This is a genomic window from Shewanella sp. 3_MG-2023, assembly GCF_030548765.1.
Classification (GTDB): Bacteria; Pseudomonadota; Gammaproteobacteria; order Enterobacterales; family Shewanellaceae; genus Shewanella.
This window is the reverse complement of sequence record NZ_JAUOSH010000024.1, coordinates 1-82,179: the sequence shown is the minus strand read 5'-3', so window position 1 is coordinate 82,179 and position 82,179 is coordinate 1. Positions and strand designations below refer to the sequence as shown.

The window sequence follows — 82,179 nt, the reverse complement described above, 5'->3', positions numbered from 1 at the left end:
AAAAAATAAACCCACTCTTAGCTCAGTTGTGCTTTTAGAAATAGTGATACCTTTTTTATTGCCAAGGTATAGGTCATTAGTTCGAACCACTTTTTATGAACAGACAGGTCGCTCCAATTTCTCATCTTAAGAAAATCATTCCTTTCAAATAAAAAAATAAACCCACTCTTAGCTCAGTTGTGCTTTTAGAAATAGTGATACCTTTTTTATTGCCAAGGTATAGGTCATCAGTTCGAACCACTTTTGATGAACAGACAGGTCGCTGCAGTTTCTCCCTGCGTTCAAAATGTCTCGGTTTACCCCCCCGCTTGCACAATATTTATGCATTGTTTAGGGTGCTGTAGCTGGGTGTTGTTTCATTGTTGCTAAATTACTTGTTTTTTATATGCAAAATATGAACTCGCTCAAATATTCTCAACTTTTTTTCAACCATAATAAATACAAGCTTTTACAATCTTATTTTTACTGACCGCCAAAGGGCGGTGACAGATGGAGTGTTTATTATGCGTATCCAACAATTAAGTGAAGTGCTTGAGTTCATTGCCAAGTCACGCTTAGACATGGGTCAGCTTTATGGCCGACTACACCGCAATGCAGACTCTACAAGAGTAAAAATGATGTTGGAATATCTACAGCAACACCAACAGCATGTGCATGACAGTATTGAAAATTATATTGATGAAGCACCAAAGCGTATGCTTGAAACTTGGTATAAAGACATCACCTTCGAAGACTTTGAAAAACGCTGCCAAGACTCGACTCTAGCAGCCAATATGAGTGAAGATGATGTACTCGAGATGCATCTTGATTTAGAAAACCGTTTGATTGGTTTTTTAGAAAAAACCGCTAACAGCACTGAGGTCACTGAAATCAAAGATGCTTTATTAGATTTAGTTCGTGTGGAGAAAACCCAGCAGAAACGTATGGTACATAGCGCATTACGGATGGAAGATATCTAAAATCCGGTTTTCCAGCGTCAATTTTATGTTAATATTTATATATAGAGCCAGCTATCAAGCTGGCTTTATTTTTTTAGGCCATCAAATAGCGCAATAGGCTAAGAGGTTAGTATTCTCAGCTATATTGCAGTTTTATATGATTAATCTCCCAAGTGCTGGTAAGTTAACATGACTTCGATTAAAAAATATCTTAAAGATGAGCAAGCAACGATTGATCTTGGTGTTGAATTATCTTTGTGGGTTTCAGCCCCATTAGTGATTTATTTAACTGGTGATCTCGGTGCAGGTAAAACCACCTTAAGCCGTGGTTTGATCCAAAGTTTAGGTCATGATGGCAATGTAAAGAGTCCAACCTATACCCTAGTTGAGCCCTATGAGCTCAAGGGAATGCAAATTTATCATTTTGACTTATATCGTTTGCTTGATCCTGAAGAGCTTGAATTTATGGGGATCCGCGATTACTTTACTGATAACACTATTAGTATTATCGAGTGGCCAGATAGAGGGCATGGCTTATTACCTGAAGCCGATGTTGCCATTCATTTAAGCTATGACGGAGAGCAACGACAGGTGGAGCTCACTGGCATGACAGGAGCTGGTAATCAGCTTGTCGCTAAGCTTTATAACTAATTAGTTCATAATAAGCTTTAAAAACAAACGCTAGTAAGCATAAGTCAATTAACTAAAATAATAATGACCCTAGAAAAAATGACACGATTTATAATCTTCATATGTTTATTATTCTGCTCCTTACAGGTTGCAGCTAATAAACTTGAAAGTGTGCGAATTTGGGATGCCCCGCAATCAACCCGAGTGGTATTTGATTTGTCTTCGGCACCTGATTATAGCTATTTTGTGCTAACAAACCCCCAGCGTTTGGTTATCGACTTAAAACAAGCTTCAACCAATGTGAAGCTTGCTGATATTGCTAAAGACAGCAAGTTGATCAAAAAAGTGCGTATTAGTTCCCCTCCCAAAAAAGGCACTTTACGTGTGGTGCTTGATTTAAACTCACCAGCAAAGCCGAATTTGTTTGCCCTGACACCGACAGCCCCTTACGGTAATCGTTTAGTGGTCGATTTAGATAACTCTGCCAGTAAAAGTGCAGCGGTACAGTCGGTGGTGCACACTAGCAAGCGCTCTACCGATGTGATTGTCGCTATCGATGCAGGCCATGGCGGCGAAGATCCTGGTTCAATCGGCCCCAAAGGCACCTATGAGAAAAAGATTGTACTTGAGATCTCCAAACGTCTTGCACGAGAAATTAATAAAACACCAGGAATGAAAGCGGTGATGACCCGCACTGGCGATTATTTTGTCAATTTAAATCAACGCTCGGAACTGGCTAGAAATAGTCGAGCTGATTTACTGATTTCTATTCATGCAGATGCATTTACGTCACCACAACCTAATGGGGCATCGGTATGGGTATTATCAAAGCGCCGTGCCAATACCGAAATTGGTCGCGTATTTGAGGATAAAGAAAAGCATTCCGAGCTATTAGGTGGCGTTGGAGACATAATTCAAAACTCCGATAGTGAACAGTATCTTGTGATGACCCTAATCGATATGTCGATGGACCATTCTCTGGCTGAAAGTCATCATATTGCCAGTGATGTATTATCAGGTTTAGGTAAAGTGACTAAACTACATAAGAGTAAACCAGAGCATGCGAGCTTTGCTGTTTTAAAGTCGACTGATATTCCCTCTATTTTGGTGGAAACTGGTTTTATCTCTAACCCTAGAGAAGAAGGGTTATTGTTAAATGGTAACCATCAACAAAAGTTAGCTAATGCGATCCATAAAGGTGTGCTGAAATATTTTGCCGCTAACCCACCTTCAGGCACCTTATTGGCGAAACAGAGTAACACTAAGCATACAGTAAGAAGTGGCGAATCTTTATCGGTTATTGCCCAGCGATATAAAGTCAGCATAGCCAGTATTCGAAAAACCAACAACCTTAAATCAGATGTCCTACGGATAGGCCAAAAGCTGGTTATTCCAAGAGCGTAAATTATGGCTATTCAAATTTTACCACCACAGCTTGCTAACCAAATTGCTGCCGGCGAAGTGGTTGAGCGTCCTGCATCTGTAGTTAAAGAGTTGGTTGAAAATAGCCTTGATGCTGGCGCAACCCGGGTGGATATCGAAATCGACAAAGGTGGCAGTAAGCTCATTAAAATTAGGGACAATGGTAAAGGCATTTCAAAAGAAGAGTTAGCCTTAGCCTTATCTCGTCACGCGACCTCAAAAGTACACTCCCTTGATGACTTAGAAGCCATTTTAAGTTTTGGTTTTAGAGGCGAGGCCTTAGCCAGTATTAGCTCTGTCTCCCGTTTAAGCCTAACATCAAAACCTGCTGAGCAAACTGAAGCGTGGCAAGCCTACGCTGCAGGCTCGCAAATGGACGTTAAAGTGACGCCCGCTGCGCACCCTAAGGGCACTACCATTGAAGTGGTGGATTTATTCTTTAATACCCCTGCCAGACGACGCTTTTTGAAAAGTGATAAAACCGAATTCACCCATATTGATGAATGGTTAAAACGCATTGCCATCGCCAGAACCGATGTGCATTTTACCTTAACCCATAATGGTAAGTTGGCGCGTCAATATCGAGCGGCCAATACTGAAATTCAATACAAACAGCGTCTTGGGCAAATTTGTGGTCGGGCTTTTGCCGAGCATGCTCTGCACCTAGAATGCCAGCATGATGGCTTGATATTATCGGGTTATTTGCAGTCACCAAATGACTTACAACCGACTGATAGCTGCTATTTTTATGTCAATGGCCGTTTAGTGCGAGACCGATTAGTTAACCATGCGGTAAAGCAGGCATTTGGTCAGTTTCAAGTTCAGCATCAACCGGGTTATGTGTTGATGCTTGAGCTGGATCCGCATCAGGTTGATGTCAATGTACATCCAGCAAAGCATGAAGTGCGTTTTCATCAAAGCCGATTAGTGCATGACTTTATTTTACAAGCGCTGCAGTCCGTTTTAGCGCAAATACCTGAATTAGATCTCGGTATAGCTAACAAACCTACAGGCGCGCAAACTGGTATTGGCGAGGAAATTGGTCATTCATCAGAGGCAGAAATAAGCAATTGGCAGCAAGTAAGTCAAGACATGCCGCAAAGTCGGGGATCTGCCACTCAATTACATCAACCTAGAGAGTTATCGAGCAGCCGCTTTGGCAGCATGTCGGTGCCAGCGCAGGGCTATCAACACCAAAGCCATCAACCACAGCATAATGCAGCTACCGGAAGCACAGGAGCTACAAGCAGTGGCAATAATCCCTATAGCGGTGGTAGAACAGCTGACACGGTAGAAATAACCCCAACGGCTATCGCTAATTATGGACAATTACTGCAAACCCAAGCTGGAAATTCTTCATTAACGCAAATTAATGAGACAAATCTGTCTGCGCATATCACTATGCCGTCTATTGTTGATGGTCGCTTCTGGGTGATGGTTACAGGTCAGCAGATTTTATTAGTTGATATCGCGCAAGTTTCTATTTTTGTTACAAAATTAGAGATACAGACTAAAATAACAACAGGGCTTGTGGGTCAGCCATTATTAATGCCGGTTTCAATTGAAGCCGATGTTGACTGGAAAATTATCCTTGAAGAGCGAGAGCAGTTATTACGTAGGTTAGGATTAACCCTTTCAATCCGCTACCAACAGTTGATAATTAAGAATGTGCCCCCATATCTCAGAGATACCCAATTAGCTGTGTTGATCCCAGAATTATTAGATTGGATTAAATTAGAGCAGCCATCGGATGAAGCGTTGGCGTTGTGGATGGCAAAACAGCAAGCAAATCATTTTTCAGCCGCAGCTGAAGTGTGGCTTCAATATAGCCAATTAACCGCAGAGCAGCAGCAAATGCAGTTATCAAAGGCGAAATCATTGCCATGGCAATCCTGGTTAGAAGAGAATTAATGTGAACCAACTCAAACAGCCCAAAGTATTGTTTTTAATGGGGCCAACCGCTTCAGGAAAAACGGCTTTAGCAATTGAAATGGCCCAGCAGCATAATTGTGAAATTATCTCTGTTGATTCGGCATTAATCTATCGTCAAATGGATATTGGCTCAGCCAAACCTGATGCCGATGAGCTAGCCTTAGCGCCTCATCGTTTAATTGACATTCTCGACCCCAGTGAAAGTTACTCTGCGGCAGATTTTCGTCGCGATGCATTAATTGAAATAGAAGATATAATTAATCGTGGTAAGACCCCTTTATTGGTAGGGGGGACTATGATGTACTTTAAGGCATTGCTTGAAGGCTTGTCACCGTTACCTGCTGCAGATGAGCAGATCAGAGCGCAAATTATGCAAGAGGCAGAAGAGCAAGGTTGGGATGCATTACATCAACAACTTTGCCAAGTTGATGCCACAGCAGGGGCAAGAATTCATCCTAATGATCCCCAGCGGCTATCTCGCGCTCTAGAAGTATACAGAATTACGGGTAAATCGATGACTGAGCTAACGGCAACAAAGTCAGCGCCGTTACCCTATGATGTGATGCAATTTGCGATAGCGCCACATGAGAGAAAAGTATTACATGAATTGATCGCAAAAAGATTTAAACTAATGATGCAAAATGGTTTTATCGACGAAGTTCAACGATTAAAAGATCGCAAAGACTTACATTTAGATATGCCATCTATGCGTTGTGTCGGCTACCGACAGTGTTGGCAGTACCTCGATGGTGAATTTGACTACGAGACTTTAATAGAAAAAGGCACCGCTGCCACTAGGCAATTAGCCAAACGTCAATTAACATGGTTAAGAAGTTGGCCCGAGTTACATTGGCTTGAAAGTGGCGCCGAAGGAAATTTAGTTACACTTATGCAACATTCTAGCTAGCTAATTAGCTGTTGCTGTATAATACTAAAACTAAACAATAAAACATTCTTCAAAAATTCAAAAAATTTATTTTGAAAATAAAAAAAGGAAATTGAAATGGCTAAGGGGCAATCTTTACAAGACCCATTTTTAAACGCTTTGCGTCGTGAACGTGTACCAGTCTCTATCTATTTAGTGAATGGTATTAAACTACAAGGTCAAGTTGAGTCATTCGACCAATTCGTTATCTTGTTAAAAAATACAGTAAGCCAAATGGTTTACAAGCACGCTATTTCAACTGTTGTACCAGCACGCCCATTTAATGTGGCTGCACAAGGTACTCAGAGCTATACCCCAAATGATGAAGCACCTGCATCAGAATAATATTTAAGGAGTTTACTACTTGTTTGATCGCTATGAAGCGGGTGAAACCGCAGTACTTGTTCACATTGACTTTTCTGACGACGAGCGTAGAGAAGACATTACAGAGTTACAATTATTAGTCGAATCAGCAGGAGTACGCTCTATTGGTGTTATTACTGGAAGTCGGCGTTCACCAGATCGAAAGTTTTTTGTTGGGTCAGGGAAAGTAGAAGAGCTTGCAGCTATGGTTGCAGCTACAGAAGCTAAAGTGGTGATTTTTAATCATGCACTGAGTCCAGCTCAGGAAAGAAATTTAGAACAGATCTGTCAATGCCGAGTGTTAGACAGAACAACGCTGATTTTAGATATTTTTGCTCAAAGAGCGAGAACACACGAAGGTAAGTTGCAAGTGGAGCTAGCGCAATTGCGCCACATGTCGACGCGCCTTATTCGTGGTTGGACTCACTTGGAGAGACAAAAAGGTGGTATTGGTATGCGTGGCCCGGGTGAAACCCAGCTCGAAACCGATAGACGTTTACTTCGTGGACGGATTAAAAGTATTAATCGCCGACTTGATAAAGTAGACAAACAACGTGAACAAAGTCGACGTTCACGAAAGCGCAGTGACTTATCCACTGTGTCATTGGTGGGTTACACCAATGCGGGAAAATCGACCTTGTTTAATGCGTTAACCGCCTCAGAAGTTTATGCCGCAGATCAATTGTTCGCCACACTTGATCCTACTCTGCGTAAATTGAATTTACCTGACGGAGCAGTTATTTTAGCTGATACAGTTGGGTTTATTCGTCATTTACCTCACGACTTAGTCGCAGCATTTAAAGCAACCTTGCAAGAAACACGTCAAGCTGATCTGTTATTGCATATTGTTGATTGTGCTGATGAGAATATGACGGAGAATTTCGATCAAGTTCAAAATGTGCTTGAAGAAATTGAAGCAGATACTATTCCACAATTGGTCGTTTGTAATAAAATCGACTTATTGGAAGATTTTGTGCCTCGCATCGATTACGACGATGAAGGTAAGCCAGAGCGAGTCTGGGTATCTGCACAAAAACAAATTGGATTTGAATTGCTCTTGCAGGCTATCAACGAGTTAATCGGTGAAGTCATTATAGAGCAGACATTGAAAATTCCAGCTACGGCTGGACATTATCTTGGCCAGTTTTATCGACTGGACGCGATACAGCAGAAAGAGTACGACGATCTGGGGAACTGTATTTTGTCTGTTCGTTTATCGGATGCCAATTGGCGCCGATTAACAAAACAGAGTCAAGGCGAATTAGAGACGTTTATATTTGAGGATTCTTCTGAAGAATCAGACGTAGACGTTATTTGCTAATATCATTTATTTCATCCACTTATGGAGTGCTAAATGGCTTGGAATGAGCCCGGTAACAAGGGAAAAGACCCTTGGGGAAACAAAAACAGTAACGACAAAGGCCCACCAGATCTAGACGAAGTATTTCGTAACCTTTCAAAGCGCTTCGGCGGTGGTAAAGGTGGTTCAGGTGGATCTTCTAGCCCTTCTTTTAACCCAATGAGCCTTATTGTAGTTTTGGTGATTGGTTTAATTATTTGGGGTGGTTCAGGCTTTTATACCATTAAAGAGGCAGAGCGAGGCGTAACCTTACGTTTTGGTCAGCATTCTGGTGAAGTTGGTCCTGGTTTACATTGGAAAGCAACTTTTATTGATGAAGTGTTTCCGGTAAACATTAAAGCAGTGCGCTCTATTCCTGCATCAGGCAGCATGTTAACGGCTGATGAAAACTTAGTGAAAGTGGAACTTGATGTTCAGTATCGAGTGGATGATGCTTATTCTTACTTGTTTAGTGCAGTTGATGCAAATGAGAGTTTGAGTGAAGCAACAGACAGTGCGCTTCGTTATGTGATTGGGCATAACACTATGGATGACATTTTGACTACTGGTCGTGATGCTATTCGTCGTGATACTTGGGCTGAACTTGAGCGTATTCTTGAGCCGTATAAGCTTGGTTTATCAATTCAAGATGTCAACTTCTTACCAGCGCGTCCGCCTGAAGAAGTGAAAGATGCATTTGATGATGCTATTTCTGCACAAGAAGATGAACAGCGTTTCATTCGCGAAGCAGAAGCTTATGCGCGTGAAATTGAGCCTAAAGCACGTGGTCAGGTTGAGCGTATGGCGCAACAGGCTAGCGCGTATAAGCAACGTGAAGTCTTAGAAGCTCAAGGTAAGGTTGCTCGTTTCGAAAAACTTTTGCCTGAGTATCAAATGGCACCAGAAGTGACCCGTAAACGTTTATACCTTAATGCGATGCAAGAGGTCATGGCAGATACTAACAAGGTACTAATTGATACTAAAAACAATGGTAATTTAATGTATTTACCATTAGACAAAATGATGGGTAATCAAGCTAAAACTATGCCTGCAGAGCCAGTTGTTGAAACGCATGTGAACACGCCTTCAAATAATTCGCTTACGTCTTCTATGCCAGTTGATGGACGTCAGACTCGTGAGTCTCGTTCACGCCAAGGGAGGGACTAACTCATGGGTAGAATAGGACTGATTGTTCTGGTAATCATTTTAGGTGTTGGTTTTTCATCTGTTATGGTCGTTAACGAAGGTGAACGTGCTATCGTTTCTCGCTTTGGTGAGATCTTAAAAGATAACGTTGAAGGTCAACCTGTCACGCGTGTATTTGCACCAGGTTTACACTTTAAAATTCCAGCAATAGATAAAGTAAAATATCTAGATGCGCGAATTCAGACCTTAGATGGCGCTGCAGATCGTTTTGTTACTTCAGAGAAAAAAGACCTTATGGTTGACTCTTATGTTAAGTGGCGTATTAGCGATTTTGAAAAGTTTTACCTGTCCACTGGTGGCGGTAATGTTGCAACAGCTGAAAGCCTGTTACAGCGTAAAATCAACAATGACTTACGCACAGAGTTTGGTCGTCGTACTATTAAAGAAATTGTTTCAGGTGAACGTGATGAGTTGCAGATTAATGCACTTGAAAACGCATCTGAAAGCTCACAAGATCTTGGTATCGATGTGGTTGATGTGCGCGTTAAGCAAATCAACTTACCTGCCAACGTAAGTAGCAGTATCTTCCAGCGTATGCGTGCTGAACGTCAAGCTGTAGCAAAAGAGCATCGTGCACAGGGTAAAGAGCAATCTGAAATCATCCGTGCAACTATTGATGCTAACGTGACAGTTAAAGTGGCTGAAGCAGAACGTAAAGCATTAACGGTTCGTGGTGAAGGTGATGCATTATCTGCGAAGATTTATGCTGATGCTTATAACAAAGATGCTGAGTTTTATGGTTTCTTAAGAAGTCTTGAAGCTTACAAGGCGAGTTTCGCTGGCAATAGTGATGTTATGGTTTTAGAACCTGACAGTGATTTCTTCAAATACATGAAATCTATCGATGGTAAATAAGCCAACATTTCATTAATTGAAATTTAGCGTTAATTAAAAACCCGGTTTATACCGGGTTTTTTGCGTTTTGAGATTGTGCAGCGAAATAAATTGAATTTCTGCCAGTTGATACCATTAATCAGCTGTGACTAATTTAGATAGCGTATGTTTCATTAAATATTGTTTATTTACAGCAATTTAACTATTTTGTTTGTTCTTATCTTCATAACAACTGAACAAATCGGTAGCTTATTTTTTGCTCATTGCAAAAAAAACACGCAAATCCCGTAACTTAGTTGTGTGAATTACTATGATCTGGTTCTAATTTTTCGCTATAATGAGCCCCGCCTCAAAGTATAGATTTAGCCGTTAGTGATTCTAATGTTGCTAAGTTATTAAAATATAAGAATTCCAACACCCTCTGGGAGATAAGTGGATGAGCAAAGCGCCAGTCGATACCGGACGCCGCAGATTCCTGACAGCCGCAACCGCCGTAGTTGGTGGAGCTGGTGCCGTCGCTGTAGCGGTGCCTTTTATTAAGTCATGGAATCCGAGCGCTAAAGCGAAAGCTGCAGGTGCACCGGTAGAAGTTAACATTAGTAAAGTAGAACCAGGTCAATTAATTCGAGTTGAATGGCGTGGTAAACCTGTATGGGTTGTTCGTCGTACCGAAACCATTTTAAATGAGTTAAGTTCATTAGATGGTCAATTACGCGATCCTGCTTCAGAAGAATTACAACAGCCCGCGTATGCAGCTAATCCTGCACGTTCAATTAAGCCTGAGTTCTTTATTGCTGTCGGGATTTGTACACATTTAGGTTGTTCACCAACTTATTTACCAGATAGCTTTGGTGAGCAAGTAGAAGGTGTATCTGCTGGTTTCTTCTGTCCATGTCATGGCTCTAAGTTTGATATGGCTGGACGTGTATTCCAGGGCGTACCAGCACCATTGAACCTAGTTGTACCTCCGCATCAATATGTCGATGATGGAACTGTACTCATTGGTGTCGACACAGGAGCTGCATAATGGTTAAGAATATCGTTGATTGGATTGATGCTCGCATCCCAATGACGGCGACCTATAATCGCCATGTTGGTCAATATCCAACACCAAAGAACTTTAACTTTTGGTATTTCTTTGGTTCATTAGCATTACTTGTTTTAGTTAACCAGCTATTAACGGGCATTTGGTTAACCATGAACTACGTACCAACAGCTGAAGGCGCTTTTGCTTCAGTTGAATACATCATGCGTGATGTAGAGTACGGCTGGTTACTTCGTTATATGCACTCCACGGGTGCCTCGGCATTCTTCGTGGTGGTTTATCTGCATATGTTCCGTGGCTTAATCTACGGTTCTTATCAAAAACCTAGAGAGCTACTTTGGTTATTTGGTATGTTGATTTTCCTCGTGCTAATGGCTGAAGCCTTCATGGGTTACTTGCTACCTTGGGGACAAATGTCTTACTGGGGTGCACAGGTTATTATCTCATTATTTGGTGCGATTCCATTTATTGGTGATGACCTCACATTGTGGATCCGTGGTGACTATGTTGTTTCTGGTGCGACACTAAACCGTTTCTTTGCATTACATGTTATTGCACTGCCTCTAGTTTTAGTTGTATTAGTTTTCCTTCACTTGATTGCTTTACACGAAGTAGGCTCAAACAACCCTGACGGTGTCGAAGTTAAAAAGAATAAAGATGAAAATGGCTGGCCAGTTGATGCTATCCCTTTCCACCCTTATTACACAGTAAAAGATATCATGGGCGTCGCCGGTTTCTTAATCGTCTTCTGTTACGTGTTGTTCTTTATGCCTGAAGGTGGCGGTTACTTCCTTGAAAAGCCAAACTTTGAAGCGGCTAACCCAATGAAAACCCCTGAGCATATCGCTCCAGTATGGTATTTCACGCCATTCTATGCAATTTTGCGTGCTATTCCTGACAAGCTTTTAGGTGTTGTCGGTATGGGGCTCGCGATTGCGGTACTGTTCGTATTACCTTGGTTAGATCGCTGTAAAGTGAAGTCGATTCGTTATCGTGGACTTGTTCATAAGATTAACATTGCGCAGTTTACCGTTTCATTCTTGATCCTAGGTTATTTAGGTGCGGTTCCAGCTACGCCTACATTAACTATTGCAGCGCGTATCTTTACACTTACTTATTTTGCCTTCTTCGTGGCGCTGTGGGTTTACAGTAAAAACGAAAAGACAAAACCAGTTCCTACGAGGGTGACGCACTAATGAAAAAGCTATTAATCGCATTAGTTACATTGTTACCAACGCTAGCAATAGCGGCTGGTGGCAACAATGAATTTGTTAAGAGTCCTGATCCGGAAATCAACCTACATGACAATGAGTCATTAGAGCGTGGTTTAGACTTATTTCAACAATACTGTTCAGGTTGTCATAGTACCCAGTACCAACGCTATGGCCGTGTTGCTGAAGATTTAGGTATTTCAGTTGATGACATGCGTAACAAGTATATGTTCACCGATGCTAAAGTGGGTGAGCTAATGGAAAACTCTATCCCTGAAGCTGACGCAGCTAAGTGGTTTGGTGCAGCGCCACCAGACTTAACTTTAGTGGCTCGCGTGCGTGGTGCCGATTGGGTTTATTCATACCTTAAAGGCTTTTATAAAGATGAAAGTCGTCCATTTGGGGTAAACAATACTGTTTTCCCATTGGTGGGTATGCCCCATGTTCTTGAAGATTTACAAGGTATTTCTGTAAAACAAGAAGATGGAACGCTAGTTGCGACTGGTGGCTCTATGAACGCAGAAGAGTACGATCAAGCGGTGCGAGATATCACCGGTTTCCTTGTATATTCAGCCGATCCAGTGAAGCTTGAACGTGAAGCTTTAGGCTGGTGGGTACTCGGATTTCTATTCTTTTTCTTCATCATTGCCTATTTGTTGAAGAAAGAATACTGGAAAGATGTGCACTAGACACGAATAACGGGTAAAATACATTATTCGCATACTCTAAACGAGGGGCTTAGCCCCTCGTTTGTTTTGTTTTTCCGTTTCTGGAGGATATCAATGGCTGTAGCTGCCAACAAACGCTCTATCATGACACTGTTTTCAGGTGCCGATGATTTATATAGCCACCAAGTACGTATCGTACTGGCTGAGAAAGGGGTAACTGTTGATGTATTACAGGTAGACCCTAGCGAGAAGCCTCAGGAGTTACTTGACGTAAATCCTTACAACTCAGTTCCGACTTTAGTTGATCGTGAATTAGTATTGTATGAGTCTCGCATTATCATGGAATACCTGGATGAACGCTTTCCACATCCACCATTGATGCCAGTATATCCAGTTGCTCGCGGACAAAGTCGTCTAATGATGCACCGTATTGATACTGACTGGTATGAATTGGTTGCCCGTATTCGCCGTGGCGACAAAGCTGATGCTGCTCGTAAAGAGTTAACTGATAGCTTGGTTGCTTTAGCGCCAGTATTTGCTGAAATGCCATACTTTATGAGCGAAGAATTTGGTCTTTCTGATTGTTACTTAGGGCCGCTATTATGGCGTTTACCTGAACTAGGTATTAACCTTGATGCCCGTACTTCTAAAGATATCCATGCTTACATGACACGTATTTTTGAACGTGAATCATTTAAAGCATCGTTAACTGAGGTTGAGCGCGAAATGCGCATGGGCATGTAATGAAAGCAATTACCCCTAATCGTCCATATTTGTTGCGGGCTTACTATGAGTGGTTGATGGATAATCACTTTACCCCACATGTTGTCGTGGATGCATTTGTGAAAGGGACTCAAGTACCTCAAGAGTTTGTTAAAGACGGTCAAATCGTACTTAACATAGCTGGCGGTGCTGTGGGAAATTTGCAAATGACCAATGAATTTGTCGAGTTTAATGCTCGTTTTGGTGGTGTACCGCAGCAAGTCGTTTTACCGATGGCTGCTATCGTGGCAATTTATGCCCGTGAAAATGGTGCTGGTACCGTGTTTGATATGGAAGATGCTTATATGGCAGAAGATGAATCTGAAGATTTATCACCTGCTACAAGAGCATTTTCTACAGTAGAATCGACCGTAGATGCTACTGTTGACACTGCTGTATCAACTGAAGAAAAGCCAACTGGTGATTCTGAAAAAACTAAAGGACGTGCTCATTTAACGGTTGTTAAATAGTCGGCTCAAATCATAAAAAAACCAGTTATTAGTCCTAGATTAGTAACTGGTTTTTTATTGTCTGTTATTTACTGAGTGGCATAGTGTGCAGCTATTGAAGTCTCAGTAACATCTTAAACTTATCTTGCTAGTTTTACTTCCACTCCACTGAACTGTCCTAGTGCTTAAGCGCATGGGCTGCTAATCTTGTTAGTTTGAAAGCGACTTTTAAACAACGGTTTTCCAAATTATCATTTTCAATTTCTAGCTGGTATCGCGCCAAAATAGCCAGATAAGCACAGAGCTGCTCGCTATCCATGGCTAATGCTAATTGGGCGATTGGTTCGATAAAGGTTTGGTACTGATTTCGATAGCGAGCATTAGGAAATTGCTCACTAGGGTCCCAGTCTTGCCATAGGCAAAGATCCACTTGCTGTTGAAATTGGCATAAGGCTTCAGGGCTTATATCCACCTTAGGCAGTTGCTTTATCATCATCGCTAACAATGCTTCAACACCACTGGCAATCTGTTCTTCTGGGGTGGGTTGGTCAATAAAACAAAACTCGCCAAGGCTGAGTTGTGCATTATCAGATACGCAGGCGTCCTCAAGCTGTTTTTTGCGACCTTGATGCCAAGCAAAACTCACGAGTGGGTAGTTGGCAACCGCTGCGTTGTAATTAACACAAGCCAGGTATTCATTTTGAATATCTGGGAAACTGTCTAAGGGATAATGAGCCACTATTACCGGAACTGTTAACAGATAGTGAGGGTGTTGCTCGGTTAACTCAAATGTTGGGTAATTCAAAATAATATTTAGTGCATGATTGAGCGAGTGATCTTTATCAAACGCGCAGGGCCAATATTGCTGTGATAAAGCATGACTTGGCTCTATATACGGCGCTAACGCTGTGATTGTTTGTTGATCCCAACAAGCATGCACTGCGCGAATATGACCAAAATCCAAAAACAGTGGCAATGACATAAACCAATCTATCCATTGATAAATTGATTCGTCAGCGGGATCAAATAACGATAGGAAAAAGGGGCCTTGTTGGCTTAGGCTATCTGAATTGAGTGCTAGCTTGCTCGCGCTAACTAAAGGCTCGTCTGTGATCGGGTGGTGTTTACTCCAACCTATGGCGTTAAACTCATTTATGCCAAGCAAACAATAAGCATAACCTTCATCAACCAGCCGTTTTATAAAGTTGAGTAAGGCGATGTGCTCAATAGCGGCTGCATCGGTTTGAGCAGGCTGGTGTGACGCAATTAAGTTGCCACAAAAAACTAACTTAACAAATTGAATACTCGATTGTGGATCATCGATATCAAAATCAATTTCGGCTAATAAATCGGTTAACTTGTCTAAGCGACCATAAATATCACCAATAAAATAAAGACTGACATTTCCCACCTGTGTGACTTGTGTTCCTGAAACTTGTGTATTTAAAAATTGCATTCCCATAGTTTACCTTCCTAAGATGGCGGTAGGAGCCACTGATATAGAGCTATAGTATAACCTAGCAATTAAACGTTACAGTCAACAAAACCAGCGATAGGTCTAAACGCTTAAGCACTGAGCAAAGCTATGCTATTATCCGCCACCATTCAGGTATTTTAGCTTTTCTGATTAATTATTCTTATAAAGCAATCTTGTACTTAGGGTCCTTAATGCTGTTAATGATTGATAACTACGATTCGTTTACTTTTAACTTAGTGCAATATTTTCAGCAGCTAGGTTTTGAGATTATGGTAAAGCGTAATGACGAGATCAGCATTGCAGAAATCCAAGCCTTAAATCCAACTCATTTGGTTATTTCTCCAGGCCCTTGCTCGCCTAATGAAGCGGGGATCTCATTACAAGCAATCGAATACTTTGCCGGTAAACTGCCAATTTTAGGGGTATGTCTAGGTCATCAAGCCATTGCACAGGTGTTCGGCGCTAATGTTGTTCGTGCTAAAAGAGTGATGCATGGTAAAACCAGCAAGATAAATCACCATGAAGCTGGCTTGTTTAAACAGCTTAATCAGCCACTTACAGTTACCCGTTATCATTCTTTACTAGTTGAAAGTTTACCTGATAGTTTTCAACTTGATGCATGGTTTGATGATCCAATTCATGGCCGTGAGATCATGGCGATGCGCCATAATAGTTTGCCTATATTTGGGGTGCAATTTCATCCAGAAGCTATTTTGACCGAACAAGGTCTTGAGTTACTACAGAATTTTTTAAATTATTAACTTGCTCATTTGGGGCCAATGAGTCGCATTTGGATCCCTTTATCATCTTCTAAACGGCTAACCTTACTTTCCTCTCCAATAATCAATAATTTCCGTTACAACTTTGACCAAAAAAGCTCACAAGTTTATTCCTTTTTTATGATATAAAAGAGCAATAATAAAAGCACTCGCCAAACAGTGGTTAACGTTTAGGCGAGAATATACCAAACATCTTTGATGACAAAGGATTCAATATGACAAGGCTACTGCGCAATACTGCGCTTAGTGCGCTTTCTTTAGCGATCATTTCTGGTTGCAGCGCGACCGCAACTAGCAATAACACCCCAAGCATTTCTAACGCAGCTTCAAGTTACACAGTGCCGCTTGCGACACCTCCTCAAGTTGAACAGCCTTTAACCTTAAATCAGATCATGGCCAACCCTGATTGGATGGGTGTGTTAGCTAAAAATGCTTATTGGGGCGATGATAGTCAGTCAATTTATTTTAATCGACAAGCACATCAGGCGCCAATTGCTGAGGTTTATCAGCAAGGCGTGAGTCAAACTCAGGCAAGTCTTATTAGCTTGAATCAGTTGCATTTAACTGATCAAAAGCACGGTGTGTTGAGTGCAGATAAATCGCAAAAAGCCTATATCTATCAGGGTAATATATTCGTTAAGCAATTAGCGTCAGGGGACGTAAAACAGCTTACCCGCGTGAATACTGCCATTGATGAGGTTAAGTTCCTTAGTAGCGGCGATTTGGCTTATTTTCAAGGTAATAGTGTCTTCAAGATACATCTGCAGACTGGGTTAACTGAGCAGCTAGCAGATGTGCAAATGGCCAATGCCCCTAAAGGGGTTAGCGATCCAGAATCTTACATTGCCAAACAACAGCATCGTTTGATTGCCTATGTTGCTTTGCAGCATAACAAGAGTAAAACCCGCGCTGAATATGCCGAGGAGTTAGCGGCGCAAGACCCGACTTTTGCGGCTAAAACTTGGTATTTAGGCGATGATGAAAAAGTCTCTGATATGAGTCTTTCCGCTGATGGCCGTTACTTAGTGGTTAACTTAGTTGATAAAGACTATAGCTGGCGCAGCGAGCACGACATCATGCCAAATTATCTAGGTAAAGATGGCTATGTTGATGCAGTACCTGCAAGGGCGCGTGTGGCTGAAGACAGTTACCCAGGTGAACGATTGGTGGTCCTAGACTTGGTCGATCACGTTAAGAAAGATATCACTATTGAAGGTCTTGATGGTTACGATGCCGACGTGTTAGCCAGTGTAAAAGCTGAAAATGCCAAAGCCAAAGGCGAGCGTTATAACAGCGAAAAATCGCCACGGGTATTGCAACTGATGCAAGATTGGACTTGGAGTCAAAGTCCGATGCAGTGGCATGAATCTGAAAATAAATTGCTGGTTATGATTGAAGCGGTTGATAATAAAGATCGCTGGATCGCCAGTGTCAACCTTGAAACCGGCAAGCTAAAAACAGAGCACCGTTTACATGATGATGCTTGGGTTAACTACACCTTTAATCAATTTGGTTGGGTGGGAACATCTGAGTCATTCTATTACTTATCTGAAGAGTCTGGTTATTCACAGCTTTATGTTAAAGGTGAAAATGGCAAGACCAGCGCACTTACCAATGGCGAATATGTGGTTGATCAAGTGACCTTATCACCCGATGCGACGCATCTTTATTATCGTGCTAACAAAGACCACCCTGGAACTTATAATGTTTATCGGGTTGAGATTGCTAGCGGTAAAACTGAGCAGCTGACCCAGTGGACAGGTACCCTTGATTATGAGTTAAGCCCTAATGGTCAATCGTTGCTATTAACGGCATCAACAGCCACCCAACCTAATGAGCTGTATGTGCAGCCAATTGGCGGCGAGCTTAAGCAGTTAACTCATTACACCAGTAAAGCGTTTGCAGATTATGCATGGCAAGCCCCTCAAGTAGTAAAAGTACCATCAACTCATGGTGCGAAAGACATTTACGCTAGAGTCTATTTACCTCAGGGCTATGATGCTAATAATGCTGAAAAATATCCTGCAGTAATTTTTAACCATGGTGCGGGTTACCTGCAAAATGCCCATAATGGTTTTTCTGGCTATTTCAGAGAGTTCATGTTCCATAACTTATTAACACAACAGGGTTATGTCGTCATGGATATGGATTACCGTGGTTCTAAAGGTTATGGCCGCGATTGGCGCACCGCTGTGTATCGCAATATGGGTCATCCTGAAGTTGAAGATTTAAAAGACGGCGTTAGCTGGATGGCGGCTAACAGTCATGTTGACGGCGCTAAAGTAGGTACCTATGGCGGCTCTTATGGCGGCTTCTTAACGTTCATGGCGTTATTTAATGAGCCTGAGTTATTCCAAGCGGGCGCAGCACTTCGTCCGGTCACCGATTGGGCGCATTATAATGCGCCATATACCTCTAACATCTTAAATACCCCAGATGTTGACCCCATTGCCTATGAAAAGAGTTCACCAATTGAACACGCACAGGGTTTACAAAAACCATTGCTGATCATGAGCGGTGTGCTCGATGACAATGTGTTCTTCCAAGATAGTGTGCGCTTAGTACAACGCTTGATTGAGTTAGAAAAGCCGATGTTTGAAACCGCGATTTACCCTGTTGAGCCACATGGCTTTAGACAGGCATCAAGCTGGTTAGATGAATATCGTCGTATCTACAAATTGTTTGAGCAAGAGCTAAAGTAATGATGCGTTTTACTTAAGCTGATTTAAACCATAAGGCTTCCATTTGGAGGCCTTATTTGTAACGATAAGCAGCAGTTGAAATATAATTTTCATATAACTAACACAGAATTAAAGGCAGTTTATTTGTGGCAGTGTCGGTAGCAGGTGGCGTAAGGCCAGGAAAAGTCATTGAAGTTGAGCGCAGGCTGTATAAGCAACTGATTATGGGTAAGGAAAAGTTACCCTCGCAGCTTGATGACTTAGATAAGCAGTTAGAAGATGACGCCAATAAACTTGAAGTTGAACGTTTAGCCATTAAAGCACGTTTAGAAGAGCAAGCGCGGGCTCAGTTGGTGTTACAGCGCATATCAGAGCAATTGACTAACACTGTCATAAGCTCCCTTGAGCATCAGCTCAATTCACCTCAGCAGATGTTAGCGCAATCGGGTTTAAAAGAGTCCCATATTTTATTATTGGATTTACTGCTTAACAAAGAACCTGATCTGCGCCGAGTGCGATCGCTTGTTGAAAATATCAGCTGGCTATCGACCGATCTTATCAATTTAATCAATAGCTCAGCCTCGAGTCACCGCAGACCGCAGCGATCAGAAGTCAAAGTAACCGACATTAAGTTAGTGCTTAATTATATTGGCATTGAAAATTTGCAAGCTGTGATCCCTTACTTTTGTTTACGGCATTGGCTGCCATCGGGCAATACTAACCTGATTTGGGCTAGTCGTAAGTTATGGCGTTACAGCATGATCACCGCCATAGCGGCCAAAGCATTGGCAGCGCTGCATCAAAAGGATGTGGCATTGGTTTATAGCGCAGCTTTGATGAAGCAATTAGGCGCAGCGACTATATTAAATGCCAGCGCCAGACAATTTGAAAACACATGGGGAACCTGGCTACGTGAGACCAGCGCCAAAGGGGATAAAACCTTATACGATGCGGTAATGGCCTCAGCATTTCCAGCTGAGGAAGTGTTTGAGCAAGTGATGTCCTATGGTGAGCAGCTTAATTGGCAATTATTGGACTTAATGGATTTTAACCAGAGCCAGCTAACCCAAGTGCTAAAAGAGCTCGATTTAAATTATCACTTTAGCGAGTTTTCCACAGAAAGCGCTATCGTTGCCAAAGCCAGTTGTTATGCCAAGGTATTAATATTAGAGCAATCGCGTTTAATTGAGCCGCAAGAGAAGCGAGTGTTATTTGATTATTATGAATTTACCGAGCAAGAGCTGATCCGTTTAAAAGCGCAAAATTACCGCAAGCTTAATTTAGTTTAAAGTCAGGCCTTATCCCCCTTAAGTATGACTAAATCTTGTTTAGTTATGCATTTATGATGAATAGCTAGCTTATTTGAGGCCAAATAACTTTTTTTATGACTATTTATGCTAAAAATAAGCTGTATTAGCACTTTGTATGTGAATTTTGTTAACTCTTTATGCATTATTCATTTAAGTTATGAATAGTTAACCGCTAAAAACTGGTATTTTGATCACGTTTTAGCTAATAATGACCTTCAAGCTATACAAACATCCGCAGCGATCCTAAACCAAAACCAATACAGCAAGCGGAATAGAGTGACTTAAGTGTCGCTAATAACTTTAAGGAACGAAAAGCAATGAGCGTTGAAATGAACTTAACACGTGCCCAATTTGATGAAGTCATGGTGCCTAACTATGCGCCAGCAGCCGTAATCCCAGTTCGCGGAGAAGGCAGTCGAGTTTGGGATCAACAAGGTAATGAGTTTATTGACTTTGCTGGTGGTATTGCAGTGAATTGTTTAGGTCATTGTCACCCAGCACTTGTTGGCGCCCTAAAAGAACAAGGTGAAAAACTGTGGCATTTATCAAACGTAATGACCAATGAGCCAGCATTAGAGCTGGCGACGAAACTGGTTAACGCCACGTTTGCTGAGCGTGTTTACTTTGCTAACTCAGGTGCTGAAGCCAATGAAGCTGCACTAAAACTTGCCCGTCGTTACGCATTAGATAATCACGGCCCACAAAAAGATCAAATCATCGCCTTTGATAAAGCATTCCATGGTCGTACCTTCTTTACTGTTACTGTGGGTGGTCAAGCGGCTTACTCTGATGGTTTCGGGCCTAAACCACAAAGCGTTACTCATGTACCATTTAATGATATTGCCGCTCTAGAAGCGGTAATTTCTGATAACACTTGTGCCATCATGCTTGAACCACTTCAAGGTGAAGGCGGTATTATCAATGGTGACCCAGAATTCTTAAAAGCTGTGCGCGCACTTGCTGATAAGCATGACGCATTAGTTATTTTTGATGAAGTGCAAACAGGTGTTGGCCGTACCGGTGAGTTATTTGCCTACATGGGCACCGATATTGTGCCTGATATTTTAACCAGCGCCAAAGCCCTAGGCGGCGGTTTCCCAATTGCTGCAATGCTAACCACTGCTAAAATTGCCGCACATCTTAAAATTGGTACTCATGGTTCGACTTATGGCGGCAACCCATTAGCGTGCGCTATTGGTAATGCTGTTATGGATGTGGTGAATACGCCTGAAGTACTGAATGGTGTTAAGCATCGCGAACAGTTATTCCGTGATGGTTTAGCGGCAATCAATGCCAAATATAATGTGTTCTCAGAAGTGCGTGGTAAAGGCATGTTATTAGGCGCAGTACTTAACGAGCAATATGCAGGCCGTAGCCGTGACTTCTTAGTTGCATCGGTTGCAGAAGGCTTAATGAGCTTGATTGCTGGCGCTAACGTCGTGCGTTTTGCTCCATCTCTTGTTATCCCAGAAGCTGATATCGCTGAAGGTTTAGCACGTTTCGAACGTGCTGTAGCTAAAGTGGTTGCAGGTTAATAGATAAGTAAAGCGTAAGGGTAAAACCTTGCGCTTTTTTATTGGGTTATCGGTAATGAAAGTCTGTTTGTTGGTGACTTTTTATTACTGGATTATCAAGGAGAGTCAGATGCTAATCATACGACCGATTCGTGGCAGTGATTACGAAGCACTTTACAAGGTCGCCGTTGAATCGGGTCATGGGTTCACTTCCCTGCCAGTCAACGAAGAGCTATTACGCTCTAAAATCGCTAGAGCTGAAGCTTCTTTTTCCAAGCAAGTTGAGAAACCTTTCGATGAAGGTTATTTGATGGTGCTTGAAGATTTAAAAACCAATCAAGTTGTCGGTACCTGCGGTATTGAAGCCGCTGTCGGGATGGAAGATGCCTTTTATCATTACCGTTTAGGCACTGAAGTCTATCATTCTAAACAAATCTCAGTTCGTAACGAAGTGGAAACACTGACGCTTTGCCATGACTACACTGGCGCTGCAGAGTTATGTACGCTGTTTTTAAATAAAGAATATCGCAGAGGCTATAACGGCCGCATGCTTTCTCGCTCGCGTTTTTTATTCCTCGCTCAACATGAGCAACGTTTTGGCAGCACTGTAATTGCTGAAATGCGCGGCGTAAGCGATGAAAAGGGTGATTCACCTTTTTATGAGTGGTTACAAGATCATTTCTTAGGCATTGATTTTGTCGAAGCCGATTATTTATCGGGGTTAGGTAAAAAGGCCTTTATGGCTGAAATGATGCCAAGAAGCCCGATACATGTATGCCTATTGCCAAAAAAAGCACAAAAAGTGATTGGCGAGGTGCATAGAAATACTAAACCTGCGCTGAAGTTATTGCAGGCTGAAGGCTTTAAATTTAGAAATTACGTCGATATTTTCGATGGTGGTCCAACAGTGGAGTGTGCGCTAAGCGACATCCGCGCCGTGAGTCAAAGCCGTCTACTTACGGTCACTATTGGAAAGATGCCTCATGCCGATCATCAATATCTTGTCGCCAATACCTTGTTAGCGGATTACCGCGCAACAGCGGCAAGAATTTTAGTTTCACAAGAGCATGATAACGTCACCTTAAGCCCACAATTAGCTGAAGCGCTAATGGTTGAGCAAGGCCAGCAAATTCGCGTATTAGAACTGTAGGAAACAGCAAATGACACAATTTATCAAAGGCCAATGGTCTAATGGCGAAGGTCATGAAATTACATCACTCAACCCAGCAAATGGTGAGGTGATCTGGAGCGGTAAAACGGCGACAGAAGCCCAAGTTAATAGCGCCATTGATGCCGCAAGAAGCGCACAGTTTGACTGGTTTATGCTTGGCTATGAGGCGCGTTTAGCCATTGTTGAAGCGTACCGCAGCGAACTTGAAGCGCACAAAGCTGAGCTTGCAGAAGTGATAGCCCAAGAAACCGGTAAACCTCAGTGGGAAACCGCCACAGAAGTGGGCGCTATGATAGGCAAAATTGGCTTATCAGCTGCAGCGCATGATAAGCGTACTGGTACTGAAACTAATGACATTCCCGCAGGTCGCGCCGTTTTACGTCATAAGCCGCACGGCGTTGTTGCGGTATTTGGCCCTTATAATTTCCCTGGTCATTTACCCAATGGTCATATTGTTCCAGCCTTACTTGCGGGTAACACCGTGGTGTTTAAGCCATCAGAGCTAACTCCGAAAGTCGCTGAAGAAATGCTAAAACTTTGGGACAAAGCAGGTTTGCCACAAGGTGTGATTAACTTGGTTCAAGGCGAGCTTGAAACCGGTAAAGCATTGGCCTCGCACCCGCAAATTGATGGACTATTCTTTACCGGTAGTTCTCGTACTGGTCACTTGTTGCATCAGCAATATGCAGGGCATCCTGGCAAAATTTTAGCCCTTGAAATGGGGGGTAATAATCCATTAATTATCAAAGACGTCACAGACACTAAAGCGGCCGTTCACGATATTATTCAATCAGCTTATATCTCATCTGGTCAACGTTGTACTTGTGCACGTCGTTTGTACATCCAGCAAGGCGCTGCAGGTGATGCGTTAATTGCTGAGCTTATTACCGCGATTAAGCAAATCAAAGTGGCTAGCTGGAATGCACAGCCGCAGCCATTTATGGGTTCGATGATTTCTGCAACCGCAGCTAAAGGCATGGTTGCCGCGCAGGCTAACTTGTTGGCATTAGGTGCGACATCGCTTATTGAGCTTACTCACGTTGAAGCGGGGACTGGTCTAGTGTCTCCTGGGTTAATTGATGTGACAGCAATTGCAGAGCTGCCTGATGAAGAATACTTTGGTCCATTGCTGCAATTAGTTAGATACCAAGCCTTTGATGATGCCATTGAGATGGCAAACAACACGCGTTATGGACTTTCTGCTGGTTTGTTGGCGGATAGCCGCGAAGATTACGATTACTTCTTAGCCCGTATTCGTGCAGGTATCGTTAACTGGAATAAGCAAATCACTGGTGCATCTGGCGCAGCACCATTTGGTGGTGTTGGTGCATCAGGTAATCATCGTGCAAGTGCATTTTATGCTGCAGATTACTGTGCTTACCCTGTGGCTTCTGTGGAAGCGGATAGTGTTAGCTTGCCTGCGACATTAAGCCCTGGTTTATCTATCTAGTGATCTAGATTGCAATGAAGGCAATGACTTTTGGGTCATTGCCTTTTTTTAAAGAAGGATTTTATTATGCATACCGACGTTAACACTTTATTCGCCGCTTTATGGCAAGACTACATCAATATGACGCCCTCGGCGGCAAACATTCAGCAACTGTTAGGGCAGGGAAAACCGATCATTAACGATCATATTGCCCTGCGTACCTTTAATATTGAAAAAGTTAACCTTGCTGTATTGGCGGCTCATTTTGAGTCGCTTGGTTATGTTGCCAGTGGTGATTATCACTTTGAGCAGAAAAAGTTGGTTGCCAAGCATTTCGAGCATCCCGATCCGCATCAGCCTAAGGTGTTTATCTCTGAGCTGTTAGTGGAAGAATTTAGCCCTGAAGTGCAAAGCATTATCCATGGTTTAGTTGATCAAGTGGATGCTGCGGCGACAACTGCGGATAGTTTTTTATATTCAGGCTGTCATTGGCGTGTCGATATCGCCACTTACAAAACCTTATTGGCAGAAAGCGAGTACGCAGCTTGGGTTGCGGCCATTGGTTATCGCGCTAACCATTTTACGGTTTCCATTAATGAGCTGCCTGATTTTGAAACCATTGAATCAGTCAATGAAACCCTAAAAGCTGCTGGCTTTACCTTAAACACCGCTGGTGGTGAGATTAAAGGTTCAGCTGAAGTGCTATTAGAGCAGTCATCAACGATGGCAGATCGCATGGTGGTCAGCTTTGCAGATGGCGAACTTGAAATTCCAACTTGTTTCTATGAGTTTGCCCGTCGTTATCCGATGGCTGACGGTGACCTGTATACTGGTTTTGTCGCCGCGTCTGCTGACAAAATCTTTGAAAGTACTAATGCTGTCAAATAATGCTGCTAGCTAAGTCGGTAGAATTGCGTTAATTTTACCGCTAATGAAAATGCCAAGTAAGTCAGTTTATCTGGCATTTTTCATTGTTAAGTTGCAAGGTTTTAGTACGCCATTAAGGGATTATGTTACGGCGCTACCATCTGGGGTGGTATTGGCAAATATAATGCAAACATGTAAGCCTTTTAACACATCACCACGCTCGAACTTGAGTTGATAACCATATTGCTCAACAATTTCTTTTACAATGGATAACCCCAGCCCATGGCCTAACACGGCTTCATCTAAACGTTTACCGCGATTGGTCAGTTGGCTGATTTGATCGTCATTGACGCCGGGGCCATCATCTTCGATACACAGGGTTAATGTTTGTTGCTGCTGAGATACCGTCAAATTGACCGCTGAATTTGCCCACTTGTAAGCGTTATCTAATAAATTACCAAACAGCTCCATACCATCTTCACGGTGTATCGGCAGGCGACTTATGTCATCGCTGACATCAATGCTGCAATGAATGTTTTTATGGTGATGTACTTTATCTAGAGTGCTAATGAGCGCCTCAAAATCACGTGGCACCACCATTTGCGCTGCTGGCAGCATATCACCAGTAATTCTAGCTGCAGTGAGCTTACGTTCGATCATGTTGCGGATCAGGTCTAATTGCTGCTGCATGGCTTCAGCCGCTTGCGGGTTTGATAAACCCAATACTTCAACTTGTTGCTGCATCACGGCTAATGGGGTTTTTAGGCCGTGGCTTAAATTACCTAAATTATTTCTACTGCGCTCAATTTGATTAGCGGTGTAATCTAATAATTCGTTATAGGTTTCAGCTAAAGGTTTTATTTCAACTGGAATCTTGGTGACTTCTAGGGCATCGATTTCACCTTGGCGTAATTTGGCCAGTGAATCTTGAATGTGTTTAACTGGCTTAAATGATTGGCGTAGAATGATAAAAATACCGCCAATCATTGCCAGTAGCATGGCGATATTAATCGCCAACTTAGTGCCAAACACTTCACTAAAGACCCGCCGGCCAATACTTAAGTCTTGAGCAACCGTAAGGGTGGCAACTTTATCGCCATTGATTGAGCCTATACCAATCGATAATAACTGCATGTCATTATTTTTTGGCCCTTTGGCTTGCCATACCCGGGTTTGATCATGCTGCAATAATTCGATATCTAATTGCACATCCCATAGAGAACGGGAGCGGATCACTTGATCATCGGAGTTAAATTGAAAGTATCGACCTGAATAGGCTGGTTTGTAAAAGCTGGAGAGTTGGTTTTGGTCGATGATAATTTCACCAGCATTGATATGGCTGGCGATAATGATGTGTTCTAAATCTTCTTCGAGACGATTGATGATAGAGTCATGAAACGCTTGTCTTAACATGGACTCAAATAATATGAGTCCGATGACGGTGGCAATAATGATTAAACCGCTAAGCCATAAACTTAGCTTACTGCGGATTGATATCATTCAACAATGCCGTGAAAAATATACCCTTGGCCACGGCGGGTTTCAATGGCGGTTTTACCAAGTTTTTTACGTAAATGGGTAACGTATACTTCAACCACATTTGATTCTTTTTCATCGTCAAATTGATAAAGCTTATCGGTAAGTTGTGCTTTTGAGAGTAATTTCTTTGGCGACATTAAAAATATTTTTAATAGTCTAAATTCCATGGCGGTTAATTCGTAATGCTTGTCACCGATATGCACTCGTTGCTCTGACTCATCAAGGGTAATGCCACCATAACTCAACTGCTTTGATGAGGTATTAAGACGGCCATGGGCACGATGAATAAGTGCCTGAACTCGCGCTAACAGCTCTTGAGCATGAAAAGGCTTACCAAGGTAGTCATCAGCCCCCGCATTAAAGCCTTCGACCTTCTCGTGCCACTGACTGCGCGCAGTGAGCATAATCACCGGCGTATCAATGCCTTTTTCACGCCAAGACTCGACGAGTGTTAAGCCATTACCGTCAGGCAAGCCAATATCCAAAATCACACAATCGTATTGAGTTTCTTTGATGAGGTAATCTGCTTCAACAGCTTTATCGGTTACATCAGTAACGTAGCCGGCTTGTTTTAGTTGTTTTTCAAGCTCAGCAACTAAGAGGGTGTTATCTTCAACGAGTAGCAGTTTCATTTATTTGGCATTCACTTGGTAGTTGGTCAATTGACTCTGGCATCCCATTTGTAGCATCGAGAAATAAATGGATGATATGCCCTTTTTTTATCTTTAACTGTAAATCATAACGCCATTTGTCATCCTCTTGATAGAGGCTGGCATCAATTAATTCACCCTGACAGTATTGTGCAAGTAAAGTGAGGGAATAATCAAGCGAACGAATGCTACCGGATGTAACTAAGCGTTGAACTTCATCATGTGGTAGCTCTGCAGTCATTGCTTGTGATGCTGGTGTTAGAGTCGATATAAGTAGACTGAGTAGTAATGCAGTCAGCAGCCTCATCAGACAGACTCCCATAAAAAAAGTGATAATTAGAATTGCTAATTATCACTTTAATTAATCACCCTTAAATCAAGCTGAAGCTTAACTTAACGAGTGCCATATACCACAATAGTTTTACCGTGAGCTTGAATAAGATTTTGTTCTTCAAGCATTTTTAATATACGGCCAACAGTCTCACGTGAACAACCTACAATTTGACCAATCTCTTGACGAGTGATCTTAATTTGCATGCCATCAGGGTGAGTCATTGCATCTGGTTGCTTAGCAAGGTGTAATAATGTTTGTGCGATGCGTCCAGCAACGTCTAAGAAAGCTAAATCGCCGACTTTTTGGCTAGTGCTGTGCAAACGGTAAGCCATTTGCGCAGTTAACTTCATTAGAATTTCAGGATTAACCTGAATCAGTTGCTTGAATTTCTTGTAAGAAATTTCTGCGATTTCACAAGGTTGTTTGGCACGAACCCAAGCTGTACGTTCAGCTTGTTCTTCGAATAAACCAAGTTCACCAATAAAGTCACCTTGATTAAGGTATGAAAGGATCATTTCTTTCCCTTCTTCATCTTTAATCAATACAGCGACTGAACCTTTAACGATGTAATACAAGGTATCAGACTCTTCACCTGCGTGTATCAAGGTGCTTTTCGCTGGGTATTTATGGATGTGACAGTGTGAAAGAAACCATTCCAAAGTTGGATCAGGTTTAGGCTTGCCAATCAGAGCCATGTGTATTTCCTCGATTGATAAAATGAAAGTAAGGACTATCTAATAAAGTAATTGTACTTGAGTTAATCGTGTAAAACTTTGATGAAGATCGAGTTTAACATTATGAAAAAACAGTCAAGTACGGTATTAAGTTATTAAATTAGAAATTTATTTTTGCAGCTGCACGCCACATTATTATCTAATTTAGCCTTGTCTGTTTTAAATGGCAAGTTGATGTTTCTTTAAAAGCATTGTTTTATCAGATTTTTATCAAGCTTTAGATTGAAGATGAACGATTTATTATGATTAATAGGGATTGGTTTATTGTAAAAATCCCCATTGGTGGTTATTGTTAATTTGATTATCAAAGTTGAATCGCTGCAGTACGAGGTTAGTTTGAAATATTCGCAGAAATTATTAAGTGTTGGCTTAGCCTGCTCATTAGGTTTATTGACGAGTGTCAGTGCGCCAGTCAGTGCCTTTTCAATTCCTCAATCGAAAGCATCTCAAGCGGCTAGTAAATTAGTTCATATCCAATTGCGGGCGGCGGAAGGCAATGCCGACGCACAATTTTTATTAGGGCTAATGAGTTTAGCGGGGCGATTTGTCGACCAAGATATTGATCAAGGCATTTATTGGGTCGAGCAAGCGGCGCTACAAGATCATATTAAAGCGCAGCAAACTTTGGCAGATTTAACCTTTGAAGGAAAGTTATTACCGCGGGATTTAGCGGTAGCAGAAAAATGGTACCAGTCTTTAGCTAAGCATGGCGATCCACGAGCTCACTTTCGATTAGGCTTTATTTACTCTGCTGGTGGCGATGGTGTAACCCGCAGTTGCGGCAAAGCTTTAGAGCAATTCACCCAAGCAGGTGACGAAATTGCGCTGGGGAATGTGGCGTGGATTTTAGCGACCTGCCCTGAAGAAGAGTATCGTAATGGGTCAAAAGCGGTGCAGCTTGCACTGCAATTGCTTGAAAGTAACGCTAACGATCCGACCAACTTAGATAACCTTGCTGCTGCTTATGCCGAAATGGGTGAGTTTGAACTGGCTGTTGATACCCAACAAAAAGCCATTGAAGCATTAAAGCAAAACCCAGAAGTTGCCCAGAGCGATGAATTTATCATGCGACTTGAACAGTATCAGCAAGGCAGGGCTTATCGTGAAATCATTCCATTAATGAATTAAGCAATGTTTTGTTTGAATTGAAACGGCCAACAAGGCCGTTTTTTTGTGGCTAAATTTTAGTGCGCGTGGACAAATCATAGCTATTATTAGCTGATGATTAGAGTCAGTTTATTCATCACGACTAGGCGATCACAATGAATGGAATTGTAGATAATAAATTAAAGCTCTATCAGCTTACGGTGATATTTAGCTTACTGTTTTCGCTAATGGGATTCTCATATAACGTCTGGCGTATGGAGATAACAGAGCATAATAGCAATGTTAGAACAGCAAGTTTTGAAATGCTGCTAGAGCTAGCGCAATTAGAGCAATTGGTCTATGCGGCGCATTACGATAATGATACTGAATTAGGTAACCCTAGGGTGGGATGGGTCAAAGTGGGCTTAATTGAAGATTTAAGTTCATTAACCAATGATCAAGTCAGGCTTAAAGCACAAAATTTAACCTTAGTTTGGTCAGAACAATGGCAACAGATGCTAGAGAGCGAAGCTGCAAGTATGGAGATTACCGCTAAAATTGATTTGGTTCGGGCTGAGATAAAACGCTTACTGGTCTCGTTAAATTAACGGTTTAACAGGGCGAGTTGAAATGGTTTTAGTCTTAATTGAACGCGGCTTATAAGGGCGCTTCAAAGAGCAAGTGACAGGAACAGCGAATAATAGAAGCAGGTTTGCTGATATGCCCAAGTGCGCTAACAGATAAATAAGGGGGAATTAACACCCAAGAGCACATCAACTATCGTTCTTTCGCCTGAAGTCCCGACAGCGAGAATGATAATGGTTTAGGCTTAAATTAAGCTTAACCTGCCAAGTTTACTTGTATTACTTGTATTACTTGTATTAGTCGTTGCTTATTCTGCTGAGCTAGCATCATCGAGCTGTTGTACTTCATCGGCAGCTGCTTTTTTCTGCATAATATCTTTAATCAGTGGGGTTAATATTAACTCCATTGCTAATGACATCTTGCCACCAGGCACGACTAAAGTATTGATGCGTGACATAAACGAGCCGTCAATCATTCTTAAGTAATAAGGAAAATCAACATTGTCAATATCTCTAAAGCGGATCACCACAAAACTTTCGTCTAAGCTGGGGATGTCTTTAGCGCTAAATGGATTGGAGGTATCAACTGTAGGAACTCGTTGAAAGTTGATATGGGTGCGAGAAAATTGTGGCGTCATATGCTTAATATAATCATCCATACTGCGCACAATCGAGCCCATGACTTTTTCACGGCTATGGCCTCTGTCTGAGGTATCGCGAATAATTTTTTGAATCCACTCTAAATTGACAATGGGCACCATACCAATCAATAAATCTACGTGCTTGGCAACATTAGCATCTTCAGTGACGACGCCGCCATGCAAACCCTCGTAATACAGCATATCGGTTTTTTCAGGTAATGGGTGCCACTGGGTAAATGTGCCGGGCATTTGGTTAAATGGCACCGCTTCATCAAAAGTATGTAAGTAGCTACGGGTTTGGCCTTGGCCTGTTTCGGCATAGCTTTTAAAGCACTCTTCAAGTTTGACGAAATTATTGGCTTCAGGGCCAAAGTAACTGAGGTTGTTATTTTCAGCCTGTGATTTTCGAATTAATACTTCCATCTCTGCACGGGTGAAGTTATGGAAACTATCCCCTTCAATAAACGCTGCATTAATGCCCAGCTGGCGGAAGATATGAGTAAATGCTGTGGTCGTTGTTGTTGTGCCTGCGCCAGATGAGCCAGTAACAGCAATAATGGGGTGTTTAATAGACATTTATCCTACCTAGATCAAACGTGAAGAAGTTAATTATGATGACAATTCAGTATTTTATAATCCGTTAGTCATTCACATTCACATGTTTCAACCTGAAGAAAAACAGACTCTATTTATACGGCTTGAAACGGGTTAGGTCAATCTTGCATTAAAAGAATGGCTCTTTGTCATCACTGTTTGGATGAATGATCTGCTGTTTTTGTCTAATGGCAATGGATTCATCTTCTTCGCTAAATTCAACGATGAGTTCGCCTTGTTTTAAAGCTTGTTTACATTGATTTATGGCATTTTGTAACTGAGCGTCATCGGTTTGGCCAAAAGAGCCATCTTCAATTTGGGTAAACAAGTACTCTTTAATTAAATTGTCTAATGTTGCTGGTGGCAGTTGTAGCAAGGCATCATAAGGAATAAGCATAATTAGCTCTTTAAAAAATGGATAATTCTTGATTCAAGGTAAAAACGTGGCTTCCAAGGAACGCCGCCGCTGATAAAGCCAACATGGCCGCCCTTAGGGTGTAACTCGTATTCCACATGTTCTGATAATTCTACTGCCGCAGGAATGACATCATCGGTCATGAAAGGATCGTCTTGAGCATGGATAACTAAGGTCGACTTGCTGACATTTTTTAAAAAAGGCTTACCACTGGCTCTTTGGTAGTAATCATTAACGTCAGCAAAACCGTGTAAAGGAGCCGTCACTTTATCATCGAATAAATAAAAGGTGCTTAATTGCTGAATTTGCGCTTCAGTGACGGGCATTTTCTCAACCAAATTGCTTTGCAGTACTTTGCTGTGCATTTTGGCTTGCAGTTGCTTTATTAAATGCTGCTGATAAACTTTTGAAAAGCCCTTTTCTAATTTTTTAGCACAGGCTGCGAGCCACAAAGGCGCTGAAACAATTATGGTTTTTTCTAGCAAGCTTTGCTCGCCTTGTTCACCTTGATATTTTGCCAGTACATTGCCGCCTAGGCTGTAGCCGACGGCATACAGTGGTGATTCTGGGTACTGCTGATGTAACTGAGTTAGGGTAAAGTGAATATCTTCGGTGTCGCCACTATGGTAACTTCTGGCTAACCGATTTGGCTCGCCTGAGCAACTACGGTGATGATGGACAACAGCGCATAAGCCATGGTTTTGGGCGGTTTGTAGCATACGCCTGACGTAGTGTGATTCACTACTGCCTTCAAGTCCATGGAGGATCACTAAAATTGGCTGGCCATTTTGCGGCTTGCCTAACCAATCCAAATCAATAAAATCACCGTCAGTCAGCTCTTGGCGCTGTCTGTGGGTGTCTGGTTTGGCCACCTTAAATAAAACAGGTAAAATCGTTTGAATATGAGGACTTACTGCCCACCATGGTGGAGTGAAAATCTTTTTCATAAGGGTATGTATAGTGCAATAGTTTGTGAATGTTCAAACGTATGTTTAAATGTTGTTAGCGACCACTTTATCACAGATGTTTGCAGCAAGGGATAACTATGAAACGAAGAACCTTTTTGGCTGGCGCCTTTACCGGTACCGCTGCGCTGGCCTTGGGTGTGAGTTTATACACCCCAGACATTACCGATCATCCTGATGAAAATCATCGTTTACTTTTTAATGTGCTAATCCCTATTTTTATGGATGGCACTTTGCCAGAAGTTGCTAATTATCGCGAAGCCTTTATTAATCGTACCATAGTCGCGATTAATCAAACCATCAGTGTGCTGCCTGATGATCAAAAAAGCGAGATTAATCAGCTATTAAATCTACTTGAGAGCCGGATGGGTTTATTGCTGCTAACGAGTAGCCTGACGCCATTGATGCTTCGCTCTGCTGATGAGTTAGTGTTGATGCTAGAAGAGTGGCGCCATCATTTTCTGCAAATGCTGCAAACTGCCTATCTTGGCTTACGGGAATTAGTGCTATCCAGTTATTATGCCTGCCCAGAGCATTGGGGACGGTTACATTACGCTAAACCCACTTTTTTGACAGTCTAATTTTCTTTGATGTAAACCGTGTTTAGGAGTGAGACGTGGCCGCTAATATTATTGACCCCATTACAGAAGGTTTAAAAGCCGGCTGGCAACATATTGATGCGAGTAAACTTGAAAACGATCAGCATTTTGAAGCAGACGTAGTGATTGTCGGCACGGGCGCGGGGGGCGGAACGGCAGCTGAAATCCTCACTCAAGCGGGTCTTAAGGTCATCATGGTTGAAGCTGGACCACTTAAATCGTCCAGTGATTTTAATATGGAAGAGCGCCGTGCTTACCCTGATCTATATCAGCAAGCAGCAGCGATGAAAACCGCTGACAAAGGTATTGGTATTTTTCAAGGTCGCAGTGTGGGCGGCTCAACGACGGTTAATTGGACCACCTCAATTCGTACACCTGAGCAAGCCTTAGCATTTTGGGCCCAAGAAAAGTCAGTTAAAGGCCTATCGTCAGAAAGCTTATTGCCATGGTTTGAAAAAATGGAAACGCGGCTAAATATCAGCGAGTGGCAATTTCAACCTAACCGTAATAATGCGGCCTTAAAAGAAGGCTGTGAAAAACTCGGTTGGGAATATACGGTGATCAAACGTAATGTTAAAGGTTGCTGGAATACAGGTTATTGCGGTATGGGGTGCCCGGTCAACGCTAAGCAGTCTATGCTGGTCACCACCATACCGAGTGCCTTAGAGCAAGGCGCTCAGTTAATATCAAACGCTAAAATTACTGATCTACAGCATAAAGCCGATAAAGTGACTGGTTTAACCGCCAGAGCGCCTCTTGCTTCAGGCCATGGCGCGACTCTGACTTTTAAGGCGAAGCACTATATTCTTAGTGCGGGTGCTCTTCATACGCCGACGATTTTAATGCGTGCTAATACCCCAGATCCTTATCAGCTTTTAGGTAAAACTTTTCTTCATCCTACTTTGTTATCAGGCAGCATTTTTGATAAGCAAATTGATGGCCATAGCGGCGCGCCGCAATCGATATATTCCGATGAATTTGTATGGCGTGATGGCGCTGCTGGAGAGCTGGGTTATAAATTAGAAGTGCCCCCGATCCATCCAGTATTAATCGCATCAAAAACCATTGGTTATGGTCGTAGTCATGCCGAGTTAATGACCCAGTTTAACAATTTACAGGTGATGATTGCCTTAGTGCGTGATGGCTATTCGGCTCAGTCTCCAGGTGGGCAAGTACGCTTAACTGATACCGGCTTTGCGTTAGATTATCCGCTACAAAAACCTTTTTGGGATGCGGCGAGAAGGGCGTTTGCCACTATGGCAGAGCTGCAATTTGCTGCAGGTGCTAATGCCGTGTTGCCCATTAATGATGGTGTTGGCAAGCAGCTTAACTGGCAACAAGCCAAGCAAACCATTGCCACTATGGATATTGGTTTATTAAAAACCATTGTAGCCTCTGCCCATGTAATGGGCGGTTGCGCTATGGGAGAAGATAAAACCCTATCGATGGTCAATAGTGAGGGGAGCTCCCATTATTTTGAAAACTTGTCAGTTATGGATGGCTCCATGTTTCCAACTAGTTTAGGTGCTAATCCGCAGCTATCGATTTACGCGATTGTGGCCCGAAATGCGACCTTATTGGCAGAGCGTTTAAAGCCGTCAGTTAAGGTTTAATGCTATGTGATTTTGTTAGTCTGCAGCGGTATTAAATTGCGTGTAAATTTTTAAAATCATCATGGTTAATCCCGAATAATGATAAGTAGTTATCGGTATTTTCATTTGCGCAATGCTGATTCGCTTTAATCTCTGGGGTAACAGTGTTGAGTTTTGTTAGTAGCATTTGCTGGGATTTACGTTCCAGCATTAACTCAATGTCGAGCATCTGCTGATATTCATTAGCTTTAATATGCTCTTTCGCTAAACGGCGCAAGGTGCGATAAGGGTTAACGACCTTGGTGTCCCAATCGTTTATGGTAGCCGCTAACGCTTGCCATTGGACTAAGGGCAGTAGATAGCCTTTTTTATCAAGGTATTGCGCCAGTAGCAGCATGTTAACATTCACTTGGTAAGCATCCTGAAGGCTGATGTAGCGCTTAGGTTCAATAGCGTATTGGCTTTCACATTCTCGCCATAGTAATGAATTAAACTGCTGCACTGATCCTATCCCTTGTTATCTGCATTATGAATTAACCGATACCAAACTCTTGTTCGATGATTTCAATTTCTTCTTGTAGCTCAAACCAGTTCATTTCACTTTCGTCCATTGATTGGGTGAGCGTGGTTCTTTCATTGAGTACTTTGGTCATTTTAGCTTTATTTTCAGCTTCATAAAGTGAACCATCAGCTAACTCTATTTCTAATTCTGCTAATCTGGCAGTGATTTTTTGTTGCTCAGTTTCTAACTTTATTTGTTTTTTACGCAGTGGCGATACTTTTTGTCTTAGCTCTGCTTCAATGCGTTTTTGCTGCTTTTTATCAATACTTGGAGTTGCCGAGCTATCTTTGCTGCTATTGGACTGAGCCGCTTTAGCCGCATCTAATAACCATTGATGATAGTCATCTAAATCACCTTGGAATGGTTTAACAGCGCCTTGGTCTACTAAGTAGTAATCGCTACAGCTTAAACGTAAAAGATGTCGATCATGTGACACAATCACCATCGCACCTTCAAATGTTTGCAGCGCCATGGTCAATGCGTGACGCATTTCTAAATCCAAGTGGTTGGTGGGCTCATCGAGTAACAGTACGTTAGGACGCTGCCAAACTAATAGTGCCAACACTAAGCGCGCTTTTTCGCCACCAGAGAACGGTCTAACGGGGGCAAGTGCCATATCGCCATTAAAACCAAAACCGCCGAGAAAGTTTCTAAGTTCTAGCTCTTTTGCGTTAGGCGCTAATCGCACCATGTGCTGTAACGGGGTATCATCAAGACTTAAAAATTCAATTTGATGCTGAGCAAAATAACCAATATTCATTCCTGGATTAGGTTGGTATCTACCCGTTTTGGGTTGTAATTGACCCGATAGCAACTTAATTAAGGTTGATTTACCCGCGCCATTTCGGCCCAGCAAGCCAATACGTGCACCTGGTACTAAGTTAAGCTCCACTTCGCTAAGGATGGTTTTATCATCATAGCCAATAGAGACTTTCTCCATAGTCACTAATGGGTTAGGCAAGGCTTCAGGCTCACGAAATGCCATGTGAAATGGGCTGTCTGCATGGGATGGCAGTAAGTTAGCCATTTTCTCCAGCGCTTTTAAGCGGCTTTGGGCTTGTTTAGCTTTACTGGCTTTGTAGCGGAAGCGGTCAACAAAGCTCTGCATATGTGCCCGTTCTTTTTGTTGACGCTCATAGGCCACTTGCTGCTGCGCCATACGTTCGGCGCGGATCCGCTCAAAGGAGCTGTAGTTGCCTTTGTAGTAATTAAGCTTAGTATGTTCAACGTGAACAATTTCATCCACGATACCATCAATAAAATCGCGGTCATGGCTGATTAAGATCAGGGTACCTTGATAGGCCTTAATCCAGCCTTCTAGCCAGTACATGGTGTCTAAATCTAAATGGTTGGTGGGCTCATCCAGCAGCAGTAAGTCTGAGCGGCACAACAGTGCTTGAGCAAGGTTGAGTCGCATTCGCCAACCACCTGAAAAGCTCTTTACAGGATTGCTTTGCTCCGCTTCGCTAAAGCCTAGGCCTGCCAACAATGAGCCGGCGCGAGATTTAATCGCATAGCCGCCAATCGCATCAATTTTACCGTGGATGAGGGCAATTTTATGGCCGTCATCTTCATCTTGAGCTTTGTTTAATTGAACTTCAAGCTCTCGAAATTCACTATCACCATCAAGCACATATTCCAGTGCAGACACCTCTAGCGCAGGCGTTTCTTGGGCTACAGTGGCTATTTGCCAACCAGCAGGAAGGCTAAACTCACCCTTGTCAAGTTGTAACTGCCCCAAAATCAACGCTAACAGGGTTGATTTTCCGGTTCCATTGGCCCCGACCAGTCCCACTTTATGGCCCGGGTAAACGGTAAGGTTGGCATCATCGAGTAAGGTTTTAGTTCCGCGAATGAGCTGAGCTTGGCTGATGTTGATCATGAATAGCAACTTGATTGGAGTGAATACGTAAAGTGCAGTGATAATAACGTATCCCAATGCTGAATGACATTTTATTTCTGTGAAATAGTGAGACGCTTTGGCTGAAATCATGGCAAAATAGCGTCACAGGAATTGCACAATTACATTAGAAAAATAACAACATTATGCCAAAAATTAAAAAGCGCTTCGTTGCAGGAGCAAAGTGTCCTAAATGTCACGCCCAAGACAGTATCGTATTATTCAAAGAAAATGGTATTGAAACTGTGGAATGTACTGATTGTGATTACCGAGAGCAACAAACGGAAGCTAAAGTGGCTGAAAAAGCCAATGGCAATATGATCGGAGTATTTAAGCCAGATTAGCGGCTGGAGTAACTGGCTTTGCTTCTCAAGAATATTGAGTTTGGACTAGTGTTTAAGTTGATACTGGCTGTTTAAGTTGAGGCTAGCTGGTGAGGTCGATAATCAGTACTTAGCTAAAATGAAAGCGACTAAAAATCACTTTTAGTCGCGGCTAGCCTTCTTTTTGTGCCAGTGATGTTGGCGCATCACTTTCTTCGATGATTTTCTTTTTATGATCAGTTAATACGATGATAACTTGACGATTATTGCTCATAAGCTCGTCAAAGCGTGAATTGATTTCTTTCAAATCTTTAATGTAATCAGGGTCATCTTTTTCTTTTTTATGCCAATAGCGATTACGATCAAGTTTTTGGATTTCACTGGCGCGCAGAATTTCGAAGTAGCTGTTTTCTTGCTTCAATCGATACACTTCACTATCAAGCAGCTGAATTAACTTCTCTTTTGAAATGGTTTTTTTCTTCAGTAGGGCTTTGAGCGGGTCTTCTTTAAGGACAACTTTATCAGAGTCGATTTCGGTAGTGATCCCTAATTGAAATTCGATTTTGTGCTGACGATACTCTTTCGGGCAGACAGTTTGACTAAAGACGACGCGTTCATCTTTCATGCACTTATAAATGCCATTGGCTGATGCGATAGGGCTTGCAATCAACGCTAGCAAAATGAATGTTTGTAATAGTCTACTTGGCATGCGGCCACAGATCCTTTTGTCTAACCGATATCGTATCAACTTAGGTGTTGGGTTTATATCAGAAGGTTACCGCTTGGAGGCTCAATATCCATTGAGTTCCGCTGGTTGTTAATTATTATAGTCGGTTATTGCTGTAATGCTTTAGCATACTTTTTAACTATGGCTTAATTTGGGTGAGAATGCCAGTTTTTTGACGCTGGTTTTATAATGTAATAGTAAAAAATCACTATAAATTTGTAATACTTAGTGGACATTGGGTTAAGTCTTACACTGTCAATGGCGAATGGCTTAACGACTAAAAGTAAGGTTATTGATTCGGTGAGGTTTTCGCCAAAATTCAGTAATAAGTATTACAAAGTGATGATATGTTTCTGATTTAGCAATTACGATCGTAAGGCTTAGTGAATCCTCTTCTAAGTATTACTATCGAACAAGCCAACTAGCGAATGACTTAACGGCTAAAACTCAGGTTGTCGATTAGGCGAATATTGGCTAAAAAGGGCAGTAAAGCGAATTTCAAAATAACTATCTATTTGGATTAAAAATCATAATCATAATCAGAGTCAGCAATTAGACTAGTAAGACTTAGTGAATTCTCTTCTAAGTCTTACTAACGAACAAGCCAATGGTTTAACGACTAAAAGTTAGATTGTCGATTAGGCGAGTATTGCCCAGATAGGCCGCGACAAGTATAACAAAATGGTTATCTTCAGCTGTCACTGGGGCTAAAGTCGCTGCGTTTCTTACCGCTAAAAAGTCCATTTTAAAACCTGCATCAATGAGCTGTTGTTTAGCTACTTCAATGGCTAGCTCAATGGTTTCTCCAGCGGTCACTTGAGCGGCAACATAATCCATTACCTTCTTTATGCTTGTGGCTTGGATTTTTTGCTGGGCAGATAAATAGCCATTTCTAGAGCTCATAGCGAGCCCTGATGCTTCTCGAACAGTGTCGATGCCGATGATGTCGATAGGCAGAGATAAGTCTTCAACCATGGCGGTGATGACCATCAACTGTTGATAATCTTTACGACCAAACAGGGCGATATCCGCTTGAACAATATTAAATAGTTTACAAACTATGGTTGCCACACCGCGGAAGTGTCCGGGACGACTGGCGCCGCAAAACTCTTCGCCTATTTTAGGTACTTCAACAAAGGTCTGATTCTCTAAGCCTTTAGGGTAAATAATCTCTGCTGTCGGTGTGAATAGTAGCTCTGCACCCGCATTAATCAGTGCATTCTGATCATCTGCTAGGGTGCGCGGATAAGCTGCTAAATCTTCATGTTGTCCAAACTGCATTGGATTAACAAAAATAGACACCACCACATGATCGGCTCTTTTAAGCGCTTCAGTAACTAATCTAATGTGACCTTGGTGTAAATTGCCCATGGTTGGCACAAACGCAACGGTTTCACCTTGCATATGCCATTGCTTTACTTGCTTTCTAATCTCAGCAATATTCGCGGTGGTGATCATCATTTTTACCTAAACTATTTATCCAAAATATCTATCGATTTAATTAATTGGTTCACTATTAATTAATTGGTTCACTATTAATTAAATGAGTGTTCATCAGCAGGGAAACTGCCATTGGCAACTTCTTCGATATAGGCTCTTATTGCCGCGCGTATTTCGCCAGTTTGCTTGAGGTAGTTTTTAGAAAACTTTGGAATGTAACCACTGGAGATCCCCAGTACATCATGCATGACCAAAATTTGGCCATCAGTATCAGGACCTGCACCAATACCAATTACCGGTATGGTAAGCGCTTCAGAGATTTTTTTCGCGAGTGCAGTTGGAATGCATTCAACTACTAATAATTGCGCGCCAGCGGCTTCTAAAGCTTTGGCATCATCAATCATACGTTGGGCTTTATCTTCTTCTCGGCCCTGAATTTTAAAGCCTCCAAATACGTGTACTGATTGCGGAGTTAACCCAAGGTGAGCACAGACAGGAATACCGCGTTCAGTGAGCATTTTAACGCTTTCAAGTAGCCATTCACCACCTTCCATTTTTACCATGGTTGCACCTGCTTGCATTAGGGTGCTGGCATTGCGCATGGTTTGTTCCGGTGTGGCGTAACTCATAAAAGGCATATCTGCGATAAGTAGGGCGCGTTTACAACCGCGGCTGACGCTGGCGGTGTGATAAGCAATGTCATCAACGGTCACAGGTAAGGTGTCATTGTGGCCTTGGAGCACCATGCCTAAGGAGTCGCCAACAAGAAGCACATCGACACCTTCGCTATCAAATGCGCCGGCAAAGCTGGCATCATAAGCGGTAAGGGCGGTAAATTTTTTACCTTCTTGTTTGAATTTTATCAGGGTTGAGCTAGTGACTTTTGACATAATAAACTCTGCAAAGAAATCATATTCAAATAATGGAAATACACTCTGAGCTACCATTACAATGGGTTAAATTTGAATTAACTCAGCTCGCATTTCAGTGGTAATAAGGTGTTGTAATTTAGTGTTACATGGTAGCACTAAATCGGCAGCAATATCTGCCAGTGGTATTAGCACAAAACTGCGTTGTTTCATGCCGTAATGGGGGACTGTTAATCTCGGTAAATCAACCATTAGCTCGCCATATAATAAAATATCGAGATCTAATGTTCTTGGTCCCCAGCGCAAATCTCTCACTCTACCTTGCTCATTCTCAATGGCCTGAAGGGCATCAAGTAAATCGATAGGGCTAAGAATGGTGCTAAAGCTAACTACGGCATTGACATAGTCAGGTTGCTTTACATCGCCCATTGGTCGTGAGCGATAATAATGAGAGACCTTTATATGATGATCTTGCCCTAAGCTTTTTATTGCAGTAACTGCATTATCTAATTGCTGCTCTGGGTTTTCAAGGTTAGCGCCAAGGGCAACAAATACCCTTGTTGCCTTTTCAGCGGCTTTGGTCGCCCTAGTGTGAACCTTAAGTGGTTTATGACTCATTGTTATTCTTGAGTATTAGCAGGCTTTGGAGCTGGCTTAGGCTTATTAGGGCGTCTACGTTTACGCTGCTGGGCGTTACGATTTCTGCTTGGGCCATTCTTGTTACCGCTTTTGGCGATATCAGTACGTTGTTGCTCATCGGCTTCAACAAATGACTGCCACCAATTGGCAATTTTACCAATATTGCCCGCTTCGGCTTCGCCGCGCAGTAATAATAAATCATAAGCAGCGCGGAATTTAGGGTGCTCTAATAATTTGAAGGCACGGGTGCCTTGGCTACGTTCTAGACGCAATTGTAGCTGCCAAATATCTTTTGCTGGAGTACTGAAGCGGCGTGGAATGCTAATGGTGCGACATTGCTGCTCCATCACATCACCCATAGCGGCAACATGAGCATCGTAATGACTTAAGCCACTTTCTAAGGCAATATCATCAGCACGTTGCTTGAGTGGATACCACAATAATGCCGCATAAAAGAAGGCGGGCGTTACCGGTTTATCTTGGCTGACGCGTAAGTCGGTACTGGCCATGACTGCCGTTAGCATTTTAGCGGTATTGCCACTGGGTTGCTCTTTGATTAACGCAGAAATTTGCGGAAATAGCGGCGCAAATAAACCAAAATCTTGCATCATGTTGTAGTTAGCTTCTGCTTTGCCAGCAAAAAATAACTTTAGCACTTCTTCGTACATACGCGCTGCAGGGATATCTTTTAATAATGGCGCTAATTCTTTTATTGGCGCAGCCGTTACCGGCTCAATGGTCATATCCAGTTTGGTAGCAAAGCGCACCGCACGTAACATCCGCACCGGATCTTCACGGTAACGAGTTTCAGGATCGCCAATCAGCTTGATGACTCTAGCATCGATATCATGAATACCACCGCCGTAGCTGTGGATAGAGTAGTCGCTAATGTCGTAATACAGGGCGTTAATAGTAAAGTCGCGACGTTCAGCGTCTTCATCTATTTCACCGTAGACATTGTCACGAAGTAGACGACCTTCAGCATTGGATTTGGAAATTTTGTCATCATTTTCATTGTGATGACCACGGAAGGTGGCGACTTCGATAACATCACGGCCAAAAACAATGTGTGCCAATCTAAATCTGCGGCCCACTAAGCGTGAGTTTCTAAAGAGCTTTTTAATTTCTTCAGGGGTCGCATTGGTGACCACATCAAAATCTTTCGGCTCCATACCTAATAGAATGTCACGAACACCACCGCCAACTAGGTAAGCTTTATAGCCAGATTTACTGAGTCTATAGAGTACTTTTAACGCATTTTCACTTATTTGGCGTCGAGAAATAGTATGGGCATCTCTGGTGACAATGTCCAAACGCAGGCCGTCATCTTGGCTTTGTGGCTCAATGACAGGAGTGGTTTTATTGTCTTCAAACAGCTGTTTGCAGAATTGACTTATACGGCGAAAAATAATACACCTCGAACGACATTATTAAATGGTTAAAAATCTGGCGGCTATGATATACCAAATGTTACTGAATGAGTATATCACTGCTCAATCAGAATCTCAGATAGTTGTGGAATTTGGCTAATCGCAAATTGCTCTGCGGCCTGTTTTAGCATGACATCGACATCATCAATATCAACTTGTTGTTGCCCAAGAAAGCGCAATGCGGCATTGATGCTGGCTTGGGGACGTTTTCGATCAATGGCATTAGCATAATTTTGCTTTGATAATTTAAACCCTGGCTTGGTGCAGGCTAAAGGTAGATGCAGCCAATTGGGGGAGTTAAAGCCCAAAATATTATTCATGCTTATTTGGCGGCAGCTGGTTTCCAGTAGATCGCAGCCTCTGACTATTTCAGTGATCTGTTGAAAGGCATCATCTAACACCACAGCTAATTGATAGGCGTAAAGGCCATCACTGCGTTTGATGATAAAGTCTTCAGCCGCAAAGCTGTGCTTTACCGTGACACTTCCCATCACTAAATCAGTAAAATGTTCAACCTGGGCGCTATTTCTGATACGAACGGCGCCTTGGGTTAATCGAGGGCGTAGCTGACCACAGCGGCTGTCATAAACGCCGCCCATTTGTTGAATTTTTTTTCGAGTGCAATGGCAAAAATAGCTAAGATCTTCTTTTAAGAGCTGCTCAATATGCTGCTGATAGATATCAAGCCGATGGCTTTGAAATAGCTCAGTATCATCCCAATGCAGGCCATAAGCCTCTAAGGTGGTCAATATATCACTGCTTGCACCAGCCACTTCTCTTGGTGGATCTATATCTTCAATCCTGACGAGCCATTTACCCTGTTGCTGTTTTGCCCGCAGGTAACTGCCAAGGGCTGCAATAAGGGAGCCAAAATGTAACGGGCCAGATGGGGACGGAGCAAAGCGACCAATATAAGCGGATGAGTTCAGCGACATAGCTTTTGCCTCGATTTATTGGTGTCGACCTAAAAGGTTACTGCTTTTATGCCATAGCGGATAAACAAGTTCTGTTAATCCTAAAAGTAAAAATCAAAAAATACAAAAGGCGAGAATAATCTCGCCTTTTGGTATCAATACTGCCCCGCCTCATAAATAGCAAGCTAGCAGTTTTGCTGTGTGACAAATGTATGGGCTATATTAGCCAGCCATTTGTCTTTCTTTTATTTCTGCAAGCGTCTTACAATCGATACATTGATCAGCTGTTGGACGTGCTTCTAAACGGCGAATACCGATTTCAACACCACATGAATCACAGAAACCGAAATCGTCTTCTTCAATTTTTTGTAGTGTTTTTTCAATTTTCTTGATCAGCTTACGTTCTCTGTCGCGTGCTCGAAGCTCTAAGCTAAATTCTTCTTCTTGAGCTGCACGGTCAACAGGATCTGGAAAATTAGCAGCTTCATCTTGCATATGGTTCAAGGTGCGATCAACTTCTTCGCGTAACTGATTACGCCAAGCGTCTAAGATGATCTTAAAATGAGAGCGTTGCTCTTCACCCATATACTCCTCGCCAGCTTTCTCCTGGTAAGGTTCTACACCTGCGATAGCGAGTACGCCAAGTTTTTTGGTGCCTTCAGGCATAACGCATCTCCTGTAATAATTAGTGATTTTATGTGCGTCTAAAATTTATGGCCGCTATCTATAGCAGAAACACTAGAGCGTGGCAAATTATTTGATTAGTAAGTTATACTTTTTTGAACTAAACAATGACTTTGCACTTACGAGTAATTTTGCTGGATAGCGCCGACAGTTCGGTTTGATATGCTAACACTTCAACCCCACTGTTAACTGCTTGCTTTAATAATTGTGCATATTGTGGATCGATATGCGCAGCAGCTTGAACGAGATTAATGCCGCTATGTTGGACGACAAAAAGTAATACCGCTCTGTGACCTAGACTAGCCATATGCATTAACTCACGCAAATGCTTTTGTCCACGAGTGGTAACTGAGTCAGGAAAGTAGCCTACTGCTTGCTCTAATAATGTACAGCTCTTTATCTCAACGTAACATAAAGGTTTAGTTTCATCACTGAGTAAAATGTCGATACGACTATTTTCATCACCATATTTCACTTCTCTTTTTAGTGATGCATAACCGCTAAGTTCAGTAATGACACCATTACTAATCGCCTCTTCGGCTAATGCATTGGCGCGGCCGGTATTAATGCCAATTAAATGATTGTCGGGGGTGGCACTGAGCTCCCAAGTATTTGGGTATTTTCTTTTGGGGTTATCTGAGCTGGAAAACCAAACTGTTTCACCGGGAAACAAACAGTTTTTCATCGAACCAGTATTGGGGCAGTGAATGGTGATTTCGCTACCATCATCAAGTTGCACATCGGCCAGAAAACGTTTGTAACGCCTCAATAAAGTACCTTGTTGTAAGGGAGGGCTAAAGTCCATTAAAAAGAATGCTCCTAAAATTATTTATTAACAATTATTTTTACTAAATGATGCTGAATTAGTCACGTTCATTTAGTGATTTACAGTACACTTAGCTTATTGGTTATCTAAGTTACAACGCAAGCATAACAAGGACATTACAATGGAAATTATGACGATTACCCTAACACGAGAAGCGCCACAGAGCCTTTGGGGTAAAGCAGATGTGAGCTTTCAAGGCCATCAAGCGCTGATCCATTTATCTGCAGCAGATGAATTACGTCAAGTACAAATGGCGGCTAGAAAAATTCGTAGTCAGGGTATTAGCAAGGTGCAGCTTGACGGTGAGTTATGGAGCCTTGATTCGCAATGGGCTTTTTCTCAAGGTTTTACCACGGCCAAAGGCCCATTTGAAGTACTCTGGTGTGGTGACGTGAGCACTCAAGCCACTTTATCTCATCGCTTTGAAGCGGCAAGTTTCGCGCGCAAATTAGTTAACGAAACCCCTGAAGAATTGTCTCCGGTTATTCTTGCCGAGCACGCAGCAAACTGGCTCAAAGACATTGGTGGCGACAAGGTCAGTTTTGATATTTTTGAAGGCCAAGAATTACTCGAAAAACAATGGATTGGTTTACATGCGGTTGGCCGTGGCAGTGAGCGTCCGCCAGCGATGCTAGTGCTTGATTTTAATCCACTCGCAGCCGATGCCAAAGTATCCACCGCTCTTGTGGGCAAGGGCATTACCTTTGACTCTGGCGGTTACAGCATTAAGCCTTCAGAAGGCATGCTGGATATGAAATGCGATATGGGCGGCGCGGCAACAGTGACAGCAGCGCTGGGTCTAGCCATGAAAGCCGGTCTGAATAAGCGGGTTAAATTGTTTCTGTGTTGCGCCGAAAACCTCATCAGTGGCCATGCTTACAAGTTAGGTGACATCTTAACTTATAAAAATGGCGTTACCGTTGAAGTGGTTAACACCGATGCTGAAGGGCGTTTAGTGTTAGCTGACGGGCTGCAAGCAGCATCAGATACTGGAGCAGAATTAATTATTGATGCGGCAACACTGACAGGTGCGGCGATTATGGCTGTGGGCAATAATTACAATGCGATATTTTCACCGCAAATGGAAACCTTGCAATTAGCACAACAAAAAGCGGCCACTGTTGCTGAAAATGTCTGGCCACTGCCATTGGATACTTGGCATAAAGATATGTGCCCTTCACCTTATGCAGATACCGCCAATAGCCGCGCAATGAAAGGCGGCGGTGCAGGCGGCGCGTCAAATGCAGCAGGCTTCTTATGGCGCTTTGTGAGCCCAGAAGTTAACTGGTTGCACATGGATTTAGCTGGTGCATATGCATCATCGGCTACGCCATTATGGAGCGCTGGCGCAACAGCTCATGGAGTATTGACCATCGCGGCAATGTTAGAGCGATAAAGCCTATAACTCTTCAGGTTTTAGCTATAGATTCGAGAAACGAAAGCTGCCTAGGCAGCTTTTTTTCGTTATGGCTGTAAAGGCCACTGTTGCAGTGGTTTATATATAAGCCCTTGAGTACTGCTAATGGATTCATAGAGGGTTAAATGGCGGGCTTTTGTGTTTATAGCTTCAGTGAGTGCAGGTAACTTATCTATAAGGGCTGCAGGCTCTGACACAGCTCTAAATAAGCTGATATGGGGTCTAAATTCATGCTGAGTTTGATAAAGGTTTAAGTGTGATGTCATTAATTTTAAGCTGTGGGCAATATGCGCCAACGCTTTTTCGGCATCACCCTGAATGCACAAGACTTTCGCTTTAGGCCAGTAAGCAAGTTGTTGCAGTGGTTGTTCAAAAGCGCTGAAATGCTGCTCGGTGATATACCGATCAATCTGCAGCATCTGATCAGAACTAATTTTGCCTAAAAATGCAGCGGTTAGATGTAAATTCTCCCGCTTAACGGCGCTAACCTGTATACTCAGATGCGGCATTAATTGCTGCTGATATTGGCTCAATTGAGTGCGGTTTGACTCTGATAATGCAATGGCAATAAAACAACGTTTATGGTGATTTTTAGTCATGGGTCTCCTTAACGCCATTGATCCTTATCTGTTGTTAGCATTATTTTTTATTATTATGACGTTTATCGTCAAAGACATGTTAGCTTAATCGACGGCAACAGTTTACGGTTAGGTAAATTAACAGCAAGACCAGTGAAGCTCCGTTTAGAGGGATACTGCATAATGACAGCAAAAATGCTGCGAATGAATGAGTCATTGAATGAGCAATAGTGAACTGAAATCAGTATGGGCTAGCCCGCAGTCTGCTGAATTAAATCACTACCTGTGCTGTGATAAGGTTATGGCTGAGATTGATGCATTGCAACTGCAATTAGGCGTCGATGAAATCGTGGTTTTACTATCCCAAACAACTGAAAGTCTAACCAGTGGTAAAGTTTACCATGCCAAGGCGTTGCAAGCTTATCAGCATCAAGATCAATTTCAACAGCATCTTCAGCGCCAACCTAATAACGCACGAATAGGCCAATCGCTCGCTGCCTTGCCTGATTTATGTGAACAATTACTCGCACAAGATAGTGCTGATATCAATGCCACAACAAGTCTTTTGCAGCGTCAAATAACTGATTTTGTTCAGTCACGGTCCGAGGTGTTTTCACTCTCTTTGAGTGAAGCGGTGCAAATAGGCAATACCAGGTTGATTTTTTTACCACTAAAATATCAATTAAATTGGCAACTTGAGGCCTCGGATGGTGTCAATTGTCCTATGACAAAGCTTAACGAGGCTAGCCTAAAGCTGGCATCTGAAGCTGAGCTGGCTCGCGTATCGCAATTATTAACAAACAAAGAAGCCCAATACCTTGAGCTTTTTCAGCAACTGCCGGTAGCCTGTTCGCTCATTGATAAGGACAACTGTATTAGCAGTCAAAATCAAGTGGCTAGCCAAATTTTTCCGTCAATCAGTAATCAAAGTTTATATTCATTAATCAATGCAGATGACCACATATTGTTGGATGATTGCCTACACATTGTCAGAGATGGAGCACTGCATCAGTCATGGTGTGAAGTTCCACTGGTTAAAGCGGGTGTGACTCACTGGTATAAACTTAGCTTTTGCCGCGCATTAGACATAGAGCAGCAATTATTGATGATGATTGAAGATGTGTCAGAACGCTATCGTTTAGCCGATGAGCTGTCATTTCAATCCAACTATGATCCGCTCACAGGTCTGCCGAATCGGTTACAGTTTGAGGCAATGCTTGAAGAATTAATTGAGCATAAAGATCGCTTGCCTGTGTGTGTTGCCTTTATGGATCTTGATCAATTTCAAGTGGTTAATGATATCAGTGGTCATCAAGCTGGGGATGAATTGTTACGTCAGGTGTCTAAGCGTCTGAGCTACTTACTGCGTCATGGCGATGTCGTTGCCCGTTTAGGCGGCGATGAATTTGGCATTTTAATGTTCCAAGCGGATAAAGAGTCAGCCGAGCAAGTGGGCAACCGCATTTGCCAGCAATTATCCGAACATGAATTTATTTGGGGCGAAGTCAGCCATAATATTGGCGTTAGTATGGGTATGACTCAACTGGATGCGAAGTCAGAAGACATTTACCGCATTATGAGTCAGGCAGATGCGGCGTGTCGTATCGCCAAAGAAGATGGCCGTAATCGCTGGCATTTTTACAGTAAAAACGATCCCCAAGTACATCATTTATATAATCAAATGCTGGCCTCCGTTGATATCGTCTCGGCACTGGCGCTTAATCAGTTTGAATTATTTTATCAACTCATAGAACCGCTAAATTCTGACGAGCGTGGCATTCACATGGAAATCTTATTGCGCATGGTGCAAGAGGATGGCCGTTTTGTATCACCAGGGGTGTTTTTACCTGCAGCAGAGCGCTATAACCTAGCATCAAAAATTGATAGCTGGGTTATCGACAACCTTTTAAAGTGGGGCGCACGCAATAGCGAAATTTGGTCGCAATTATCAATGGTGTCGCTAAATTTGTCAGCGCTGTCATTATCCGATAGCAAGTTTATGGACTGGTTAGAAATACGCTTGATGGTTGAGCCCGAACTGGTGTCTAAGTTGTGTTTTGAAATCACCGAAACCGCCGCTATTAGTCAACTCGAACAGGCCACCACCTTGATTGAGCTATTAAAACCTTTAGGTTGCAAGCTGGCTTTGGACGATTTCGGATCGGGCTTTTCAAGTTTTGCTTATTTGAAATGCTTAGATGTGGACTATGTCAAAATTGACGGTCAGTTTGTGGTTAATGTCTGTGACGACCGCAGTGATAAAGCCATTGTCTCGGCTATTTGCCAGCTGGGTAAAGATATGGACTTTAAAGTGATAGGCGAATTTGTTGAAAGCGCTGACATTGGGCGGCAATTAAAACAGCTTGGTGTTAGCTATGGCCAAGGCTACGCGATTGGAAAACCAACCCGCTTGCAGGATTTATCCTCAGGGATCAGAACGCCGTGGTTAATCGATTTATAGGCGATTAGCTTTTTCGTTTCAGTCGTTAATTGTCAATGTGTGCATGCTTCGATTTGCATATGCTTTAATCTGCCCCCGCTTCGATCTGCATAGAGCCGTAGCATCAATAATCGTTTATGAGTAAACTGAAGCCAGATTTTCGCCGTTAAAGTATCTCCTTTGAGCTCATTACCTATTCAAGCCTTATTTGCGCCATTACAACAGGCGCTGGGCGATCATTCGCAAATTATCCTCGAAGCGCCCACGGGTGCCGGTAAATCCACCGCACTACCTCTGGCAATGCTGCAGTGGCCGCAAATTAGCGGCAAAATCCTCATGCTGGAACCAAGGCGGGTTGCTGCTCGCAGTGTGGCGCAATTTATTGCTAAATCCCTAGGGGAAAAAGTCGGTGAGCGAGTGGGCTATCGGGTCAGAGGTGAGAGCCGAGTCGGGGCTAATACCCGCTTAGAAATTGTCACAGAGGGTATTTTAACGCGGATGATCCAGCAAGACCCAGAGCTTGAAGGCATAGAGGTCATTATTTTCGATGAAATCCATGAGCGTCATTTACCCACAGATCTGGGTTTAGCGCTGGCGCTAGAAGTGCAAGACTCGCTGCGCGAAGATCTTAAAATTATTGCCATGTCGGCAACCCTATCGGGCTTACCCTTAAGCCAATTAATGCCTGACGCTGCCACATTAGTAAGCCAAGGTCGAAGCTTTGATGTTGAAACGCTTTACCGACCGGTAATGGGGCAAGTGCAGTGGCTAAGTCATTTAAGCCAAGTGGTTATCGACAGTGTCAGCAGTAGCAACACAGTCCCAAGCGACTACCAACATGGCTCGGTGTTGGTGTTTTTACCCGGCAAAGGGGAAATTAATCAACTGCAGCGATTATTAAGTCAGCGACTAGACCCAAATGAATTTTTACTGTGTCCCTTATACGGTGATTTATCTCCTGCTGAGCAAGATAAAGCCATTTCTCCCGCCCCTAGTGGCAAACGTAAAATCGTCATTGCCACTAATGTTGCTGAGTCGAGCTTAACCATCGATGGCATCACTATTGTGATAGACAGTGGGTATAAGCGTGAGGCAAGCTTTAACCCACGCACAGGTGTTAGTCGATTATCGTTAAGGCGTATAAGCCAAGCCTCGAGTATTCAGCGTGCAGGCCGTGCAGGGCGCTTACAAAAAGGCTGCTGCGTGAGATTGTGGGGCCAAGAAGAACAAAGTCGAATGATGGTGGCTGATGCGCCTGAAATCACCCAAAGCGAGCTGACGTCAATGGCGTTTGATTGTGCCTATTGGGGCGTGAGTGATATTGAGTCCTTACCGCTATTAACCAAGCCGCCAGCGATTCATCAACAGGTGGCGTGGCAATTACTCGCCAAGCTTGAGCTGGTGGATGAGCAACATAAAATCACCGTTCAAGGCCAAGCGGCCTATGAGCTAGGTTGTCACCCGCGTTTAGCGCACATGTTGCTGACTTCGCAAGCCCTTGCTAAATCCCAGCAACAGGCCGACTTAGTGTTACTGGCATGTTTACTTGCTGCGGTACTCGAAGCACGAGGCTTACCTAAAAAAGGCGCTGATATCAGTCAGTACCTGGGTTTAGCGACCCAAGGACAAATGGCAACCCAAGTGAATAAATGGCAGCGGGCGCTATCTGCTAAAGGCGATATCAAGCAAGTGGCTCGCGACGCCGCCAGTCGTGATATTAGTTTATTATTGGCGCTGGCATACCCCGACAGAATTGCCAAAGCCCGCGGTAAACTAGGTTTTGCCCTCAGTAACGGCACAGGGGTTACTATTGATGCTGAAGATGCTATGGCTAATCAAGCTTGGTTAGTGGTGGCCGATTTTCAAGAAACCCAAGGCCGCAATGCAGGACGAGTCTATCTTGCTGCGGCAATCAACCCTGAGCACTTCCAGCAAGAGCTTAAATTTTTAACCCATGAGGTTAAAATTTGTCAGTGGGATGAAACCAAAGGGCGCTTTTTTGCTGAAAAGCAAACCCGAGTGGGTGAGGTTATTATACAGCGCGCTCAAGAAACTCAGGTAGATAATAAATTAATCCAGCAAGCGTTATTGAGTCACATCCGCGCGAAAGGCTTAACTGTGCTGGATTTGGGCGAAAGTTTTTTGCAATTACAATATCGACTGAAGTTAGCCCAGCAATTTGCGCCGCAACATGATTGGCCAAACCTTGATGATGCCAGCTTGCTAGCAAGCTTAGAGCAGTGGTTAGCGCCATATTTAGCTGAGGTGAATTCCATTGCCAAATTACAAAAACTTGATACCTTTGGCCATGTGAAAAATCTGCTGACATGGCAGCAACAGCAAACATTGAATGAATTGCTTCCCACTCATTGGCAAATGGCTACCGGCACCCGAGCACCGATTGAGTATCAAGTGGTCGCTGCTCAGGCCGTAGAAAGTGAAGCCGATGGCAGCGATAGTGATAAGCAAAGCATGGAAAATGATGCCGCCGACAGCAATAAGGCCGTCAGCGGTAGAGCGCTATTAAAAGTACGCCTGCAAGAGGCTTTAGGTTTATCACAAAGTCCGCTATTACTTCATGGTAAGCTCACTGTCACCATGGAATTATTGTCGCCAGCCCAGCGACCTATTGCTGTAACCGCAGATTTAGCCAGTTTTTGGCAAGGCCCATATATTGAAGTAAAAAAAGAAATGCGTGGCCGTTATCCCCGCCATTTATGGCCTGACGATCCGGTTAATACAACCGCCACTAAATTTACTAAAAAGAAGACGCCAGGCTTAAATTGCTAATGGCGATAAAGAATTAAAAAAAGATGACAGAAACGACAAAGATGATGGCTCCTCAAGCGCCTAAAAAAAATGTAGCGAAAAAGCCTGCAGAAAAGCAATCGGTTCCTAAAACAGCAGCGACAAAGAAACCCGCCAGCAAAAAAGCGGCGACTAAAAAGCCTAGAGTAAAAAGGGTCGTTGCTAAAGCTAAGCCGTCAATGTGGAAAAAACTGTGGTCAATCGGCTGGAAACTCGGCTTGATTGGCATCGTGGTGGTGAGCTCTTACGGCATCTATTTAGATCAAATTATTGCCCGTAAATTTGAAGGGCAAAAATGGCACTTACCCGCACAAGTGTTTAGCCGTTCAATGGCCATTTATCCCGGCGCAGCCATAAACCATCCGCAGCTAATGGCGGAGCTAAAACTGCTTGGCTATCGTAAAGTGGCCAACCCTCGTCAAGTGGGCGAGTTTTCAGCATCCAGTAGTAAAATTGAGCTTTGGCGTCGACCATTTTTACACCCAGAAGGCGATCAAGCAGCTCAGCGGGTGATGATTTCATTTGACTCTCAAGGGGTCAACTCAGTGCAGCGCATGAGTGATAAGCGTCAATTAGCAGTATTTCATTTAGAGCCAGTATTGCTGGATCGCATTTTGGCTTCTGGCGCTGAAGACCGATTATTTGTGCCTACCACAGAAATGCCCCAAGCTATTGTCGATGCCCTGATTTTGGTCGAAGATCGCAGTTTTTATCAGCATCATGGGGTTAATCCATTTGCCATTCTCCGCGCCGCTATCGTCAATGTGACCGCCGGGCGCACAGTTCAAGGTGGTTCAACCTTAACTCAGCAATTAGCCAAAAACTTCTTTTTAACCAGTGAGCGCTCAATTGTGCGTAAAATCCGTGAAGCCTTAATGGCAATCATCATTGATTTTCGATACAGCAAAGAAGAGATACTCGAGGCTTATTTAAATGAAGTGTATATGGGGCAAGACAAGGCGCGTGGCGTTCATGGTATGGGCTTGGCGTCGCAGTTTTACTTCGGCCGTCCTATCGCGGAGCTAACAGTATCCCAACAAGCCTTTTTAATTGCCGCCATTAAAGGGCCATCATACTACAACCCTTGGCGCTCACCTGAGCGGGCGCAAAATCGCCGCGACTTGGTGCTGCGATTACTGATGGAAGATGATCGCTTAACCGTTGAGCAATACAAAGCGGCGGTAGAATCACCACTCGGGCTGCGTGATTTTAATAAATCAGTACATCAAAAACTGCCAGCTTTCTTTGCGGTGGTAAAACAAGAGTTACGAACGCGTTATGGTGATAGCTTACTGCAGCAATCAGGGGTCAAGGTATACACCACCTTAGATCCTATGGCTCAGGATGCTGCTGAGAAAGCCGTATTAAGCACCATGAAATCACTGGATGAACGCACTAAAAACGTGCAAGTAGGGATGGTGGTAACTGACAAATACACCGATGGCATTGCCGCCATGGTAGGGGATAGAGTGCCAAGCTTTGACGGCTTTAACCGCGCAGTGGAAATTCGCCGCCCGATTGGCTCGTTAGTGAAACCATTTGTGTATGCCACTGCATTGCAACAAGGCAGTAAATATAATTTGGCGACCCCAATAGCTGACAAACCGATCACCTTACAAAATGGTCAAGGTAAAACCTGGTCGCCACAAAATGTGGATCGAAAATTCCGTCAACAGGTGCCATTATTAGATGCATTTAAAAACTCAATGAATGTACCAACGGTGAATATTGGTATTGAATTAGGCGTTGATAATGTCGCTAAAACCATGGCTAATGCGGGTTGGTCCGATGCTATACCTCGCTATCCATCAATGTTGTTAGGGGCCATTAATGGCTCACCTTATATGGTGGCGCAGGCTTATCAAACCATTGCCAATAATGGCCGTTATCGACCATTAACATCAATAACTGCGGTGCTTGATACTAATAATCAACCATTGAAGGTAACGCGTGAAAGTGCCGTTCAAGGAATGGATCCTGCAACCGATTTCTTGGTGCAATATGCGATGAATCAAGTGGTCAAAACCGGCACTGCTAAACGCTTGGGTCAAGCATTCCCTAATGTAGCTCTAGCGGGTAAAACCGGCACCAGTAATGATAGTCGTGACTCTTGGTTTGCAGGCTTTGATGAGCGTAACGTGGCAGCTATTTGGGTTGGTCAAGACGATAACAGTAAAACGGGTTTATATGGTTCAAGCGGCGCCATGGCGGTGTATCAAGCATTTTTAAACCAGCGTCCACCGTTAGGCTTGAGAATGACGCCGGCAGATGGGGTCACACAAGGCTATTTTGATAAAGACACTGGTGTGGCAAAACAAGCCGATTGCGACAATGTGATGGCGCTGCCTGCCACTGGCGATAGCTACAAGCCCGTTGCAAACTGTGGTGAGCCGTTATCTTGGTGGCAGAAAATCATTAATTAGCACTCAGCTGAGTCAGCTTTATAATCTTAATGATTAATTAGGCAGAATAAAAAATGGCTACTCGTTTGAGTAGCCATTTTTATTGTATCGGTATTTAGCGAGCTTACCTTTGGCTTAAGTTTATATCGCTTAACTAAAGCTTAGCTAAATCTTAACCTAAGCGATTAAAACTTATAGTGATAACCGAGTGTTGCCGTTTGCGGCTTACCAGCAAAGATAGAACCATGAATGCGGGTGGTCATGTAGGTTTCATCAAATAAGTTATCAACCGTTAAGTAAACTTCTGATGCATCATTAATGAAGTAACGAGCCGATAAATCAACCAGGGTCTTATTGGCAATAAGCTCATCTGTTGCAATGCTACCTTGATCTGCTTTAGTGCGCATATCTGAAGTATAACGCCCTGCAATAGTCACTTGCCAAGCTTCTGCTTGAATGCCTGCTGATAAGTAAAATTGGCTATCGGGTAAATAAGGCAGTTCATCACCCTTTTCAACATCGTCCCATGATTCAAAGTCAGAGCTGAATGAGTTTTGGAACTCCGAACTCGTGTAGGTGTAAGCCATTTTGACTGGGAAGCTAATGTCATTGGTTTGATTAAACTCATAACCTAAGCTCAGTTCTACGCCGCTCACTTCCACTTCACCAGCATTGTACTGATTACCGATGTTGTCATCATCACAACCTTGGGCAGCAGTACAGTTACCATGCATGTTGCTGTAATCACTGTAAAAGGCGATAACTTCAGAATTTAATGCGCCAGTGTTGTAACGAACGCCCGCTTCATAGTTCCAGCTTTTTTCTTCTTTACCGTCATCATTACCCGGTGCAGAAGGCGCAAAGCCTTGTTGAATACCCGCGAGCACGATTAAATCATCAGTTAAGTGATAAGTTGCCGCAACCGAAGGTAAAATAACGTCAAAACTATTGCTGATATCTTCATCCGGTGCACCCTCACGGCCGACGTTAGTTTTACCCCAATCACGACGCTGAGTAGTGACATCTTCATAACGCAGACCGGCAGTAATGGCTAAATCGCCAAAGGTCATTTTATCTTGAACGTAAAAAGCAAACGCTTCAGCGCTATCAATACGGTTAGAATCAGTACCTGGAACGCCGCTATTGGTCAGAGACATCACTTGGTTAGCCCCTAATTCATAGGTATCAACCCACTGAAAGCGATCCATTTCATCTTCATGGTAACGAGCGCCAATGGCTAAGTCATGGTCGCCCACTAGCCAATTTAGCTCAGTTTGAATACCTTGGGATAGGTAGTCACGGTTATTGGCTTTCACTTCAACATCAATCGCAGCTGCTGAAGCAGGATCGCGATCAAAATCAGCCGCAGCTTCAATACCACCGCTACTTAAACTTTGACCCGCCACTTTATTGGTTTTATACCAGTTGCGGTGGAAGTTGTTGTAATAAGCCGTGGTCGCAAGTGATACAGTCGAGCTAAAGTCGATGATATGGTTTAACTGAATTTGCTTGTGATCAGTGCTCATTTCATCTTTTTGAGAGGCAGAGTAACGCATATAAGGTGAAGCGTTATAATCATCTTCAGTTAAACCCATGTAAGTTTCGTTAGACACTTCATCTGAGTACTTTAATTTTAATTCAAGGCGTTGCTGATACTTGGCATCGTCGCTACTATCAATACTGATTTTCGCTAAGGCATCGTTTTTCACAAAACCAGTATCACCACCAACACCATTAATGTCGCGAAAGCCATCAGCTTGATAACGGTAAATTTCTGCTACCGCGCCAACGCGTTCGCCTTGACCGCCTGCATGGGCATGTACTTTAGCAAAGCCGTCTTGTCCTGCGGCCACATCAATACCGCCAGCCAGTTCTTCCACTGGGATTTGACGAGAAAGCATATTGATAATACCACCAGTGGTGCGAGGGCCGTATTTAAGGGTCGAGCCGCCTTTCATGATCTCAACGGTTTGCATTCTACCAGAGGTTGGAAAGTAGTAAGCCGCAGGAGAAGCATAAGGCGCAGGCGCCGCTAATACGCCGTCTTCCATAATGGTGATTTTTTCAGAACGATTTTGACCCGTGCCACGCATACCAATATTTGGACGTAAGCCATAACCATCTTCTTCTTGCAGATACACCCCAGGCACAGACGCTAGGGTGCGCATAATGTCGGTGTATTTGAAGTTTTCAATTTCAGCGTCACCGATAACATGAGCACTACCGGGAACATTATTAACCGGATTGGCACTGCCAAAAATTGAGATTTGCTCCATGGTGGCATTGGTTGCAGGATCTGTATCGGCAGCAGATGCTGAAAAAGCGCTGAATAGGGCAGTGGCTAAAAGACTAATTCGAAGGCTGTGTTGAGTCATGTAAATCTCCAAAGGCGAATTGCAAATATAATGAAAATGGTAATTGTTATCATTTGTATCCGTATTGTGATGGAGTTTACTTAATTAATTACTAAAATCAACATTTGAGTTAATAATGTTAACTCAAATGTAGGAGTTGGATTAGTATGATGTGGTTCGCTTCACAAATAGTGAGGTAAGAGCATAGTGCTGCAGTCGTGACAGCGATTAAGTCATCGGCTGAGTTTATGTGAATTTTTGCTGTAAACTCGATTCACAATAAACCCAACTCAATAAGAGATGGATATCTTTAACGAATAAGAATGGATGTATATGTTTTTGTCACCTTATTACGCTAAGCAAGACCAAAGTGTGTTTATTTCTGCTTTGCAAGCGAGCAATTTCGCCAAGCACGTCGCTGAAGACTTTAATCCTATTCATAATGTTGGCGCTAAACGCTTCTGTGTTCCTGGTGACTTACTGTTTGCTTTAGTGCTCACAGAGTTCGGCTTGAGCAAAAAAATGAAGTTTAAGTTTGCTGGCATGGTCGGTGATGGCGTTGAGTTAATTCTGGATCAGCAAGCCGGTGAACAATTTAGTATTTGTGACAACAAAGGCAAAGAATACCTGCATATCGAACGTGAAGGGGCGCTTTGTCAATGTGATGTACAAAAAGCGGCATTCATCAAAAGTTATGTGGCGTTTTCTGGGCTTAATTTTATTCATGTACTCGTGCCGATGATGAAACAGTACGGCATGATGATTAACCCAGCCAGACCTTTGGTTATTTATGAAAGTATGTCTTTTCAATTAGATACTTTCGATTTCACTGATATGAGCCTTGAATTGGTTGAGCAGGATATGCAAATCAATGGCAAACGCGGTGATGTGACCTTGCAGTTTGCCTTAAAAAGCGCAGGTAAAGTCATAGGCTCAGGTATCAAAACCCTAGTGTTAAGCGGTTTACGCGAATACGATGAGCTGCAAGCGCAGCAAATGTGTCATAGCTATGAAAGCAGTAAATTAGCTTAACTTCTGAAAGTTAAGTTTTAGTTAGCCAGTAGTAAATTAGCATTATTCCATTTTAAAAATGCGATATTCCGTTTTTACATTATGCTTTAGGTAGGATACGTCCATAAGTTGATTATCGCTTGAGGTTTATATGAAAAAATTATTACTGGTTTCGCTTTCTTTTTTAGCATTTTCAGCTAGCGCGAATATTATTTATGATAAAACGGGCGTGAATGAAAAAGATTTTGTTTTCGATCAATATCAATGCCAAGAAATGTCACAGCAAGTTCATAAAAATACTGAATCTCGTGGTGCCATTAGTAGTGGCCTTAAAGGTGCGGCAGTCGGCGCAGCGGGCAGTGCCATTGCTGGTGGTAGTGGTTCACATGGTGCTAAAACCGGCGCTGGTATTGGTGTTGCTGTAGGCTTGCTAGGTGGCGCGAAAGATAGAAGAGCCAATGAAGCCAATTACGAAGCAGAGAAAGAAACAGTAGTGCGTAACTGCATGGCAAATCGCGGCTACAGCATTTTAAACTAATCTAAACCGCTAGCGCTTAGTACTTAGCGCTTAGCGTTAGTAAACAATAAACCATGCTTTTTAGCATGGTTTTTTTATTGGACTTTTACCCTATTTTACTCGGCAATCTATATCCGCTTGCCCAAATTGGCTTAGCACGGCTTGTTGCTGGTGAGTCCAGAAACTAACATTCTGCCCTTGGTATTTCGCCCCAGATGCACTTAGCGTCAGTAATGTTAATAGCGGATTTTGCTGCGCTACCGTGACAGCTCTTGAATCTGCAATTGGATCAGCAGTTGGAGCTAAGCTTAGGTTCAATATTGCTGCAGGTATCGCAGTTTGGTTATAAAAATAAACCCTAATACTCATCAGATTGTTGTTCGATGGGGGATCACATTGATATTGTACCGCCTTAGGTACGTCAAATACCGCAGCGGCGATCTGTAATTCGGTTAGCCGTGAAGTATAGGCGTAAATCACGCACTGTTTAATATCGTCAGCCTTCCAACACTCATTACGGCCTTTTATCCAGCCTCGCTGAAAAGCTTTAAGTTGCGCTAATGCATCTACATCTAAATCAGCATCTGCGCCTAGCTGGGAAATTGACTTTTTGAACACTTGATTGAGCTGTATATCAAGCTGTGCCAATTGACTATCTTGGCAAATAAGCTGCTCCACTTCGCCACTTGCTTGCTGGCAATCAAAAGCAGGCGCTAACTTATCAGCTTCAGTGGCTTGAGTATTAGCTAATACCTCATGATCACTCAGTGCAATGGCCTGAGTGCTCGCGCAGTAACTCAGCAATAACAGTAATGCTCTTATAGCCATGATAGACAATCCTATTTTTAAAGGTGCTTAAAAATAAATCATAACCTATCTGGCTAATTTAGCTTAATCGATCATGAGCTTAATCCAACAGCTCAACTCAGCAGTAACAGCTTTAGGCTTTGATATTAATGTTATGGCCTGAGTTACCAACCGGTGGTGGCAGCGCGGCTTCAATTAATTGAAGGGCCATTTCACCTTCAATCTTTTGCTGATCTTTTGCAATTACAGCAACTTTGAGGCTACTACCTGAATCGATATTGGTCGGCATTGATGATGGAGCATTGATGGAAAGTGCCATAATATTATTACTCTAATTAGCGAAACCTAAATGGGTTAATGATTTATCGGCCAAAATAAGGAAAGGTAGATAATATTTTTGTATTAATCTGTATCAGCGCAGTAATGGCTAATGGTCTATCAGTATATTGTATTGTGCGCAATTTAAGTGTGATAAACTGATAATCGCTTTGGCTATGCAGTAGTTGTGATTAAGCTGCACATCAAATACTGAGCGCCATAGATATTAGAATTTTGCGAGAAAGTAAGCCTGTGACTAGGATTTAAGGAATGATTATGAGTGAAAAGTTTGATGCATTGGCATTAGAAAACCAAGTATGTTTTGCGCTTTATAGTGCCACCAATGCGGTCGTGCGCGCTTATCGGCCACTACTTGATGAACTATCACTAACCTATCCGCAATATTTAGTGATGATGGTGCTGTGGAAAGAGCCCGGGATTAGCGTTAAAACCTTAGGTGAAAAATTACATTTGGACTCAGGCACCTTAACACCGTTACTAAAAAGACTGGAAACAAAGCAACTGGTTATCCGAGATCGCAGTAAAGAAGACGAGCGGGTTAGGGTATTACAGTTAACGCCCCAAGGACTGGCTTTAAAACGGCAAGCGAGCCAAATTCCACAATTGATGCGCTGTAAAGTCGGTGGCAGCGCAGATGAATTACAGCAATTAAAGTTACTCAGCGAGAAAGTGTTAGCGCAATTACAAGCCTAACTAGACTCAATGAGCTATCGAGCCTATTGTCATCAAACTGTGCGGTCAGAAAAAGTACGCTGTCATAAAAACGACACCAAAGCGTCATATAATTAATCTAGTGACGGGGTTGATAGCAAGCTGGTATTAATGATCTCGTATCAAACTCTTATTATTTAAAACTAATTATTTAAACCTCATTATTTAAACTTAAGCCAGTGATGCTATCGCCAGCTTATCTCTAAACGGAATTGGACAGCTTATGTGGCAAATATTTACCCGCTTTTTAGCCTTAGGTTTAGTCAGTTTTGGCGGCCCCGCAGCGCATATTGGTTATTTTAGGCAGACCTTTGTTAGCGAGCTTAATTGGCTCGATGAAAAACGCTATGGCAGCTTTGTGGCGTTAAGTCAGTTTATGCCAGGGCCGGGTTCGAGTCAGGTTGGCTTTGCTATTGGTTATCATCGCGGCGGCTTAGCAGGCGCAATAGCCGCATTTTTGGGTTTTACCTTACCGTCTTTTATGTTGCTGTTCTTACTCGCCATAACCAGTGCCAAGTGGCTTGAAGCCGATGCGGTTGTCGGCATAATCCACGGCTTAAAACTGCTGGCAGTAGTGGTCGTTGCTGATGCGACATTGGGAATGTTTAGCCAATTTTGTCAGCGCAAAACCGCCCGGGTTATTATGTTGCTTACCGCAGCTTGCTTGATGTTACTCCCCTCAATGCTGACCCAAATTATCGTATTATTGCTGGCGGCGATAATGGGCGTGGTATTGCTCACCAAAGGCGAAAATATTACCCCAGAAAATAGCCCCATTAAGCTTAACTATGGCTGGTTAGCATTATTTATCATTGGCATAGTGTCGACGTTTTACTTTATTAATCAAACTGGCACCCTAGGCCAAGTATTTGCACAATTTTATCAGGTGGGCAGCTTAGTGTTTGGCGGCGGTCATGTGGTGCTGCCACTGCTGGAAGCCAATGTCGGTGAGCTGGTAAGCCCAGATCGATTTCTAACCGGTTATGCACTAGCGCAGGCGATTCCTGGGCCTATGTTCACCTTGGCGACCTTTTTAGGGGCCGATTTATGGTTGGAGCAACCCATTTTAGGCGCTATTGTGGCGACCATTGCCATTTTTGTACCGGGATTTTTACTGATGCTGGTGGGGTTAAAAAGCTGGCATGCTATCAGTGAGCGACCGGTTATATCAGGTGCTATTGCTGGAGTGAATGCCGCAGTGGTGGGGTTATTGTTTGCCGCACTTTATTCGCCAGTGTTTACCTCAGCGGTGCTATTACCTATCGATATGGCATTGGTGTTATTAGGCTTTGGCGTGCTGAAAATCTTTAAGCCCAACATTGTTTTGTTAGTAGCAGGGTTTGCCGCTACAGGGGCTTTGTTAGCCGTGCTTTAACTAAATACGATATCGCGATAAAAAAAGGCAAGCTTGGTGATATACCTAAGCTTGCCTTTTTTATCAGTTTTTACGTCAGTTTTACTTCAGTTAAGCGTGAAATTACACCGCTGTGGCTAACTCCGCTTTAACGGCGCAGACTTTAAACTCAGGTATTTTGGCCACCGGATCGACTGCGTTATTGGTTAACTTATTCGCCGCCGCTTCAGCAAAGTGGAACGGTAAGAATAAAACGCCCGCTTGCGCTCGCTTAGTGACAAAGGCGGCAATTTCAATTTCGCCGCGGCGTGAACTCAGTTTTAAATTATCGCCATTACTCACCCCAAGACGCTCAGCATCAAACACCGACATCATCACTCTTGGGGTACCTAAAGTATCTAAACCGCTGGTTTTTCGGCTTAAGGTACCGGTGTGAAACTGCTCTAATAAGCGACCTGTAGACAATACCAATGGATACTCATCACAGGTAGATTCGGCTGGGGCGCGATAGCTCACGGCGGTGAATATACCTTTGCCTTTAATGGGCTGCTCCTGATGCAGCACGGGCGTTCCCGTATGTTGCTCATCACGGCAAGGCCACTGCAGCCCTTTACTTGGCGTGCCATGTTTATCAGCACTTAAACGATCCCAAGTGATCCCTTGATATTGCGGGGTCACTTGATTGATCTCGTTAGTGATCGCTTGCTCGTTAGCGTAGTGCCAGTTAGCGCCCAGTTTATTGGCAATATCTTGAATGATTTGCCAGTCAGCGCGGGCTTGTCCCGGCGGGGTTAATACTGCTTCTAGGCGCTGCACTCGGCGCTCTGTATTGGTAAAGTGGCCCTGTTTTTCAGCAAATGATGCCGCAGGTAGCACCACATCTGCATACTTGGCGGTTTCAGTTAAGAAGATATCTTGCACCACTAAAAACGGCAGCGTCTCCAAAGCTTCAAGCACATGGGCTTGATCTGGGTCGCTCAGCACAGGGTTTTCGCCCATAACGTATAAGGCTTTAACTTTATCTTCGGTAATGGCATGCATCACTTCAGTGGCCGTTAAGCCCTCGGTGGCTGACAGCGGCGTTTGCCACTGCAGCTCAAATTTCTCACGCACCACTGGGTTATCAACCCGCTGATAGCCAGTGTAGTAATTTGGCAGCGCGCCCATATCACACGCACCTTGGACATTACTTTGGCCACGCAGTGGATTAATGCCTGCACCCACTTTACCTAAATTGCCACAGAGCATTTGCAGGTTAGCGATAGCAGTGACATTGTCATGGCCTGAGGTGTGCTGGGTTATGCCCATAGCGTAGTAGACTGCGGTTTTCTCCGCTGTGCCAATATAACGCGCCATTTGGGCAATATCCTCAGCGCTAACCCCACAAATCTTGGTGGCATTTTGCAACTGATATTCAGGCTTAAGCACTTCTTGCATCACTGCATCAAAGCCTTGGGTATGGGCGTTGATATAGTCTTTGTCATGCCAATCATGACGAATGATCTCAGCCATAATCGCATTGAGCAGCACCACATCAGAGCCGGGCTTTTGCGCTACGTATAAACAGGCATCATCAGCAATGGAGACACGTTTTGGGTCGGCAACGATCAAGCGGGCGCCATGGGAGCGAATCGCTTGTTTAATTCTTGAGGCAATTATCGGGTGCGCATTGCAGGTATCTGAGCCTAAGATAAAGATTAAGTCAGACTCTTTGATCCCCGGAATATCATTGGTCATTGCGCCGCTACCCAAACTGAGTTGCAGGGCTGACACAGTACTGGCATGACACAAACGGGCACAATGGTCGATATTATTGGTGCCTAATACGCTGCGAACAAACTTTTGAATGAGGTAGTTATCTTCATTGGTGGCTTTGGCTGAGGCTAAAGTGGCAATGGCATCAGCGCCTGCTTCAGCTTTAACCTTGGCAAAATTATCGGCGATGGTATCTAGCGCTTCATCCCAACTGCAGGGGATCAGCTCGCCCATTTTACGAATAAGCGGCGTGGTTAAGCGTTGCTCGCTTTGAATAAAGTCAAACCCAAAACGGCCCTTAACGCACAACATGCCATCGTTAACATCAGAGTGTTTACTGCCTTCAACATGGCAAATTTTGCCTGTGGTCGGTGACACGCTGACTTCGATACGACAACCCACACCACAGTATGTACAAATGGTCGAGGTGGTCGTTAACTGCTCTTCATCGCCTTGGCGTTTATCACGGGCATCAACTAGCGCACCAGTGGGGCACACTTGCACGCAGTTACCACATTGCACACAATCACTGTCGGCCATGCTGGCACTAAAGCCAACCCGAGGTGCTTGGCGCTCATCGGTTAATTGATTCGGTAATGCTTGGAAGCTGTCTTTAGTGAACTTAATGGCATTGTGACCACTTTGCTGACCACAAATATCGACGCATTTGCCGCAGCTAATACAGCGGTTGGCATCAAATTGAATAAACGGACTGGTTTTATCTACCGCAAATTGGCGCGCATTGGTGCTGTCTAATTGCTCCGCTTGCACATGATACTCAGTGGCATAATCACGTAATTTACAATCGGTATTGGCCTGACAAGCACACTCTAAACAGCGGGCGGCTTCTTGCATTGCTTCATCGGACCCATAGCCTAACTCCACTTCATTGAAATTTAGCTGACGCTCAATGGCGCTAAGCTCAGCCATTTTGTAGCGAGGTTTTGCTGCAATGCTGGGGTATAACTCGGCTGATAATTCAGCGGTTTTAGGCGCTTTCGTTGCATTAAATGGTTTTGGGGTTAAGTCGCAATTGAGCCCCTCGTGTAGCAATTTATTAATGGCTACAGCGGCTTTACGGCCATCACCAATGGCCGCTACTGCTGTCGCTGGGCCGCGGCGAGAGTCACCAATTACAAACAGTTTATCAACCCCTGCAGACATAGTGTGCTCACAGCCGATAAAAGTATTCCAGCGAGTTAGCGCCAGTTCACCTGTGGTGAGGTGACTGGCTGGATCTTCCATAAAGCTCATATCTGGGGTTTGCGACACCGCAGCAATGACAGTATCAAAGGCTTCAATAAAGCTTTCGCCAGTGGCTTTTGGTGAGCGCCGCCCTGATGCATCAGGTTCGCCCAAGGCCATTTTCGCCAGTTCAATGGCGCTGACTTGGCCGTCTTCATTAGCGATATTGTTAAGCGGATTAGTTAAAAAGTGAAACTTAACCCCTTCAACTTCAGCTTCATGAATTTCATAAGGCTCAGCGGGCATATCAGCACGGGTACGGCGATAAATTAAGGTGACATCATGGCCTGCGCGAACGGCGGTGCGGGCGCAATCAATGGCAGTATTACCGCCGCCAATCACCGCGACTTTATGACCGATTTGATAGCTTTGCTCGGTGCAGTAATCTCGTAAGTAATCGACCCCTAAGTAACAGCCTGTTAGATCACTGCCCGGGTAGTTCATCGCCACTGCTTTTTGGGCGCCAATGGCTAAACACACAGCATCGTAATCATCGGTAAGTTGTTTTAGATGAACATCTTCACCAAGGCGGGTATTAGTGACAATGTCTAGGCCATTTTGGCTAAGTAAATCAATTTCTTTATCAAGAATATCTTTAGGTAAGCGATACTCAGGAATGCCATAGCGCAGCCAGCCACCCGCTTTGGGCATAGACTCAAAAATGCGCACCTGATGGCCTTGGTTTGATAAAAAGTAACCGGCGCTTAAACCAGCAGGGCCACTACCAATAATGGCGACTTTTTTACCAGTAGCTGGCAGCTTTTCAATTTGATAGCTGTGCTCATCGGCAAGGTCTAAATCGGCGGCGTGGCGCTTTAATTGTCTAATAGCCACTGGCTCATCAACCAAGCCTCGGCGACATTCGGCTTCACAAAAGGCCGGGCAAACACGGCCAATAGACAGCGGCAAAGGTAAGGTTTGCTTAATGACTTTTACCGCTTCGGTGTGATTACCTTGGGCGATATGAAACAGGTAACTTTGAATATCCACCCCTGCAGGGCAGGCTTGCTGACAGGGCGCTTCACAGTCAGCAAAGTGATCAGACAAAATAGTGGTTAACGCTGCTTGGCGTAACTTGCTTAACTCAGCGGTTTGAGTGGTAATGTGCATGTCACTGGCAACAGGGGTTTCACAGGCTTTTACTTTGCGGCAGCTGCCATCGTGATTTTTGATATCAACCACACAAAGATTACAGGCTTGTTTGCCATGACTGCGCTGGGTATTGCCGTTTGCAGGATCGCATAAGCTAGGAATGTTTATCCCGCCATCGCGAGCGGCTTGAAGAATATTTTTATCAGCACTGACAGTTAACGCAATGCCATCTATTTTGAGAGTAATCATCACTAGGCCTTGTAGGGGTTATTACAGGCTAAATTTTCGCCCTTTATTAGCTCTACAAAATATACCTATTTTTAGATGAACAGAATCAAGCTGAGTAAGTGGAATAAGCTTTTGTAACCGCCATCACGCTTGGGTGTGGTTTTGTGACTTAATCTGTTTTGCTCTAGCTTTAAGTGGGATTAGGTCGCAAATTTGGGGTTAAATTGATCTTGGTGCTATTGGTAGTTGATCGCTGCCATATTCGAGTGCTGATAAAAGTTTAAAGCTAAGGGGAGTAACGTGCAGATTTGAAAGAGATTGTTGTAGATGTGCTGAATAAAAGGCCCGATTATGTCGCAGGTTAACGTTTTTTTAGCAATTAATTCTAAGCCGGTTACATTACCAGTCAGCGGCTTGATGAACCATTTTTAGCTATAGTAATGCCATGGTTTTGGGCTATTTGCTGACATTTTTAGCCAATAACACAGCTTGTGGTTCAGCTTGCTGATGGGCGGTTTTTTCCTGGTTATCAACAATTCCACTAATGTTTGTTAATAATCGCCTCTGAGCGCTAGGTTTAGTCGCAGTCATGGGGTAAAATGCGCGGTTAATTGTATTGTTTACCGCTAAATTAAGTAGAAAATTCATGTTTGAAGTAAATCCAGTTAAATTCAAAATCAAGGAACTCGCTGACCGCACCGAACTTCTTCGGGGGTATCTTTGACTACGCTGCCAAAAGTGAGCGTTTAGAAGAAGTCAGTAGAGAGCTCGAAAGTGCGGAAGTTTGGAATGATCCAGATAATGCCCAAGCCCTAGGTAAAGAGCGCAGCGCCCTAGAAGCCGTCGTGAAAACGATCGACGATATGGATAGCGGCCTTGAAGATATTGAAGGACTGGTTGAACTTGCCATCGAAGAAGATGATGAAGAAACCTTTAACGATGCCAGCACAGAATTAGATGATCTTGAGAAACGTTTGGAAGAACTTGAATTCCGCCGTATGTTCTCGGGCCCACATGATGCTGCAGACTGCTACTTAGACATTCAATCAGGTTCTGGTGGTACCGAGGCACAAGATTGGGCCAATATGGTACTGCGTATGTATTTACGTTGGGGTGAAGCCCACGATTACAAACCTGAACTAATGGAAGTCACCGACGGCGATGTCGCTGGTATTAAAGGCGCAACCATCAAGTTTAATGGTGAATATGCCTTTGGTTCGCTGCGTACAGAAACCGGTGTTCACCGTTTAGTGCGTAAGTCACCGTTTGATTCGTCAGGTAAGCGTCATACTTCTTTCTGTTCGGTATTCGTTTACCCAGAAATTGACGATTCAATTGAGATTGATATCAATCCATCTGATTTACGTATTGATACCTACCGCGCCTCAGGTGCAGGTGGTCAGCACGTCAACAAAACCGAATCAGCAATACGTATTACCCATTTACCCACTAATACTGTGGTGCAGTGTCAAAATGACCGTTCGCAACATAAGAACCGTGACGCTGCAATGAAACAATTAAAAGCGAAACTGTACGAGTTAGAAATGCTCAAACAGAACGCTGATAAGCAAGCCGCGGAAGATGCCAAATCAGATATTGGTTGGGGCAGCCAAATCCGTTCATACGTGCTTGATGATGCCCGTATTAAAGATTTACGTACCGGTGTTGAAAACCGAAATACCCAAAGCGTCTTAGATGGCGACTTGGACAAGTTTATTGAAGCTAGCCTTAAATCTGGCCTTTAACGAGAGAAGAAGATGACTGAACAAACCCAAGACGAAAACAAGTTAATTGCAGAACGTCGCGCGAAACTAGATCACATCCGCGAAAACTGCCCTGCAAATGGTCACCCAAATAACTTCGATCGCAAACACAAAGCTGCCGATATTCAAGCTGAATATGGTCACTTCACTAAAGAAGAGCTTGAAGGCATGGACGTTAACCGTTCAATTGCTGGGCGTATTATGGCTAAACGTGGCCCATTCTTGGTAATCCAAGATGTATCTGGTCGCATTCAAGCCTACGCGGGTAAAGATGTTCAAAAAGATCTTAAAGCCACATTCCAAGGTTTAGACATTGGTGACATCATCGGTGTGACCGGTAAGTTACACCTTTCTGGTAAAGGCGATTTATATGTGAACATGGAGCAGTACCAATTGCTCACTAAAGCATTGCGTCCACTGCCTGAAAAGTTCCACGGTTTATCAGACCAAGAAACGCGTTACCGTCAACGTTACGTTGACTTAATCGTTAACGAAGAGTCACGTAATGCATTTATTATGCGTTCTAAAGTGGTTTCAGCTATCCGTAACTTCATGATCAAAAAAGAGTTCATGGAAGTTGAAACCCCAATGATGCACAGCATTCCTGGTGGCGCTAGCGCGCGTCCTTTTGAAACGCACCACAATGCACTTGATATGGCGATGTACTTGCGTATCGCACCAGAGCTATACCTTAAGCGTCTAGTGGTTGGTGGTTTTGAGCGAGTATTTGAAGTTAACCGTAACTTCCGTAACGAAGGCTTATCGCCTCGTCATAACCCAGAATTCACTATGATGGAATTCTATATGGCGTACGCTGATTACAAAGATCTAATGGATCTTACTGAAGAAATGCTAAGTTCGATCGCTACTGAGCTTTGTGGTTCTACCAAGCTACCATACGGTGAGCATACTGTTGATTTTGGTGGCCCATATGCACGTTTAAGCATGTTAGACGCTATCAAAAAATACAACCCTGACAACGCAACCATTCAGTCTATGACTTACGAAGAAGTTAAAGACGTTGAGTTCATGCGTGACTTGGCTAAGAGCCTTGGCATGACAATCGAGAAGTTCTGGACTTGTGGTCAACTACTTGAAGAAATCTTTGGTGAAACCGCTGAGCCTCAGTTAATGCAACCTACGTTCATTACTGGTTACCCAGCTGACATTTCACCACTTGCACGTCGTAACGACGACAACCATTTCATCACCGACCGTTTCGAGTTCTTCATTGGCGGCCGTGAAGTGGCTAACGGTTTCTCTGAGCTTAACGATGCACAAGATCAAGACAATCGCTTTAAAGCACAAGTTGATGCTAAAGATGCCGGTGATGATGAAGCGATGTTCTACGATGCCGATTATATCCGCGCACTAGAGCACGGTTTACCACCAACTGCAGGTCAAGGTATTGGTATCGATCGTTTAGTGATGTTGTTCACTAACACACACACTATTCGTGACGTGATCTTGTTCCCAGCGATGCGCCCACAAGGGTAATTGTTGGTTAAGCCGTTGGCTTAATAATCACTATTAAAAAACCAGTCTACTTGGAAAAGTGGCTGGTTTTTTTGTGGGTGGTTTTATGTCTTTATCAAGGGTTAAGTTAGCACTGCAATTTCAACTAGTTTCTCTGTAACTAGATAGTGTGTACAACAATCCAAATCAAGCAGAAGCAAATAGTGAGAGTTGGGATATGCTCGATACCAATTTCCTTCAATGCTTTTAATAATGATTTATACATTTATATTTCCTCATTTTTTCAATGAGAAAACTATATCTAAATATCACTAGTTGAGTCACGGACAAGACTTTCTAGAGATTGTCCGTTAGTCATATTTTCCTTCTTTAATATCGTTTTTCCAGCGTCTATATCCTCGTAAAAAGCTGTCGATGTCTATATTGGAATCAAACCCTAATCCACTTAATATTATCGGATCTGTATTTTCGAGTACAAGTTCCATCATTTTTTCAAAAGAAATATTTTGGTTTTCTTGCTTAGATACTTCAAGATCTGCGAAAAATTGGAAATAAGCAAACTTAGTTTGCTTATGTTGCTTATAAGATAAGCTTTTTGTTTTTTGATGTTTAATTCCAAATAAGATTTCATCCAATGATTTCTCACCTTTAGCATCTAGATAATGATTAATAGCTGAAGATATTACTATCATGAGTTCTGGGGGCGGATAAAAACCACTATCTATATAATATGCAAAGCTTGAAAGGGGATCTTGAGCTGGATGTTCATCTCTTTTAATAACATCGTATTCCGATTCCAAATATCTCCATGTGTTCTCAAGTGAAGTATAAATTGGGTATTCTTCAGAGATGTAGTTGGCTTTTAATTTTCCACGTTCAATATCAACATTTTCATTAGAGTTTATTCGTTTAATTCCTTTCTTAGAGTTCATTAATTTATGAATATTTGACCGTGTCATTTGTTTACCATTCTCATTAATTGAATTTAGTAAGGCAGATTAAGCATAAACTATTCACTTTTACCTATGTCGAGCAATGGATGTACCAAATCTATATTTTTAATTAATTTATTAAGTTACACACTTTTTATTTAGTTTTCCATACATAGCTTTAATCTGATGGTTAACTATTCAAATTGATACAATCTATAGTTGCCAAAGTCGTGGGTTTTCCACCCACACCCGAGCAAGAAGGGGATCAACAGCAATCCCCCTCTTGCATCTCCCTGTGCCGCTCCGGCGAAGTGTTGATCCTCATGCTAAATGAGCGAATTTGCTATCGCCTCAGATTCGCCATCCATGGCTCAACTGAGGCTATGTCGGCGTCCTGCCTCCATCACGTAAATTAGCTCACCGCATTCGGACACTTCCAACGGAGTCTATTGTGCCCGCAGGTGTATTTGAAATAGCCATAAGAGTTATTGAGATTAAGCTTTTTTCTTTGGCTCTTATTTGAATGTTCATTTTGAATTGAGGTAAGCAAAAAAATTGCGTGAGTCTGGCCATGGAAAGGTGGTAGTTACTTGGCTCTTTCCTTAGCTGGAGGTTATGCAATTCAAAACGAGGACTGTGGAAAGCAGAAAAGCTGGATAGCACGTGGTAGGCTATCAAATCAAAGTTGTAGGATCTGGAATCTCATCAAATGAAATGGAACTTTTTAATCAACTTCTTAATTGTTTTGATTGTCTTAACGGGTTGTAATGATATGAATAACAAACAAAGTTCAAACAGTGATTCGATTGAGTACTCTCAAAATATTGAGGAACTAGCCAATTTCATGAATTTAGAGGGAATGCAACTTGAGTCTGTGAATTGGGCTTCAGGAAGTATTATTCGTTCAGATAATGAAGAGTTATTACCTTCAAGTAATGATTGGTGGATTAATGCTGTATTAACTTTTACTGAATTACAAGACATTGAGGTATTAACTAAAGATTGCGATTTTCGCTATTCATTATCGAAAATTGATGGTGAGTTTATAGATGACACTGTAAAAAAACTTACCGATAACCCTAAATTTATAGAGCAAACACCAATGGAAGTATTTGATGCTTGTCACTTTAAAACTGACACTTTGGCAAATGGAATATTGATTAAAGATGTCAAGAATAACCAATTGTTAGTGAAGCTTTATACTAGCTAACGTTTAATATTCTCTTTCCCAACAATGTAAAACCAGTCTCAGGGCTGGTTTTTTTAGGGTGAAATTTAACTATTTATTTTATGTAATCAAAGTCGTGGCGCTTCGCCTACACCCGACGAAATGAGTAAGAAAGAAAACATAAGCATCTCCCTTTTCACTCTTTGTTGTGGATAAATAAATCCTTGCCGCTCCGACGAAGTGTTGATCCTCATGCTATAGAGCGAGTTTGCTATCGCCTCAGATCCGCATCTTCTGTATATGGATATACGAATGTCACGATGACATGGATGTTAAAGAGTGACCCTGGCTCAACTGAGGCTATGTCGGTGTCGATAGGCAGGAAGCCTGAATGTCATGTAGTGCATGGATGCACCAGAATGACCTGCCTCCATCACACAAATTAGCTCAACGCATTCGGACACTTCCAGCGGAGGCTATTGAGCCCGCAGGTTCGTTTGCTATTAATTACTGTATTTAAAATATGAACTGATAAAGAGAAAGCATACTGCTTTTGCTCTAATTTGAATGTTCAATTTTAATTGAGGTAAGCAATAAAATTGCGTGAGTCCAGACATGGCCTTTCTCGCATATCCATGTGCTTCAAGGCATTTAGTGCATCCTGCACTTAAGATTCCAGCTAGCTTTCGAGGGGATGGGACGCCTATTGGAAGCGTTAGAGCTTCAATAAACCAGAGTTAAAGCTTACCGAAGCTGGCTACAAACGAGGTTTAAAGCTGGATCAGACTCCGTTGGAAATAATCGTTTTTCAGATTATTTCGTTGGAGCGGGTGGGTGTTCCAAGAGGGAGTTGCCGTTCACTCCCTTTTGGTCTAGTGTGGGCGAAGCGCCACGACGTTGATTCAACAAATGAAGTTTGGAAATGTGATTGCTACCCTTTGGCAAATTAAGGCTCAATTCATGACATTAATTCAAACGAAGTTTGAAAATACCAACAAGCCGCCCATTATTGGAAGCTTCAGGAATCAGCTAACCCTTTTTTCCATTTGTAACCTAAACGCTTCAGGGTCTTTGTGTAATGCTTCAAAATAAGCTAGATATGCTTTGTACTTAGTGGTATTTATTAGCCAAAATGCAGTAGCGGGCAGAGCAATAAAGCTTAGATATAACCACTTAAACTCATGATCAAAAAATAATAAGCCAAATAAAAAGCATGCCAAGATAATGTATATAATTGCCTTATTAGCTTTAGCTGCTTTCGGGTATCCCCGTGTAATTATGATATTAGTAAAGGTAATACTCAGGCTTAAAATGACCTCAATGGGTATAAGAATCCCCCAAAGTTTTTCTGGAGTAAAGTCTCCGAACAAGTATTCAAGTGAAAAAACAAATATAGCTGCTGCAATACCAGCTCCAATCATCATTAACATGATGACTGTAATTCCTACAGCAAAAATCCACAGGGAAAAATCATGCTCTTCAAAAAAGTTACCGTTCATCGGGACCTAGCTCCTCATATATTCCGATAGCTAAATTCTTTATTGATCCATTTAGAGAACTTCCCGTAAAACTCAAACTTGCTCCAATTGCATCTTTAAGGTTAAGTGAAACTGCATTGATTAAAGCCTGACTACTATACCGTTTAGTTAATTGACCGGAGTTTGTCAGTGACTTCATTACTTGAGCACTAATACCGGGTTGGTTTAACCGCTGAATTTCCATTGTTAAACGCTTTCTTTCAGGCCTGCTTAATCCTTTTAAAATTTCCGTTAAAGATTTAGGCGTCGTGAGTTTGAGTGTTTTTACCATTTTTATTGTGGTAGCACCTGCGGCGGCTGCACCGCCGAGTGAGATAATATCCAATGCAGTATTTGCTGAGTTATACCATTGTTGACCGTCTAACCAATTTAAATTATCAGGTGAATTTATTTCCATGGCAGATCTAGCTACCCCATTTAGACATTGGAGTCCAGAAGCTGTAGCTGCAGCATAACCAAGATAGGTCACCGCAGAACTTGTTCCACCTGTAATTGGAATTGCAGCAGTAGAACCAATGATAACAACCCAGCTTAATACAGCTGCTCCACAACTTAACCCTGTATTAAGTAACTCCCCTGAAAGCTTACTTTCTCTATGTGAATTTTTCAGTTGACTTGCATAATCAGCAGCAGAATAATCTTTGGGTGGCTCACGTAAAATTAATCGGATAGGGTATTTACGGCAAATTGGAACGAAAGGGCGTAATGTCACAATAGTAAATTCATTGTCTATAAACACCACTGCTGCCCCTGTTGTATTCGGGTCAGCATCAAGTGCTTTAAATATCTTGTTGGTATCTAGAGATAACTGCAGACGTGTTTTTAGGTTTTGTTCTTTTTGCTCGTATAAAGGTGAGCGAAATAAAGCATTAGTCATCATCATTCCTTTGATTATTTCCGAACCATCCATTGGTTAGAGACAGATAATATACGCGTGTATTGTTAGGATGTGTAGAGGTAACATACATATTATTGCTGTTAACTGGGTTTATCTAACTGCATCAGAAGGGCTGTCAATGGAAACTAAACCACCGACGGGCTGATACTCTTGCACAATAGGTAAGCTAACTAGCAATGGCCTTTGCTGTAATTGCCATTAGTTTAATATGTTTTATTCGCTATTTATGGATACACGTTATTCACCAGAATAACTAATCCGATAAACCGCATTAGCGGCATCATCAGAAACCAGTAGCGAACCATCTGGCATGGTGAGCACCGCGACAGGTCTGCCCCAACTTTGTTCACCCTGCAGCCAGCCGGTGGCAAACGGTTGGTAATCACTTACTTTATTGCCGTCTAACGTCACTTGCATTATGCGATAGCCGACCTTGCTGCTACGATTCCATGAACCATGCTGGGCAATGAAAATACGGCCTTTATATTCAGCAGGAAACTGCTCGCCTTGGTAAAACTCCATGCCTAACGCTGCCACATGGGCGCCGAGATTTAGCGCTGGTGGCGTATTAAGTTTGGCTTTAGCCGCATCATAAAACTCTGGGTCTTTAATGTTAGCGTTATGCACATAAGGGAAACCAAAATGCTGACCTTCTTTACTGACGCGGTTTAACTCATCATCAGGTAAATCATCGCCCATCATGTCGCGGCCATTATCGGTAAACCATAACTCACCGGTTTCAGGGTGAAAGTCAAAACCGACACTGTTACGCACACCTTTGGCGACGATAGTGGTTTGTTTAGTCTCTACATCGAGCTTTAAAATCGATGCAAAAGGCAGTTCGCTTTCGCAGACATTACAGGGCGCACCCACTGGGATATATAATTTGCCATCTGGGCCAAATTTGATGAACTTCCAGCCGTGATGCGCTTTATTGGGCAACTTATCGTAAACCAGCTCAGGTTTTGGCACATTAGGTAAGTGTTTTTCGATATCACTATAGCGCCAGATTTTATCCACTTCAGCCACATACAAACTGCCATCATGAAAAGCGATGCCTGATGGCATAAATAAGTCCTTGGCTAATACAATTTGTTTGTCAGCTTTCATGTCATTATTGCTATCAATTAGCGCATAGAGGTTGCCCGCGCGGCGGCTACCGACAAACAAGGTGCCGTTATCGCCTAACGCCATTTGACGGGCGTTTTCGACATTATCGGCATACACCTCGATAGTAAAATTGGGTGGTAGCTTAATCTTTTCTATCGGCAGCGCATTTACGCTAAGGGATACCAGCATCGCTGATGATATGGCCGCAGTGTGTTTTAGCTGCTGCCCTAAGAATAGGGGAATGGATTTGATCACAAACATGTCCTTGTTAGTTTTTTATTGATTATGCCGTGGCGACTAATGCTGAGTGGTTATCATACTTGCTAATGCACTTGAGTTGAAACGACAGCTTAACCTCAGTTGGATGTGCTGCTTGTTGGGGCTATTTCCCCGTTTTGCGCGGCAATTTATCATTGTAATTGCCGCTATATTTTTTGCTGTAGCAAAGTCAGCGTTTAAGTTTAGCACCTATCAAAAAAAGCCCTTTTCAGGCACAATAGCGCCAAATTATTGCTATTGATATTAAGGGCTCACAATGACGCAACTCACAATTACTACGCCGGACGATTGGCATTTACATTTCCGAGATGGAGATATGCTAGCTGAAACCGTACCTGCCACAGCGCGTTTATTCCAACGTGCGATTGTGATGCCTAACCTAGTACCGCCTGTAACAGATGCGGCTATGGTGTCAGCTTACCGTGAGCGCATTTTAGCGGCGCGTCCGCAAGGTAGCTCATTCGAGCCATTAATGACCTTATTTTTAACGAATAACACCAGCGCTCAAGATATTATTGATGCAAAAGCGGCAGGTGTGGTTGCAGCAAAATTATACCCAGCAGGCGCAACTACAAATTCAGATGCTGCAGTTAAAGCATTAGATGCATTATTCCCAATCTTTGAAGTTATGGCCGAACAAGGCATGTTATTGCTAGTTCATGGTGAAGTGACTGAATCGCACATTGATATCTTTGATCGCGAAAAAGAGTTTATCGATCGCTATATGGCGCGCATTGTTGAAGCCATGCCAACGCTTAAAATTGTATTCGAGCACATCACCACTAAAGATGCCGCTGAGTTTGTGGCATCAGCGCCAAGCAACATTGCAGCAACGATTACCCCGCAGCATTTATTACTGAATCGTAATGACTTATTAGTTGGCGGCGTACGCCCACATAACTTCTGTTTACCTGTGCTTAAGCGCAATATTCATCAGCAAGCACTGCAAGCTGCTGTGGCAACGGGTTCTAGCAAGTTCTTTTTAGGCACAGATTCTGCGCCACACGAAAAACACCGTAAAGAATCAGCCTGTGGCTGTGCGGGTTGTTACAGCGCATGGTCTGCATTAGAGCTTTACGCCCAAGTATTTGATGACTTAGGTGCGTTAGATAAGTTAGAAGGCTTTGCCAGCTTACATGGTGCAGACTTTTATGGCCTGCCGCGCAATACAGGTACAGTGACTTTAGTTAAAGAAGAGTGGGTTGTTCCTGAGCAAATCATCTTGCCAAATCAGAACCCAATCGTGCCTTTCTTTGCCGGTGAAACGGTTAACTGGAAAGTGAAAACAGCTTAATGCTTTTTTTCTTGTCCAATAAAAAAACCAGCAGAGATGCTGGTTTTTTTGTGTCTGCATTAAATTGTGACTATTAAATTATGCCGGAGTGAAGTAGTTATAAAAGGTGTTATTGTTGTTTTTTAACAATAGTTTACACTCTTTTTGATAATTGCTAAGGCACTAAATATAAGGAGAATATGCGGTTAACATTGTGATTTTAATAGTAACTGCAGCACCAGATGTCGTAGCAAAAATATTAATTAAAAATAGAGAAACTTATTCCAATGAAAATACCATTTAACTTCAAATCCTCTTTAGTGTTTGTCTCACTATTTTTTTTCGCTCAAAGTATAGCGGCTGAAAAACTTCCAAAGCCGTGGCATTTTGACGGCAATATTTATAGGGAGGCTTTAAGTGAAAGTATAAGTAGCGGTAAAAGCAATCAAAGCCTGTTAAATAAAAACATACAATGGGATAAATGTTCGACTATGGCGCCAGCTACAGATCGAATGGCTTTAGGAGTGCAAAATAATCCTGATGATCCTGATTTTGTGCGTGAGATGATCTTAGATCTTTATCCTGTGGATAATGATAGTTTTTCAGATGTGATTAATCAAAAGATGATGGATTTGGCTTTTGAAATGGCTGATGTCGCAGACGGTGACAAAAGCAGTGATGATTCTGTTGTTACTCAGGCTGCCTGGGACTGGTGTATTTCTCAAGACTCACAAGATTTTGCTGATTTATAGTAGCGTTAACAATAAAAAAGGGCGATTAAGCAATTCACATCGTCAGCCATTTCAGTTTTGTTGATAAGTCCAAAGCAGCAACGGGATCATCAATTAAAAATAATAGCACACATATTATTGTGCATTTGAGTACGGTTTCCCCCGTACCTTTTATAGGGAAATTAAGGGTATTTTATGTCTATCAATCCACTGTTAAAACTCAAATCCTCTTTAGTGTTTGTCTCACTCTTTTTTTGCACTCAAAGTATAGCGGCTGAAAAACTTCCAAAGCCGTGGCATTTTGACAGCAATATTTATCGTGAACTAATAGAAAACAGTGACGATTACATGCTGTTGAATAAGTATATACAATGGGATAAATGTTCGACTATGGCGCCAGCTACGGATCGAATGGCTTTAGGAGTGCATATTAATCCTGATGATCCTGATTTTATGCGTGAGACGATCCTAGATCTTTATCCTGTGGATAATGATAGTTTTTCTGATGTGATTAATCAGAAAATAATGGATCTGGCTTTTGAAATGGCTGATGTAGCAGACGATGATAAAACCAGTGATGATTCTGTTGTTACTCAGGCTGCCTGGGACTGGTGTATTTCTCAAGACTCACAAGATTTTGCTGATTTATAGTAGCGTTAACAATAAAAAAGGGCGATTAAGCAATTCACATCGTCAGCCATTTCAGTTTTGTTGATAAGTCCAAAGCAGCAACGGGATCATCAATTAAAAATAATAGCACACATATTATTGTGCATTTGAGTACGGTTTCCCCCGTACCTTTTATAGGGAAATTAAGGGTATTTTATGTCTATCAATCCACTGTTAAAACTCAAATCCTCTTTAGTGTTTGTCTCACTCTTTTTTTGCACTCAAAGTATAGCGGCTGAAAAACCGCCATGGGATTATGACAATAATATATATCTAGAGCTGTTACAAAACAGTGATGATGAGATGCTACTTAATAAAAGCACCCAATTCGATGTATGTGGAACGATGGCTCGAAATACTGATCAAATGGCTGTAGGGGTTCAAATAAATAAAGAAAGACCTGAATTTATCCGAAATATCATCCTTGATTTTCATCCCATGGATAATGGTGATTTTAGAGATGTGATTAATCAAAAGATAATGGATATGGCGTTTGAAATGGCAGATTTAGCTGACGGTGATAAAAGCAGTGATGATTCTGTTGTGGCCCATGCTGCCTGGGATTGGTGCATCGCCCAAGAACCTGAACATTTTGCTGTGTATTAATAAGTATCTTAATTGTTTATATAGAGGGATTATATTCAGTGATTAAGGTGTCTTATTGCTGACTTTGCATCTTGAAGTATCATGGATATATATAGCATCACAATTCTCCTTTAAACTGTAAATAAAGCTTAAAGTCGAATTTTAAATAATAAATATAATCATCGAGGTACACTCGATTTTTTTTACCACAAGGATGTAATAATGTTTTCAACGATTTTAAGAGGGATAATCTTTTTTATCAGCTCTTTGGCTATTTTGGGTGCCCAACAAGCCTATGCTTCTAAAGAAGATCACCCTGCAGTGTCACGATATGAAGGCGCAACGATCAAGAATACTGGGGTTATTCATTATCAAAAAATATCTGTCCCCGTCAATGTAATGCCTGGCACCGAAGATACTGAGTTGATTGAAGTCATTGGCAAGATAACCGCTCATGGCTATAGGCTGGAAGGAAATAAATCGACTCTTGAAGTTGGCCTAAACTACAAGCAAGTGATCGAAAAATTAGGCGCTGAATTATTGATTGATTGTGTTGATAAACTCTGCGGTTATCAACCATTGGATTTTTATTGGCAGAGTTGGGCTAATTACAATAGTTTAATTGCAGATGATAATGATGATGAGACTCGATTTTTAGTGGCTAAGCGAGCCACTGATAAAGGTGATATTTATTATCAATGGATTATTACTAATGTCTATGACGGAATCATTGGTATTGAGCAAACTATCATCGAGCCTGAAGCATTACTGTTAGACCAAGTGACAGTCAACAGCAATATAACAATTTCAGCAGTTCAAACTCCTTTACGTGCGGAGAAAGAGGATATTGATGGCAGTCAAGACCATCCTGTAATAAGCCGTTATCAAGGGGCTTATATTTCTGACTATCGACAGCGTGAATTTGAAAAAGTGTTTATCCCAACAGGGGTTGCAGTTAACCAAGTTGCCCCAGTTATTACCGTTGAAGGGAAAGGCACAACCATCGGTTATAACTTAAGTAATAGCCAGTCAACACTGCAGATTTATCAAAACTATTTATCGGCGCTAAAAGCGGCTGACTTTGAAATTTTATACACCTGCAACTTGGCAGCTTGTGGTAATGCGTTACTTGATGACTTATATAGCTCAGAGGCTAATCAATACCGTTTTAATCCTGTAGAAACAAATAATGATTCTGATAGTGACTTTAGGTTTATTAGCGCCAAGTTAACCACTTCGAGTAATCCCATCTTCTTATTGGTGGCTATAGAAGGTGCGCTAACCAGTAATGGTATTAATAAAATTGTCGTCGATATTGTTGAAAAAAGTGAGATGAATACGGCTAAAGTGACCATAGATCCAGAGTATTTGAATGACGAAATCACACAAAAAGGTCGAGTGGTATTACATGGGCTTAATTTTGACTTTAATCAGGCGAAGTTGCTGGCTTCATCTAAAGCCTCACTAACGGCCATTACCCAGTATTTAGCACAACACCCACAGCAACGTTTCTATGTGGTTGGTCATACCGATAATGTGGGTAGTTACGAGATTAATACTCAATTATCCAAAGCGCGAGCTCAAACCGTTATCGAAGAATTAATCAAGTTGAAAGTCGACAAATCAAGGCTTACTCCGATTGGTATAGGCCCTGTATCACCGAAAATTGCTAACAGCAGTGACGCTAATAAAGCTGAAAATAGACGAGTTGAGCTAGTGCTTCAATAAATGAGGCGATAAAGTTTGTTTGCGTATTAAATAAAAAACCAGCAGAGATGCTGGTTTTTTGTGTCTGTAATCCTGCGATTTAATATATACCCATGATACTTCAAAATGCAAAGTCAGCAAGGCAAATAGTGCCAAGATGCTAGGCATAAAATTGAAGTATAGTTTTCTACATCGATATTTTATAACAACGCAGATTGGTGCTATTTGACTTGCCCTACGGGGCGCAAGATCGAAAAACACTGCTACGTTGTAAGCTTTGAAAAGTGAATAACAATTACCTCAGCTTACGCCTTGCATTGTTATCCGAGCTTGTGCCTGACAAAGCATCTTGAGGTAACATGGGTATAGAGCTTATTTACTATCTGATCTCAGCACCAGCTCGACTCGGCGATTTTGTGTTTTACCAGCATCATTCATATTGCTAGCAACAGGCGCATATTCACCAAGCCCTGCTGATTCAACTTGCGAAGGCTTAATATTAAAGTTGTTTATTAATGTATTCCTAACCGCTTTGGCGCGTTTTTCTGACAGCGCTTTATTATAACTTTGCCCGCCTTGATCGTCAGTGTGGCCAACAACATAGAAACCTTGTTTAGGGTGATTTGTAAGATACTCTGCAACCACTTTTACAACCTCCATTGCCTCTGGCATCAGCTTGTCACTGTCGAATTCAAACAATAGGCCATCAAGCGCAACATGGCCTGTTTGCGCTATTTTGTCTGTTAGGCCATCTAAATCAATGGTTAAGCGTTCAGTGTTTAATGTATTTTCTTCAATGATCCGTAATTCGCTCGAAAGGCCCTTAATATAACCAATTACGTACGTCATCACATACACATTGCCTGTTGGTTTTTTTAGTGAATAGAGGCGATAGAATTGGCTTTCTGTGGTGCCGTTTGTGGCGAGTGCATTGAAGTGTCTTTGGAACTTGCTATCGGTTCCACATTCTTTTGCAATACAGCTAAAAGTCTCGATAAACCCTAGCTTGTTAAGTGCAGCTTGATAGTTTGCATCCACTTCGTATTCTGAATAGCTGCGAGGTAATCGATAAGCAATATCGGTAATTTTCCCTTCAATGACTTCTGTGGTGAATTTCTTACCGACTTTTTTAGAAGCGACAGTCGTTTGGCCAAATTGAAAGGTCTTATAGTCTTGAATGTAAGCCCCAGGAATTCGAGTGAGCATAGGATGATCACTCGCGCCTCTTTCATCCTTGCTACTGTTATCCTTTACGGTAATTTCGCTCACTTCAGCTTTTAGATAGTCTTTATCAATAGCAATTATATCTAAGGGCTCATCAATGACTTCAATGATATCTAATTGAATATTAGTGGCTTTTTTCCAGTCACTGATGTATATCGATACGTACACATCACGGTTTTCAAGTGTTATTTTTGTGGTGGTTAGGGCAGGGTTACGACCACCGATATTGTCAATTGGCTCAATATAGTTCTTAAGTTTCGACTCTTTACCACAGGCTTTATTAATGCAGCTAAAAATGATCTCACCACCTAAGTCCTTAATTTGCTCAAGATAATTATTGTGTAAGTTATGAGGTGTAAATTTCGGGTCTAAGCGATAATTAATTCGTGTCAATCTGCCTTCTACTGGTAAAGCGTTAATCGACTTCACCGTTTGATTAATCAACGAATAAGGACTGTAGTTACGGACTAAACTTTCCGTTTTTTTCACCTCTTCAGGTGGATTAAATAGTGGCGCTTTAATTTTTGCTAATAAAGGATTGGAGACAGATAGCATGACCACAAAAAGTGTCATAGGGAAGGTTTTTACAGCTAATTTTGTGACTTGAGAAGAAAGGAAAATCATGTTTATCGTCCATTGAAATAACGCCCGCTTCATGCGGGCGTTTGTTAAAGAGGGTGTAACAGATTCTATGTAACTGCAATTTAGTTAATATGCTTCACAATTCTGTCTTCGAACTCAATAATAAATCGGCTCATCGCAGTACGCC

General features: G+C 42.6%; 71 protein-coding genes. 42 read left to right on the top strand and 29 right to left on the bottom strand.

The features are described 5' to 3' along the window. Positions 1 to 503: 503 nt before the first annotated feature. The 14 genes from Q4591_RS14315 (at position 504) to Q4591_RS14250 (ending at position 13,745) form a co-directional block, all read left to right on the top strand. On the top strand, positions 504 to 959 hold the full coding sequence (locus Q4591_RS14315; RefSeq protein WP_102439937.1) for a hypothetical protein: 456 nt from the start codon (positions 504 to 506) through the stop codon (positions 957 to 959). Between the two features lie 168 nt (positions 960 to 1,127). After that, positions 1,128 to 1,589 carry a tRNA (adenosine(37)-N6)-threonylcarbamoyltransferase complex ATPase subunit type 1 TsaE gene (gene tsaE / locus Q4591_RS14310; protein ID WP_102439936.1) on the top strand — a complete coding sequence of 154 codons (462 nt, stop codon included), beginning with the start codon at positions 1,128 to 1,130 and terminating at the stop codon, positions 1,587 to 1,589. 78 nt (positions 1,590 to 1,667) lie between these two features. Beyond that, positions 1,668 to 2,972 (top strand): N-acetylmuramoyl-L-alanine amidase, encoded by a 1,305-nt coding sequence (locus Q4591_RS14305; protein WP_102520665.1) that lies wholly within the window; start codon positions 1,668 to 1,670, stop codon positions 2,970 to 2,972. A gap of 3 nt (positions 2,973 to 2,975) precedes the next feature. Continuing rightward, complete coding sequence (gene mutL / locus Q4591_RS14300; protein ID WP_102439935.1) at positions 2,976 to 4,901, top strand: DNA mismatch repair endonuclease MutL; 1,926 nt, start codon at positions 2,976 to 2,978, stop codon at positions 4,899 to 4,901. Between the two features lies 1 nt (position 4,902). Continuing rightward, positions 4,903 to 5,829: a tRNA (adenosine(37)-N6)-dimethylallyltransferase MiaA gene (gene miaA / locus Q4591_RS14295; protein WP_102475908.1), complete on the top strand. Its 927-nt coding sequence runs from the start codon at positions 4,903 to 4,905 to the stop codon at positions 5,827 to 5,829. A 96-nt stretch (positions 5,830 to 5,925) separates the two neighbouring features. After that, positions 5,926 to 6,192 (top strand): RNA chaperone Hfq, encoded by a 267-nt coding sequence (hfq, locus tag Q4591_RS14290; RefSeq protein ID WP_102439933.1) that lies wholly within the window; start codon positions 5,926 to 5,928, stop codon positions 6,190 to 6,192. Between the two features lie 19 nt (positions 6,193 to 6,211). Beyond that, positions 6,212 to 7,531 carry a ribosome rescue GTPase HflX gene (hflX, locus tag Q4591_RS14285; RefSeq protein ID WP_303461580.1) on the top strand — a complete coding sequence of 440 codons (1,320 nt, stop codon included), beginning with the start codon at positions 6,212 to 6,214 and terminating at the stop codon, positions 7,529 to 7,531. A 33-nt stretch (positions 7,532 to 7,564) separates the two neighbouring features. Further along, complete coding sequence (hflK, locus tag Q4591_RS14280; RefSeq protein ID WP_102439931.1) at positions 7,565 to 8,716, top strand: FtsH protease activity modulator HflK; 1,152 nt, start codon at positions 7,565 to 7,567, stop codon at positions 8,714 to 8,716. Between the two features lie 3 nt (positions 8,717 to 8,719). Next, positions 8,720 to 9,610, top strand: coding sequence for a protease modulator HflC (hflC, locus tag Q4591_RS14275; protein WP_102439930.1), 891 nt, complete (start codon positions 8,720 to 8,722; stop codon positions 9,608 to 9,610). 415 nt (positions 9,611 to 10,025) lie between these two features. Further along, a complete protein-coding gene (petA, locus tag Q4591_RS14270) occupies positions 10,026 to 10,616 on the top strand; it encodes a ubiquinol-cytochrome c reductase iron-sulfur subunit (protein ID WP_076539021.1) in 591 nt (196 codons plus the stop codon). After that, a complete protein-coding gene (locus Q4591_RS14265; RefSeq protein ID WP_102439929.1) occupies positions 10,616 to 11,830 on the top strand; it encodes a cytochrome bc complex cytochrome b subunit in 1,215 nt (404 codons plus the stop codon). The genes petA and Q4591_RS14265 overlap by 1 nt, the downstream gene beginning before the upstream one ends. Further along, complete coding sequence (locus tag Q4591_RS14260) at positions 11,830 to 12,534, top strand: cytochrome c1 (protein WP_102439928.1); 705 nt, start codon at positions 11,830 to 11,832, stop codon at positions 12,532 to 12,534. Before Q4591_RS14265 ends, Q4591_RS14260 begins: the two co-directional genes overlap by 1 nt. A gap of 93 nt (positions 12,535 to 12,627) precedes the next feature. Beyond that, positions 12,628 to 13,257: a stringent starvation protein SspA gene (gene sspA / locus Q4591_RS14255; RefSeq protein ID WP_076539012.1), complete on the top strand. Its 630-nt coding sequence runs from the start codon at positions 12,628 to 12,630 to the stop codon at positions 13,255 to 13,257. Beyond that, positions 13,257 to 13,745, top strand: a complete 489-nt coding sequence (locus Q4591_RS14250; RefSeq protein ID WP_102439927.1) for a ClpXP protease specificity-enhancing factor — start codon at positions 13,257 to 13,259, stop codon at positions 13,743 to 13,745. The genes sspA and Q4591_RS14250 overlap by 1 nt, the downstream gene beginning before the upstream one ends. Before the next feature lie 157 nt (positions 13,746 to 13,902). On the opposite strand, the gene Q4591_RS14245 is transcribed toward Q4591_RS14250, so the two are convergent. After that, complete coding sequence (locus Q4591_RS14245) at positions 13,903 to 15,186, bottom strand: hypothetical protein (RefSeq protein WP_102439926.1); 1,284 nt, start codon at positions 15,184 to 15,186, stop codon at positions 13,903 to 13,905. 206 nt (positions 15,187 to 15,392) lie between these two features. Here Q4591_RS14245 and Q4591_RS14240 point away from each other — a divergent pair, with 206 nt between their 5' ends. From Q4591_RS14240 to Q4591_RS14210, 7 genes are all read left to right on the top strand, one after another. Further along, positions 15,393 to 15,962: an aminodeoxychorismate/anthranilate synthase component II gene (locus Q4591_RS14240; RefSeq protein ID WP_303461577.1), complete on the top strand. Its 570-nt coding sequence runs from the start codon at positions 15,393 to 15,395 to the stop codon at positions 15,960 to 15,962. A gap of 233 nt (positions 15,963 to 16,195) precedes the next feature. Next, positions 16,196 to 18,682, top strand: coding sequence for a S9 family peptidase (locus Q4591_RS14235; RefSeq protein ID WP_102439924.1), 2,487 nt, complete (start codon positions 16,196 to 16,198; stop codon positions 18,680 to 18,682). Positions 18,683 to 18,807: 125 nt separating this feature from the next. Then, positions 18,808 to 19,950: an HDOD domain-containing protein gene (locus tag Q4591_RS14230; RefSeq protein WP_303461575.1), complete on the top strand. Its 1,143-nt coding sequence runs from the start codon at positions 18,808 to 18,810 to the stop codon at positions 19,948 to 19,950. A 338-nt stretch (positions 19,951 to 20,288) separates the two neighbouring features. Further along, on the top strand, positions 20,289 to 21,506 hold the full coding sequence (locus tag Q4591_RS14225) for an aspartate aminotransferase family protein (RefSeq protein WP_102439922.1): 1,218 nt from the start codon (positions 20,289 to 20,291) through the stop codon (positions 21,504 to 21,506). A 109-nt stretch (positions 21,507 to 21,615) separates the two neighbouring features. Continuing rightward, positions 21,616 to 22,635, top strand: a complete 1,020-nt coding sequence (astA, locus tag Q4591_RS14220; RefSeq protein WP_102439921.1) for an arginine N-succinyltransferase — start codon at positions 21,616 to 21,618, stop codon at positions 22,633 to 22,635. A gap of 10 nt (positions 22,636 to 22,645) precedes the next feature. Then, positions 22,646 to 24,106, top strand: a complete 1,461-nt coding sequence (gene astD / locus Q4591_RS14215) for a succinylglutamate-semialdehyde dehydrogenase (protein ID WP_303461573.1) — start codon at positions 22,646 to 22,648, stop codon at positions 24,104 to 24,106. 66 nt (positions 24,107 to 24,172) lie between these two features. Then, a complete protein-coding gene (locus Q4591_RS14210; RefSeq protein WP_303461571.1) occupies positions 24,173 to 24,973 on the top strand; it encodes a DUF1338 domain-containing protein in 801 nt (266 codons plus the stop codon). A gap of 120 nt (positions 24,974 to 25,093) precedes the next feature. Here the strand turns inward: Q4591_RS14210 and Q4591_RS14205 are convergent, their stop codons facing one another. The 4 genes from Q4591_RS14205 to crp form a co-directional block, all read right to left on the bottom strand. Then, positions 25,094 to 26,452, bottom strand: a complete 1,359-nt coding sequence (locus Q4591_RS14205) for an ATP-binding protein (protein WP_102475915.1) — start codon at positions 26,450 to 26,452, stop codon at positions 25,094 to 25,096. Then, complete coding sequence (locus Q4591_RS14200) at positions 26,449 to 27,123, bottom strand: response regulator transcription factor (RefSeq protein WP_102439917.1); 675 nt, start codon at positions 27,121 to 27,123, stop codon at positions 26,449 to 26,451. Before Q4591_RS14200 ends, Q4591_RS14205 begins: the two co-directional genes overlap by 4 nt. Next, positions 27,104 to 27,448, bottom strand: coding sequence for a PepSY domain-containing protein (locus tag Q4591_RS14195; RefSeq protein WP_076538976.1), 345 nt, complete (start codon positions 27,446 to 27,448; stop codon positions 27,104 to 27,106). The genes Q4591_RS14200 and Q4591_RS14195 overlap by 20 nt, the downstream gene beginning before the upstream one ends. Before the next feature lie 86 nt (positions 27,449 to 27,534). Beyond that, positions 27,535 to 28,170, bottom strand: coding sequence for a cAMP-activated global transcriptional regulator CRP (gene crp / locus Q4591_RS14190; protein ID WP_076538973.1), 636 nt, complete (start codon positions 28,168 to 28,170; stop codon positions 27,535 to 27,537). A 375-nt stretch (positions 28,171 to 28,545) separates the two neighbouring features. Between crp and Q4591_RS14185 the strand changes: the two genes are divergently transcribed. Both Q4591_RS14185 and Q4591_RS14180 read left to right on the top strand, forming a co-directional pair. Further along, the gene (locus Q4591_RS14185; RefSeq protein WP_102439961.1) at positions 28,546 to 29,337 is read left to right on the top strand and encodes a tetratricopeptide repeat protein; all 792 of its coding nucleotides are present in this window, start codon (positions 28,546 to 28,548) and stop codon (positions 29,335 to 29,337) included. Positions 29,338 to 29,471: 134 nt separating this feature from the next. Next, positions 29,472 to 29,903, top strand: a complete 432-nt coding sequence (locus Q4591_RS14180; RefSeq protein WP_102475916.1) for a hypothetical protein — start codon at positions 29,472 to 29,474, stop codon at positions 29,901 to 29,903. Between the two features lie 284 nt (positions 29,904 to 30,187). Here Q4591_RS14180 and Q4591_RS14175 read toward each other — a convergent pair whose 3' ends face one another. The 3 genes from Q4591_RS14175 to Q4591_RS14165 form a co-directional block, all read right to left on the bottom strand. Next, complete coding sequence (locus Q4591_RS14175; protein WP_303461568.1) at positions 30,188 to 31,096, bottom strand: phosphoribulokinase; 909 nt, start codon at positions 31,094 to 31,096, stop codon at positions 30,188 to 30,190. A gap of 148 nt (positions 31,097 to 31,244) precedes the next feature. Then, positions 31,245 to 31,511 carry a YheU family protein gene (locus tag Q4591_RS14170; RefSeq protein WP_102439914.1) on the bottom strand — a complete coding sequence of 89 codons (267 nt, stop codon included), beginning with the start codon at positions 31,509 to 31,511 and terminating at the stop codon, positions 31,245 to 31,247. Between the two features lie 2 nt (positions 31,512 to 31,513). Further along, positions 31,514 to 32,476 carry a hydrolase gene (locus tag Q4591_RS14165; RefSeq protein ID WP_102439913.1) on the bottom strand — a complete coding sequence of 321 codons (963 nt, stop codon included), beginning with the start codon at positions 32,474 to 32,476 and terminating at the stop codon, positions 31,514 to 31,516. A 98-nt stretch (positions 32,477 to 32,574) separates the two neighbouring features. Here Q4591_RS14165 and Q4591_RS14160 point away from each other — a divergent pair, with 98 nt between their 5' ends. Further along, complete coding sequence (locus tag Q4591_RS14160) at positions 32,575 to 33,075, top strand: TAT leader-containing periplasmic protein (protein ID WP_102520645.1); 501 nt, start codon at positions 32,575 to 32,577, stop codon at positions 33,073 to 33,075. Between the two features lie 35 nt (positions 33,076 to 33,110). Further along, a complete protein-coding gene (locus Q4591_RS14155; protein WP_102439911.1) occupies positions 33,111 to 34,706 on the top strand; it encodes a GMC family oxidoreductase in 1,596 nt (531 codons plus the stop codon). Between the two features lie 31 nt (positions 34,707 to 34,737). Here Q4591_RS14155 and Q4591_RS14150 read toward each other — a convergent pair whose 3' ends face one another. Together Q4591_RS14150 and Q4591_RS14145 are read right to left on the bottom strand one after the other, a co-directional pair. Then, a complete protein-coding gene (locus Q4591_RS14150) occupies positions 34,738 to 35,187 on the bottom strand; it encodes a TIGR02444 family protein (protein WP_241901101.1) in 450 nt (149 codons plus the stop codon). A gap of 31 nt (positions 35,188 to 35,218) precedes the next feature. Then, entirely contained in the window at positions 35,219 to 37,129 is a 1,911-nt protein-coding gene (locus Q4591_RS14145; protein ID WP_102439909.1) for an ABC transporter ATP-binding protein, read from the bottom strand. 164 nt (positions 37,130 to 37,293) lie between these two features. On the opposite strand from Q4591_RS14145, the gene Q4591_RS14140 reads away from it, so the two are divergent. Further along, complete coding sequence (locus Q4591_RS14140; RefSeq protein WP_198589351.1) at positions 37,294 to 37,491, top strand: YheV family putative zinc ribbon protein; 198 nt, start codon at positions 37,294 to 37,296, stop codon at positions 37,489 to 37,491. A gap of 151 nt (positions 37,492 to 37,642) precedes the next feature. Here the strand turns inward: Q4591_RS14140 and Q4591_RS14135 are convergent, their stop codons facing one another. The 8 genes from Q4591_RS14135 to sfsA form a co-directional block, all read right to left on the bottom strand. Beyond that, on the bottom strand, positions 37,643 to 38,179 hold the full coding sequence (locus Q4591_RS14135; RefSeq protein ID WP_102475919.1) for a DUF4124 domain-containing protein: 537 nt from the start codon (positions 38,177 to 38,179) through the stop codon (positions 37,643 to 37,645). A 630-nt stretch (positions 38,180 to 38,809) separates the two neighbouring features. Next, complete coding sequence (gene panC, locus Q4591_RS14130; protein ID WP_303461586.1) at positions 38,810 to 39,655, bottom strand: pantoate--beta-alanine ligase; 846 nt, start codon at positions 39,653 to 39,655, stop codon at positions 38,810 to 38,812. A 77-nt stretch (positions 39,656 to 39,732) separates the two neighbouring features. Then, the gene (gene panB, locus Q4591_RS14125) at positions 39,733 to 40,527 is read right to left on the bottom strand and encodes a 3-methyl-2-oxobutanoate hydroxymethyltransferase (RefSeq protein WP_102435750.1); all 795 of its coding nucleotides are present in this window, start codon (positions 40,525 to 40,527) and stop codon (positions 39,733 to 39,735) included. 66 nt (positions 40,528 to 40,593) lie between these two features. Next, complete coding sequence (folK, locus tag Q4591_RS14120; RefSeq protein WP_303461565.1) at positions 40,594 to 41,124, bottom strand: 2-amino-4-hydroxy-6-hydroxymethyldihydropteridine diphosphokinase; 531 nt, start codon at positions 41,122 to 41,124, stop codon at positions 40,594 to 40,596. A 2-nt stretch (positions 41,125 to 41,126) separates the two neighbouring features. Then, on the bottom strand, positions 41,127 to 42,464 hold the full coding sequence (locus Q4591_RS14115) for a polynucleotide adenylyltransferase PcnB (RefSeq protein ID WP_303413405.1): 1,338 nt from the start codon (positions 42,462 to 42,464) through the stop codon (positions 41,127 to 41,129). Positions 42,465 to 42,631: 167 nt separating this feature from the next. Further along, entirely contained in the window at positions 42,632 to 43,510 is an 879-nt protein-coding gene (gene gluQRS, locus Q4591_RS14110) for a tRNA glutamyl-Q(34) synthetase GluQRS (protein ID WP_102435718.1), read from the bottom strand. A 201-nt stretch (positions 43,511 to 43,711) separates the two neighbouring features. Continuing rightward, positions 43,712 to 44,155: an RNA polymerase-binding protein DksA gene (gene dksA / locus Q4591_RS14105; RefSeq protein WP_102435720.1), complete on the bottom strand. Its 444-nt coding sequence runs from the start codon at positions 44,153 to 44,155 to the stop codon at positions 43,712 to 43,714. Positions 44,156 to 44,273: 118 nt separating this feature from the next. Further along, entirely contained in the window at positions 44,274 to 44,978 is a 705-nt protein-coding gene (gene sfsA / locus Q4591_RS14100) for a DNA/RNA nuclease SfsA (protein WP_102435722.1), read from the bottom strand. Positions 44,979 to 45,120: 142 nt separating this feature from the next. On the opposite strand from sfsA, the gene pepB reads away from it, so the two are divergent. After that, positions 45,121 to 46,395, top strand: coding sequence for an aminopeptidase PepB (gene pepB / locus Q4591_RS14095; RefSeq protein ID WP_102435724.1), 1,275 nt, complete (start codon positions 45,121 to 45,123; stop codon positions 46,393 to 46,395). Between the two features lie 68 nt (positions 46,396 to 46,463). Here the strand turns inward: pepB and thpR are convergent, their stop codons facing one another. Then, positions 46,464 to 47,015: an RNA 2',3'-cyclic phosphodiesterase gene (gene thpR / locus Q4591_RS14090; RefSeq protein WP_157937388.1), complete on the bottom strand. Its 552-nt coding sequence runs from the start codon at positions 47,013 to 47,015 to the stop codon at positions 46,464 to 46,466. 199 nt (positions 47,016 to 47,214) lie between these two features. Here thpR and Q4591_RS14085 point away from each other — a divergent pair, with 199 nt between their 5' ends. The 3 genes from Q4591_RS14085 (at position 47,215) to mrcB (ending at position 54,665) form a co-directional block, all read left to right on the top strand. Next, positions 47,215 to 49,455, top strand: coding sequence for an EAL domain-containing protein (locus Q4591_RS14085; protein WP_303461563.1), 2,241 nt, complete (start codon positions 47,215 to 47,217; stop codon positions 49,453 to 49,455). Between the two features lie 159 nt (positions 49,456 to 49,614). Further along, positions 49,615 to 52,224: an ATP-dependent helicase HrpB gene (hrpB, locus tag Q4591_RS14080; protein ID WP_303461561.1), complete on the top strand. Its 2,610-nt coding sequence runs from the start codon at positions 49,615 to 49,617 to the stop codon at positions 52,222 to 52,224. Positions 52,225 to 52,421: 197 nt separating this feature from the next. Further along, complete coding sequence (mrcB, locus tag Q4591_RS14075) at positions 52,422 to 54,665, top strand: penicillin-binding protein 1B (RefSeq protein ID WP_303461584.1); 2,244 nt, start codon at positions 52,422 to 52,424, stop codon at positions 54,663 to 54,665. A 164-nt stretch (positions 54,666 to 54,829) separates the two neighbouring features. On the opposite strand, the gene Q4591_RS14070 is transcribed toward mrcB, so the two are convergent. Then, positions 54,830 to 57,019 carry a TonB-dependent receptor gene (locus tag Q4591_RS14070; protein ID WP_303461559.1) on the bottom strand — a complete coding sequence of 730 codons (2,190 nt, stop codon included), beginning with the start codon at positions 57,017 to 57,019 and terminating at the stop codon, positions 54,830 to 54,832. A 312-nt stretch (positions 57,020 to 57,331) separates the two neighbouring features. On the opposite strand from Q4591_RS14070, the gene Q4591_RS14065 reads away from it, so the two are divergent. Together Q4591_RS14065 and Q4591_RS14060 are read left to right on the top strand one after the other, a co-directional pair. Next, complete coding sequence (locus tag Q4591_RS14065; protein WP_102435732.1) at positions 57,332 to 58,030, top strand: DUF3581 domain-containing protein; 699 nt, start codon at positions 57,332 to 57,334, stop codon at positions 58,028 to 58,030. Positions 58,031 to 58,160: 130 nt separating this feature from the next. After that, the gene (locus Q4591_RS14060; protein WP_076543163.1) at positions 58,161 to 58,547 is read left to right on the top strand and encodes an RNA polymerase subunit sigma; all 387 of its coding nucleotides are present in this window, start codon (positions 58,161 to 58,163) and stop codon (positions 58,545 to 58,547) included. Positions 58,548 to 58,637: 90 nt separating this feature from the next. Here the strand turns inward: Q4591_RS14060 and Q4591_RS14055 are convergent, their stop codons facing one another. Continuing rightward, positions 58,638 to 59,354, bottom strand: coding sequence for an MliC family protein (locus Q4591_RS14055; RefSeq protein ID WP_102435734.1), 717 nt, complete (start codon positions 59,352 to 59,354; stop codon positions 58,638 to 58,640). Between the two features lie 112 nt (positions 59,355 to 59,466). Next, positions 59,467 to 59,652 (bottom strand): cytoplasmic protein, encoded by a 186-nt coding sequence (locus Q4591_RS14050; RefSeq protein WP_076543161.1) that lies wholly within the window; start codon positions 59,650 to 59,652, stop codon positions 59,467 to 59,469. A gap of 275 nt (positions 59,653 to 59,927) precedes the next feature. Between Q4591_RS14050 and Q4591_RS14045 the strand changes: the two genes are divergently transcribed. Continuing rightward, the gene (locus Q4591_RS14045) at positions 59,928 to 60,365 is read left to right on the top strand and encodes a MarR family winged helix-turn-helix transcriptional regulator (RefSeq protein WP_241901103.1); all 438 of its coding nucleotides are present in this window, start codon (positions 59,928 to 59,930) and stop codon (positions 60,363 to 60,365) included. 241 nt (positions 60,366 to 60,606) lie between these two features. After that, on the top strand, positions 60,607 to 61,758 hold the full coding sequence (chrA, locus tag Q4591_RS14040) for a chromate efflux transporter (protein WP_102520650.1): 1,152 nt from the start codon (positions 60,607 to 60,609) through the stop codon (positions 61,756 to 61,758). Between the two features lie 102 nt (positions 61,759 to 61,860). Here chrA and fdhF read toward each other — a convergent pair whose 3' ends face one another. Beyond that, a complete protein-coding gene (gene fdhF / locus Q4591_RS14035; protein WP_303461556.1) occupies positions 61,861 to 66,078 on the bottom strand; it encodes a formate dehydrogenase subunit alpha in 4,218 nt (1,405 codons plus the stop codon). 435 nt (positions 66,079 to 66,513) lie between these two features. After that, positions 66,514 to 66,705 carry a hypothetical protein gene (locus tag Q4591_RS14030; RefSeq protein ID WP_102435742.1) on the bottom strand — a complete coding sequence of 64 codons (192 nt, stop codon included), beginning with the start codon at positions 66,703 to 66,705 and terminating at the stop codon, positions 66,514 to 66,516. Here Q4591_RS14030 and prfB point away from each other — a divergent pair. Continuing rightward, a protein-coding gene (gene prfB / locus Q4591_RS14025) for a peptide chain release factor 2 (RefSeq protein ID WP_198589352.1) occupies positions 66,704 to 67,802 on the top strand; the annotation gives its coding sequence in 2 pieces (ribosomal slippage) (positions 66,704 to 66,778 and positions 66,780 to 67,802; 1,098 coding nt in all). The two genes, Q4591_RS14030 and prfB, sit on opposite strands and share 2 nt — an antisense overlap. A gap of 12 nt (positions 67,803 to 67,814) precedes the next feature. Next, positions 67,815 to 69,317, top strand: a complete 1,503-nt coding sequence (gene lysS, locus Q4591_RS14020; protein WP_102435746.1) for a lysine--tRNA ligase — start codon at positions 67,815 to 67,817, stop codon at positions 69,315 to 69,317. A gap of 329 nt (positions 69,318 to 69,646) precedes the next feature. Here lysS and Q4591_RS14015 read toward each other — a convergent pair whose 3' ends face one another. Then, positions 69,647 to 70,255 carry a hypothetical protein gene (locus Q4591_RS14015; protein WP_303461553.1) on the bottom strand — a complete coding sequence of 203 codons (609 nt, stop codon included), beginning with the start codon at positions 70,253 to 70,255 and terminating at the stop codon, positions 69,647 to 69,649. 682 nt (positions 70,256 to 70,937) lie between these two features. Between Q4591_RS14015 and Q4591_RS14010 the strand changes: the two genes are divergently transcribed. Further along, positions 70,938 to 71,438, top strand: a complete 501-nt coding sequence (locus Q4591_RS14010; RefSeq protein ID WP_303461551.1) for a hypothetical protein — start codon at positions 70,938 to 70,940, stop codon at positions 71,436 to 71,438. A gap of 983 nt (positions 71,439 to 72,421) precedes the next feature. Here the strand turns inward: Q4591_RS14010 and Q4591_RS14005 are convergent. From Q4591_RS14005 to Q4591_RS13995, 3 genes are all read right to left on the bottom strand, one after another. Continuing rightward, entirely contained in the window at positions 72,422 to 72,895 is a 474-nt protein-coding gene (locus Q4591_RS14005) for a hypothetical protein (protein WP_303461549.1), read from the bottom strand. Beyond that, positions 72,885 to 73,844: a hypothetical protein gene (locus tag Q4591_RS14000; RefSeq protein ID WP_206747621.1), complete on the bottom strand. Its 960-nt coding sequence runs from the start codon at positions 73,842 to 73,844 to the stop codon at positions 72,885 to 72,887. Before Q4591_RS14000 ends, Q4591_RS14005 begins: the two co-directional genes overlap by 11 nt. Positions 73,845 to 74,069: 225 nt before the next feature. Then, a complete protein-coding gene (locus Q4591_RS13995; RefSeq protein WP_303461582.1) occupies positions 74,070 to 75,131 on the bottom strand; it encodes a sorbosone dehydrogenase family protein in 1,062 nt (353 codons plus the stop codon). A gap of 346 nt (positions 75,132 to 75,477) precedes the next feature. Between Q4591_RS13995 and pyrC the strand changes: the two genes are divergently transcribed. From pyrC to Q4591_RS13970, 5 genes are all read left to right on the top strand, one after another. Next, the gene (gene pyrC, locus Q4591_RS13990) at positions 75,478 to 76,515 is read left to right on the top strand and encodes a dihydroorotase (protein ID WP_303461545.1); all 1,038 of its coding nucleotides are present in this window, start codon (positions 75,478 to 75,480) and stop codon (positions 76,513 to 76,515) included. 266 nt (positions 76,516 to 76,781) lie between these two features. Next, a complete protein-coding gene (locus Q4591_RS13985) occupies positions 76,782 to 77,246 on the top strand; it encodes a hypothetical protein (protein WP_303461544.1) in 465 nt (154 codons plus the stop codon). A gap of 174 nt (positions 77,247 to 77,420) precedes the next feature. Further along, the gene (locus Q4591_RS13980; RefSeq protein ID WP_303461542.1) at positions 77,421 to 77,876 is read left to right on the top strand and encodes a hypothetical protein; all 456 of its coding nucleotides are present in this window, start codon (positions 77,421 to 77,423) and stop codon (positions 77,874 to 77,876) included. Between the two features lie 174 nt (positions 77,877 to 78,050). Further along, complete coding sequence (locus Q4591_RS13975; RefSeq protein WP_303461540.1) at positions 78,051 to 78,500, top strand: hypothetical protein; 450 nt, start codon at positions 78,051 to 78,053, stop codon at positions 78,498 to 78,500. Positions 78,501 to 78,701: 201 nt separating this feature from the next. Continuing rightward, positions 78,702 to 80,207 carry an OmpA family protein gene (locus Q4591_RS13970; RefSeq protein WP_303461538.1) on the top strand — a complete coding sequence of 502 codons (1,506 nt, stop codon included), beginning with the start codon at positions 78,702 to 78,704 and terminating at the stop codon, positions 80,205 to 80,207. A gap of 351 nt (positions 80,208 to 80,558) precedes the next feature. On the opposite strand, the gene Q4591_RS13965 is transcribed toward Q4591_RS13970, so the two are convergent. After that, positions 80,559 to 82,034, bottom strand: a complete 1,476-nt coding sequence (locus Q4591_RS13965) for an OmpA family protein (RefSeq protein WP_303461536.1) — start codon at positions 82,032 to 82,034, stop codon at positions 80,559 to 80,561. Positions 82,035 to 82,179: the final 145 nt, after the last annotated feature.

Bases quoted from the DNA above. Each gene is read 5' to 3' on its own strand.
- lysS (WP_102435746.1), top strand. From the start codon at position 67,815: ATGACTGAACAAACCCAAGACGAAAACAAGTTAATTGCAGAACGTCGC.
- petA (WP_076539021.1), top strand. From the start codon at position 10,026: ATGAGCAAAGCGCCAGTCGATACCGGACGCCGCAGATTCCTGACAGCC.
- Q4591_RS14030 (WP_102435742.1), bottom strand. From the start codon at position 66,705: ATGAATTTTCTACTTAATTTAGCGGTAAACAATACAATTAACCGCGCA.
- Q4591_RS14260 (WP_102439928.1), top strand. From the start codon at position 11,830: ATGAAAAAGCTATTAATCGCATTAGTTACATTGTTACCAACGCTAGCA.
- Q4591_RS14055 (WP_102435734.1), bottom strand. From the start codon at position 59,354: ATGGCTATAAGAGCATTACTGTTATTGCTGAGTTACTGCGCGAGCACT.
- Q4591_RS13980 (WP_303461542.1), top strand. From the start codon at position 77,421: ATGTCTATCAATCCACTGTTAAAACTCAAATCCTCTTTAGTGTTTGTC.
- Q4591_RS14265 (WP_102439929.1), top strand. From the start codon at position 10,616: ATGGTTAAGAATATCGTTGATTGGATTGATGCTCGCATCCCAATGACG.
- Q4591_RS14235 (WP_102439924.1), top strand. From the start codon at position 16,196: ATGACAAGGCTACTGCGCAATACTGCGCTTAGTGCGCTTTCTTTAGCG.
- thpR (WP_157937388.1), bottom strand. From the start codon at position 47,015: ATGACTAAAAATCACCATAAACGTTGTTTTATTGCCATTGCATTATCA.
- tsaE (WP_102439936.1), top strand. From the start codon at position 1,128: ATGACTTCGATTAAAAAATATCTTAAAGATGAGCAAGCAACGATTGAT.
- Q4591_RS13985 (WP_303461544.1), top strand. From the start codon at position 76,782: ATGAAAATACCATTTAACTTCAAATCCTCTTTAGTGTTTGTCTCACTA.
- hfq (WP_102439933.1), top strand. From the start codon at position 5,926: ATGGCTAAGGGGCAATCTTTACAAGACCCATTTTTAAACGCTTTGCGT.
- Q4591_RS13965 (WP_303461536.1), bottom strand. From the start codon at position 82,034: ATGATTTTCCTTTCTTCTCAAGTCACAAAATTAGCTGTAAAAACCTTC.
- mutL (WP_102439935.1), top strand. From the start codon at position 2,976: ATGGCTATTCAAATTTTACCACCACAGCTTGCTAACCAAATTGCTGCC.
- hflC (WP_102439930.1), top strand. From the start codon at position 8,720: ATGGGTAGAATAGGACTGATTGTTCTGGTAATCATTTTAGGTGTTGGT.
- Q4591_RS14205 (WP_102475915.1), bottom strand. From the start codon at position 26,452: ATGATATCAATCCGCAGTAAGCTAAGTTTATGGCTTAGCGGTTTAATC.
- sspA (WP_076539012.1), top strand. From the start codon at position 12,628: ATGGCTGTAGCTGCCAACAAACGCTCTATCATGACACTGTTTTCAGGT.
- Q4591_RS14000 (WP_206747621.1), bottom strand. From the start codon at position 73,844: ATGGATGGTTCGGAAATAATCAAAGGAATGATGATGACTAATGCTTTA.
- Q4591_RS14050 (WP_076543161.1), bottom strand. From the start codon at position 59,652: ATGGCACTTTCCATCAATGCTCCATCATCAATGCCGACCAATATCGAT.
- Q4591_RS14240 (WP_303461577.1), top strand. From the start codon at position 15,393: ATGCTGTTAATGATTGATAACTACGATTCGTTTACTTTTAACTTAGTG.
- sfsA (WP_102435722.1), bottom strand. From the start codon at position 44,978: ATGGACTTTAGCCCTCCCTTACAACAAGGTACTTTATTGAGGCGTTAC.
- panB (WP_102435750.1), bottom strand. From the start codon at position 40,527: ATGTCAAAAGTCACTAGCTCAACCCTGATAAAATTCAAACAAGAAGGT.
- Q4591_RS13975 (WP_303461540.1), top strand. From the start codon at position 78,051: ATGTCTATCAATCCACTGTTAAAACTCAAATCCTCTTTAGTGTTTGTC.
- Q4591_RS14010 (WP_303461551.1), top strand. From the start codon at position 70,938: ATGAAATGGAACTTTTTAATCAACTTCTTAATTGTTTTGATTGTCTTA.
- Q4591_RS14250 (WP_102439927.1), top strand. From the start codon at position 13,257: ATGAAAGCAATTACCCCTAATCGTCCATATTTGTTGCGGGCTTACTAT.
- Q4591_RS14175 (WP_303461568.1), bottom strand. From the start codon at position 31,096: ATGTCTATTAAACACCCCATTATTGCTGTTACTGGCTCATCTGGCGCA.
- mrcB (WP_303461584.1), top strand. From the start codon at position 52,422: ATGTGGAAAAAACTGTGGTCAATCGGCTGGAAACTCGGCTTGATTGGC.
- Q4591_RS14305 (WP_102520665.1), top strand. From the start codon at position 1,668: ATGACACGATTTATAATCTTCATATGTTTATTATTCTGCTCCTTACAG.
- panC (WP_303461586.1), bottom strand. From the start codon at position 39,655: ATGATCACCACCGCGAATATTGCTGAGATTAGAAAGCAAGTAAAGCAA.
- Q4591_RS14135 (WP_102475919.1), bottom strand. From the start codon at position 38,179: ATGCCAAGTAGACTATTACAAACATTCATTTTGCTAGCGTTGATTGCA.
- pepB (WP_102435724.1), top strand. From the start codon at position 45,121: ATGGAAATTATGACGATTACCCTAACACGAGAAGCGCCACAGAGCCTT.
- folK (WP_303461565.1), bottom strand. From the start codon at position 41,124: ATGAGTCATAAACCACTTAAGGTTCACACTAGGGCGACCAAAGCCGCT.
- Q4591_RS14245 (WP_102439926.1), bottom strand. From the start codon at position 15,186: ATGGGAATGCAATTTTTAAATACACAAGTTTCAGGAACACAAGTCACA.
- Q4591_RS14180 (WP_102475916.1), top strand. From the start codon at position 29,472: ATGAATGGAATTGTAGATAATAAATTAAAGCTCTATCAGCTTACGGTG.
- Q4591_RS14145 (WP_102439909.1), bottom strand. From the start codon at position 37,129: ATGATCAACATCAGCCAAGCTCAGCTCATTCGCGGAACTAAAACCTTA.
- crp (WP_076538973.1), bottom strand. From the start codon at position 28,170: ATGGCTCTGATTGGCAAGCCTAAACCTGATCCAACTTTGGAATGGTTT.
- Q4591_RS14210 (WP_303461571.1), top strand. From the start codon at position 24,173: ATGCATACCGACGTTAACACTTTATTCGCCGCTTTATGGCAAGACTAC.
- gluQRS (WP_102435718.1), bottom strand. From the start codon at position 43,510: ATGTCGCTGAACTCATCCGCTTATATTGGTCGCTTTGCTCCGTCCCCA.
- hflK (WP_102439931.1), top strand. From the start codon at position 7,565: ATGGCTTGGAATGAGCCCGGTAACAAGGGAAAAGACCCTTGGGGAAAC.
- Q4591_RS14065 (WP_102435732.1), top strand. From the start codon at position 57,332: ATGTTTTTGTCACCTTATTACGCTAAGCAAGACCAAAGTGTGTTTATT.
- astA (WP_102439921.1), top strand. From the start codon at position 21,616: ATGCTAATCATACGACCGATTCGTGGCAGTGATTACGAAGCACTTTAC.
- Q4591_RS14160 (WP_102520645.1), top strand. From the start codon at position 32,575: ATGAAACGAAGAACCTTTTTGGCTGGCGCCTTTACCGGTACCGCTGCG.
- Q4591_RS14085 (WP_303461563.1), top strand. From the start codon at position 47,215: ATGAGCAATAGTGAACTGAAATCAGTATGGGCTAGCCCGCAGTCTGCT.
- Q4591_RS14225 (WP_102439922.1), top strand. From the start codon at position 20,289: ATGAGCGTTGAAATGAACTTAACACGTGCCCAATTTGATGAAGTCATG.
- Q4591_RS14005 (WP_303461549.1), bottom strand. From the start codon at position 72,895: ATGAACGGTAACTTTTTTGAAGAGCATGATTTTTCCCTGTGGATTTTT.
- Q4591_RS14200 (WP_102439917.1), bottom strand. From the start codon at position 27,123: ATGAAACTGCTACTCGTTGAAGATAACACCCTCTTAGTTGCTGAGCTT.
- Q4591_RS14165 (WP_102439913.1), bottom strand. From the start codon at position 32,476: ATGAAAAAGATTTTCACTCCACCATGGTGGGCAGTAAGTCCTCATATT.
- astD (WP_303461573.1), top strand. From the start codon at position 22,646: ATGACACAATTTATCAAAGGCCAATGGTCTAATGGCGAAGGTCATGAA.
- Q4591_RS14140 (WP_198589351.1), top strand. From the start codon at position 37,294: ATGCCAAAAATTAAAAAGCGCTTCGTTGCAGGAGCAAAGTGTCCTAAA.
- Q4591_RS13970 (WP_303461538.1), top strand. From the start codon at position 78,702: ATGTTTTCAACGATTTTAAGAGGGATAATCTTTTTTATCAGCTCTTTG.
- Q4591_RS14070 (WP_303461559.1), bottom strand. From the start codon at position 57,019: ATGACTCAACACAGCCTTCGAATTAGTCTTTTAGCCACTGCCCTATTC.
- Q4591_RS14195 (WP_076538976.1), bottom strand. From the start codon at position 27,448: ATGAGGCTGCTGACTGCATTACTACTCAGTCTACTTATATCGACTCTA.
- Q4591_RS14170 (WP_102439914.1), bottom strand. From the start codon at position 31,511: ATGCTTATTCCTTATGATGCCTTGCTACAACTGCCACCAGCAACATTA.
- chrA (WP_102520650.1), top strand. From the start codon at position 60,607: ATGTGGCAAATATTTACCCGCTTTTTAGCCTTAGGTTTAGTCAGTTTT.
- dksA (WP_102435720.1), bottom strand. From the start codon at position 44,155: ATGCCTGAAGGCACCAAAAAACTTGGCGTACTCGCTATCGCAGGTGTA.
- pyrC (WP_303461545.1), top strand. From the start codon at position 75,478: ATGACGCAACTCACAATTACTACGCCGGACGATTGGCATTTACATTTC.
- Q4591_RS14045 (WP_241901103.1), top strand. From the start codon at position 59,928: ATGAGTGAAAAGTTTGATGCATTGGCATTAGAAAACCAAGTATGTTTT.
- Q4591_RS13995 (WP_303461582.1), bottom strand. From the start codon at position 75,131: ATGCTGGTATCCCTTAGCGTAAATGCGCTGCCGATAGAAAAGATTAAG.
- fdhF (WP_303461556.1), bottom strand. From the start codon at position 66,078: ATGATTACTCTCAAAATAGATGGCATTGCGTTAACTGTCAGTGCTGAT.
- Q4591_RS14060 (WP_076543163.1), top strand. From the start codon at position 58,161: ATGAAAAAATTATTACTGGTTTCGCTTTCTTTTTTAGCATTTTCAGCT.
- Q4591_RS14315 (WP_102439937.1), top strand. From the start codon at position 504: ATGCGTATCCAACAATTAAGTGAAGTGCTTGAGTTCATTGCCAAGTCA.
- Q4591_RS14015 (WP_303461553.1), bottom strand. From the start codon at position 70,255: ATGACACGGTCAAATATTCATAAATTAATGAACTCTAAGAAAGGAATT.